The following is a 115,343-nucleotide window of genomic DNA, read 5'->3' as shown; positions in this document are numbered from 1 at the left end:
TCATAATTCTTAAGATTTTTTTGTGATTGACTACTACTCCACTCGCTATGATTTCAGCAGTAATTTTACGATATCCATAACGGCAATCAGAAGCCAAATATACTTCTTGAATCAAATTTCACTTTCGTTATTAATTATATGCCTATAATATAGGCTAGATCTGCAAATCCCCAGTAAATCAGCCTGTTTCCTAATTGATAGATCAGAATCTTTTTCTATAAACCTTACTCTATCTTTTTTGCTTATTTCAGTAATTTTTTTTTCAAATAACTATTTTCCACTGTCAATTCTCCTATTACTTTATGTAAACTTTCTATTTCTTGCGCTAAGATTCTTTGTTTTCTCGCACTTTCACTTTCTTCAACAAATAGGTCTTTTAACCTTGCCAATACTCTATCACGCCAATCATATAGATTTGTTGATGGTATTTTATATTCACTACATATCTCAGATGTGCTTTTTTGATTTTTTATTGCTTCCAAAGCTATCTTTGCTTTTAACTCTGGTTCATATTTTTTTGTTGCCATACTTTTACCCCTTTACCTTCCTACTCGGATCAACCATTTTTTTTTGGTCTAGTTTATGGGGTGCATTATAAGGCTTGTTGGTAAAGGTAAAAAGAAGATGGTGGCTATGACAGCTCTAATGCGTAAAATCATAGTAATTGTCAATGCGAGGCTTAAAGAAGCAGTCAATGTGAATTAAAAAAATCTGCATAGAAAATAGGTTAACGAATATGTGGATAAATACGTCTACACACATTTAAAGTATTTATACACATATTCGTTAACCATAAGATCTAAGCAGTAACTGTTGTTTGATACAAAATTTTTCTATGATTAAGTTAGGGTTTTTATTGTCAAAAATGCACTTTTTACTCGAATAAAAAACAAAATTACAAACAAAAGTTGTAATGAAACTAAATTCAAAAAATTTTAAAAAACATAGTTGATCCGATAGTATTCATGATTTTTTAAGGTGAAAGAAGACGGTTGTTGTGTAAGTAAGTGCATGTATAACATATTGGGTATAGATCAAGAAGGCAAAAAGGATGTATTGGGTTTTTATTTGGCTGAAAGAGAAGTTCTGGTTGGGGGTATTAAATGAGCTAAAAGAAAGAGGAGTAGAGGATATTCTAATAGCTTGTATTAAAAAGTTTTCCTGCTGCTATAAATAGCTAAAGCAGAAATGTATAGTACATCAGATAAGAAATTTACTGAAGCAGCAAAAACTTTCATAAGTGATCTGAAGAAAGTATATCAGGCTTCAAGCAGAGAAATTGCTGAAAATTATTTACTCGAGCTGATGGAGCGAAAAATATCCTTTGGTCATAAAATCGTGGCAAAACAATTGGGAAAATTTATTTTAAGTATTTCGGGCCAGTTAGGCGGCTCCACTAATCCTATCGAGGAGACATTTACTAAAACCAAAGGTTCATTTACCAGCTTGTACAAGTTGGTATATTGTGCTATAAGGAAGGTGGAGGAAAAGTGCTGTACATATTAACTATATCTCAGCTCAACATTTTCTTTCTCCACAGATTGAAAATTGAGTTGAACTAAAAATTCGCTTTGACGCAGTTTTTTAAACATTACCAGCTCAAGAGGGCTTAGAGTGGAACTAAAATGCATGGGCTTGTTGACGCGCGTAATTAATTTCTTTTTTTTAAGTTAATTAATGTTAACAAGCCACGTCTGCCTGTAATCATGTTAATACTAAAATATAATGTAAGAGAAGAAATGAGCAGGGCTATGGTTAAATACAACAATTTTTGTTTCTTTCTAAACATGCTTCCATATGAAAAACATATGACATAAAAAGGCAAACAAAAAGCTAAGAACCTTGACGCGCTTTACATCTTGGTTTTACCTTATTTATAATATAAATCTTACCACCCCTTTTCACAACTTTACAATTTTTATCTCTGTTACGATGAGATTTTAGCGACCCTTTAACTTTCATATCTACAGTAAGAATAGAATTACCTTACATTATTATCACTTACAGCGAGTTAGTCAATTGATTAAATTTTATTAAAATATTGTATAATTGTTGCTGATACTTCTTCGATCGACCTTTGCGTAACATCAATAATTGGCCAGTTATTTTGCTTAAAGAACTCCTCTGCTTCTTTAATTTCCTTTTCTACTTTTTCAGAATCAGCATATATATTATTATCTTTGTTATTAATTGAAGTAAGTCTGTTTTTGCGTATTTCTACTAGTCTACTTGGGTTGATTGTTACTCCTATAGTCAGTTTATTTTTTAATTTTGCTAAGTCGATATAAAAGGGTACCTCACTAACAAAAGGAACATTCGCAACCTTGTAGCCTCTATAAGCTAAATACATACTAGTGGGAGATTTTGATGTGCGTGAAACTCCAACCAAAATTATATCTGCTTTATCGATTTGAATACCTTGTCCATCATCGTGATTGATGGTATAGTTTATTGCCTCAATACGCTGAAAATACTCGTTATTTATTTCAGTATACAGGTCAAGTTTTTCATCCTTTTCAATTTCAAGATAGGATGAGATTTCTCTAATAATATGTGATAATATTGCTCGATATGGAATTTTTAACTTGATACAATTATCTTTTAGATATTTTCTGAGCCCATCATCAGTAATAGTGCATATAACAAAGTTATGCTCATCACTTTTTCTCTCAATTTCCTCCAGAATTTTATCGATCTGCTCTTCTCCTTTTACAAAAGACCAAACATATTCGATAGTTTCTACAGAACGAAAATGTTTCAGGGCTGATTTTGCAACTGATATAACAGTTTCACCACTTGAATCTGACACTAAGTGTAGATTAAGCTTTTTAATGGTCATATGGCAAATAAGCAATCTGTTACTCAAATTATGCTAATTTGTTGACCTACGTAAATACAGAAAAACTATCCTGTTGATAAAACTCAAACTAATTGGTAAATTTTTAATACAATTATTCTCAAAACAAATGTTTTTATTAAAGCCTACAAATTTCTCCCATTTTTCTAAGAAAGCCCTGCCTTGGCTTGGGGTTATTTGTCTTGCATATTTTTTAATTGGAATGTTCTTAGCATTATTCTTCTCCCCAGGAGATTATAAACAAGGAGAAATCGTACGAATTATGTATCTTCATGTGCCTTCTGCATCGCTTGCTCTTGGAATATACGGACTCATTGCATCACTTAGTTTCATTTCATTGGTATGGAACAATAGTATTGCCAGTGTCTTGGCACATGCTGCTGCTCCTGCAGGGACAGTTTTTTCGGCAATATGCTTAATCACAGGTAGCATCTGGGGAAAAGGGACATGGGGTACTTGGTGGGTATGGGATGCAAGGCTTACTTCAATGCTGATTTTGTTTTTTCTGTATGTTGGTTATCTTTCATTGTGGAGCGCTTTTGATAATCAAGCAAGAGCAGAGAAATCATCAGCAGTATTTGCCATTTTTAGTGCTATAAATATTCCCATAGTAAAATTTTCTGTGAATTTATGGTCTACTCTTCATCAGCCAGCAAGTATTTTTAGAAAAGGTGGAGTAGCAATAGAAGGTTCTTTACTGCTGCCACTCATTGCAATGTTTATATTTTGTACCACACTTTTTTTAGTAGTGTGGATACTTAATGCCCTTCATTTAATTAATTTGCAGAAGATAAAGAGAGAAATCAGCATGCGATATTAGGTATATAGTTCCAGAGTGTAATGTTGTGAACAGCGACAGAGATTAAAATGTAGAGCAATCATCCATTGGCAAGTTCCAGAACTAATTACGTACAAACCACACTTCAAGATTATAGTGATTAATCACATGCAAGTAGAAGAATCATGATTCTCTAGTGAATAAAGATGTGCTCTATGTAAAGCTGGTGAAGATAAGATAGAAATTGAAAGAAAATCTAATTATTGGTTATTATGCTATATTTATAATGCAAGTTATTAAATTTTTAATTACTTTAGCTTATAATAATTTCTGAGTTAACCTGAGATTTCTTGAACTGTGGTTTCTTTATATTCAGGTAGATACTTATACTTTTATGTAATTCCAGTTTTGACTGTAGAGGAGGTTCCTATGTCAAAAAACACCTATAGTGACCAAATTAATAATAGTTATTTATATAACAACAAACTTTTTTATGGTAAAGAGGATATAGATGAGATGACTGAGGGTGAAACTACGACTGAGAAGCGATTTACAAATCCAGTTCCAATAGTAATAGAAGCTTTTGAACTCGCAGAAAAGGAACTTACGAAATGCGCAGAGGAGGTTAAGCGAGCAAAAGCAGAGACTGAGTGGTATAAAAAAATAGCTGAAGAATGTAAAAAAGGAAGTGGTACGGGCGAACCTGTTACTGATGAAGGAGAGAATGAAAATGGAGAAATTACATCTCGAAAAGTAACCTCAGATTGTTCCAAGTATGAAAATTGTGGGCCGTATTCTCATTTTTATAAAGTTGATAATAAGATAGGTTGTCAAGGTTTTAGTGCATCTGATTTACTAAAGGAATTATATCCTGAGATGTACAGTAATCCTAAGATTGCAAAATATATAGAAGAGGGAGCAAATGGTAATTATGGTGCAGTAAATTTTAAATTTGCCTTTACAGAGGATCTTAATTCAATATCCTGGCTTGGTAATATAGAATGTGAAAAATGTGTCGATGATCAAATAGAGTTAGCGTGTCAAGAAGAAGAGATTAAGAGTTTCTGCTACCCGAACGTTTACCGTAGTAATCCAGAATTCAACAAGAGCTTTTTTTCCAGAGGAGCATGTCCTAATCTCTTTAAAGAGTCCAGTGAAACAAGTGTTGTAAAAGCAAAACAAGTTGCACCATTGATACTTGTTAATACCTTAGGACAAATGATAGATAAAGAAGGTAATAACACTAAAGTATACTATGATGCATTGAAGCGTTATCTAAATGATGATGGTAAAATCAAGGATTGTGGAGATAATCAAAAGTGTAAGGATTATATTCCAATTATGGAGAAAGTTGCATGGAATAGTGATAAGGAAGTACTATTAAAAACTGTTGTTAATAATACGCAAGAAGCAAATCTTTACTATTATGACAATGAGGATAATTTTGTTTCCGTTGATAATTATCCTATATAAGGTTGAATGTTATCTAGTCTTTTCTGCACTAGACGCAGCTTAATCGTATCTGAACAGATACATAATCTATATAAAGAGGACATAGGTACCATCTGTCCTTTTAAGGCATGTATGTCAATGATATGCGTAATCCATGATTTTAAACATGATGATCCTCCTAAGTAACACAAAAAAACTCAGAAAAATGTATATAGCTATGATAGAAGTTATCTATACATAAGTACAATATACTTTAACTAGAGATTATAAATTAATGAAGTTGAAAAGTCTGCAGACGAAGATAGATTTCGAGCTCTAGAATATCCTCACTATCAAAATAACAAAGCTGTCAAAATTTGTCAAGTAATTTTTATCGCAACTGTACAAACATTGCACAGGACAAATTTAAAATGCTGTAAAATGGTGTCTGTTCAGACACATGTGAAACCAGTGCTTCTTTTCATCCCACTTCCATGCGGCTAAACCTTTTTCATAATCTCCTATCTATCATTTCTTAAACCATTCCCCTGAACGGATACAATTAAATACATTTTTAACATTTTTATAGAAAACTATTAGTATAGATTTGTATGCTGCCCTCATGGCTATTTTAAAATGTTTAATACTCCTTTTCATTATTTCTTGTACACATCTACCTAACAAGCAACATTCTGTTAATATAGACAATTATAAGCACGATTATTCGTTGCAACAATATAATACTCCTTTGAAGAATAACGAACCAGCAATACCAGAAATGATACCTTTACCGGTAGAGTTTCCCGATCTTACAACCAGTAATCAGTTTCTTTCGATTAATGTTGATGAAAAAGTACCAGTAAAGGATTTACTGATTGAGATAGGAAAACTTTCTGACGTTAACTTAGACATAGATCCCCAGATATCAGGTAATATTATTTTAAAGCTAAAGGATAAGAATATAAATGAAGTAATTCAGAGTATAGCCAACAGCGCCAAATTGCGTTACTCAATGAATAATGGTGTAATTAGAATTGAACAGGATTTGCCATACGCACAAAATTATTACGTAGACTTCATCAATATTCAACACTCTGCTCAAAGCAATTTTGTCGTTAGTGGCAATGTTACAAGCAGCGATGCTGACAGGAATGTTAGAAAGTCTCAATATAGCAGTGACTTATGGAGTTCATTAGAAAAAGGCTTAAATGCAATAATGGATGTTAATGGAGTGGATGATGGTGAATTTCTTTCATCCAACAGAGAAGCTGGTGTCATTATTCTAAATGCCAGGAAGGATATTCATAAAGCTGTTGAAGAATATATTAATAAAGTTAAGAGACTGGCGTCTTCTCAAGTAATGATAGAGGCCAAAATAGTTGAAGTTGTATTAGACGATAAATACCTTTCTGGTATCAACTTAAATGATTTGCATAATGAAACAAAATCTATAACAAATCAAGATAGTTCCATTACTAGCCTGGTAATGAACTCTGATTTAGAAAATTTAGTAAAAACTTTAGACAAGTTTGGCACTTCAACCGTAATTTCAAGCCCTAGAGTACATGCTATAAATAATCAGCAAGCAATGATTTCATTTACTAAAAACCATATCTATTTTACTTCCGATATACAGAAAGATACCGGAAACTCCAATCATGCCTTAATTACCAAGATGAATAGCACTCCAATAGGTGTGGTGTTAATAATCCACCCAAGCATTAACATTGATACTAACGAAATATTTATGGATATACACCCAACCTTATCAAGAATTAACAATTACACTAAAGACCCAAATATAGAATATGTCGCACAACAGAATAAAATGAAATTAAATAGTGACATTCCAATTATTGAAACCAGAGAAATGAACTCTACGTTAAAAATTAAGAGCGGCGAAGTTATGGTAATTGGTGGGCTTATAGAGCATAGAAAAGATAACCAAAACTTATTGCATCAAAAGTCAAAAAAACTGGCTAAGACAGTAGAAACCGTCATCTTCCTGAAAGCAACAATCGTACCAACACTTGGTTTATTAGATATAAAAGATAGGAATTTATATATATATTAAACGTATCCGTTCAGGCAATGGTATCAACTTAAGGAAAGATGTTGGGGTTGCTATTATGATAAGAAGAGAGTATCAGAATGATAATTAAGACAGCTTAATCATAAATCTGTTGCGGTAAATTTAAGTTACTTTAGTCATATATTAAAGTTTTTAAACAGGTCTTAGTTTACTTACTTTATTGTTTTCTTTATTATCAAATATTGCTTTAAATAATATGGAGGAGCACATTGTCAGCAATTGCCGTTATTGATTTTGGTTCACAGTTTACACAGCTTATTGCAAGACAAATCAGGGAAATGGGCGTTTACTGTGAAATATTTCCAAGCAATATCGATTTCGAAACAGTATCAAAATTCAATGGATTTATTTTTTCTGGAGGACCGCAATCTGTAAATGACAATTGCTCTGAAGTAAGTGAAGTAGCACATAAAATTATAAAACTTAACGAAACAATAAACACTCCTATACTTGGAATATGTTATGGACAGCAACTCATTTGTCATTATTTCGGGGCAAAGGTAAGAAAAGAATTCAATCAGGAATTTGGCAAAACTAAAATCAAGATACTAAAAGAATCCCCAATTATAAAGGATACTTGGGACGTTAATTCCGAAGTCGATGTGCTAATGAACCATGCAGACAGTGTCGAAACTATACCGCAAGGATTTACTGCTATTGCCTCAGGTATAATAAATCAAACAATCGCAATAATTGCCAACGAACAGCGGAAGATTTACTGTACTCAGTTCCATCCTGAAGTTAAGCCTACGACAAATGGTAGTAAACTTCTCTCTAATTTCTTAGATATTGCAAATTGTGAGAGAGATTGGACAATGAAGTCATTCATTGAAAAACAGAAGGAAAAAATTCAAAACTTAGTAGGGGAGAAAAAAGTAATTGCTGCAGTAAGTGGGGGGGTTGATTCAAGTGTTGCAGCAGTTCTTACACACAAAGCTATAGGAAAACAATTAAACTGTATTTTTATCGATACTGGGTTATTGCGTAAGAGCCAGACCACTGCTATGTTAAAAGAAATTCCAATAAATTACGTTGATAAATCAAACTTGTTTTTAAGTAGGTTAAAGGGAATAACTGATCCGGAAGAAAAGCGAAAAATTATCGGCAATACTTTTATCGAAGTATTTGAAGAAGAGGCAAAAAAAATAGGTGATGTGGATTTTTTAATGCAAGGCACCATTTACTCTGATGTAGTTGAATCAGGTCACGCTTCAGGAAACACTAGTACAATTAAATCTCATCACAATGTTGGTGGGTTGCCAGAAAAAATGAATCTGAAACTAGTAGAACCTTTACGCTATCTCTTTAAAGATGAAGTAAGGCTGCTTGGCAAAGAAATTGGGCTTTCAGATGAGATAATATTTCAACATCCATTTCCTGGACCTGGACTTGCAGTGAGGATCATAGGTAAGGTTGATGAAGAAAAGGTACGAATATTGCAAGAAGTAGATGAAATATATATCAACACAATGAAAAACTATGATCTGTATGATAAAATATGGCAGGCTTTTGCTGTACTGTTACCAGTAAAAACTGTGGGAGTTATGGGAGATAATCGTACATACGGATATGTTTGCGCTTTAAGGGCTGTGACTTCATCTGATGGCATGACAGCTGATGCATTTCCATTTGAAAATAAAGATCAACATTCGTTAGTATTTTGGAGGTTTTTGCAAGACGTCAGTAGTATAATTGTTAACAAAGTTTCCGGAGTAAATCGAGTTGTGTATGATTTAACTTCCAAACCACCAGCAACTATTGAGTGGGAGTAGCAGTAATTTCATTCCAGTTTCAGCTACTCGAATCACAGCAAAGAGGCTGCTTGCATAACTCAAATTTTAAGGAAAACTATTTAATGTCATTCCAGCGCGTGACGCTGGAATCCAGAAAAAAAGAACCTGTGTCAGCTACTCGGATGACATCGAAATGTTCGTACAGATATTCGTCACACACCGGAATAAAAATTAGACTTTTGCTTTGTAGAAAATAATTTCAAGGCCGCATTGTCTTTATTTTGCTTATAGCTTCCACAAGCAATGCAAACATGAATGAAGAATACAAACATGCTTTTGGTAGCTCTATGTGAAGTCCTTCAAGTATTAAATATATACCGATGAGTAAAATAAATAGAATGGCAATTACTTTTAAGCTTGGGCTGGATTTTATTAACTGAGCGGTATAACTTGATGAAAATAGCATTGCTAATATGGAAAATGTAAATGCTATAGCAATGATTATCATATTATGAGTTAATGCTATAGCAGTTAATATTGAATCAACAGAAAAAACTAAATCTATTAATATAATTTGTAGCACAACTAAAAAAAATTGTGATTTAACGTTTGCCTTTGTTTTGTTCTCCTTATGTACAAAAATTTCGCTCCATAACTCCATAGAACTTTTAACAATAAGGAATAACCCTCCTGCAATCATAAGCAAATCTTTTACTGAAATATCTAGTGATACAGAGTGAAATATAGGCTTTTCCATTGATAATATATGTGATATAAAAAATAGTATTACAAAACGCATCAATAGCGCCAAGCCAAAACCTATCAGGCGGGCTCTTTCTCTCAGCAGATTTGGCACCTTATCTATTGCTAGAGAAATAAAGATTAAATTGTCTATACCAAGTATAGTTTCAAGTAGCGTAAGTATCAATAAAGTCCAAGCATCAGCTAGCATTTTCATTCCAAAGTCAGATTTTGTACTTTACAATAGATGTGTAAAAATTAAGTAACTTCGACTAGGTAATTAAAAAATCAGCCTTACCCGGAAAAGAAAGAGGCAAAAGGGCATTTTTATAATAAAAGTACTTTTGTAAGAGAAATAATGAAATTAAAAATCTAACTCTCTTTACGAAAATTTTAATAGATTGCAAAATAGTTGTGCCATGAAAATATATGCCTTCTTTGTAGACTAAGATTTTTCTTTAAATTAAGATAGATACACGATAAAAGGAACATATGACAAAAGAATCATTAGCAAAAACTGATATAGTAAAAGTTGAAGATAAGAAAGCAACAAAGGGCTTTTTTAAAATATTAGGTGAAGTAGCAGATGCTGTAAGGTCATGGGTTGGCAATATTGGCCCTGATTTAAGTAGTAGTCGCGATATCGATAGTTTAGTCTTGAAGATGAACGAATGCTTAAACCCAAAGGGGGGTGAAGTCTCAGCACGTAAGAACACCGTATCTCTTGGTAATTTGTACTTGAGTTTATCAGAGGCAGGTCAAATAAAATTTTTACAAACCCTGGCAGAAAAGTTCAATCCGGATAAAACGAAAATAGATGAAGAAATAAAAGTATATAAGAAAAATCAAGATTCTGAGTCGAGCTATAAGTTTGAACAAGACTTAATAAAAGTCCTTGAATCACCACGCTCTAAAATATTGAAGCAGTTTATCTCCTTACCGGAGGGCCTTAAGTTTATTGTTGATATGCGTTCTGATGTACTCAAGCTGAAGAATCAATATAAAAGTCTAAGTCCACTAGGAAACGAATTAAAAAGTATACTTTGTACTTTGGTTGATGTTGATCTACTTGATCTTCATCAAATCACCTGGGATTCACCTGCATCATTGTTGGAAAAACTTATAAAATACGAAGCTGTACATAAAATTTCCTCTTGGGGTGACTTAAAAAACAGACTAGATTCTGATCATCTCTGTTTTGCTTTCTTTCATTACAAAATACCAAATGAACCTTTAATTTTTGTAGAGGTTGCACTGATGAATGAGATTGCAGATAGTATTCAACACGTTTTGGACGAGTCAGTTCCTTCAAGTGACCCAAGCAGTGCAAGTACTGCTATATTCTATTCAATATCAAACACTCAAACTGGTTTATCTGGAATTAGCCTCGGTAACTTTTTAATAAAGAGAGTCGTAGAAAAACTATCGCAAGAATTTAAAAGCGTAAAAGTGTATGCAACTCTTTCTCCAGTTCCTGGATTTACAAAATGGCTAAAAAATCAAGACGTAGCTTTATTAGGTAAGCTTAATATAAAACAATCAGGTATAGAAATTTTAGAAAGCATAAAAACTAACATTGAATGCGAAAAACAGTCCCTACTGAAACTTTGTGCACATTATTTGCTAAAGGTTAAAAGCAGTGGTGGGGGTGCTTATGATCCAGTAGCACACTTTCATTTAAGCAATGGTGCATCAATCAAACAAATCAACTGGATGGCTGATACTTCTGAAAAAGGCATTAGTCAGTCAGCCGGAATAATGGTGAATTATCTGTACGAGCTGCCTAAAATAGATAACAATCATGAGAATTATATGATTAATAAAGTGATTTCTCATTCAAAAAAAGTGTCAGCTATGTTAAAGGAATAATAGGAAGTGCGCAAGCATATAGAAAGTGCTAACATTCCCTAATGTTTATGTATATAATATTGAATAGTTTTATGAGGTAAAATGTATGAATAGTGATGAATTAGAAGAATTAAAGAAACTAAAACAAAAGATACCGTCTTGCGAGTCAACAAAAAAATTACAAAAATTGTCCAAGCTGTATCATAAAATCCAAAAATTCTTCCAATCTATATTTCGTGTAGTGGTACGCAGATTATAGTTAGTGTATATGTTGATAAGTAAATTAATTTTATACGTACACAACAGCAGAAATTTACTTATCAACATATACACTAACCAACAATATCCAATAAATTTGTGTAAGGTACTGTTTTACATAAGATGTGATAGAAAGCATTTTTTGCTTTTAAAGCACTAAACCTTCAGCCAACCTCTTAGCCCTATAGTTTTTGATATGGTCTGGATCAAAAGCCTTCTTTGAACTTAGAACACCAAAAACAATATGGAGTAACTTACGCATTGAAGCTCCCACAACAGCCATATTATATAATGCACCCCATAAACTAGACCAAAAAAAAATGGTTGATCCGAGTAGGAAGGTAAAGGGGTAAAAGTATGGCAACAAAAAAATATGAACCAGAGTTAAAAGCAAAGATAGCTTTGGAAGCAATAAAAAATCAAAAAAGCACATCTGAGATATGTAGTGAATATAAAATACCATCAACAAATCTATATGATTGGCGTGATAGAGTATTGGCAAGGTTAAAAGACCTATTTGTTGAAGAAAGTGAAAGTGCGAGAAAACAAAGAATCTTAGCGCAAGAAATAGAAAGTTTACATAAAGTAATAGGAGAATTGACAGTGGAAAATAGTTATTTGAAAAAAAAATTACTGAAATAAGCAAAAAAGATAGAGTAAGGTTTATAGAAAAAGATTCTGATCTATCAATTAGGAAACAGGCTGATTTACTGGGGATTTGCAGATCTAGCCTATATTATAGGCATATAATTAATAACGAAAGTGAAATTTGATTCAAGAAGTATATTTGGCTTCTGATTGCCGTTATGGATATCGTAAAATTACTGCTGAAATCATAGCGAGTGGAGTAGTAGTCAATCACAAAAAAATCTTAAGAATTATGAAAAAAATGAAGATTAGTGGGCTGTATTGTAGAAAAAGATGTAATACAAGTATTAAAGAAAAAAAGCATAAAATATATCCTTATTTACTCAAAGATTTGATTATTTGTAGAGTTAATCAGGTATGGGCTACTATATATTATGGTAGAAGGTAAGTTTGTCTATTTTGTGGCAATAATGGACTTGTATAGTCGCTATATTATTGCTCATTCATTATCACCATATCTCGATGCTGGATTTTGCCTTTATACTCTCAAAGAAGCTCTAAAACAAGGTAAACCTGAGATTTTTAATAGTGATCAAGGAGTGCAGTTTACTAGCTACAACTTTATTATGGAATTAGAGCGTGCTAATATTAAAATTAGTATGGATCATAAAGGACGTTGCTTCGACAATATATTTGTTGAGCGTTTATGGAGAACTTTAAAGCAAGAAGCTATATATTATTATAGACCAAATAGTATCAGAGATTTGAATCTTATAATAAACGATTTTGTTGGTTGGTATAACTATAAAAGGCGACATCAGACTCTACATTATAAAGTTCCTGCTGATCTTTATTATCATAAACAGTAAATGAATATATTGATAAATACTTTAAATGTGTGTCGACGTATTTATCAACATATTCATTTTAAAAATCGGATCACTTTGAAAAAAATGGTCTAGACAAATGGGTGCATTATATTTACTTTTTAAACATGGTGTACTTTCAATCAGTGGCGCAAATCTTCCCTTTGACCAACGCTTTCCCATTTCGACTGTTGGCTGCACAACTAACATTGGACCTGGTGTTTGATCGATGATATAGCCTATCCAATTATTTCCCGCTTCTGTTCCCCCAATCTGCGCTCCTTTCATGAATACTACTTTTTCTGCTGGTGAGGACGGAGAAAGTGAATCCATGATCTCTTTTAAATAAGGAGTTCTTTCCGTTCTCCATTTTCCTGGCTCTGATGCTGCAGTTGCTGCTAAAACTCGATACTCATTCGCCCACTCTGATACTTTAAGTTGCGGGTCTGGTCTTAAACCTTCAGAAAAAGATTTGGCGTATATCATTGTCTGCATCTACTCATAATTGGTTCTAACTCAACATCATTAACAGTAGAACTTATTTCTCCAGACTCCTCCAGTTCCATAAACATCTTTTTCTGAAATTCGTTTTCTATATATCTTTTGCTCATCTCACTTATCATTATTGCTATAACAAGCGCAAATACCCCTGTTATTGTTGCAAAAATGATAGCATTTCCCATTGTTGTTATTAACCCTATATATACTGCTACTGCTATTGCGCTGGCTGTAATGTAGATGCAGATAATATTGTTATGTTTTTTCATTCTTTTATCTGCTATTTCTCTCTGTACTATATATTTGTTATGAAGGGTTGGAAAATTAACAACGGTGTCTCTGCAGAGTAACGCTCCATTTTTTTCAGTAAATAAAACTTTAAGTAACTCTAAATTATTTGACTTGATTGCTAAATGTAAAACAGGTGTATAATTTGCTCCTTTTTTCAGTAGTAATTTTACTACATGTAAATGTCCTTTTTCTGCAGCAAGGTAAATTGGTGATAGACTTTTATTGTTTGAAATATCAATATCGATTTCTTCTTTTAAAATTGCATCTACAAGCTCAATTTCTCCTCTTTGTGCAGCTAAATGTAGTAGACTATTCTTCTCAGAACCATATTTATTACTCATCAAAGCCTTCTTTATCTCAGGTTTAGCGTAATCGAATGGTGTCTTGCCGCTATCGTCTTTTACCAGAGGGTCTATATCTTCTCGCGTCAGTAAAACTTCTATTGTTTTAAGTCTTTCAGCGTAATGTAGTGGCGTTTTATTTTCGTAGTCTTGTAGATTCACTTGAGCATTAGGCTCCTTTATTAAGCATTTGAGGATATCAAGACATAAGTCTCTTTCATCATAATTAGTATTACTTACAGCTATATGAACAGGTGACAATTTCATTGAGTTTTGTCCCATGCGTGCGCTATTTACATCTGCTCCTAGCTTGAGCAGTAACTTTACTATCTCCAATTTCTTATTATTAACTGCATAGTGCATTGGTGTCTGATTTCGTGCATCAAAGACATCAATTTCAGCGTTTCCTTCTTTTACTAAAATTTTAACAACATTTCTATGTTCTATGCCTGCTGCTAGATGTAATGGCGTATGATGCAAAGCATTTCGTACATTAACGTCAATACCTTTTCCTATCAAATATCTAACTGCATTAACTTCACCTATCATTGCAGCTAAATGAAGTAAACTATCTTGTTCTGACCCGTACTTGTTATTAATTAGCGCTTGTAATATTTCTGCTTTTTTCCCTTCTTTGGCGTAATCAAGAGATGTTTTACCTTCATTATCTTCCACAAAAGGATTAATATTCTTCTTCGTGAGTAACAAATCCACCATGCTTAATTCATCAAACTCTATAGCGCAATGCAGTGGAGTTTTTCCGTTTAACCCTCTGACATTAACATCTAATCCAGGTTGATTAATGAGGCATTTTATTAACTCTAAACTTAAGTTATCAGCCATTTTATATTCAAAATCTTTTTTATATTTGAAATTTAGTATTAGATAATTCTTGTAATGAGTTTGTAATCTCTTCAGTTAGCGCCATATGAATCTTTTCGGTGTCACTCAGTGATGCAAGCAGTGCTGAAACTCTATTTGGAATATTAAGCAAATTATTACGAACAACTCTTGCTACGTTAAATGCTTCAGTTTTTACCTCTTCAATTGACATAAATTTGCCTATTTCAGCTTTCACTTTAGCTTCCAAAAGTTTACCACGCTCCGTTTCATTTTTTATTCGCGTTTTTAGCAATATCGTTGAAAGTTTTTCTTCGTGCTCTAGGTTATTCTTTCTCCTAAGTGGCTGATTTGGATCTCTTATTGCTGCTACCGCTTCATTTGCTTGTTCAGGGTCAATAAGTCCATCTTCCAGCTCAACTATTCCTTTCTTTGCCAAAGAACAGACATATTGCCTCGAAAACCCTTTTTCTCTTGCCCATTCTGCTTGCGTAATTCTCACCTTTTTTTTCTCCTTATTTTAGCACTGCTCAGCTATAATTTCGTAAGTAGTTAACATTTGAAATATGTCTAACGCTAAAGAAGGCCCGAGGTCAGGACCACCAAATCCGCCAGCATGGCCGGAAGGACCCACTTTTTATGATATTTCCAACGTATTAAAATCTTTACTAAAATTCATAACATAGAACATTAATGCTAAAGAATCTGCTTCATTATCATCTGTTGGACAAAAACCCTTTTCCTGCACTGCTTCAATTACATCAGCTTTACTTGCATTGCCCTTGCCAGTTATAAAACGTTTAATAGTCTTAACCGAAACACCTTGATAGGGAATATTACTTTCTTCACACCAAGCAGAAAGGTGTGCTAAAAACCCTCCATAGATATGTGCAGCATCAGTTCCCAAGTGTCTTCTCACTTCTTCAAAGTATACAACTTCAATGCCTGGAAATTTATACTTAAGTGAATTAAGCCAATTACGAAAATTTAAAAACTGCATTCCACCACCACTAAACCTGCTAACATGAAAACTCTTACTTCCACTTTGCACTATTCCATCATTTAAAATAGTCCAGCCGGTTTGTTTGCCAAGATCTAGGGTGAGCATTTCCTTTCAATTGCCGAGTACATATATATACAAGATTTGAAAAAATTACGTCCAAAAAATCTTTAATTTTCGAAATTTAACAACTAACATAAAAACTCTTTTACAGCCAGTTTGTTTACCAAGCCTTTCAATTGTTGTGTACATATATATACAAGATTTGAAAAATTTTCGTCCAAAAAATCTTCAAATTTTTAGGAATTTTTTTTTATAATTCTCGAATTTGAAAACCTTCTAAACATGATTTTTCTACTTTTAGAGGTTTTTTTATTATTCTACTTTTATATTTTATATGTTTTTATATATGTGTATATTTTTATATATGTATTATATATATATATTATATATAAGGGTTTCAGGAAGCTAGAATCCTCCATATTGGCGGACTTCAGATATGCCGTTCCTAGGAACGGTTTTAGGAACGCATGGTGAAAACCAGCCATACAGGCTAATTCTAGATTCCTGCTTCCTAATTCCTGATTTAGGAAGCCAGTAATTAGGAACGGAACTTAAGGTTATAGAGAGCATACTTTTCAACTATTTTCCTCTTAAAAATTTAAGCTATTCTTTTAATAGCGAAATCCACATTTTTAGCTCTTTAGGTGATATTGAATTTCAAAATATGAAATTCTTATATGTTTTTAATATAACTTTAGGAAGCCTGAGCTACCCATTCTTAAAAATATTGAAATCCATTCAAAATAGGTTCCAAAAACCTGAACTGTATTATTTTAAATTGCATCAGTATTATTCTCAAAAAAAAACAATAGAATATCAATAGATTAAAAATTGCATCAGTATTATTTATTTTTGCTCCTGTCCTACATAAGGGCATTAATAACTTCCATCCTTAAAGCATTAATTTGTTTTAGGGAAAACCATGAAGTTAAAAAATATAGCTATAATTGTTAAAAACGTAAAATACCAAGCTTATAGACTGAAACTTGCTAAGTGCTTTATTGATGAGAATCATGAAGACCTTGAACAAGAACTCTTCTGTGAAATTTGGCCATGTCTTGATCAGTATGATGAAGACAAAAGTAGCTTTAACACCTTTGTAGCAAGATTAACTGAAAATAAAGCTATTAACTTGCTAAAGAAACAGCGATGTGCAAAACGTGATATCAACAATTACATTAGTATTGATGTAACAGAGCTATTTGAGGGTGAAATAACAAAACGCATTGATGTAGACTATATGATCTCGGTTTTACCAAAGGAATGGCAAAATATATGTGAGCAACTTAAATTTTTTAACTTACATGAAGTTGCCAAAATGAACAACGTTTCAAGAACCACTTTAAACAATATTATCAAGAAGATACGTGCCAAACTTTCTCCTATTTACTACGAAGGCAAAAAGAAAAATTGAACAAAATTTTTGCCTTTCTTGTATATATATACATCGTAGCATGGATAAATAATGGTTCTTAAAATTTTGAATAATAATGAAAGATTGCAAACAATATCAACTGTAAAAATGGTCATCTTTGGTCCTTATGGTATTGGTAAAACAAGTCTCCTAAAGACCGTAGATGAACCAACACTTTGCCTTGATTTTGAAGCAGGGCTTCTTGCTGTTCAAGATTGGCAAGGAGATTCAATTAGTCTTCGCACTTGGAATGAAGCTAGAGATATTGCTTGTCTTATAGGGGGGCCTAATCCTGCGCTGAAGTATGATCAAGCATATAGCCAAAGACACCATGAACATGTATCTGGTAAGTACAAAGATCTTTTCCCTGAGTTTTCTAAATACCGATGCATCTTTGTAGATAGTATAACCGTTGCTTCACGTTTATGTCTATTATGGGCAAAAATGCAACCTGAAGCTTTTTCTGAGAGATCGGGAAAACAGGACATGAGAGCTGCATATGGATTACTTGCTCAGGAAATGATGGCTTGGCTCAATCAATTTCAACACATCAGAGACAAAGACATCATCATAGTTGGCACTTTAGGTCAATATCTCGATGATTTCAATCGTCCAATTTGGCTACCTCAATGCGAAGGGACTAAAACTGCTAGTGAGATTCCTGGAATAGTTGATGAAGTAATCAGTATGGTTGGAATCAAGAGAGATGATGGAACGGAGAAACGCTCTTTTGTTTGCCACACTTTAAACCCTTGGGGATACCCAGCTAAAGACCGCAGTGGACGCCTGAGTATGGTTGAAGAACCGCATTTAGGCAAGCTGCTTACAAAGATTAAAAGCAAGTTTTAAAATTTAAACATGGAGAGTGATATATGTTACAAAACCTATTAACTGATTTTAACACTGTAAAACCGCAAAGTAGACTAATACCTAAAGGTACAATAGTAAAGGTAAAAATGACAATCAAGCCTGGAGGTTATGAGCATTGGTTTACTAAAAGCCCCACTACCGGTAGCATTTATTTAAATACAGAATTTACCGTTATTGAAGGTCTATATGAAAAGCATAAGATTTACCAAATAATTGGTATTAAAAGTAGTAAAGCAGAAGATACTTGGGGAGAAATGGGTCGCTCTATGCTTCGCAGTATCTTGGAATCAGCACGTGACATTCATCCACATGATAACTCAGAAGGTGCAATCCTTGCTCGTAAGCTAAATTCAGTTGCAGAATTAAATGGGTTAGAGTTTACAGTAAAGGTAGGTGTTATAACTGATGAATATGGAGAAAAGAACAAAATTGCTTCAATAGTTACTCCGGAATACCGTAAAAATTATGAAATTGACAGAGTACCATTTTGAAGTACGACGAGGAAAAGCTTTGGTCTGCTGTCGTTACTAGAGGTATTCAGGATGCAGTAGGAAAAAACCCAAAGCTAAGAGAAGAAGCAATTCATTGGCTAAATTCAAAATCTTTTGAAACTGTTTGCGAGCTAGCTAATCTCAACTTTAAACGTATAAAAAATATGTATGGGAGTTTTATGTCTAAAAAGCAAGAAAAGATAAAAGCATTATTAATCGATAATATCAAGGAGTGCCTTTCTTACCTACTTCCAAATGGTGAGTTTTACCGAGAAAAAACTTATATTGGAGACTTAAATGGAAATACAATTACAGTTAAAATAGTAGGTAAGGAAGCTGGTGATTGGCGTAATTTTACTGAAGGAACTGGTGGTGATATTATTGATCTTTGGATTTTAATTAAGGGTGATATATATTCTGCTAGAAAGTGGCTCAATAAAAAATCAAAGAGTGGAGAAAAAAAAGGGGGGAAAAGAGAAGAAAAAATATTTTCTGTAAAGCAGTACTTAAATGATCAATCACCAATACCAGAAGATATAATAGCTCCACGAATTCTCACTCCAGGTGGTCTTTTAGTCATTGGTGGTACGCCAAAGGTTGGCAAAAGTTATTTTCTTCTCTCTTTGCTTGCACATCTTGCAGCAGGAGTGTCGTTTCTTAAGATGAAGTCAGCAAGGCCACTAAAAATAGTCTATCTGCAAAATGAGATGGAGTACAATTATATCAGGGAACGCATACAACAAATCATAACTAATCAAAGACTGCCAAATCTAGCAGAAGAAAACTTGATTATTACTACAAAGATGAGATTAATTTTAAATGATGAAGGTATAGAGAAAATAAAAGATATTATAAAAGAAAAGTTTGATATCAAAATGATAGACCTTATCGTTTTGGATTCTCTTGACTATGAAAATATATTTTCTGGCCTGCAAAGCAGAATAGAAAAATTACGTTCTATAATTAATCCTATGGCTGGAATAATTATTACACGTCATACCAGAAAAGTATCCACAACCACACTCGCAAAAAGTCCTTTTCAAGCTTTAATTGGTGCTAATGCTTTAAGAAGTTTTTACACGTCTGGTATGGTAATGTTTCAACCAAGTAAACGCGCAAATGTCTTGCAAGTAGTATATGAGCTAAGAAACGGCAAATCAATACCAGCAAAATTCATTAGCAGAGTAAATGGGCGTTGGCAGAATTCTAAAATTATAGCTACGGCTTAACTTGTCCGCAAAAAACGGATACTATGGTAGAGCTAAAGACTCAGCTTTTGCAAAATATCAGATCTTGTCTTTTTCATCTACTACCAAGAGGGACATTTCGTGGTGATAAGTTTTATGTAGGTGATGTACAGGGTAACAAAGGCAAAAGTACTGTAATAGAATTAACAGGCGAAAGAGCTGGATTATGGAAAGATTTTGCAACAGGAGAAGGCGGTGACATTATTGACCTTTGGGCAACGGTACATGGGAAAAATGCCAAAATAGAATTTCCTGAAGTAATGGCTTCAATAAGTGAATGGCTTGGTCTTAAGAAACAAAACAATATCAGAAATCTAGAACAATATCTGACTTGTAGTTGGAATTACTACGATGAAAATAACCAATTGACTGTAATAGTCTATCGTTATGATCCTCCTTTAGAGAAAAAACAGTTTAAACCATTTGATGTTAAAAAACAAAGATTCAAAGAGCCAGAGATAAGGCCACTATACAACATTCCAGGTATTTTAAGGTCCGATAAAGTTGTTCTGGTTGAAGGAGAAAAATGCGCAGAAGCACTTATAGAGAAAGGAATAACTGCAACAACAGCAATGTTTGGAGCAAATGCGCCTATTGATAGAACAGATTGGACTCCGCTTAGAGGTAAACATGTTATCATTTGGCCAGACAACGATGAAGCAGGTAATAAATATACCAAAAACGCTGAAAAGAGACTTTTAGAACTTGGTGTTGCATCACTTGCTACGCTTAAGATTCCACCGAATAAACCAAGGAGTTGGGATGCTGCTGATGCTGTACAAGAGAATATAGATATTTTTGACTTCATAGAAAAAAACTCAAGAAAAATAATTATTAAACCACCGCTCGATATTTTCAGCTGGAGTGTAGAGCGTTTTGTAGGTCCAGTACCAAAGCAAAGATTTCTTGTTGAAGGGTTATTTCCTTTGGGTGTAACATCTATTTTGGCTGCAATGGGTGATACTGGTAAAGGTATGCTTCTTCTTGACCTAGCCCTCAAGGTTGCAGCTAGCATAGATCAGGTATGCGGATTTGGTCCATTTGTTACTGAACACGGATCTGTTGTGGTATTTTCTGCAGAAGATGATACAAATGAAATACATCGTCGCTTAGAACGACTTGATCCCAAATGCGAGAGATTAAAATATAAAGATAGGCTATTTATTGTACCACTGCCAAATATAGGAGGATCTTTTGCCATACTTAAGAATGTTCGCGGTAAAGTTGTAGAAATATCTCCAGAATTTGAGTCTGTAATGAAGCAGCTGAGCAGGATAAAGGATTTAAAGCTCATTATATTTGATCCCCTTGCTTCTTTCATTCATGCAGATTTAAATGCTGACCCAGCAGTAGGGGATTATCTCATGTGTTTATTATCTGATTTAGCATGTAGCACTGGAGCTTCAATAATTACTGCACATCATATGAGAAAGCTGAAGGGAGAAAAGCCTATATCAACAGTAGAGCAAGCACGAGATGCTATTCGAGGTACTTCTGCTCTCGTAAATGGAGTCAGGTGTTCTTTTGCTTTTTGGCCTGTTGAGGATATAACTAAACCGATGATTTTTAGGTCAATTGGAAAAATCCCAAGACAAAATGCACTATTTTATGGAGCAGTTGTTAAAGCAAATGGCCTTGCTGATCGTACCATACGCACTTACCTAAGAAATGAAGAAACAGGGCTATTGGAAGACATTACTGAACAATTAAAAGCTCAAAATATTAGCGATAAAGATCTTAAAATATATCTTATTGATTCAATTGCGCGAGCTGCTAGTTCAGGACATCCATTTACTCATACAGGAAGTGCAGGAATACATAAACAACGACATAGATTGCCTGAAGTTTTTCATAGTATGGGAAGGGATAGACTAGAACGTATAGTGCAAGAGCTTTTACAAGCAAAGCAAATAGTTAAAGGAATGGCTAATGGTTCAAAAGAAGATAAATGGCTTGATGTAAAAACAGGACCATTTGCACGTGGAGTTGGAAAATTTACTCATGGAGCTGAAAATTTTTAAAATCAGGAAATTCTATTTTTTTATAGTCAAAGTAAAAGGGTTAATACGATAACCATATGATGATCTTTGCCAACCAAGGGTTTGTATTACATCATCACGTTCAATACTTAATCCTAATTTCTCAGCAAGTGTAGCTTTGATTGTTCTTTGCATTTTATTTAATGGTTTTCTGATTTGATGTTCTAAATCTGCTTCTAAACTAAGTCCCAAGAGTTTTTCTAACTGATTAATATTGAGAAGTGTATGTTTTTCAGGTGGTAATTCTTTCTCACAGTCATGTAAAAATTGCTTGAACAATATTCGAAAAATATTAAGGCATGATGCAGCTTTTTTATTTATAACTTCAATACTATTAACATATACCATACCTTTAACTACCTGTAACTCCAAAAGCTTTGTTGGTATAATTGGTTCAACACGTTTAAGCGAAATATATGAAGCTGGTAAAACTTGCAAAGAAGTATTTTCTACTACCTCTGGTACTCCTTTTTTAGCTGCCTCTTGGAATATCTCAGTTACAGTCTTAAGCTGACAAAACAGTTTCACCATTGGCACTACATATAGGCTCAACAATAGATTTGGTATATCTTTTTTTAGAGTGATGAGAACTGTAGGGTGAACTCTAAGTTTATCTATAGTTAAAAATATTGCATCAGTACAAAAATCAAGGATTATTAGATTTACAATACGACCTTGATTACAAATATAATAAACTCCTTTTTCCACTTTTTCCCACATAAGTCTTGAATCATTCAACTTTATTTCAAACCATTCTATGATTCTCTCTATATTTAAGTATATGGATAAGAGATGAAATCTCTGTTTTTGATAAGTATTAGGTAAAATATGACGAGAACAGTTTTCACAAATAGCGTCATCACATGCTTCATCAAAGTCTGAATCGATGAAAATCTCATTGCTACAACTTGGATCAATTACATTTGGCCAATCAAGATGATCTTTTTCACGAGAGCAAACAATATAGTACCTTTTTTGCATTTTTATCAATCCAAGATCAAATAAGTATCTTGCTGCTTTAATGTGATTTTGACTTGGATTGACCCAAGAACTATTTGAACTTAAAAGATCAGCAATTTGCTCGTGAAAGGATTTTAAGACCATAAGATTGTTCCATATGTTTCTTCAGGTCCTCTCTTTCTTTTTTATTGAGCGGATGCTCTGAATAATAAATTTCCCCACTTGCTTTGAAAGAAAATGTTACCTTTTTGTTTTGGAACATTACTTTAGCTGATTGAATAGATTGTAGTACGTTGCCAATAGATGGCTTCAAAATATGTAACTCTGGTGCAATAGGATCATATGGCTTTACGGTTAGAGTAAGATATGTATTGCTATTTTTAAAATAATCTGACTTAAAATTTAACTCAAATATACAAATATTAGGGTCAGAACCCTCTATACATGTTTGAAGAAACTTGTGCACTTGTAGTGGAAAGTTCTTATCTTGTATATTTACAAAAGTACATTCGCAGTTAAAATACCCACTTATAATGCTATTTGCTATTTCCACAGCTTTATTAGTATTTTTAGCACAGAGATTAACCTTTGTACCATCAAGCGAAAAATCTAAAATCATCCACTCAGGTTTATGGCCATGAACAACCTTGTTTGAATTAAGTAGTAAATCTATGTCACTTCCTCGGCGTACAAACATATATATTCGATCTTGATGATGGAAAAAACCCTGCAACTGGTTATCATCCCTAAGTATCTGCTCTACTGCCTCTGGTGACATAAATTCCTTAAATGAAGTTTTTATTTGTCTTGGTGGTTTCTGTAGAGCAAATGATACGAAACCTTTCTTTTGCACTTTATCAAAGTGATAAACAGATTTTAGAAGTTTGCAATTTATGTGAAACAGTAAAAATAACAAGGATCTTTTATCATACTTAGTATTATTTTTTATCAGGTACGATCTCATTAATTCCTGAGTGAGGGCAAATCTTGCTACTTCACTAACTGTAGCCTCAAGTTTTGTACGATCAAAGTAGCTAATGAGATAATAGTTGAAAAGAGAGTCAGAATAACTGGTAAGTATCTTACGTTTTTGCTGAGTGGATCTATCGTCATAATCTCCATCCTGAAAAAGTTGCCCATTTAAATGATTTTTAAAGCAATGCTGAAAAATGATGCTCAGTTGTTTACCAGAAAGGGAATCTAACCAAGACTGACGTACCTTAGAATCCTGAAAACGATCTAGTAAAAGGTTAACAGGAACTTCTAAATCGCTTTCCAAAAATTCATGGCTTGGATGAACATTCATATTACATAAAATAAGCTACATTATACATAATATGACAATTCAAGCAAAGATTTTTTGGACATAATTTTTTCAAATCTTGTATATTTAATTAGGGAGAATTTGTGTAAACTAGATAGCTTTCTTAAATAAGGTGTGCATTGGTTTAGTTTAATAGAAGTCTCCTAACCTATAAAAAATTTCACAGGAAGAAAAACATGCAAAAAGGGGAATTAACTATTAATTGCCGTTATGAACCTCATAGGTTGGCGGATACATATTTGGTAAATGCTTATGAACAATTATTGAAATATAAAATAAAGGAGGTAGAAGAAAATGGTAACGGTAAGCTTGTATGCAAGAGTTTCATCAAGACAACAGGCACAGGAGAATACAATAGAGAGTCAGATTGTAGAATTGGAGCGTCGCATTAGTAGTGATGGACATGAATTGTTAGATGAGCATAGGTTCATCGATAATGGTTACAGTGGATCAAATTTAGAACGTCCTGGCTTAGAGAGTTTACGTGATAGAGTAGCAGAAGGTAAGATTGATAAGATATACATTCATTCACCTGATCGGCTATCACGGAAATTTTCATATCAAATGATCTTACTCGAAGAGTTTAAAAAGGCTGAATCTGAAATAGTATTTTTGAATCATAAGTTTGATGATAATCCTGATTCCCATTTATTTCTACAGATTCAGGGAGCAATAGCAGAGTATGAACGTGCAAAGATTATGGAACGAAACCGTAGAGGTAAACTTCATGCGGCCAAAGCTGGGTGTATAAGTGTGATGGGTAGGGCGCCTTACGGTTATCGCTACATAGCAAAACATGTAGGTGAAGGAAGTGCTCAATTTGAGGTTGATGAAGAAGAGGCAAATATAGTGCGTAAAATATTTAGTCGGGTTGGCCAAGAAAGAGCAAGTATAGGAGAAGTTGTACATGAACTGAATAAGATACCGGTAATAACACGAACAGGAAAAAGGTATTGGAAAAGGAGCACTATTTGGAACATGTTAAGAAATCCTGCTTATATAGGAAAAGCAGCTTATGGTAAAACTAGGACATGCTCAAAACCACAAGTAAAAAAGTCAAAAAAAGGAACTTGTGGTAAACTTAAAAGTGGTCGCTTTAACAGTGATAAAGAGAACTGGACTTATATTCCAGTACCAAAAATAATCAATGAGCCTTTATTTGATTCAGTACAGGCACAACTAACTGAAAATAGGCAAAGAGCAAGAGTACGACAAAGAAGAGAAACATATTTATTGCAAGGTTTAATGGTATGTCAACGTTGTCAATATACTTATTGCGGTACAAACCACGTTCATAAAAAGTCGACATATTATTACTATCGTTGCTCTGGTACAAACTCTAGCAAATTCAATGGCAATAAAATCTGCGATAATAAATCAATACGCACTGATGTATTAGATGGAGTTATATGGGAAGAAGTCAAGAGTATCCTGAAAGAGCCAGATAGGATTGCAAATGAATATCAACGTAGATTGTCAGAGAACAAAAAGCCTTTACATAATCAAACACGTGAAAAGCAAGAAAGTAAGCTAAGATTAAGTATCAAAAAATTTATTGATAGCTATGCCAAAGGGTTTATAAGCCAAGAAGAATTTGAACCAAGAATCACAACAATGAAACAACATTTGAAAGAAATTGAAGAAGAGAAAGAAAGAACACTCGATCAAAAGAAGTTACAACAAGAATTGAGCCTTGTTACAGATAGCTTGAAAAACTTTTCCTCAAGTGTTGAATCAAAACTTGATCTGGTAGATTGGCAGACTAAACAAAATATTATTAGAATGTTAATTCATCAAATTGAAATCAACCACAACCACTTATACATAGTGTTTCGCATAAAAAGTCTTGCAAATTTTGATCAAAATAGGCATAATAGAATTATGCAATGTTGTACTAGCAGTCAATATTGTTGGACTGCCGGATAAAACTGTTGCAGAATCCAGAGAGCGTATCAGAGCAGCGTTAAATTCAATCAATCTTCTGTTACCTCCAAAAAGGATTACGGTTAATCTTTCCCCTGCGGATTTGCTTAAAGAAGGTAGTCATTATGACTTAGCTATTGCTGTTGGATTACTTGTTGTAATGAATGTGATACCAGTTGAAAAAGTTCAGTCTTATATAATTATGGGCGAGCTTGCACTAGACAGCAGAGTCATACCAATCTCAGGAGTACTTCCAACAGCAATCAATGCAAAACAGTCAAATAAAGGAGTAATTTGCCCAAGGGGAAATGGAGTAGAAGCTTCATGGGTAAAGAATGTTTCTATTCTAGCTATAGAGAAATTAACCGATATTATCAGACATTTTAAAGGTGAACAGTTAATTGAGCCGATAGTTTTTAACTATAGTGATGTACCCAAGGAGAAAAGGTTAGTTTCAGATATGAAAGATATCAAAGGCCAAGTTGTTGCAAAAAGAGCAGCTGAAATTGCAGCAGCAGGTGGACACAATATGCTTCTTGTTGGACCTCCTGGTACTGGAAAGTCAATGCTTGCTAAGCGATTTATAGGGCTATTACCTGATTTGACTGAGCAGGAGATGATTGATGTTAATATTATCTCTAGCATAACAAAAGCCGGTAACGAAACATTTAAAGTAACTCGTCCCTTTCGTGAACCTCATCACTCATGTTCCATGCCAGCAATGATAGGAGGAGGAAAAAATGCAAAGCCTGGGGAAATTACCATGGCTCACAATGGTGTGTTATTTCTTGACGAGCTACCTGAATTTCCAAGGCTTGTGCTTGATTCTCTACGCCAACCACTTGAAGATAGAAAAGTCACTATCGCAAGGGCAAATGCTCACATTACTTATCCAGCTAATTTTCAACTTATAGCTGCAATGAATCCCTGCAGGTGCGGTTACTTAGGTGATGCAAGTAGATCGTGCAACAAAGCTCCAAAATGCGGCACAGATTATAGAAATAAAATATCAGGACCTTTGCTTGATAGAATAGACATATGCATTGAAATGCCAAACGTTAGTATACTCTCTCCTGAAATTTCTTCAGAAGGAGAAAGCACTGAAAATATTAGAAAAAGAGTGATAGCAGCGAGGAAAATTCAAGCTGAGCGTTATAGTAAATTGAATATTTATTGTAATGCAGAAGTAAGTGGTGAAGCATTAACTAAGCCAGACGAGGAAGGATTAGAATTACTAAAATACGTACTGAAAGAAAATTACATTTCCAATCGAGGCTACATACGCATATTAAGAGTTGCAAGAACCATTGCAGATCTTGCAAAAAGTGAGGAAATAAAAAGAGCACATATTGCAGAAGCACTAAATTACAGAATAAGAATGTATAAATAAGTTAATTTACTTGACAGGAAACTTTTTTTTGCCATATACTACCCTTAGTGAAATTTTAATATTTTTGGAGTATAGTTATGGCAAAATTTGAAGCAATAAAAAGTAAATATAGAGACGAAGGACTTTGGTCAGCAGCTAAAGAAGTGCCTGTGCAAGGTTGGGATCTCGTAAAAGAACATAAAGGCAAGACAATTGGTATTTCTTTAGCAGTTATAGCAGTAGCCTCGCTTACAGCTGCTTATCTCTTAAGTCCAGCTTATGCAACTTTTGTTGGTACAGTTGGAACAAAAGCTGCAACACTTGTTAGTCCTGCTATTACTGCAATGTCTGCATTTGCAGTTGCTCATCCACTCATTGCTAGTTTGGTAGTTCTTGCTGCAGTAGCAGCTTTAATAACTGCACCTGTGTATGCATATAAAAACAATAATAAAGCAAGTCAAATTGAGGGAGTAAAGCAAGGTGTACTTAATGCTTGTGTAAGAGAAGGTGATAATAAGCCTAAAGCTAATGGTGATAAGCTAGAATTTAGTGATATGAAAATGTCCGTACAAAATTCTTTGAGACTGTTGTCTCAGCAGTTGGGGGAGCAAAAGGCATTCTCTAAGTAACTTTGACAAAGCAAAGGGATAGGCTTCTATCCCTTTTTCACAATTTTTTTTTTGCATTCTAAGTAGTGCTATTTGAAAGCCTGCAATTATTATACCTACTGATTAACAATGTTAAGAATAAGTAAATCTTGTTTACTGTTTGCGTATGTCAAAATGAAAAATGTTTGCATATTGTTAAAAAAGCAGTAACTTGTTATCAAGTGAATTCACTAATATTTGAGTAATTTGAATGTCAATTGACCTTAGTCTACCAGAGTTACCTATATTACACCCAAGAATTACCGTTGTGGGAGTGGGTGGTGCTGGTGGAAATGCTGTAAACAACATGATCCAATCCAATTTGCAAGGGGTAAATTTTGTTGTAGCAAATACCGATGCTCAAGCGTTAGAGAAGTCGTTATGTGATAAAAAAATTCAACTTGGTATTAACTTAACTAAGGGCCTTGGTGCTGGTGCTTTGCCTGATGTTGGTAAAGGTGCAGCAGAAGAATCAATTGATGAGATTATGGAGCATATAAAAGATAGCCATATGCTCTTTATCACAGCAGGTATGGGTGGTGGTACTGGAACAGGTGCTGCACCGGTAATTGCAAAAGCAGCAAGAGAAGCAAGAGCGGTAGTTAAAGATAAAGGAGCAAAAGAAAAAAAGATACTGACTGTTGGAGTTGTAACTAAGCCGTTCGGTTTTGAAGGTGTGCGACGTATGCGCATTGCAGAGCTTGGACTTGAAGAGTTGCAAAAATACGTAGATACACTTATTGTCATTCCCAATCAAAATTTATTTAGAATTGCTAACGAGAAAACTACATTTGCTGACGCATTTCAACTCGCCGATAATGTTCTGCATATTGGCATAAGAGGAGTAACTGATTTGATGATCATGCCAGGACTGATTAATCTTGATTTTGCTGATATAGAAACAGTAATGAGTGAGATGGGTAAAGCAATGATTGGTACTGGAGAGGCAGAAGGAGAAGATAGGGCAATTAGTGCTGCAGAGGCTGCGATATCTAATCCATTACTTGATAATGTATCAATGAAAGGTGCACAAGGAATATTGATTAATATTACTGGTGGTGGAGATATGACTTTATTTGAAGTTGATGCTGCAGCCAATAGAGTACGTGAAGAAGTGGATGAAAATGCAAATATAATATTTGGTGCTACTTTTGATCAGGCGATGGAGGGAAGAGTTAGAGTTTCTGTTCTTGCAACTGGCATTGATAGCTGTAACAACAATTCATCTGTTAATCAAAACAAGATCCCAGCAGAGGAAAAAAATTTTAAATGGCCTTATAATCAAATTCCAATATCAGAAACAAAAGAATATGCTTCAACTGAGCAAACAAATGAAAGAGTTAAGTGGGGCAGCAATGTTTATGATATACCAGCTTATTTAAGAAGAAAAAAATAATGCAATTTTGGCTACTAAAGTCAGAGCCAAGTGAATACTCGTGGCAAAAAATGGAAAAGGAGCAGGTGACGCAGTGGAATGGTGTATGCAATTATCAAGCTCAAAATTACATGAGAGCTATGAAATTAGGCGATCTTGCATTTTTTTATCATACAGGTAAAGAGAGAGTTATACTTGGAATAGTTGAAGTATTAAAGGAGTATTATCATGTTTATAATTCCAAATTTGGACTAGTGAATGTAAAGCTTTTAAAACCTTTAAATAATCAAGTCACGTTAAGTAGTATAAAACAAAACCCACTTTTAAAAAATATGGTTATATTAAAACAATCACGTTTATCAGTTTCTCCGGTTTTAGAGACTGAGTGGAATGAAATAATAAGGATGAGCGAATGTTAGAAGTGAGCATTCTTGATAAGAGGTGGCATAGTATTACGAAGGACCCACAGAGTTTTGTATTAAATATTATTAATGCTTCTCTAAAAGAATTAAAAATAGATCATTATAAACCAAATATATCAATAGCTCTCGCTGATGATAACTTGCTACATCAACTTAATCTTAAGTTTAGAGAAATAGATAAGCCAACTAATGTACTATCATTTCCATGCGAACAGTTATCTAGTGAATGTGATCTAGGAGACATAGCAATTGCAGTAGATACAATAGAAAGAGAGTCTCATGAGTACTGTATATCTATCCTCACTCACACTGCACACATGTTAGTTCATGGATTGCTGCATTTACTTGGCTATGATCATCAAAAAGAAGATGAAGAAATTATAATGAAAAGTTTAGAGAGCAAGATTTTAGCTTTGCTTGAATTTGAAAAGGAAAAGTATGGTAGATAATACCAAAATATGTTATTTACAAAAAAGGGGTTTTAGCTGTAAAAGGTAAGCAATATGGTTCAGTTTTCTTTACCAAAAAATTCTAAAGTTAATAAAAAGGGCAAGGTTTATCCTACTCCTACTGGAGCAAAAAATATTAGAAGATTTCAAATTTATCGTTGGTCTGCTGATGATGATAAAAATCCAAGAATAGACACATTTTTTATCGATATGGATAATTGTGGCCCTATGGTACTTGATGCATTAATAAAAATAAAGGATGAAATAGATTCAACCTTAACTTTTAGACGCTCTTGCAGAGAAGGAATATGCGGATCTTGTGCAATGAATATTGATGGTACCAACACTCTCGCATGCACTAAATCTATACATGATATAAAAGGTGAAGTAAAAATATATCCACTACCTCATATGTATATAGTAAAGGATCTAGTTCCAGATCTAAGCCAATTTTATGAGCAATACAAATCGATTAAACCTTGGTTAAAAACAGATAAATCTGCCTTACAAAATAAAGAATACTTTCAATCTCCTGAAGATAGAAAAAAATTGGATGGTCTGTCTGATTGTATACTATGTGCTTGCTGTTCGACTGGTTGCCCAAGCTATTGGTGGAATGGTGATAAATTTTTAGGGCCAGCGATATTACTGCAAGCTTATAGATGGATTGCTGACAGTCGTGATAATAAGAAAGAAGAAAGACTTGCTTCTTTAAACGACCCATTTAGGTTGTATCGTTGTCATACAATAATGAATTGTACAAAAACCTGCCCGAAAGGTCTTAACCCAGCAAAAGCGATAGCGAAAGTAAAACAGCTTATGGTAGAGAGAGGAGGAATTTGAGTGTTATTTCTGGCACTCTTCGTAAGAAAATAGTAGACCCTCTGAAGCATAGGGTATTGTTAATACTCTAAACGTTCTTCCGTTCATGAAATGTATTGTTTCACCATATGATTCCAGTAATCTTTTGAACAACTCATGTCTTTGATTATTAATAGTTTGAAAATCATTTTTTCCTAAAAGCTTTTTAGATTCAAATAGGTGAAGCATAATCTCGTGATAAGTTGGATAAGACTCCAAAAATTTTGGATCAAACTGAAAAGTTTTTATAAAAGCATTATTATAAAATTTTAGCTTTTGATTCTTACTATATATCGCTACAGCAATCGATAGTTTCTCAAGCAAACTTTCTTGTGCAGCTAAACAATTGCTTAGCTCAGTATGTAATTTTTTTTCATCACTAATATCTTTTCCATACATTACTATGCTATTAGAATTTTGCATTGGAACTTCAACAAAATTAAAAACCTTAGGTTCGTTCTTGTAAGTTATTACACACTCTCCTGGTTTTACGTTATAGGAGCCACTCGCAACAGTAAATTTTTTAGAGCTGCCTATATATTTATCATAAAATAAGTTATAAAACCTTACTTTTTTATTCTTATTGTGCTTCAGTATTGGAAATGGTAAAGAGTCAAAAATTTTTTTATAGTTCTCCAATTCTCGCATAAGCTTACTATTTTCTAACTCAAGTTCATTAGCTTTTATCTTATAATCGGAGATATTCCTTATCCACAACAACACACCAATCACATTATTAGAATAATCTATTATGCTTTTACCATAACATGTGCAATAAACCTCACTGTCTTTTGACTTTAAATCTAGAGTAAAAGATTTATTTATTTCCTTTGCCTCAGCAAAACTTTTAATTAAGCTTTCTGATTGCTCAAAAAAATTTACAAACTCATTAAATGAATAAAAAACAGTATTAAGCAAAATTAGTAAATTGGGAGAAAATTTTTCTATACGTTTTTTTGCGTCCCAAATATAAAATCCATCATTTACAGTATCTATTAAATTATTTATGATAACATTTTGATGTTGTAAGTCCTTAATTTTATTACTAATTTTTAATTTAGAATATGAGAAAAAGAAGAATACTAGAATTAGTAGTAAAACTATTTCATACAAAAAAAACATAGCATTCTAAAACAAATATAAAAATTTATAACCTCTCGCAAAGAGATTGTACTGAAGAGGTATATAAGTGAAGATTGCCCAATACCCTAAAGCCTAATCTTTTATAAAGGTTTACAGAAGGTTTCATGCAATGTGCTACTATGTATTTGCATTCAAATTGCCTAGCTATCTTTATTCTTTCTAGAACCATTTGAGTTCCTATTCCACGACCCCTGTAAATTGGTAAAACTCCATCACTATAAAAACCAGCTATGCTGTCTTGAATATAAAGACCGCATGTTCCAACAATTTCGTTATTTAGCATTACAAGAAAAAATCTTAACCTTGAGCTCTTATCATCATAATTCGATAATTGGCGAAAAAATGTGCTAACAATACTAATTCTATGATAAAAAATTTTAGAAGTGTGTAAATCTAATTGCTCTAAGAGCTCACTACTATTTACAACATTGAACTTCAAATTTGGAACAGCATCATCAGGCAAAAAATAATCTTTTATATTGAGTAAAACTTTTTTTGGTGTGCTAACGTGTTTTATTTCGCATTTTTCTAAAATACCCCCTATTTTTATACGTGGACTTATTATCCATGTTGCTTCTATATTTCGTGCTTTGAGATAATTTAGAGTTCTGTATATGGAAAGCTCAGTACATTGATCTTCACAAAACACAAAATTAAATAACGATTCTCTGGTACCATTTACTGTAAATATAACATTATCAAATTCGTCATGTATTTCCCACTTGGACAAATTCGTTGCATAAAGTATATAATCCTTTAGGTTCTGAATAATTAAGCTTGAATAACAAATTTTTTTATTCTGCATAAACCAACAATAAACAATAAAAGGCTCCTATAAAAACAAAGGCTAAAATTGCAGCTACAACATCATCTAGCATAATACCTAAAGGACCTTTTGTATTTTTATCAATCAAATTTATAGGCCACACTTTTATTATATCAAAAAACCTAAAGGAGAAAAAGCACACCAACAATACAGAGCTATTCATTTCTTGTTCTAATAATATTGAAACTAGAAGTACTGTCAGCAATTGACCAACTACTTCATCAATTACTACCTCTTTTGGATCATGCGGAGCTTTGTAATGTTGTATATAATTGCCTGTAGACCATAATCCAACTAAGAATAAAAAAAAAATAATTGCTGTACCTAAAATTCTGTCATTGAGTAATATAGGAACAATTGGGTAAGCAGCCAAGCTGCCTATAGTACCTGGCATGTTTTTTACCGTGCCAGATAGCCACCATGTTGATATTAATTTATATAAAAATTTCACAATATACCGAAATATAAAACTAATTTACAAGAACAGAAATAGTATCTTCTACAGAAGTATTTTCATATAGCAATCTATAGATCGCTTCACATATGGGCATTTTTATCTTTAGCTTTTCTGCTAAATCAAATGCAGACTTAGCAGTGTTAAAACCTTCAATTACCGACTTACCTTCTGATAAAATCTGCTGAGCACTAGAACCATTACTATTAGCTACTTTAGATCCAAAAGATAGATTTCTTGAATTTAATGATGTGCATGTCACAACCAAATCGCCTAAGCATGCTGGTCCAAGTAGTGTATTTATATCTACATTGCCGTCACCAACTTTTGCTGAGTATAAAGCCTTAATTTCACTCATACTTTTCGTAATTAATGCTGCATGAGCATTAAACCCAAACCTACCTAGAACAACCCCACATGCTATAGCAAAAACATTCTTTAACGCTGCACAAACCTGTATTCCTATAACATCGCTACTAAGGTACAATTTAATATTTTCTTGCTGTAGCTCTGATACTAATTTTGAACCTAATACTTCATTTTGACATGCAAGAACCATCGAATATGGTAATTTTCTTGCAACTTCTATAGCAAAGCTAGGACCAGAAAAAACAGCAAGAGGATTATTAGGTAAAACTTCATTGACTACTTCACTAGGTAATTTTAATGTAGATTTTTCTATTCCCTTACAAGCCAAAATTATTGCTACATTTTTTTTTAGGTTACAATCATTCAATTGATGACATATCTCCCTTAGAGACTGAGTGGGAACAGCTAGAATTATTACTGAAGCATTAACTGCATCTTCAATAGCTAATTTTACTGATACATTATCAGAAATTGGACAATCAGGTAGCTTGTCACTTTCTCTTTTCTCTTTAATTGATTCAAACATGGCCTTATTGCGAGTCCACAAAATTACATTTTTCTTACTACTTAATGAAATCGCAATTGCTGTACCCCATGCGCCAGCACCTAAAACTGATATTACCACTCAATATTCCTGAAAGTATTACTTATAATTTAAAACTGTAGAATAAGTAAATTAAAAATATAACATAAAAGTATAAAATAGTTTAAATATCTATTAACCTAAGTATTCTTTTAATAAAATAGCTTCTATTCAATATTTACTAAAAATAGTATTATTATAGTATATCTATTGTATTTTAGATCTATTTGTATAATTTTGGAACGACATATTAACTATTAATTAATAAGTGTAATTTCTATTATTCATTAATAAAAATTTGATTTGTTACTTTCCTTGGTTATATATATTACTAAAATTATAAATTATTTATGGGGTGTAAAATATGCGTATATTATTAATTGAAGATGATCAAGTAAGTGCAAAGACTGTAGTTAATGCCTTAACTTCTGATGGACATTTTTGCGACGTTGTTACTTCTGCACAAGATTATAACAATAATATGGTTTCCTCGGGTGGAGACTATTACGATCTAGTTATTCTAGATATACACCTGCCTGGTGATATTGATGGATATGATATACTGTTAAGATTAAGAAGTGCAAAAATCAAAGTTCCTGTTTTAATACTTTCGTGTATCTCCGCTGCCAACCATAAAGCTAAAGGACTTGGGTATGGTGCCGACGATTACTTAACCAAGCCATTTCACAAGAGCGAATTATTAGCTCGAATTAAGGCCATAGTCCGACGTACTAAAGGCCATCCCGAATCAGTGATAAAGATTGGTAATATGAATATCAATTTTGATCACAGGATTGTTGAGGTAAAAGGCAAAACAGTTCACCTTACTAACAAAGAGTATTCCATGATAGAATTGCTGGCATTGCGTAAAGGAGCAGTGTTGACAAAAGAAATGTTTTTAAACCATCTTTACAATGGCTTGGACGAACCTTCAGACAACAAAATAGTTGATGTTTTTATGTGTAAATTACGTAAAAAACTTGAAAGTGCAAATGATGGAATAAGCCACATAGAAACCGTTTGGGGTAGAGGATATGTTCTAAAAGAGTATGTTGACGATGAAGAATACTCTAGTGTTAATATAAGCGAAAGCAGTAGTGACTATCAAGCAGAACAAGTGAAGGACAACGCATGAAATGCTTTATTCACCCATTCATTGAAGCAACAAAATAGGTAGATGAAATAAGATAAAAACCAATCGTAAAAGTGAGGTAACATGGTTAGTCTTTTAGAACTTTACAAAGACTTGCAGCAAAAAATAGAAAAGTTGGAAGCTAAGCTAAAAAGTTATAGGTAAGAAAATAAGGTTTTAGAGATAGAGAATGACGAGTTAAAGGAAAAGCTCGGTTAAAATTCAAGCTTTGTTAAGTTCAAAAGGAAATAAAAAAAGAGATAAGCCAAGAAGTAAAAGGAATATAGGTGGTCAAATTGAGCGTACAGGGTATGTGAAATGTTTGATACATTTACATAGTATGGCTGACATTCATGCATTCCTAGGTGAAATATAAGCCGAGTTCTGTTTATGTAGCTATTTATCTGGAGTAAATGTTACCATTTACTTCGTGCGATTTACCCGAGTAGATATGAGAAAAACATAAAATCTACTTCTATTTAATCTTGCTCCTAGTGTTGGTTACTTGACTACCAATGTTGCCATTGTTATGGTGTGCTCTTACCACACCTTTTCACCCTTACCTAATAATATTTAGGCGGTAATTTTCTGTAGCCCTATAACTGGAGTTACCTCCGGCGGGCGTTACCCGTCACTACCTTTTCTTGGAGCTCGGACTTTCCTCTGCTGTGTTTATCACACAACAGCAGCTACTTATTGCACCTAGGAATTATACTTTAACATTAAAATCATAAAAGCAAAAGAAAATTTCCTAACAGTCTACATACTAAAAACATTCAGACAAATAGCTAAAGGTGATATTCCGGTACATCATCGCTATCCCAAGATAAGCTTTTTTCACTTTTAGACTCTAGCTCAGTCAGTCAAGATCCTGTCCACCGCTTGAAGACGATGAGCTACTTCTTGATCGACTACTACTCTCCACCGATATACTGTTTAGCACTGTTTCAGATTGATCCATAGTTCGCATAGATATATGTCTCATTCTGTTATTAGCGATAAAAATTTCTTCATCGCTATTGCCACTTGAAGATGATCGCCTTCTATCATTGAAATTAGTTAGTTCTAACACAGGGGCAGAATTACGACCCTTAACATATTTGTATGTTATGAATCCTATAATTCCAGCAATACTTATTATCGCTCCAACCAAAGACCCACCTATCATTCCTGCCCTATTAGACTCTATAGCAAGCTGAGCGGGCTGTGGTGAAGGAGTAGTTTGAGGAAGTAAAGTTGTAGTGAACAGAGGAGTTGTTGCTTTTGTTCTAGTACTTGGCATAATGGACAATGTTTGTATAGTTTTCTCTGAGTTTGTTGTTGGCGCATTAGTTGGCATTGTAGTAATCATAATTGCTTGTGAAGTCGCAATAGTTTCAGCTACTGTCGTTGGTTCTGATGACGTACTCATCTTAGTTGTTAATTCTGTTAAAGGCTTACTCATCGTAGTACTGCTTGCTGTAAAAGTTGACTCAACAGTTGCTGCTGTAGATTTTACAGTACTTGTCTCAGTTTCCGAAGGCACACTAGTTGACGTTTTAGCAACCGTGGTCGTTTGTGAAGTAGAAGTTGTTTTTGCTACTGTTGTTGGCCCCACTGTTACTGTACTTGTTTGAATTGTTGACTCTGTTGAAGGCTTACTCGTTGTAGAAGTAGGTGCAGTGGTAGTTGATGCTACTGTTGTTGGCCCCACTGTTACTGTACTTGCCTGAGTTGTTGACTCTGTTGAAGATTTACTCATTGTGGAAGTTGGTACAATGATAGTTGATGCTTCTGTTGTTAATTTGGTAGTCTTTACAGTGTCGGTTTCTGTTGTGCTAGTAATTGCAGCAGTCGTCGTTTTCTTAGAAGTCACAACCGTCTCTGTAACAGTTATAGGAGCCACAGTACTGCTGGAAATAATACTAGGCATCAATTGGCCGTTAATGATATTAACAAAATCACTGAGAGCTTTGATACTGCTTGTCGGTATTATCGTTGCTTCAGAAGATTTTCCAGAGCTCTCTCTATTAAAAGTTATAATACTCTCTCCACTTACCGCAGTGACGATAAAACCTCCTTGGCCATTGTCTTTAACGTACAATTGTTCTATAGGATCTTCACATTCACAAACAGTAAAATTTGATTTTGGTCCTTTCTTAGCAAGGCTTACTAAATGCAATTCTTGCGTATTAGAAGATTGTTTTTTCGCAAGAAAAACAATCTGGTCATCTCCTTCAGTTCGTTTCACATACTGTAGAAAATTTATTTTTTCTGGACTAGAGATAATAAATGATGCTCTATCTATTTGACAATTTTTCTTAAGCAAACATTCATCTTTCTTTCCACTTTTTAGATCCTCAACCACTTTAGCCATATCGAACTTAAAAATATTTGTTCTTGCTTCTGGCTTCCCAATAATCTCTTTGCTCATCTGTGCATAAAGCATCGTATTTTCATCTAATGCCAATTGCCCTGGATTATCAAACTTGAATAATTTTCTTTCTATGATGCCGTTTGCTCCAGATAAAGCTTTAAATTTTCCATTCGTGTCTGATTGTAAATACCAAGAAACTAAAGCTTGATCCTTTAAGTTATGAGCAATTACAATGACATTACCATTACCAACTTTTACTGCTTTTGGTTGAAAGTAACTATTGTCTTCATTTGCAAGATTATTTATATCAATGTTCTTGTACAATTTTACTTTTCCTACGTATTCAACTAAGGGAACATTAGTTGAATGCTTGATTTCGTAAGTGTTGAATGTTAAGCCTTTGATGCACTTTTCTTTTTTGTTAATTTCTTCTGTAGGAAAGATAACTCCAACTTTATCTACTTCAGCTGAATTTTCTATTAGTGTGGGAGATAATTGGCCCTTAAATTCATTTGCTACGTTAACACCTGTATCACACTCGTATGTTTTTGATTGATATAGTGAGCTAATAAGTAACTTTACTCTACTGCTTCCATTGCCGTTATCTTGATAGCTGAGTCCATAAGTAACTCCATTTCCTTCAATCAACCCTACGTTTTTTGGATTAAAACCTATCGCTTCTTTAACTTTCAGTATAGTTGTATTAACTCCAAATAATCTACTTAATATAGGCATAATTATATTTAAAATCTTAATAAATGCTATTATGATTATTTCTGCGTGTTAATGTCAATGAAAATTTTAACTAAAATTAAGAAATTAATACCTTTATAATCTGCAAAGCGAAATATGGAAAATGAGTAGCAGTAAAGAATTCACAAATTGAGTTCACCCACTCTACAGATATAATATTGTAGAGCTCAAAAAACCAACAATTGCAATTGTTAACTCTTCAAGTATAATTTGTTGAGATTTACATGAACCTTATTAGATGAAAGAGAAAGAAGAGCAGTTTAGTTTTACATTAGATAACCTTAGGAAAGCGAAAAAGTCTATAGAGATGTATCCTAAAGGTAGAGAAGGTAGCGCTGTCATGCCTTTACTATATCTCGTACAAGAACAATGCGGATGGGTTCCTGAATCTGCTATGCGTTACGTTGCTGACATGCTTCATATTCCACATATTCGTGTATATGAAGTGGCAAATTTTTATACCATGTATAATTTAAAGCCAGTAGGTAAATATCTAATACAAGTTTGTAGAACAACTCCTTGCTGGTTATGCAATAGCGAGGAAGTTTTAAGTACCTTTAAAAAGAAGCTTGGAATCAATATCGGTGAAACCACTAAAGATAATCTATTTACTTTAAAGGAAGTTGAATGTCTTGGTGCATGTGTTAATGCCCCTGTTGTACAGATCAATAACGATTTTTATGAAAACCTCACTCCTGAAAAAGTGGAAAATATCATAGCAGAACTTTCAAGTAAATAGATGGAAAAGTTCTCGTTTAGGATAACCAAGCAATCAGGTTCTGCAAGAGTTGGAACGATCAAAACTCCAAATGGAAGTATAGAAACACCAGCATTTATATTTTGTGCAACCAAAGCTGCTATTAAAGCTGCAGATATCGAGAGAATCAGAGAAGCAGGTACTCAGATAATACTTTCCAACACCTATCACCTAATGCTCCAACCGGGAGAGGATACTGTGGCAAAGCTTGGTGGCTTGCACAAGATGATGGGATGGAGTGGGCCAATGCTCACTGATTCTGGTGGATACCAGATATTTAGTTTAGGACACGGATCAGTTTCAGAAGAGATAAAGGGAGTAAGACAGAAACAAAAAACTCTGATCAAAATTAACGAGGATGGGGCAATTTTTCGTTCTTACATAAATGGTAAAACTTATTGTCTAACTCCTGAAAAGTCGATACAAATTCAACAAAAATTAGGTGCAGATTTAATCTTAGTTTTAGATGAATGTACTCCATTCCATGTCAGTAAAGAATACACAAGAAAATCAATGCTCATGAGCCATAGATGGGCTGAACGTTCTTTAAATGAATTTGAAAAAAATAATAATGGCAAACAGGTGCTTTATGGAATTAGTCAAGGCGGAGTGTATCAAGATTTGCGTAGAGAAAGTTGTGATTTTATCAACGATTTGCCATTTTTTGGTCAAGCAATAGGTGGATCACTTGGTCAAAGTAAAGAGCAGATGTATGATGTAGTTTCCTTTACTATGGAACATTTAAAAAAAGATAGGCCTACTCATTTGCTTGGTATTGGTGGAATTGTAGACATTTTTCGTGGAGTAGAGCTTGGAGTTGATACATTTGATTGCGTGCATCCAACTCGCCTCGCAAGACATGGTGGCGCGCTTGTTAAAGTAAAAAATAGAGATTCTATTTCTTCAAAGTGCAAAGAGCATATTAATTTGCGAAATCAACGATTCGAACTAGATGATAACCCAATTGAGAGTGATTGTTTGTGCTTTACCTGCAGAAAACATTCAAGAGCTTATATACACCATCTACTGAAAGCTAAAGAGTTGCTGGCTTATACACTCGTTACCATTCACAATGTTTTCTTCATGAATAAGTTGATGGAATCAATAAGACAAGCAATATTGAATGATAGGCTAGATCAGGAAAAAAATAATTGGATTAGTGAAATACCGCTGCATTGTGAATTATATACCTAGTTCATATTTTGCACATGTGCGTTGCATTTTTTAATCTTCTTTAAAAACTTGACAGTACATTATATATACGGATATACTAGAAATATAATTTTTGTGAGGCATTTATGGTTAAAAATAAAGAAAAACATCAAATAGCGTTTTGCGTTTCAGCCTTTACACTCTTAGCTGGTTTATCATTAATCGCAACTGGAATTGCAGTGGGTACCGTACCTGCTATAGCTTCTTGTTTAGTGATAGGAGGAATTTTAACTGCCTTGTCTATTGTGCAATCAGTAGAAAGCTATTTATTTTTACAAAACAGCGAAAAAACTTTCAATAAAATGATTAGTGGTATACGCGATGAACCAGAAAGCAAACTTTTTATAGAAAGGATTTTGCAACCATTCATTGAACTTTTTAGTGAGCATAAGCAACATAACTAAAGTACACTAAGCATAGAAACCACTTTATCGTAACTTGGCAGTGAATTAATTTCTCCAATCGCAGCTAAAGTAATTTTTTCATGCTGAGATAGCAATTCTTCTGCTGCTTTTTTTATATCGTAAATAGTAACAGCACTAATTTTTTCTATTAATTCGTTTTTACTGATGTATTTATTATAGTTGCCGTAGTAGTGTCCTAACGTTTCAGCACGCGAGCTAACACTTTCGCGTGACATTAAAATTTGGGATTTTACTCGCTCTTTTACTCTATTTACTTCTTCTTCCTTCAGATTGTCTGTGGACAATTTCTTTAGCTCTGTCGTTATGGATTTTAAAAGCTTATCTAGATTACTACTATCTGTACCGGCAAAAATGGAGAGCATTCCTGTATCAGCATAACTAGAGTTGAATGAGTAAATGGAATAAGCAAGCCCCTGCTTTTCTCTTACTTCCTGAAACAGGCGTGATGACATGCCACTTCCCAGTATGGCATCAAGAACTTTGAATGTGTGATATCTATTATCATCACGAGAAACACTAGGTAGACCAATTAATAAATGTACTTGATCTAATTTACGATGCTCTCGATACTCACCACTGGTATAACCTGCATTCTCGCTTTTTTTCAGCTCTTTTGAATGAATCTTTGAGAGAAAGTCTTTGATTAATTGAACAACCTCCTCATGTTCAACATTTCCTGCAACAGCAAATATAATGTTCTCGCCAAAGTAATGCTCATTTATGTAGTTATTCAGATCTTCTCGAGTAAAAGATTTGACAGTATCTTGCGTACCCAAGATTGACCTACCAAATGGTTGATCTTTATAAGCTGCTTCAAAATACTTATCAAAAATGATATCGCTCGGTGAATCATTAGTTTGAAAAATCTCTTGTATTACAACACCCTTTTCGCGTTCCAATTCATCCTCTGGAAATGTAGAATTCATTAATATATCTATTAATATATCAATGCCAGTCTTTATATCTTTTTTAAGAACCTTTGCGTAATAACTTGTACTTTCTCTACCGGTGCAAGCATTGAAAGCTCCACCTATGTCGTCAAAAGCTTTTGCAATTTCAAAAGCAGTTCTTGTCTTTGTTCCTTTGAAAGCCATGTGCTCTAGGAAATGAGATATTCCATTTTGACTTGCACTTTCAGCTCTACTGCCAACACCAACTCGTATATTTAAAGCTACGGAATCAACTTCATGCACTCGCTCAGTTATTATGCGCAGACCATTATCTAGTTTTGTTACTTGTGGTATATTCATCTTATATATTCTTCTTTAAATTCTCTTCTACAAAATCCCAATTGATCAAATGATCAAGAAAAACTTTTATGTAGTCAATTCTGCGATTTTGGCAATCCAAATAGTATGCATGCTCCCATACATCCATAGTAAGTAGTGGCACTTGGCCATAAATTAGCGGTAGATCCGCATTTGGAGTTTTAGTGATTTTGAGTTTTCCTTTTTCAAGCACTAACCACACCCATCCACTACCAAATTGGCTTACTCCATAATTTGAAAATTCTTCACAAAATTTGTCAAAGCCACCGATATCATCTTGAATTTTTTTTGCTAGAAGACCATCATCTTTAGGTTTACCACCACCATTTTTTTTCATTGAATTCCAATAAAAAGTGTGATTCCAAACTTGTGCTGCATTGTTAAAAATAGGAACTGTATTATTATTTCCATGAACTTTCGTTACTAATTCCTCAATTTCCATATGTTGATAATCTGTGTTTTCAACCAGTTCGTTGAGTTTATTTAAATATCCCTTATGGTGCTTGTCATAATGAAAATTCAATGTATTTGCAGATATGTAAGGTTCTAAAGCTGCTTTATCATATGGCAGCTCAGGTAAAGTAAAACTCATGCTGACCTCTTTATTTTCGATGGTATGGTAATATGTGCTTTTGCGCAACACATAATTTAGTTAGGTAGTGATTGAATTTATTCTAAAACAAGCTATATTAGTAAGATAATTATGTTTTTATTTTTAGAGGGGTAATATGTCAAGTTTATATAACAATTTTAAGAACTATTCTCAATATGGAATAGTTCCTGCTAAAAGCGTTGAAGATAACAAAGTTCCACAAAATAGTTTCTATAAGTCCGTTCATCATATTGATAGTGTTGTTGGACCAGTGAAGGATGCAGTTTTTGGTGTTGAATCTAGTCAAGTTTGTTTAGGTGGTAGGAAAAATGGAAGTTTAGGTATAATTTGTGCTACTGTTTGGGTATTAACTTATGTAGTTCTACAATCTTTATATCTAGCCTTGGCGTATCTATCATATTGGCCAGCGAAAGGGTTAGCGAAAGTAAAAGATAGTTATGATCTTAAGTGCAATACAAGATCGTTGATAGATTATTCATCTATTTTATCAAATAAGGCACCGAATCACAGTGGTACATTAGCTATATTTGTTAACACAGTTTTGAGTTATGTTGTTAGTGCTGTCATTTGGGTTGCTGCGCTCGTTGTGACACCACTTACTTGGGTTATTGATAAAGTGGCAAGTAAATTTAGTGATGCAAATGCTGAAGGTGTTGGTGATCATCTTTTGGGAGATATATAAACTATCAGGTTTATGTGAAACCATTTTTTCTATAGGTGTCTTTTCTCTTCTACCTTATTTTGCCACACAGATACGTTTCTTCTGCCTTCTTTTTATTTAGTAAATTTTTTAATGTTTACAATCAAAACATTTAACATAAGAACTACACAAGACTACAAATGGTGAATCAGCATTACCTTAAAGAGAGTACCCATATTTTCAGTTAACCTTAAAAATTCACTGAAGATCTTATTCTTCTGTTCATTACTTGCATTTTTCATTAAAGCTTGTGCTCTTTCCTTTATACCAAAAAGGTGTAAAAATTCTCTTTGAGTCAAAATCTCACAATTTACGTGCCTTAATGAATCTTTTAATGATTGAAAGTTCACAAGTGCAGTGATGTCACTATTACCGACGTTTTCAAGAAAATTAGTATATTTATGCTGCCTTATCGATTGCAAAGTGCTCTTATATTCAGGATATACATAACCATAATCTATAATCAGGGCAGCTCCTCCGTTATTGACTATCTTATTCTCAAGTTTCTTTAATATTTCGATTCCGGCTAGGCATACTTCCACTACTGCACCATTGAAACCCCCTGTCATTCCATTCTGGAATCCAGTTTTTGGTCTGGTTAAGCACTGGAGTGACAATGAAAGACTGCCATCATCTTGTTTTATTACTCTATTTTCATACCACTGCTCATCACGATAAATAAATTGGTCAATTGGAAGGGCGTCAAATAACTCATTTGCAAAAAAAATAGTTGGCTGATTTGGTAAGTTGTCGACATCTGTGTGCCAATTAATATCTAATCCCTTTAATTTTTCCTTTTGTATTTTCTGTAAAATAGGGCTTATCTCAACTAGATGAATGTCCATTGAGCTAAAAAAACAGCTATATTTTTTGGTGACTCTTATTACATCATGAATGAGTGTTCCTTTACCTGGTCCAAGTTCAACTAGAGAAAATTTTGATGGCTTTCCTAATTTTTCCCATGTATTCATTATCCACACTGCAATTGTTTCACCAAATAGCTGACTAATTTCAGGTGCAGTAATGAAGTCACCATCTTTGCCAAGTGGTAATTTATTCATGTAATAGCCGTACTCTTTATGATATAGAGCAGCATTCATAAAATTACTGATGGATATTGATCCTTGGCTTTTATCAATTAATTCGTGTATATAAGTAAGCATATTATTAATAAATGTTTAACTATAGCGTGCCATACTATAAAATAGTGGAGTATTTATATATATAATATAAGTTTAAAGGCGATAGTGTTTTGGTTATGAATAGTCAAGATACGGATTATGTTACCCTTATACCTCAAGATGATGGTGTTGAATATAAATTTGAAGAAGTTGTCAATTTTGTAGAAAATAAGGTTGTAGGTGCTGATGGATTAACTTTAGCGGAGGTATTTCAAGCATTAGTTAAAATGCTGAATGGTGACCTAGAGTTAGTAAAAAAAGTGTTAGCATATGCTAATATTATGGTAAAGCATGGAATGAGGTTAGCAAAAGAGTCACAGCTAAGCAGAGCCGATGTTCGTCGAGCTTTAGAAGGCAAAGAAAGTGTGTTTAATAGGCAAGATTTTATCAAAAAACCACCTCTTGTATCTTCTATAAAATCGGTTAAAAAGAAAAGTAGAGGTCTTTAAATGGCTGAGTCTATAAAAAAATTTACTGTACAGTGTGATTTCAAAGGACAGAATGCACCTTTTGCAGTATATATAGGAAATCCAAAGGGTGATACTCATCCAATTCACCATCAAGATTCATGGCTTGCAAAGGAGCGTGGAGGAAACATTCCTAATAAAGTTAAAGAAAGTTTGCAAAAATTATACAAGCTGTCTCAAGAAAACGGGATCTCTTTTCCAGAATTATGCGCATATGCCATTACTATAGTTAGTAATAATGATAAAAAAAGTGACGGTAAGTAGTTAGATTCTCAATATTTCATTTATAGAAGTTTTTGATCTCGTCTTCTCGTCCACTTTTTTTACTATAACTGCACAATAGGTTGAGACATTATTTCTAGATCGAGTAGATCCTGGCACGACTACAGAATAAGGTGGCACTTCACCGTAAAATACTTTGTTCGTTTCCCTATCAATGATTTTTGTTGATGCTCCAATAAACACCCCCATACTAAGGACTGATCCTTCTCTTATTATAACACCTTCGGCTACCTCACTACGCGCTCCAATAAAGCAATTATCCTCTATAATGACTGGAGAAGCTTGAATAGGCTCGAGAACTCCGCCTATTCCCACTCCACCGGAAATATGGCAGTTTTTCCCTATTTGTGCACAACTACCAACTGTTGACCAAGTGTCTATCATTGTGCCAGAATCAATGTATGCACCAACGTTGATAAAGCTTGGCATTAGAACAACATTTTTACCTATGTAAGCAGATTGGCGGACAAAACACCCAGGAACTGCTCTAATTTTTGAATGGTAAAATTTTTCTTCATTCCATTCACTAAACTTACTACCGATTTTGTCAAACCAGCAATTGGTGTTGTCTATTATTTTGCTTTCCTCAGTGAGGAAATGTAATAATATTGACTGCTTTATCCACTTATGTACTATCCATTCTCCACTTGATAGCTTTTCTGCTACTCTAATTTTACCACTGTCAAGTAACTCAATTACCTCTTTGATTATTAATCTTGCTTCGTGTTTTAGATTATAGTCGTTAAGTTTTTCTTTATCTTTCCAAATATTTTCTATCTCATCTTGTAATTTTTTAGTTGCAAATTTTTCATTTATTATATACATATTGATATCAAATTTATATTATTTTATACGTAAGCACTATGAAAATACAATGTCATAATTGTACTAAAACTTACTTAGTATCTCGTGGGCAAATAGGTGAATCTGGAAGAAAAGTGAAATGTACAAACTGCAATCACATGTGGCATGAGTATCTAAAAGAAATGTCAAGTGAATTGTGCCCTGCTGGTATACAAGAAAAAAAAGCTAGCTGGAGGCAAAGTTTAACTCTAGCTTTTGCAACAGTTGCAGGGTTATGCGTTATAATTGTTGGTGGTATCTTTCCAGGAGAGGTAAGTAAGATATATAAAGCAGTTAGTTCATATAAAGATTCAATAAGCCATAAATTAGGATACAAAAAAGTGCAAACGGAAAATTCAAGTGCGAGAGAACTTGTTGTAAATGAGTTTTATCAAGATTACCTTTTTCTATCTAATTTTAGATCTAATTAAATAGGCATAAGTCATCAATGTTATGCAAATAACTACACTTATTCCTTTATGATAGTGTCATTCCAATTTCAGCTACTTTCATGACGCCCTATGATTGTTATTACATCGTTTACTATAGATTTGTTTCAGAAGCTTACATCCAGAAAACTTGTATAGATTTTTTCTACTTCTGTGATATTATAAGCCTGTGATGATAAAATAAGTGGATATGGATAAGTCAGCGTATGAAATCATAGAGCATGAGTATGATGTGGTGATAGTAGGTGCAGGTGGAGCAGGGCTTAGAGCAACACTTGGAATGGCTGCAACTAATTTTTCAGTTGCCTGCATTTCTAAAATTTTCCCTACACGAAGTCATACAGTTGCAGCGCAAGGAGGAATTAGTGCAGCTTTGAGTAATATTGCTGAAGATGACTGGCGCTGGCATGCATATGATACAATAAAAGGTTCAGACTGGCTTGGCGATCAAGATGCAATAGAGTATATGTGTAAAAATGCTGCCAAAGCTGTGATTGAACTTGAAAATTTTGGTGTACCCTTTTCTCGTACGGAAGATGGAAAAATATATCAGCGTGCCTTTGGTGGAATGACAACTCACTTTGGTAAAGGAAAATCGGCTCAGCGTACTTGTGCAGCAGCAGATAAAACTGGGCATGCAATTCTTCATACTCTATATCAGCAATGTCTTAAATTTAACGCTGAATTTTTTGTCGAATATTTTGTAATCGATTTGATTATGGACAAAGGGACATGCTGTGGGGTGATAGCTTGGTCGCTGTGTGATGGTACGTTGCATAGATTTCGTGCACATTCTGTGGTAATAGCAACAGGTGGTTATGGACGTGTTTATTTTTCTGCAACAAGTGCACACACCTGCACAGGTGATGGTAATGGCATGGTGGTAAGAGCTGGGTTGCCACTTGAAGATATGGAGTTTGTGCAATTTCATCCAACAGGAATATATGGCTCAGGGTGCTTGATGACGGAAGGATGCCGCGGTGAAGGTGGGTACCTCGTTAATTCTCAGGGTGAGAAGTTTATGGAACGTTATGCGCCAAAGGCAAAAGATTTGGCTTCTCGTGATGTAGTAAGTCGAGCAATGACAATTGAAATTAGAGAGGGAAGGGGAGTTGGGCCAAAGAAAGATCACATGTACTTGAATATATCGCATCTTGATCCGGAAGTGATCAAACTCAGATTGCCAGGTATTAGTGAAACAGCAAAAACCTTTGCAGGAGTTGATGTTACTAAAGATCCGATACCTGTTATTCCAACTGTTCACTACAACATGGGCGGTATTCCAACCAACTATCATGGGGAAGTGATCACGTTGCAAAAAGGTAAAGAAGAAGTGGTAGAAGGATTATTTGCAATAGGAGAGGCAGCATGTGTTTCTGTACATGGTGCAAATCGACTAGGTTCCAACTCGCTTCTTGATCTTGTGGTTTTTGGTAGAGCTGCCGCGCTTAGGGCAAAAGAAAAATTGAAACCTGATACACCACATAAAAAATTGCATTCAGACTGCACAGACTTGATAGTAGATAGATTTAATAAAATGAGATTTGCTTCCGGAGAGTTCAAAGTAGCAAAAATACGAAGTGAAATGCAGAACACTATGCAGAAATATGCATCGGTATTCCGTGTTGCTGAAGTTTTAGAGGAAGGTAAAAAAGCTATAAAAGAAGTAGCAAAAATGATGCCTAACATTGCAGTTGAAGATCGTAGTATGATATGGAATAGTGATTTGGTTGAAGCTCTGGAGCTTGCCAATATGATTCCACAAGCAGTTATTACCATGGAATGCGCAGCTAATCGCGAGGAAAGCAGGGGTGCTCATGCTCGTGAAGATTTCCCTGAACGTGATGATAAAAACTGGATGAAGCATACTATAGCATGGCTTAAAGAAGAGAAAAGCCAAGTTAGTGTAGAAATTGACTATAAAAAAGTTGCTGAAAAAACTCTGAGCGATGAGATTGATTTCATCGCCCCGGAAAAGAGAATTTATTAGTTAACCCATCTGGTTTATTTATAAATTGACGTAGTATTGATACATAGCTCATTTGAGTAGCTGGGCTTTCTTTATGCTCCGATTGATTTGACGATCTTTGTACTTCTTGCTCTGCTGAGTTGTTAGCTAAATTTTGTTGTTCAGTAATATTTTCAGGTTGTTTTGCAGCTAGGTGATCATCTTTACGGCTTTGCTTATCGTTGGTTAATTCCTTAACAGACTTCCTAATGCCGCTAAGTCCCAAAGTGAATATCAGACAGACCACTCCTGTTATAGCTATGATGGGTAACGCTGCTCCAATTGCAATTTGTCCTTGAAAGCAAGAAAGTGTTACCATTGTAATAATAGTAGTTGCTACTGTGATTGCTAACAATACACTAGCTCTTCTGCCCGGATCAATGCATTTCCATGCAGCAGATGCTCCTTTTTTTACACCAGAACCTAGCTTTTTAATGCCTGATTGACATTTTTTCGAAGCAGTTCCACAGTGGTATTTTTCCTCAAGCTTCTCTTTTAGTTCTTTAGCTTTCTCCTGTGCTTTCTGTGGAGTATTTGAACAATCTTTTAGATCGCGTAAAGTTAAATAGTACTTTTTAGTATGGAATTCTGGATCTTCTAACCATAAAGAATCAGGGTTAGCACCGTTTTGTAATAATGCTGCACAAAACTTTGTTGTATTATCATAATTAGTTGCTAAATCAAAAATTGTTTCTTGCGATAGGTATTCGATACTTTTTTTTTCTGCTTTTTTCTTTAGTGCTAATTCTAGAGGTGTATTGCCTTGCCTGTTAGTTGCTTTTATAGCTTCATCTAATTTATCTTCAGATATTTTTCTTTCTTTTACTAAACTGGAAATCAACTCCAAACATGCAACCTTTTGTTCTCCTTTTAGCGAAGCAATGTGATGCAGAATATTATTACCCTCTTTATCTTGAGCAGTGATATCAGCGCCATTTTGGAGAAATAACTCTAAGGCTTTATATCTATTTGTTTTTTCAAATTTTTTATCTGTACATGATCGATTCTCATTTTTTTCTTTTATATGCTGGAATAACTGATGTAGAGGTGTTTGTTTTGCTGTATTTTCAGCATTTATAGCTTTTTTAAACTGTGCTTTAAGATACTCTTTTTCTTCCTCCTTACTTACATTTAATATTATATTTGAAAATTCAAACTTTCGTTTTTGCTTTAATTCTAAAACTATTAGATGTAAAGCATTATTACCATCTGTATCTTTCAGGCTAATATCTGCCCCTTTTTGCAATAACTCTTCAAAACGTTCTTTATCATTATCTTTAATTGCTAAATGTAGTTGATAATTATCATTACTATCTGGAGTATTTATGGTATGGGCTATAACTTCTTCAACTTTTGTTTTTATTTCTGGTTTTCGCTCAGCCAATTTTTCTAAAAATTTAAGATAGTATTCATTTTGCTTTTTAGATAATTTTTCTAAATCCTCTGTAGGTAAGCTTAGCTTGGCTCCATACTTTAACAATTTTGCAAGAAACTTAAGTGTGTTATCGTTATCTTGGATTGTGTGAGAATCATGTTTCCCTTTTATTATCTTGTTAATTAGTGCTACCTGAAAAGGAGTCTTTCCTTCTTGATTTTCACTATCAACAAGTTGTACTAAATTTTTCTCGTTAGCTATTTTTATCAAGGTATCTAGAAACTTAAGCTTTTGTTTCTTTTTGAGCGATGCAATAAGGTGTAAAATATTATTTCCTTTTTTATCTGTTATGCCACTGACGTTTGTGCAATCTTTTAGGTATTTTCTAAATTTCCTGTTGTTTCCATTTTGGATTGCATTTAGTAATTGAACGTCATTATCAGAATCCGATATTCCGTTTATTCTATCTTCAAAATCGCTATCAGAATCTGATATTCCGTTCATTTCATCTTCAAAATCGCTACCGTAGCCACTGTCTTGTTCGCTGTACCTACTAAAACAACTTTTAGTGACTTCAGAAATTACTTGTTTTTTTGTTTCATTTGATATTCTTTTCGATCGTTCTATTACTTCACCTAGCACTGGAAGGAAACATTGGACATAATATCTGTGATATTTTTCCTGTTCTCTAAGCGATTCTTCTAATTTAGTTAATACTTCAGGACTAGCGCCTTCCTTAAATAACCTTTTACATTCCTTGAGTGTTCCATCTCGACTTCTTGGTTTTTCATGCTTATGTTTTTCTTTTTTTACCTTTCTCTCTATAATATTATACAATTGCTTGTCTTTTTTATCTTGTTTTTCATTTTTGTTTATATATTTATCTAGTTTGTTTACATTAGTAACTGATACACTTAGATCTATACTCATATTAAAACCTCAATATTAAAGCTATTTGGCGTTAGCGCTTCAACTAACAGCCTATTGAATTGGACTTTTAAATTGAGCTAGATGTTATCGAAATATAGGTGGAAAGCTAGTTTCTATTAGAAAATCTGTTGTCATAATTAAATCCCCACTTTAGCACTTGTCTACTATTTTAACTATTTTATCTTAAAAAATAATAAATGTGGCTAAACTGTGAAGCGTGAATGCTGCTAAAAGAGATAAACAAATATTTTTATAGATCTTTCAAACTTGATTTTTCTTCTAATTTTTTAAGCATTCCTTTACTTAGTATTGATTTTATCTCTTCTACGCTTTTATCAAGATCATCATTAACTATGACGTAATCATATTTATTACTTTTACTTATCTCTTTTTGCGCTTCGGCTAATCTCCGCTCTATTTCAATTTCATCATCACTATTACGCCTTTGTAGACGCAGTCTAAGCTCTTCCATTGAGGGAGGTAGTATAAAAACACTTACAACTTTTTCTCTTAAGATTTCAAATAAGTGAAATGCTCCTTGCCAATCTATATTCAGTAAAACACTTATGCCACTGCTCAGGTTTTGTTCTATAAAATCTTTTGGTATACCGTAAAAATTCTCAAAAACTTTAGCATATTCAAGCATTTGACCAGCCTTACATAGTTCATGAAACTTTTCTTCAGTAACGAAAAAATAGTCTTTTCCATTTACTTCACCGGGACGAGGTTTGCGTGTAGTCATAGAAACAGACATAACTAAATCAGTTGATTGCTCAAGTAATTTTTCTGATATAGTAGTTTTTCCAGCTCCAGAAGGAGAGGATAGAATCAGTAGTATGCCCTCATTTTTTACGGTCATTTTTCTTTATTTAACAAGTACATTATAGAGTTTTTTAAGACTTTGTATTTTTTGAGTCAAAGTTTAAAAGACTAGAGCCTTCTAAATTAGAATTTGATAAATTGGCATCAACAAGAGAGGAATTATCAAAAATAGTATAACGTAAATCAGCTCTTTCAAGATTTGCCTTATTCAAATTAACGTTTACAAACTTTGCTCTGCTTAATATTGAATTAGAAAAATTAGCATTTTCTAAATTCATGTCTTTAAACTCAAAGTAAGAATAATTTACATCAAATTTTTCACCCTGCGATATTTTCTCTTGCAGATCTTTAATTGAAGTTATAGCACTCTCTAGACCTGTAATTTTGCTCTGTCCCTGATTGTCAATCAAAATTGAATTATCAAATTTGCAATCTGTTAAATGAATATCAGCAATTGAACTTTTATATATGCTTGAAGAGAGGAAAGAGACATCACTCACTGTTGAATTACTCAAATTGCTAAGAAAAAAACTAGTCTTTCTAAAGGCATTATCATAAAACACGGAGGATTTGAAATCACTTTCAATAAAGTTTGAATTAGTGACTTTTGACTTAGACCAGCTCGAATTATCAGCTAATAATTTGAAGAATATTGAATTTTCTATCTCACTCGAATCCATATTATGGTGGGAAAGAGTACTATTATAAATTTGAGAGTCTTTAATTTTTGTCTTATACATTGAAGTTGTGGAAAGATCTGAATCTTCTATTTTTGCAGAGGTAAACAATGAATGGTCAAAGAACGAACCATTCATGTCAGAATTCACAACTTTAGTATTATGAAACTTTCCGTGACAAATGTTAGCATCATAGGCGTTAACTTTATACAATTCACTAAAACTAAAATCAATATTAGATAAGTCAGCATCCTGAAGGTCTGATTCGAAAACATATGCATGTTTTATCTTGGAACCATTTAGTATAGATTTAATGAAGTTTGAATTATCCCCTTTCACATAGGAAATTTGTGAATTGCTTAAATTGGCTTTTTCAAAGTTACTATCAACTATAATAGAAGCATTAAAATAGGCGTTCGAAAGATTGCTACCTGTAAAATCCGATTTTTTTATTTCTGCACCATATATGTTAGCATTTTTTAATGAAGAAAATTGTACCTTGAGCTTATGTGCATCCACTCCAAAGAAACTTGCGTTGTCGAAATTATTTTTCTGCATAACAGTGTCGTTTATTTCACTATCACTAAAATTGATGTAGCTGGCACTTGAGTTTGATAAATTGGAGAAATTCATTTTTACATTCAAAAACTTGGTATGCAAACCAATTATATTACGCATAGTTACTTTGTTGAGATTAGAATTGATAAAATCAGCATAACTGATATTAGACTGATCAAATATGATATCTGTTAAATTTGCAGAAGCAAATTTTGAAAAACTCAAATTTGTGCCTTTTATTTTAACGCCATGTAAATTAGCATTGGAAAAATTAGCACCACGTAAATCAACATCGATAAAAGACACATCTGATAAATCGGTGTTAGAAAAATCGGCACCAATCAAACTCACTCCGTCAAAAATAGATTTATTTAAATATAATTGACTAAAATTAGCCCCATTTAAATTAGGGCCAAAACCTTTCTTAAAATCTTGTGGAACCCCTGCTTTGCTGCACTGTACTAAAAACTTAGCAAAATCTTTTGTATTGTAAGATACGTATTTTATATCGTGCAGAGCGCTTAAAAAATCATTGATTGCATCATCTCCATAGCATAAATGACCAACTAAAATTAATATCAAAAGTCTAATTATCTTTTGCATCACACGTGTTTTCTTTTGTTTTTATAGCAAAGTTATACATCTCTGAGTTTTCTTGATTGTTTATTTCTTTATCCTCTAAAAGGTATGGCATCATTTCGGCAATTGCGTTTATTATGTTGATCTGATTCCTTTCGATTGCTATTTCAATAGGGGACTTAAAATTATTATCAACTACTCTAGGATCAGCACCTTGTAATAAGAGAAAGCGAACTGTGTCTATTTGACCTTGTTTCACTGCATAAATTAGAGGAGTATCACCCAATTTATTTCTAAATCTTAGTATTTCTTGAATTGTTAATCCAATTTTTTCTAGCTTATTTATTACTCCTCTTAGACAAATTAAGTTGCCCTTCTTGATGCAGTAAAAAAATTGCTTACTGTAATCATCAGTAAATATAGTTTTAGGAAGGTGCTCATTTAGGCTATCATATTGTCTTTTATATATAGACTTGCTTTTATGTTTTTTTATTTCTTTGTTTAGCTTTGTCCATTTTTCGCTTTCTTCATTTTCTTTGTTCACAGGTGTTATATTGTCAGGCTGTTCTTCTTTCTTTTTCTCTGTTAATTGGCTTGTTGAAAGTTCGGTGTCTTTTTTGCTAATCTCCTCTTCAGGCTGTAGGTTTGTTTGATTATTGTGACTGATTTTCTTCTCTTCAGGTTCTTCTTTTTTTTCTTCTGATAAAGGACTTGTTAGAGCTTTGGTATCTTTTATATTAGTCTCCTCTTCAGACTGTAGGTTTGTTTGATTACTTGAAGGTACTTCTTCATTGATTACATTTGTTGGGTCTGTGATTTCTTTGAGTTCGCTCAGAAGCGGAGAAGTTTTTTCAGCATCAGTGTTGCTTTTCGATACGTCTTCTTGATTTATACTGCTTTCATTTTTATTTTCTTCAGGCTGTTCTGCAGCAAGCAGGTTAGATATAACAATTAATAGTATGAAGAATGCTTTATATTTCATAAACATTGCAAATATAGGCTTAATTAAAATGATACTATAATCAAATGATTAATCTACAGTAAAAAGTGCTTTAGTTATTGTACAAGTATGATTATGTAAAAATTTATTTTTCTCTTTTATCTAGGTTTTATCTGAAATTGTCATTCGAGTAGCTGACATACAACTGTACGGACATTAAAGAAATCAGTATACAGCTGTATGAACATTGTGGTAATTTGCGTACTAAACAATGTCATCCCAGTGCTCCGACACTGGGATCCATTTTCCATCATCATTAGAAACGTTATATTTTAGCATGACTTTTAACTCACAAATTTAACTGGATGCCAGTGCTGGCTACTTTTATGACATCTATCATTTTATGTTTATAGTATTTTTTGCAAATAAACGTTCGTAGTTGTAAATTAAATGCAAAAAAATACTTGACACATTTGGTAGTTTAATTATTATTAGTGAAAATGAGAGTATTTTAGAGCTCGAAATCCACCTTATTCAAGTCTGCAGACTTTTCAATTAATTTTTCAATAAAAAATATAGCACAGCCTACTTCAGTGCATACTTAATTTCTGTCATAAGGTGTGTTATATTTTTCTAAATCTTTTCTTTATAGGAGGGTCATTATGTCTAAAATTCCTTAAAATTATAAACATTTATTAAATAGTGCAGTACTGCCTTACGCGTTGCTAATCCGAATTTTACTTGTTGTAAAATAACACAATCTGCTATATCACTGCTAATTTCGATACCTCTGTTTATTGGTCCTGGGTGCATAACAATTGCATCTGGTTTTGCGTGCGATAGTTTTTGTGCATCAAGTCCATACAAGTGAAAATATTCTTTTTCTGAATAATTATTATTCATGCGCTCTTTTTGCAATCTTAAAAGCATAATTACGTCAGCATCCTTTATACCTTCGATTAATGAATAGTGAAGTGAATCTACTTCAGGAAGATGCTTACAAATCAAAGCTGGTGGTGCAACTAAGCTTATTTTTGCTCCAAACATTTTTAGCAATCTTATATTTGATCTTGCAACTCTACTGTGCAAAATATCTCCACATATCACAATTTTGAGGTTTTTTATTTGCTTTTTATGACTGATAATTACGAGATAATCTGCAAGAGCTTGAGTTGGGTGTTCACTGCTTCCATCGCCTGCGTTGATTAGCGAGCAGTTGACATGCTTTGCCAATGTATTAATAATACCACTACTTTTATGCCTGATTATCATATAGTCAGGATTCATTGCATTTAGTGTTTTTATCATATCTTTTAGATCTTCCCCTTTGTTAATAGAAGAAGATTTTATTGGTAAAGTTACAACATTTGCTCCAAGGCTTTTTGCTGCTATTTCAAAAGATGCGAGCGTACGTGTTGAATCTTCAAAGAATAGGTTTATGACTATTTTATTTTTCAGAACATGACTATTTTCAACTTTTTCTTCAAGGTATTGGTTGGCTAATTTAGTTATATTTTCTACATCACCGATTGTGAGGTCTGAGATATTTAATAAATTCCTTCTCTTGTCCATAGCTCCTTTTTTGAGCTTATTCTACTTTCTTAATTTCAATTACACAACTGTAAAGTAAAGTAGAAGGAAGCTATAAAATTTTATTTCCACTTACATTCATCTGCTATCATAACAGCCTCAAAGAGATGCTTCTCAAGCTCACTTATAGGCAGAGTACTTTGTAGGTAATTTCCCCAAGATTTTAACACATCAGAAGTTTCAATACCTTCAACAATAGGATATTCTTGATTTTTTTTAGCATATAGCTCTTGAGCCTGTTTGCTTACAAAAAACTCCAATAAAGCTATGGCATTTTCTCTGTGTTTTGCGTTTTTTGTTACTGCTGCACCACTAATATTCACCATTACACCATCACTCGGGAAGAAAGCTCCTAACTTTTCTGTGATATTCTTTTTATTTTCTGATGAAAGGATTCTTGCAAAGTAGTAGCTATTTACTATTGCAACATTGCCTTCACCAGCGGCTACAGCATAAATTTGATCTGTGTCACCACCGCTTGGTTTTCTTGCCATGTTGCTTACAATTCCACTCACCCATTCTTTTGTTTTTTCAAAACCATTTTTTGCAATCATAAAAGCGATCAATGATCGGTTATATGGACTTGTGGAAGAGCGTACTAATATTTTCCCTTTCCATTTTTCATTCGCTAAATCTTCATAGGTACTTAATTCCTTAGGATCTACTGATTCTTTATTGTAAACCAATATTCTAGCTCTTTTTGTGAGACCAAACCAATAATCTTCATTATCTCTAAATTTTGCAGGTATGGCATTTTTTAGAGTCTCTGAATCCACTTGAGATAAGAGCCCTCTTTTTTTGGCTAAAATCAAATTCACTGCATCTGCAGTTAAAAACAAATCAGCTTCACCGCCATTTTCCATACGTGAAAGCAATTGGGAATAATCGTCAATGATATAACGTACCTTGATGCCAGTGGTTTTTGTAAAATCATCAAACAAACTATGTACTAATTCTTCTTTACGAGATGAATAAACGTTTACTACTTGTGAATCATCAATTCCGCTATTTTTATATAAAAAATTAACGACTATCAATAAAGCCGCTACTAAAGATATAAATATTAAACCTTTTTTCATAAACAAACCCCTTCCTTGTCATCATCTCAAGCTATCAAAATAGCAAGGTCTTAGCAAGTGTAAAAATTCCAATCAATGGACATTGTAGGAGATTTATTTCATTCACCTATACTATAGATAGCATCCTTATAATTGTGAGATTGAACTACAACCTGCTCAAGCGTTAAACTGCTGCGTTTAGCATCTTTACTATGATTTTCTCCAAGAACATTTGTTCTTTCTCGTTTTATTTCCTCAATGAATTTCCCATTAACATTTTTAGGATCAATCGTTTCTTCAGAATATACAAGATTAGTGCAATTTGTTTTTCTATAGTAATGCACGCCAAGATATACAGCTAGTAATACAAATATACCTAAGCCTATAAGTGGTAATAATCTTATATTATTGGTCAAAGGGTTTTGGTAAAATTTTTGTATATTATTAACACCACCTTCTGCATAAAGCAATAAAGGGAGCGCTATATTTGCAGCAACTACACCAGTTAATAATGCAGTAAATAGTGGCCTATTATTAATTACGGACTCTATTTTATTAGTTTTACTGATTACTTTTTCATCAATATTGACGAAGCCTTTTTTAGATTCCCAAGCATTAAATACAAAATTTGAATGAGTGCCATTGCTATATTCCAGTCTTACAGACTTTATAACTTTACCTTCTGGCTGGTCCATCAAAACATTATCTAAAACTTCATCTGCATTTTTTACTTGAGTTTGATATTCTTTGGTATTTACAAACTGTTTTATTCCAAGCAGCATTGGGCTAATTGCAAACAATGAAGCAACTGCAATAATCGGTACGATGGTATATAGCGGACTGTTTGTAAAGAACGCAATAAATTTTGCTTTATCTTGTAAATATACTAAAGCTGTAGATGTGCCAAGCACGATAGCGGCCGCACCAAAAATTACAACGCCTTTCTGCTGCATGGCATACTGCGCTTTGGGCCAGAATCTGTTTTTTTGCAGTTTAAACACCCTATCTGTAGGCGAAGACTCTTGAGAGCTACTTCTGCTCGTGTATGATGGCGGAGAAGTTGAAGGTGTATCGCTATGCTGACTGAGATTTTCAAAAGGGTTTTTTTCACTTTCATTCCTATTACAAGTTTCATCAAATACTGTCTCTTTAGAAGCCGATCTTTCTAATCTTTGATTATCTACTCCATTATCTAAACTCTTTTTCGAAGTTTTTTTATTTTTATCTATGGATGCATAAATAGCACTTCCTGGTTCACCGTGAACTGACTCACTTGAAGTAGGTAAATCCAATTCAGTATAATGAGTTGGCTCATCTTTTCCTTGAGAAGAAGAGGGTAGTGGTATTTGAGTATCAAGATCAAATGAATTTCCATCTCGTAAAGCTTGATTTTTTGGCGGAAGGAGAGGTGGTGTTTCATTAGGTTGTGAAGCTTGATTAGTTGGTAGAATAGATGATGTCTTATTCGAGGTAGCTTCTTCTGCTTCTTCAAATGGATTTGTGTCTTTGCCATCTTGTTTTGGAGTACTTGTTCTGGGAGTTGGTGTTGGTGAAGTTGCTGCACCATTTTCATTCACTGCTGTATAAGAAAGCGGCGTGACGTTATCTTTATTTCCTGATCCAGGCATATTCGCTCCAAAATTAATTACAATGTTATGTTGATTACGCTATAGTTATTAAGATATAGTGAATACTAATTTAAGAATAAATATTAGTATAAGAACTGCTGATCAAAGATCCTTTCATTCAAAGGGCAATCTTTGTCAAAAAGTAGAGTGACTGTATTTTCGTGATCTTTCTGTATTTTTACCTGCGATATGTCGTGAAATTCCTTGTAATCTGATACTACAAGTGCTGGACGATTTTTCACATCATTGATATCAATTTGCACTATTGTATCATTTGAGATTAGCGCTCCATTCCAACGCCTTGGGTAGTAGCTATTAATGGAAGTCAGTGCAAGTAAATTTGAATTAAGTGGTAAGATTGGCCCACCGGCAGAGAAGTTATATGCAGTGCTACCTGTTGGGGTAGACAATATAATTCCATCTCCTCTGAATTTTTCTACTTTTAGCTTATCATTAATGGTAATATTCATCTCCACTATTTGATTTGCATTTCTAAAGACATACACTTCATTTACTGCGATGTAATGGTGTTTTTTGCCACTTATGTCTGTGGCTTCCATTTTTAGTAAAGTTAGCTGAGTAGGAACTGCATGTTCTATATGATCAATTAGATCTTCAAAGCATTTATTCATCAAAAATCCGACGTTACCGGTATTTATTCCATACACATGTATATCTTTATTTCCTATGACGTAGTTGTGTAGGGTGCGTAGCATAAAACCATCGCCACCAACAACTATCAGCAGATCAACTTCATGCTTACCTGCTTCTGCTATATTGATAAAATTGAGTTTCTGTAGTAGTTTAGATACTTCCTGAGACTTGGGTAGCGAAGAAGCAATATAGCCTACATTTTTATATTTATACATGTTAAATAAAGAGGGGAGGAACTAAAAAAGACTCCCGTATTTATCATTAAACTTAGCTATTTTACTATCCTTCTCCCCTGAACCGCTTGTCAAACTTCCAGTCCATGCAGGATGAGTAAGAGGATCTCTATCAAGCTTTATTCTTTGACCTTCTTTTCCATAAGTGGAATAAGTTTCAAACTCTTGACCATCTGTCATAACTATAGTAACTTTGTGATAATCGATTTCTGCCATTGTTCTTACAAATTTCTTACCAGCTAAGATTTTAGTGAATCTGGTTCATTTGGTCAATCATTATTGTGAAATATTGACAAAAAATAAATAAAGTAGTATTCTCAATGAAGAATGAAAAATTTTTTATGATTTTTGCTTTTCCTGGTCAGGGCTCCCAATTTGTAGGAATGGGAAAGAGCTTATATGATGAATTTTCAGTTGCAAGGAACGTATTTGATGAAGTAGATGACATATTGGGTAGAGAGCTGTCTCATTTGATTTTCAATGGCCCTATTGAGAAATTAACCATCACGGAAAACGCTCAGCCAGCTATAATGGCGGTGTCAATTGCAACGCTACGTGTTATGAAGCACGTATTTGGTGAATCTCTTTACAGCGTTCAGTATGTTTGTGGGCATTCAGTTGGCGAGTATACAGCGCTGTGTGCTGCAGGGGCATTGACGCTTGAGTCTGCAGTCAAATTGCTAAAAGTTCGTAGCGAAGCAATGCATGAAGCTTCACTAAAATGCAAAGGTGGAATGTTTGCTCTACTTGGAGCAGAAATAAGTGAAGTAGAAGGTATATTAAAATCAGCTCAAATTGATTGTGAAATTGCAAACGATAATGGTGGTGGGCAGGTAGTGGTGAGTGGTACTGCAGAGGCTCTTGAGGTCTTACCTGATTTATTCAAAAACTCAAGTGTCAAGAAAATGATAAAATTACAAGTTAGTGGGCCTTTTCATTCATCTTTTATGAAACCTGCTGATGAAAAACTTCTGGAATTTTTAAAAAGCATCAACATAACTCGCCCTTCGATTCCTTTTGTATCAAACGTTACAGCTAAGGAAGAAAGTGATCCAGAGATCATAAGAGCTTTGCTCGCTAAGCAAGTTGTAAGTAGAGTAAGATGGAGAGAGATGGTTTTATATATGACAAGCCATGGCACTAATAAGTTTGTTGAAGTTGGCCCTAACAAAGTTTTATCTAATCTAGTTAAAAGAATTGATCCGTCTATCAGTGTAAAAAATATAGATAATATTGGTGATATTAATAGCTTCTTTGATGAATCATTAATATTGACAGCAAAAAATTTAAAAATTGGGTTAAGTTAGCATATCTGATTGGTGTCATTCAAGTAGCTGACACTAGTTCCTTTATGATGGTGTCATCCCAGTGCTTGGCACTGGGATGACACCGAATAGGCTACTTGAATAATACCGAAAGAGCTACTGGAACGACAAGGTGCTACTGAATGACACCTCTGGGCACTGCCGTCATAAATCTGCTACTTTCTCGTGACGCTGGAATCCAGGAATCAAGAAGCCAGTGTCAAGCACTGAGATGACACCGAATGGGCTACCTAAACGACAAGGGGCTGTTTAAATACACTGCCATTAAGTTAAGGGAAAGAGAAGTTAAGATTGGACAAAAAATTTGAAGTGATTGATAATTATGGTAAATACTAGGGTGAATTTTTAAGAAAAGGGAGTCTGAAAAGTGCAAGTTATTTAAAAAAGTAATAATTGCAGGTTATTTTGCAAAGAATGTACTAATGCAATGATACTGAAAAGATATCTTGAATTTAAAACACATGTTTTCTAGCTCTTTTCTGGTAGTTGAGTGAACGAATATCAGATATCTTATGACGATCAACTCTTCTCCCTTTTCTCACCACTAAAGTGTTCATCAAAAATAACTGTGATAGTCGATCCATAATGCAGTCTATGTCTGACTCTGTAGAAAAAATATCAAAGGCTAAGTTTTTAATCGCATTAAATGAGACAGATTTATTGATGCTTTTTTTTAGTTTACTATTCTGTGCGCTCAATGTCTCTTCATCATCTTCTATCATGATACTTTCTAGATTACTGATGAAGATAGTTGACCAAAAATCCTGCTTGATAGTTTCAATACTTTTTCCTGTGAAATTCTCTAAATTTAATCTTCCCTTCAGCCTAGAAAAAAATGTTTCTACTCCCCAGCGCAAGTAATATAATCTCTCAAACTCTTCAACTGTAAAACGTTTCTCATCTAACAGAGATGTTACTAACACTTCAACTTCGCCAGAAGAAAGTATTATTTTGACTAACCTGAATTTCATCTCATCAGGTAATCCTAGCTTTCGTAGCTGTCTTGCTACTTTAATAGGTGCGGTAGACACTACCACCGTACTAGATGGGCTTTCCGGCTTAAACATAGCGTTTATTTCATTGAAAGACGAACTTGAACAGCGAATTATATAATTGATTTTCCTTCCTGTAAGCTCAGCAAGAAATCGATAAGATACGTATCCTCTATCACAGATTAACAAATCGTCTGATTTTATGGATTCAAGCATACCGATTGCTAAATCAACCTCATAGCTGTCACCTCTACTTAGCACAGATTTTATTGCAATATTATTTAGCACATCGTAGCAAACTTCAAAGGTTGCACTTGTATAGTCTTCAAATCTCTGGATTCCATTCCATACTGCTCTTGAGCCAAACTCACCTATTATTTTGTCGCTCTTTGGCAGAATCAGTATTGAAGCATCAAATGCAAGTACTCTGAAGCCATGGTGGGTTTTAAATTCCTGATCTTGGTAGTATAGGGAAACTATATCATCATTTAACTCTGAAAACGTAGTATGCTTTAGCTTCTTTCTTGCTTGAGTAAATGCACTTGCCGTAATTGTATAATCTTTTCTTGTATGCAGAACAAACTCATTAAGCATCACTTGTAATGACTTTACACTCTTTCTAAAAATCAGGAGAAATACATTAACGAAGGGCAGCTTTCTTTTTCGTGAGAAGTCTTTTGAGGATGCTCTGTGTGCGTTTATAAAGTTTAAACTCATCAATTTATTTTTTATAAACATGATTATTCTTTTTTTTACTCATGTCATTACTTCTTTTAATTTGTGGATCTTACCTGATTTTATAATACAGTTCATCACTTTTCCTTAACTTAATGGCAGTGTGTTTAAATAGCACCCTTCCGGTGTCTCAAACTACAACAGTTGTGAATAGAGAGTAATACGAAAAATTATACAATCAACGAACTACCTGTCATTTCATTTGGCTTTTTAAGTCCAAGTAGCTGTAAAATAGTAGGAGCAATATCAGATAATTTTCCATCTCTTAGTTTTAAATTGTCACAAGATATAATAAATGGCACTTTATTTAAAGTGTGAGCTGTGTGAGGTGTATTATTTTCTTCATCGAACATACATTCCACATTACCATGGTCTGCTGTAACAATGAGTGCAGTATTACCCACTTCTTTGACAACGCTGAGTACTTTTGCAAGGCAATCATCTACAGCGAGCACAGCTTGCTCGGCTGCTTTTATATTACCTGTGTGTCCCACCATATCAGGGTTAGCGTAGTTTACAACTATCAGCGCAAATTCTTGAGAATGAATTTTTTTTACAAGTTCTTCTGTGAGCTCAAAGGCTGACATTTTAGGCTGCAAATCATAAGTTTTAACTTTTGGTGAAGGAATGAGTATTCTTTCTTCACCAGAAAAAGGTTCTTCTCTTCCGCAATTGAAGAAGAAAGTCACATGAGCATATTTCTCAGTTTCAGCAATGCGCAGTTGCCGTAATTTATTGTCTTCTATTATCTGTCCCAAAGTGTTGGCAAAAGATTCAGGAGGAAAGAGATAAGAGATTTTTAAGTCCGCTTTATATTGCATCATACTTAAAATTGAAGAGAATTTTGCCACTTCAGTATAGCCTGCTTTACCAAGACAAATACTTGCCAATTGTATCATTCGATCAGCACGAAAGTTAGCCAATAGCAATCCATCTTCTGGTTTTATACCTTGATAATCGCCTATTACTGCGGGCCTGATAAATTCATCGGTTATATTATTTTGATAATTTTCATCAATAAGCGATACTGCATCATCATAACGAGGCGCCTTTGCAAATGCGATGGCTTCATAAGCTTCAATTGTTCTTTCCCACCTATTATCACGGTCCATAGCATAATAACGCCCAGAGACAGTGGCGATTCTTATGTTATTGTCTTTTATACTCTCTTTAAAATTCTGAATACATTTTTTTCCTGAATTTGGCAATGTATCTCTGCCATCTAAAAATGCGTGTATTACAACTTTAATTCCGCGCTGTGATATCTTGTTTGCTAAAGCTGAAATGTGCTTTTGATGCGAATGAACACCGCCATCTGATATCAATCCCATTATATGGCATATGCCATTCTTACTTTTTAGATCATTAATAAAATTCTGTAGATTTGCATTATTTTCTATCGTTTCGATTTCTTGATTAATACGCTGAAGGCTTTGCATTACCACTCTACCACTGCCAATATTCATATGGCCAACTTCTGAATTGCCTATTTGGCCTTCTGGTAATCCAACATCAGTTCCACAGGCAGATAAACTGCACTTTGGATAATTAGAGTTAATATGTTGCCAACAAGGGAGATTTGCATTGCTAATAGCGTTGTATTTACTATTTTCTATTCCATTGCCCCAGCCATCTAGTATACATAAAACGACTGATTTAAAGTTCATATAAAAGTTAACATCGAAACCCCCAATGGTACCAAAAACAAACTCTTCTCACAACTTTTGTGTTAAAATAAGAGATATAAAAAGCTCCTTAGAGGTATGAGATTTTTCATAAAATATTTTATTAAAGTGATTGACAGTTGCTGAAGTGTTTACTAAAACACTTGCATAGCTTTAATAGTGAGGTTAAATGAGCTCTAGCCAATATATAAAAGGTAATACTTTAGCAACATCAGGCGCTATAGTTAATACAAACAAGTTCGTAAGTTTTTTAAAAAATAATACACACATTACAAAGCTTATTTTACGATGTTCAAAAATTAATTATGAGGTTATAAAAGAATTAGCTCAGCTTTCTCATCTTACTTCACTTGATCTAAGTTGCTGTTGTATTGGTACAGAAGGTGCGAAGATTTTAGCAAGCGGAAATCTTATAAATCTTACTTCGCTTGATTTAGGAGGAAACGAAATTGGTGATGAAGGTGTAGAGGCTTTAGCCAGTGGAAATCTTACAAGTCTTACTGAGCTTAAATTATATGATAATAAAATTGGCGATAGGGGGGCAAAAGCTTTAGCGAGTGGAAATCTTACAAATCTTACTTTGCTTAGTTTAGGATGGAATGAAATCAGTGACAAAGGTGCGGAAGTTTTAGCGAGTGGAAATCTTACAAATCTTATTACACTTAAAGTATATGATAACAGCATTAATTACAGAGGTGCACAGACTTTGGCGAGTGGAAATTTGGTGCGTCTTACTTCGCTCATTTACAATTATTGCAGTATTGATGAAACATTGCCAAAAAATGTCCTTCCTCAATTAAAAAGGAAATGTAATAAAAGAAAAATAGGAGAGGAGCCAGATAGCAAGCTAAGTGAAGCGCAGACATCTTTGCATTTTGACAGTAAAGGCTTTAAACCTATATAACTTCACACGTTTTGTCTGTTTAAGAGACAAAAAAAAGGTAGTGAATTTTGGGCTAAAAGTGAAATGTACAGATTGTATAAAATAGTGCTCCCCGGGCCGGATTCGAACCAGCGACCAATTGGTTAACAGCCAACTGCTCTACCACTGAGCTACCGAGGAATAAACTGCTTTCAACTTATCACATTGAACACCGATTGTAAACGATTTTTATGTAGACTTTAGACCTAGATATCATTCCAGTGCATGGAGCTGTAATCTAGTTCTTATTACCTGTTATACTCATTTGACAGTTAAGTCTTCTCTACCCCTATTTGCATAATACCTTGACGATTCCGTTTACGGTTAAAAGATATCGAGGTAGTAGGGTGTATTAGTTTTTGCAAGCTGTTATTTTGCTATGGATTGCTGTAATGGCATCATCTATTTTATTGTTATCACAGCCTGTTTGGGCAAGTTCGGTATTTCCACCGCAATCCCTTCTGGTTACAGTAGATACTAGCTCTTTTGCATTGATCTTATTAGTTAAATCTTTACTTACTTTGACAATCAAAACTGTTTTATCCTTTTCTGTTACCATGAAGGCTATTACAGTTTTCGGTTTTTGTTGCTGTAGAGCAAATTCCCTTATGATACTTCCTGGAACGTCAGTAAAAGTGTGGCTTACGAAATTTATTCCATTTATTTCAGTACTTTTTATATTTTCTACACTGATAATCTTTTTATAAAGATTTTTTATTTTGGTTTCAAATTCTTTGCGCTCTTGGCTTAAAATACTGAGTCGACTTATTATTTCATTTGCTGGTGCTTTTACGCATTCTGCAACTTTTTTTAAGCTAATTTCGTTATTGCGTACATAATTAATTGCTTCTTGACCGGTTAAAGCTTCGATCCTTCTTACTCCAGATGCAACGGAACATTCTGCTGCTATCTTAAACAAACCAATTTCTCCAGTACGTTCCACGTGTGTACCGCCACATAATTCTTTTGAGTCTCCAATTTTTATAACCCTAACCTTATCACCATATTTTTCACCAAATAAGGCCATCGCTCCTTCGTCTATTGCCTGATCCATACCTTGAACTTTTGTAGACCTAGAAAGGTTTTCTCTGATTAGAGAGTTTACTATATCTTCTACTGAAGACAGCTGATCCTGAGTGACTGGCTTATTGTGACTAAAGTCAAATCTTAGTCTATTTGGTGCGACTAGAGAACCTTTTTGAGTAACGTGATCACCTAAGATTTTTCTGAGTGCAAAGTGTAGAAGATGTGTAGCTGAATGATTTCTGCTTAAGTCTTGTCTTCTTTTTTTGTTAATACTAGCTGTAACTGTATCACCTTTACGAACTGAACCAGACTCCACTATACATCTGTGTAAATATAGGTCATTAATCTTGTTGGTATTTTCCACTATGATTACGCCTAAATCTGGTGTCATTCCAGCGCGTGACGCTGGAATCTGGATCCCAGTATCAAGTACTGGGATGACAAGAAGGAACTTTCCAATATCTCCCACTTGTCCACCTGACTCTCCATAAAAAGGTGTTTTATCAAGTATAATAGTTATCTTTTCTCCTTCTTTTGCAGAATCAATTAATTCATTTTTAGAGGAAATTATTGCGAGTACTGTTGCATCCTTTACTTCATCACGTTCATAACCAACAAATTCCGTTTTGCCAAACTGATCGATTAAATTAAACCATACTTGTTCAACAGACTTTTCACCAGATCCAGTCCAATTAGCACGTGCTCTTTCTTTTTGCTCTTTCATTGCATTATCAAAACCTTTTTGGTCAAAATTTATTTTCCTTTCTTTCAAAATATCAAGTGTGATATCCAAAGGAAATCCATAAGTGTCATATAGTTTGAATGCTGATTCTCCAGATAGAGTGTCACCTGATTTTAAATCTGCAGTAAATTTGTCCAAGAGATTAATGCCTTTCATTAAAGTGTCTTTAAAGTTTTCTTCCTCTGATTTTAACGTCGTTTCTATTAAGCTTTTAGCTCTGATTAGCTCTGGATAAACATCTCCCATATAAGCCAAATTTGTGCCATCTATGAGTGCAGGAAAAACAAGATGCAATAAAGAATCATTATATCCAAGTAGGTGGATATAACGTGCTGCTCTCCTAATTAATCTGCGTAATACGTAATTCCTGCCTTCGTTTCCAGGAAGCACTCCTTCTGCGATGAGAAATGCAGCTGCACGAAGGTGATCTGCGATAATCTTATGAGCTACTTTATTTTCCGTATTTCCACAGTATTCTTGAGATTTATTGATTAGAGCAGAAAATAGGTCGATATCATAGTTATCATGGACGTTTTGCATAACAGCTGCTATTCTTTCAAGACCCATTCCGGTATCGATGCATTTTTTTGGTAATTTTTGTAAATTACCTTCTTCATCTTTATTAAATTCCATGAATACCAGATTCCAAATTTCAACAATTCTGTCGTCTTCATGTAAAGCGGAATTTCCATGATCGTAAAAGATTTCAGAACATGGGCCACATGGACCAGTATTGCCCATGCTCCAAAAGTTATCATCTGTTGTAATTCTTATGATTTTATCATCTGAAAAGCCACTTATCTTACGCCAAATTTCATATGCTTCATCATCAGTGTGGTAAACAGTTATGGATAGTCTGTTTTTATCAAGAGACAATTCTTCAGTAATAAATTTCCACGCAAATTCTATCGCAGTTTCTTTAAAGTAATCACCAAAGCTAAAATTTCCGAGCATTTCAAAAAATGTGTGATGCCGAGATGTATAGCCAACATTTTCAAGATCATTGTGTTTACCACCTGCTCTGAGACACTTTTGACTTGAGACGGCACGTTTCATTTCAGTTTTTTGCGTGCCGGTAAAGATGTTTTTGAACTGTACCATACCAGCATTTGTAAACATGAGTGTTGGATCATGCTCTGGAATCAAAGGAGAAGAAGGAACTTGCTCATGATTATTATTTACAAAAAATTTTATAAATCTTTCTCTAATTTCGTTTAGCTTCATCGTTTTTACTGAGGTTATCTATTCATAATAAGTTGTAACAGAAGTAAAATCAATTTATCAATCTAAATATTAATATATACATTACTTAGTATAATAAAGGTAACTTTTACATAAAAATTTTAATAAAAAGATATAGATTTAAATATTTTATCCACTAACATAGAGAAGTATTTGTTAATTCAAATAATACTTTTATTAATTCATTTAAGGAGTGTGAAATGCCAAAAAAATTCCAAAACACTAAGAATAGCATGCGAAAGAGAGAAACAACAAATAAGCAGGAGATGGATGGTCCAACAATTAGAATTGTATCTGACTTGGAAAGTATAAAACAAAACAGAAGAGTAGAATTTTTAATTAAAGGAGAGAATTTAACAGTAAAAGACCTCTCTATATCTTCTAGAGCAGCTGAGATAGGCTTGGTTACAGGAATAGTAAATTCAATAGACATTCCTCAAGCAATTCGTGAATCGACAATAGATGGAATTATTTTAGGTCTTAAGAGTGGAGAAATAGAAAAAGGTAAAGAATATAATTATAGAGAATTTAAGAAAATATATCTAAAAAACCTTGTAGATGAATTGGGTAAGGATAGTTCAAAAAAGCTAAAAGAAAGAACTGATGAAAATAGCCAATTGAGAGAATCTACTACTGAAGAAATTGATTATCAGATGCAGGAAGATGTAACTATCGAATCAGCTTCTTTAACAAAACAAGAATTCGATTTTGCATCAAGCAAAGTAACTACTAAAGAGATTAATGACGTAATAAATGAAATAGAAGAATCAAATGCTAGTTATGGAATTACTCCTGAAGATATAAGTAGTGTTTCCCGTTTTGATAGTAATTCACAAGAAGTGTTAGATCATTCTATATTTAATAGCACAGATGTGGAAGGGCCTAAATTACCCGAAATAAATGGAGGACAGTATATAGGAATAGCAGGGATTGCTGGTGGTATATTGGGTGGAGTGCTAGCAGTAGCTTTTGCAGGATTAGGATACTTTGTATGGCATAGAAAAAATAGGGAAGGTAGCTACGATGTTGAAAAAGCGATGAAAAACCTTCCTGAACAAGCTCAACTTGAGCATTCCGGATCTACATCAGAAATAGAATCTTTGCTCAGCAATGCTACATCGGTAGCACATCTATCTTCTCAAATTAGCATCGAGTAAAATTCCAGAGTTTGATGGCACAACAGTGCCATCAACTTAGCGCTCTAGCATTTGTAATGCTCTGGAATCAAGTGAGGAGAAGAAATCTGCCTATCTTACAAAAAATTTTATGATCTTTCTCTAATTTCGTGTTGTTTTTACTAAGGTACAATAAGTTGTAATGAGAGTAAGGTTAATTTATCAATCCAAATATTAATAAATACACTATTTAGCATAATAAAAATAGCTCTTACATAAAATCTTAGTAAAAAATGTAGACTTAAATGATTTATCTTTTATATACAAGGAAATATTGGTCAATTTGGGGGTCATATATGCCAGGAAGATTGTTACACATTAAAGATACTGTACGAGAAAAAGAATTAATCAATAAAGGAAAAAGTAGTAGATGGATTAGTATTGAATCTGAATTGCAAGATGTAGAACAAAACAGAAAAATATATTTTCTATTGGGAGGAGGTGATTTAAAACTTAAGTATGTATGTATGCTTGACGATACATCTTATCGTATTCTTGTTGCTGAAGGAGAAATAGTGGTGCATGCAGAAAATCCAAAAGTGATGATTGATGATATTGTTTCTGATCTCAAGAGTGGAAAAATACGAAGTTATACAAGATATGATGCCAAAGAGTTTTATGAAAAGTATCTCAAAGAGTTTTTGAGTAATGAGAATTTGCAAAAGCTGGAAGCTGGTGATATTGAAAGTACAACAACAGAACTACCAAACTTAAAACAAGTAATGGAAGAAATGAAAAAATCAAACGCTAGCAATGGAATTACAATGCGAAATATAGAAAGTGTTCAAAATACGACGAATATTTTGGGTAATCCTATGATTCATGATACGAACTTGAGAGGGTTTAAATTATTGGAAACATCTCGATCAAACAAGGAAAATATGAGAGTGTTAACAGTAGGTATGTTAGCAGTAGCAGTAGCTTTGGTAGCAGCTATCGCAGCAGCTGTAAAATTTAAATGTTGGTCTTGTAATAGAAAGAGTAAAGGCCATAGTAGTTCTAAGGAAGAAACTCCATCTAGTTATTTATTAAGTGCAATAACTTTAGAAAGTGGAACTAATTCTATTAGTTAGCCAAAATATTGCAAAAATAGAATTTTTTTATTTCACAGTTTCCTCATTTAATAATTTTTATGCTCTAATTATTATACTTAATTTATCATTACCTGTTGTGTAAACAGGATGAGAATTTTCAATAATCTACATCCTTTAGTAAGAAAAAATCAATACATTCACGATAAGTTTACCTCATATCTGTGTTTTATATGTGGAATTTCGAATGGAAAATTATGCAGGCAAAGAAAGAAGAATAGTGAATATAGTTACTCAACATTGGAGTGATATAAAAGGATCAGATAGAGAATGGCCAGAAAGACATGAAATAGACACTGCAGAAATCATGGAGTCATGGCAGCATTGTTTTATCATTGAAGTTAAAGATCGAGGTTATATTTGTGAAAATGCAGGAGAAAAAGCTATTGAATTCTATGGTTTTGAAAAAAAGATGTACATCGATGATAAGTATGCAATTGATGCACCATTTTTGCGGCTATATAAAATAGATGCAGTTATTGATAAACTTGAGACTGTAATAGAGAGTAAATGCCCAATCAATGAGGAGGAAGAAAGTGAAAGTGTTAAAATGAGGCAAGTATTGTTGCCAATTGGAGATAAAGAAGGTATAACGCATATACTGGGTGTGATTACATTTAAGCTCCTCTAAAACACAATTTTAATTTGATTCTTTAATAAAATTATCTATACTCATAATTAATTACTAATAAAGAACTAAATAGTGGTGTTTGTAAATTTGTTTAGAATATGACGAAAATAAAATTAAAAACCAAATCTTCTGTCAAAAAGCGCTTTCACCTTACAGCTAAGGGTAAAGTCATCTCTACTCAGTCAGGTAAAAGACATGGTATGGTAAAGAGAAGTAAATCTAATATTCGTAATCAGCGTGGTACAACGATTCTTGGTAAATCTGACTCGCGCATAGTTAAGCTTTATATGCCTTATGGTATTTAACAAAATGGAGGTAAAATAAAAATGGCTCGAGTAAAACGTGGAGTCACTACTCATGCTCGTCATAAAAAAATATTGAAACTAGCAAAGGGTTATAGAGGACGGGCAAAAAATTGTTATAGAATTGCATTACAAAGAGTTGAAAAAGCACTCCAATATGCTTACAGAGACAGAAGAACCTGTAAACGTGATTTTCGTGGTTTGTGGATAATACGTATTAATGCAGCAGTAAGAGAACATGGACTTACTTACGGTAGATTTATGCATGGTCTTAAACTTGCTGAAATTGATTTAAATAGGAAAATTCTTGCTGAGATGGCTGTTAATCATAAGGATGATTTTGCTAAATTAATAGAAATTGTAAATAGTAAGTTAGCTTAAAGCAAAAACACCATGAGAATTATTTTCATGGGGTCACCGGAGTTTGCTGTTGGTGCGTTAAACTTACTATTGAAATTACAGAGTGAAATAGTAGCAGTATATACCAAAGCTCCAAAACCTTCTGGACGTGGGCAGAGGTTAACAAAATCCCCAGTACACATCGTTGCTGAAAAAAGTGACATAGAGGTATGTACTCCTGCCTCTTTAAAATCTTCGATAGAGCAAGAAAAGTTTGGAAATTTTAAGCCAGACGTTGCAGTTGTTGCTGCGTATGGATTGATACTTCCAAAAGAAATTTTAAATATTCCCAAATATGGTTGTATTAATATTCATCCATCATTGCTGCCTAGGTGGCGCGGTGCAGCTCCGATACAGCACACAATTTTAGCCGGAGATCAAGAAACCGGAGTTAGCATTATGCAGCTAGATGAAGGATTAGATTCTGGCCCTATTTTAAAACAGAAAAAATTTCTTATTGAAAAAAGCGATAATTATAAGACGTTGTATGATAAATTGTCTGAATTAGGTAGTGATTTACTGCTGAAAGTACTAAACGAAATTGAAAAGCAAGTTCCCTTAAAACAGAGCGATAACGATGCGTGCTATGCTGACAAAGTAAAAGACTATAAAATTTACGCAAGTGACGCCTGTGAAATTGCTTATAGAAAGGTTAAAGCATTTTATCCAAAAGCATTCATTAAGGTAGAGAACAAACGTATCAAGATACTTGATGCTGAATTTGAAGCCTTCACTTCAGGACAAGGTGAGATCATTAATGATAATATGCATATAAGTTTAAAAGGTGGTACTTTAATTCCTAAAGTTGTACAAATGGAAGGAAGAAATCCTTGCGATATTAAAGATTTTGTTCGTGGCTTAAAATCAAGTTTAACAAAAAAATTTATAGAATAGACTACTTTGAAAGGAGGGTGAGGAGAGCTAAAGCAACTTCTACAATTTGGTATTCCGCTGCTTGTTAGCGGAATCTACAACAAGATACCGCGTTTTGGTGTACGAACATTGCAATTTGCAGGTAATTTGAGTAGTAGATGGTGTCATTCCAGTGCTTGACACTGGAATCCAGTTTCTATTGTACAGCCACCTGGTGTGCTCATTTAAAGTGAAGTTTTCTGGATCCCAGTGTCTGGGCACTGGGATGACATCTTTCTTGGTCTCTTGTATCACAATGTTCGTACAGCTATGTGCTTGTTAGCGGAATCTACAACGAGATACCGCAGTGGTATGACGTAGTAGCTATATATAGACAAATTTTCTTTTCTTAGATATAATCTTAAGAAACCTTCCATATGAAAATTAAAAGAGCTTTAATATCAGTATACGATAAGACAAATATAATTGAACTTGCATCGTTTTTGATGCAGCAACAAATAGAAATTCTCTCAACAGGGAATACTTATAAAGTGCTATCAGGTGCGGGAATAAAAACGCAAGAAGTTTCAGATTACACACAATTTCCAGAAATACTAGATGGCAGAGTGAAAACTTTACATCCTAAAATTCATGGAGGAATACTCTGTGATCGAAAAAGGCACGAAAAGGAAATGCAGAATCTAGAAATTAAGCCGATAGATCTGCTTATAACTAACTTATATCCATTTTGGAAAACGGTTAATAGCAACTCAAGTGAGAAGCAAATCATAGAACAAATAGATATAGGTGGAGTAGCATTAATTAGAGCTACAGCAAAAAACTTTCATTTCACTTCAGTGATTTCTAGCATTCAAGATTACGAAACACTGAAAGCTGAGATGATCAAAAATAACAATCAGACAACATTAGAATATAGAAAACATCTAGCAACTAAAGCATTTGCTCTGACTGCACAGTATGATTCTAATATTTACAATTGGTTTTTATCACAGGGTAAAAGCAATGAGTTACCAGAGTTTTTTACTTTATATGGATGTAAAGCACAAGGACTCAGATATGGTGAAAATCCTCATCAAAAAGCTGCATTTTATAGCAATCAATTTAGCAAGTATCCACTGGAGAAAATACATGGAAAAGAGTTGAGCTATAATAATATAGTCGACATAGAGTCTGCACTTAACATAATTTCTGAGTTTCAAGAACCTGCAGCAGTGATAATAAAGCACAATAATCCATGTGGCGCTGCTGTTAGTGATAGTGCTTTAAAAGCATATGAAAAAGCTCTATCATGTGATGAAATAAGCAGTTTTGGTGGAATAGTTGCTTTCAATCGGGAGATAGATTTAAAGCTAGCAGAGAAATTAAACGAGATATTTTTGGAAGTGGTGATAGCACCATCGGTAAACAATGAGGCACTAAAAATTTTACAAAAAAAGAAAAATTTAAGAGTGATTATTCATCAATCTCTTCAGCAAAATGCAAAATATCAAATCAAAAATGTTGTTGGCGGGTTCTTAGTGCAAGAAAATAATAACCATACAGTAAAAGTAGAAGAAATAAACCGAGTGACAGAATGCACTACGACAAAAAAAGAGAAGGAAGATCTTATTTTTGCTTGGAAAATATGTAAACATGTAAAATCCAATGCAATAGTGATAGCAAAAGACGGTTGTGCTATTGGCATCGGTGCAGGACAAACAAGCAGAATAGATAGTGTGAATATTGCAGTAAAAAAAGCAGGTGAAAAATGTAAAGGCGCAGCGCTTGCTTCAGATGCATTTTTTCCATTTCCAGATAGTATAGTAGAGAGTGCAAAGCATGGAATTACAGCTATAATTCAGCCAGGTGGCTCATTGAAAGATCAAGACGTGATAGCAGCTGCAAATGAGAATAAAATTGCCATGTTTTTCACTGATATTCGTAACTTTCTCCATTAAGCTTTGTATCCTGTCAAAATTATACCCCCACAGTTGTAAAAGACAAGACTTAATCTTACAGAAGAATCGACGTAGTCAAAACTAACTATCAGAATCTTGTTTAATACAGTTTAATGCTCTAATATTTTTCTAAATCTAAAAAGGGAACGTTCAAAAAAGCATAAGGGTCAAGTTAAGGAAATAAAGGTATGAAGAAGATAGGATAAGAAGATATAAAATTCTCTCGGATATATTTTAGTGAGAGAACTAATGATGAATAAAATAACTTGCTTATCAAATTACCTCAACAAATTTTTCAATGAAATGGCAAATAATTGAAACAGAAAAGGAAGAGAAAATTGAGTAATTGATGATTCATAAAAGCTATAATTTGGGGTGATATAGGGGTTACAAATTGCATCAAAAGACCTGCTGCAAAAGGTGATTGAAAAAATGATGTGAGAGAGGTAGAAGAAGAATAAGCAGATCAAGTAAGGAAAAAAATGAGCTTTAGTTACTATAATATGAAAAAACACCCAAGAAACTTTCGTAATATAACAGGTTTAACTATAGAGGAGTTCAAAAAAGTAGTGGAAAAAGTGAGGTCTGGATGGGAAAAACTTGAAAAACAGAAAAAGTGTCATGGTAGAAGATCAAAACTACCAACTCTGGAAGATAAGTTGTTTTGCGTAATTTTGTACTATCGCACTTACATAACGCATAGATTTTTAGGATGCCTATTCAATGTACACAATGCAAATGTATGTAGGTTACTTAAGAGAATAGAGCCATTACTCGCCAAAAAAGTGACTATAACAAAAGATAGAAGTATGACGCCAGAAAAAATACTGAAGATTTTGGCTGATGTTACAGAACAGCAAATACAGAGACTAGAAGATAGTAAAAAACGGAAGAAATCATATTCAGGAAAAAAAAGAACCAACACTATGAAAACTGAGATTATTATCGAAGAAGGAGGAAGAATTTTATCAGTGTCAAAGTCATACCGTGGTAGAATTAGTGATTTTCGCATAAGGAAACAAGAAAAATATTTACCACTTGATAGCATAAAACATACCGATTCTGGATATCAAGGTTGGCAAAAATTGCAAAGCAATGTTATAATTCCATATAAAAAGTATCGTAAAAAGCCATTAACTCCAGAGCAGAAAGAGCATAATAGAAGATTAGCATCATTTAGAATGAGAGTAGAAAACAAGATCCGAGAGATAAAGATATTTAAGATTATGTCGAATGTTTATCGCAATTTTCAGAAAAAATATAACCTGAGGTTCAATATTATTGCTGGTATTGTAAATCTTAAGCACGCCTTTTAGTTAACCTTCATTTTAGTCACTCTCCTTTCCTTCTTTTTATCGCTTGATCCGCAGCAGGTCTATAGATCAGCTAAGTAAGGATTTAAGAAGCGCATTTCCAGAAATGAAAGGTTTTAGTCCTAGAAATTTGAAGTATATGCGTAAGTTTGCTGAGGAGTATTCTGATATTGAATTTGTGCAGGAGCCTCTTGCACAATTAACTTGGTACCATAATGTTACTCTTTTAGAAAAGATAGAGAGTCGAGAAACAAGGTTGTTTTATATAAAAGAAGCAATTGAACATGGCTGGTCAAGAAACATCATGGTAATGCAGATTGAACTTGGGCTGCATAAGCGTCAGGGAAAGGCTATCACTAATTTTAAAGAGAAGTTACCTTCACCTCAATCAGATCTAGCACACTATACATTAAAAGATCCATATATTTTTGACTTTTTAAGTATAGGAAAGGGTGCTCATGAAAGAAAAGTAGAAAAAGGACTTGTAGGCCATGTAGAGAAGTTTTTACTTGAGCTAGGAGAAGGCTTTGCGTTTGTTGGTAGACAATTTCATTTAGATGTTGGCGATGACGATTTCTACATAGATTTATTTGTGTGATTCATAGAGGTTATTGCAACTAATTTGTCAGATCAAGTCTGAACTTGAAATACCTGTTAAGAGGTTTTATATTTTTGAAGTGACTTTAACTCTTGGTTATGTTTGTAATTTTGCATGACAAATGTTTCTTTTGATGAGATATAATTTTTTTGTATTTCACTTAGACAAGGAATTGTTTTTTCCAGTTCTTTATATTTTTCCCAAGGAGTATAATGCACCCCATAAACTAGACCAAAAAAAAATGGTTGATCCGAGTAGGAAGGTAAAGGGGTAAAAGTATGGCAACAAAAAAATATGAACCAGAGTTAAAAGCAAAGATAGCTTTGGAAGCAATAAAAAATCAAAAAAGCACATCTGAGATATGTAGTGAATATAAAATACCATCAACAAATCTATATGATTGGCGTGATAGAGTATTGGCAAGGTTAAAAGACCTATTTGTTGAAGAAAGTGAAAGTGCGAGAAAACAAAGAATCTTAGCGCAAGAAATAGAAAGTTTACATAAAGTAATAGGAGAATTGACAGTGGAAAATAGTTATTTGAAAAAAAAATTACTGAAATAAGCAAAAAAGATAGAGTAAGGTTTATAGAAAAAGATTCTGATCTATCAATTAGGAAACAGGCTGATTTACTGGGGATTTGCAGATCTAGCCTATATTATAGGCATATAATTAATAACGAAAGTGAAATTTGATTCAAGAAGTATATTTGGCTTCTGATTGCCGTTATGGATATCGTAAAATTACTGCTGAAATCATAGCGAGTGGAGTAGTAGTCAATCACAAAAAAATCTTAAGAATTATGAAAAAAATGAAGATTAGTGGGCTGTATTGTAGAAAAAGATGTAATACAAGTATTAAAGAAAAAAAGCATAAAATATATCCTTATTTACTCAAAGATTTGATTATTTGTAGAGTTAATCAGGTATGGGCTACTATATATTATGGTAGAAGGTAAGTTTGTCTATTTTGTGGCAATAATGGACTTGTATAGTCGCTATATTATTGCTCATTCATTATCACCATATCTCGATGCTGGATTTTGCCTTTATACTCTCAAAGAAGCTCTAAAACAAGGTAAACCTGAGATTTTTAATAGTGATCAAGGAGTGCAGTTTACTAGCTACAACTTTATTATGGAATTAGAGCGTGCTAATATTAAAATTAGTATGGATCATAAAGGACGTTGCTTCGACAATATATTTGTTGAGCGTTTATGGAGAACTTTAAAGCAAGAAGCTATATATTATTATAGACCAAATAGTATCAGAGATTTGAATCTTATAATAAACGATTTTGTTGGTTGGTATAACTATAAAAGGCGACATCAGACTCTACATTATAAAGTTCCTGCTGATCTTTATTATCATAAACAGTAAATGAATATATTGATAAATACTTTAAATGTGTGTCGACGTATTTATCAACATATTCATTTTAAAAATCGGATCACTTTGAAAAAAATGGTCTAGACAAATGGGTGCATTATACATGACCATTCCAGTAGTATAAAATCCCCTCAGACTACTTGCGCCACTAAAGCTTTGAAATGGATCTTCTTCCAATAACTTCTTTGGCATTTTTTTTGTATGATGCACTAAAATTACTCCAGCATCTGGATTGATTAGAGAACGCAGTTTTTCAACTCTCTCCTGGAGAAAGAAAATCATGGCATTATTATCATTTTCACTACCATGTTCATCAGCATCAAAAATGTTACGTAATGGATCAATGGCAATGACATCAACTGTATTTGGATCAAAGATCTTTTCTGCTTCAGTGACAATGTCTTTAATGCCGTCTTCATTTAAAAGCAGCCTTGTTTGTGGTGTAATAGCTAAATTACAGGAAATTAATTTACGAACCTCTGGATCAAGCTTAAGTTGTTTCATGCGCTCACACATGTAGAAATAACCAACCTCTGTTTGAAGATAAAGAATTCGTAAAGGCTTAGTAGGTGACATGCTAAGAAATGATTTTCCTGCAGCCATATATGTAAGCCATGAGATGAGAAAATCGCTTTTACCAACCTTCGGAGCTCCGCCAAATACTAAAAGACCACCTGGAGTTAAAACTCTTGGCTCAATAATATCACCTGGTCCAGAAGATTTTTCGTTTAAGTATTGATCTGCAAGAAAGAAGGTAACGTTTTTTCTACATGGTATGCGAATAGTTGTAGCTAAAAACTTTTCAACATCTACCTCTTCTTGAATACAATCAGCAGCATCCCAAGCTTTTGGTTTATCTTGAGGAATCTTAAGTGTGACAAGTGATGCAACACCAAGTTCTAAAAGTTTCTTTTCAGCGTTTTTGGCATATTTATTACCTGCTTCATCATTATCTGGCCAAATGATAATATGTTTACCTTTTAGCAAAGTCCAATCTGTTTTCTCAATAGGTGAATTTTCCCCAAACATCGTCGTTGTTGCCGTTATGCCTTTATTTATTAAACTTTCAGCACATTTTTCACCTTCAACGAAAACAATTTTGTCAGATTTAATTATACCTGGAATATTATATAAAGGTCTTGGGTCCGGTGCAGTACTACTTGAGTTTTTTACATCAAAACAGCTATATCGTTTTTTTCCTGAAGTGCTATCATATCTATGAATTTTTGCTATTACTTGATTGTTTTCATCGTGGTAATCCCAATGTATTTCTGATTTATTTAAGTATTCCAATTGATTTGGTTGAAATGTTGAACGGCCAAGCCATTGTTCTATATCTTCTATAGTATCAAGAAACTTAATTTTGCCAGTAACATCCCGCCAGAGATCAAATATATCACCACCGTCGCTCGTGGCAAAATCAACCCATAATCCGGCTTTTTCTCCTCTTGCTTCTACTACCAAGCTTTTTCCCCTATCTCCCCTAATATTACCAACATAGAACTTACCGCCGTGGAAAGTACCATTTGGTAATAAGTAGGATAAAGATGATTCTATTCTTGAGAGTAGTTCTGCTTTTACTTCTGCTGCTCTTTCAAATAAAGCTTGCTTGTCATGCATATTGTTTTCTCCTGTTAAAATAAGCTATGTTTATTGACAAAATGTCTCTGCTACATAGCTCATGATGATGTTCTTAAAGGCTGGTAATTTAAAATACAGTCATAAATGGGTAGAGAGATGTCTCTGTACCTTTTACTATAGTAATACCGGATTTCTCATAGGTTTTTCCGGAAGAGTAGGGAAATTTTTTTTCTAACAGCAAATATATGTTTATGAAAGTACATGTGTTCCCTTACTATATATTCACCAAAATTTTAAAAACTGTTCAGTATTTCTGAAAGAACTGTAGATAGGTTTTTTGTCCAACAAATTTATATACACGCAAATTCGTCCGAAATTTTAAGGAGTCAGGTTTGAGATTACGATGATTTTAGGCAGTTTAGGTCAGTTTAGATTATAAAATGAAATCTCATTAAGCTGAGAAGTAGTCTACTGTAGGGGAGTTTAACATAATTCAAGGTTACAAGTCAAGCAAACTACTATAATATCATAAAAGGCTGCTCCTTGGCTGATTTTGAGTGTTTCTTAGTTTAGAGAAAAAACCTATTATTATAAATAATAAAAATAAGGTATATAATAATACCCTATTTATATTTTATATTTTTCACTTCTATTTATTTTTTAATTTTGTAGATAGCTTTCTAAAAAAAGGAGGTGAAAATTGGAGATAGAAAACGTTAAATTCTTTTTAAAAAATTTTCTTTACAAGGCATGAAAACCGCGTTAAACTTACATGTAAGTTTCTTTTGTGATAATAAGATTACTTAAAATACCTTTTAGTTGAGTTTAGGGTTGTTTTATAAGCGATCTTTAATCAGTGGGGTATATACTTAAAAATTGTAGCTAGCTTTAAAACGTAGATTTTAGCCTTTCTTCCTTTAGTCGTTAAATTTCTATTCTGTTTATAGTATAAATACCCTTGAAATTACAGTGTATTCCGTTCAAAATTTTAGCCAATTTATTGAGTATTCCGGAAAAAGAGGATAACTGATCATGATTTGTTTGTTCTTTAGGCATAGGTATCTAAAATTACAGAAATGAATCATTTTTTCTACATCTAAAGTTTATGTACCGCTTAAAATGGAGACAAAGATCTAAATTTATTTATTTACGTCTCCAATTTTATCGCGTATAATGGAGACAAAGATTTATATTTCGTATTTTATGTCTCCATCATTTATTGGTAGGCAAACTGAGTTAAAACAACTACTGGAGCTTACAGAAAAAAATACTGCATCTTTTGTAGTAGTCAAAGGAAGGCGTCGCATAGGAAAAAGTCGTTTAATTCAAGAGTTTGGTAAGTATTTCGAGCAATATTATTCATTTATAGGTCTGCCACCAGAAAAGCATACTACAACATCCTATCAGCTTAATGAATTTTCTAGACAAGTTGCTAGACAATTTAATACATCTTTTGCTAGGTATGATGACTGGAGCGATTTACTATGGGCAGTTGGTGAACGTCTACTATCAGGAAAAACGTTATTGCTGTTTGATGAAATTTCTTGGATGGGCTCAAAAGATCCAACCTTTTTAGGCAAAATAAAAAATTTTTGGGATACGCAGCTAAAAAATAATAACAAGCTAATTTTCGTTGTTTGTGGATCAGCTTCATCCTGGATCGAGAAAAATATACTTAGCAGCACTGGTTTCGTAGGAAGAATATCGTTAACTTTAACACTCGGAGAATTATCGCTTTCTGATTGCAATCAATTTTGGCCAAAAAACATTTCAGCATATGAAAAGTTCAAGGTGCTTGCAGTAACTGGCGGAATTCCAAAGTATTTAGAAGAGGTAAATTTTAAGCATAGCGCTGAAGAAAATATTAAAAGGCTTTGTTTTACAAAAGGTGGGTTTTTAGTTGAAGAATTTAATCAAATATTCTCAGATTTATTCATGCGAAAAACGGCTTTTTATAAGCAAATAGTCAGAGCTCTTTCTACTGGAGCTAAAGAACAAGAAGAAATTTGTGCTACTTTAAATATCGTAAGACATGGACGCATTTCTGAGTATCTACATGAGCTTGAGCTTGCTGGTTTTATTGCAAAAGATCATACTTGGAGTATAAAAACTGGTACTGATTCACGACTCAGGAGATACAGACTTCAAGATAATTATTTAAGGTTTTATCTAAAATATATCGAAAAAGATCTAGGGAAAATTAGTCGTGACACCTATTCTATAGGGTTCTTACCAGAGTGGTATACAATTATTGGGCTTCAATTTGAAAATTTGGTGCTGAACAATAGAAAGAGCATACATAATATCTTAGGGATTGATGGAATAATAAGCGAGAATCCATTTTTTCAGAAGAGAACGCGTAATAATGCAGGTTGTCAAATTGATTATATGATTCAAACGAAGTTTAACACTCTCTACATTTGCGAAATCAAATTTTCAAAAAGTAAAATTGGTCATTCGATAATACAGGAGGTACAAAAGAAAATAGATACACTAAATCGTCCAAAAGGCTTTTCATGTCGTCCAGTCCTTATCCACGTCAATGATGTAAGTGATGATGTTATAGATAGTGGTTACTTTTCACATATAATTGATTTTGGAGAATTATTAAATTATAAGTAATGTTTCCTGCTCTATCTGACTCAAAAAAACAGTAGTTTCTACAGTTATTCTTAAGTTTATAGAGTTTGCTAACATTAGTATCTTTAAAACATTTTAGAGGGTTATTATAGCGTTATCGGTGATCTAAATAATGGGCTGTTTTTATCAAAAGCTCATGTAATCTTTTCTAAACTTAAATAAACAGTTATTTCCAAAATGGAAACAACTCAAATAGTAAATTAGGGTAGGATTTTGAAGCTGTAAAGAAAAAAGGGGGTTCACCTCGAGACGACAACGAATCTGATGCTTTAGCTTTAATGTTCTATATTAGTAAAGATATTAATAGCTCATAGAAAGTGGGTCCTTTCGTCCATACTAGCGGATTTGGTGGTGCTGACCCCACTGCCATTAAGTTAAGGGAAAGAGAAGTTAAGATTGGACAAAAAATTTGAAGTGATTGATAATTATGGTAAATACTAGGGTGAATTTTTAAGAAAAGGGAGTCTGAAAAGTGCAAGTTATTTAAAAAAGTAATAATTGCAGGTTATTTTGCAAAGAATGTACTAATGCAATGATACTGAAAAGATATCTTGAATTTAAAACACATGTTTTCTAGCTCTTTTCTGGTAGTTGAGTGAACGAATATCAGATATCTTATGACGATCAACTCTTCTCCCTTTTCTCACCACTAAAGTGTTCATCAAAAATAACTGTGATAGTCGATCCATAATGCAGTCTATGTCTGACTCTGTAGAAAAAATATCAAAGGCTAAGTTTTTAATCGCATTAAATGAGACAGATTTATTGATGCTTTTTTTTAGTTTACTATTCTGTGCGCTCAATGTCTCTTCATCATCTTCTATCATGATACTTTCTAGATTACTGATGAAGATAGTTGACCAAAAATCCTGCTTGATAGTTTCAATACTTTTTCCTGTGAAATTCTCTAAATTTAATCTTCCCTTCAGCCTAGAAAAAAATGTTTCTACTCCCCAGCGCAAGTAATATAATCTCTCAAACTCTTCAACTGTAAAACGTTTCTCATCTAACAGAGATGTTACTAACACTTCAACTTCGCCAGAAGAAAGTATTATTTTGACTAACCTGAATTTCATCTCATCAGGTAATCCTAGCTTTCGTAGCTGTCTTGCTACTTTAATAGGTGCGGTAGACACTACCACCGTACTAGATGGGCTTTCCGGCTTAAACATAGCGTTTATTTCATTGAAAGACGAACTTGAACAGCGAATTATATAATTGATTTTCCTTCCTGTAAGCTCAGCAAGAAATCGATAAGATACGTATCCTCTATCACAGATTAACAAATCGTCTGATTTTATGGATTCAAGCATACCGATTGCTAAATCAACCTCATAGCTGTCACCTCTACTTAGCACAGATTTTATTGCAATATTATTTAGCACATCGTAGCAAACTTCAAAGGTTGCACTTGTATAGTCTTCAAATCTCTGGATTCCATTCCATACTGCTCTTGAGCCAAACTCACCTATTATTTTGTCGCTCTTTGGCAGAATCAGTATTGAAGCATCAAATGCAAGTACTCTGAAGCCATGGTGGGTTTTAAATTCCTGATCTTGGTAGTATAGGGAAACTATATCATCATTTAACTCTGAAAACGCAGTATGCTTTAGCTTCTTTCTTGCTTGAGTAAATGCACTTGCCGTAATTGTATAATCTTTTCTTGTATGCAGAACAAACTCATTAAGCATCACTTGTAATGACTTTACACTCTTTCTAAAAATCAGGAGAAATACATTAACGAAGGGCAGCTTTCTTTTTCGTGAGAAGTCTTTTGAGGATGCTCTGTGTGCGTTTATAAAGTTTAAACTCATCAATTTATTTTTTATAAACATGATTATTCTTTTTTTTACTCATGTCATTACTTCTTTTAATTTGTGGATCTTACCTGATTTTATAATACAGTTCATCACTTTTCCTTAACTTAATGGCAGTGATTATAGATTCTGCCAAAGAGCGACAAAATAATAGGTGAGTTTGGCTCAAGAGCAGTATGGAATGGAATCCAGAGATTTGAAGACTATACAAGTGCAACCTTTGAAGTTTGCTACGATGTGCTAAATAATATTGCAATAAAATCTGTGCTAAGTAGAGGTGACAGCTATGAGGTTGATTTAGCAATCGGTATGCTTGAATCCATAAAATCAGACGATTTGTTAATCTGTGATAGAGGATACGTATCTTATCGATTTCTTGCTGAGCTTACAGGAAGGAAAATCAATTATATAATTCGCTGTTCAAGTTCGTCTTTCAATGAAATAAACGCTATGTTTAAGCCGGAAAGCCCATCTAGTACGGTGGTAGTGTCTACCGCACCTATTAAAGTAGCAAGACAGCTACGAAAGCTAGGATTACCTGATGAGATGAAATTCAGGTTAGTCAAAATAATACTTTCTTCTGGCGAAGTTGAAGTGTTAGTAACATCTCTGTTAGATGAGAAACGTTTTACAGTTGAAGAGTTTGAGAGATTATATTACTTGCGCTGGGGAGTAGAAACATTTTTTTCTAGGCTGAAGGGAAGATTAAATTTAGAGAATTTCACAGGAAAAAGTATTGAAACTATCAAGCAGGATTTTTGGTCAACTATCTTCATCAGTAATCTAGAAAGTATCATGATAGAAGATGATGAAGAGACATTGAGCGCACAGAATAGTAAACTAAAAAAAAGCATCAATAAATCTGTCTCATTTAATGCGATTAAAAACTTAGCCTTTGATATTTTTTCTACAGAGTCAGACATAGACTGCATTATGGATCGACTATCACAGTTATTTTTGATGAACACTTTAGTGGTGAGAAAAGGGAGAAGAGTTGATCGTCATAAGATATCTGATATTCGTTCACTCAACTACCAGAAAAGAGCTAGAAAACATGTGTTTTAAATTCAAGATATCTTTTCAGTATCATTGCATTAGTACATTCTTTGCAAAATAACCTGCAATTATTACTTTTTTAAATAACTTGCACTTTTCAGACTCCCTTTTCTTAAAAATTCACCCTAGTATTTACCATAATTATCAATCACTTCAAATTTTTTGTCCAATCTTAACTTCTCTTTCCCTTAACTTAATGGCAGTGGGGCCATCGTTTACCTTCCTTTTGTATTTTTTGTTGGGAATGCTTGAAATCTCATGATTTTTGGAGTGAGATGAATTTTTCTTCTGAAGCATCACATAGCTTTATTTCAGCTAAAAAGAAATAATTGGAAGCATTTTGGGCTTTTTTTGCTAGTTTTTCACATATAGGTTGAGTATACTAAGATTCTTGCTATTTTCATTGATAGACTTACATAGTTGAGTGTCAATTTCTGCAATATTAATTTGCTCTTCTACATCGATCTCAACATTTTTTGGAATGGCCCTTTGTAACAGCTCCTTTTGCAACAGTGGTACCTTTTAATTTTCTGGCACAGATTTTTCAACTTCCCGTTGCTTTTATAGAATGTAAAAAGGCTATTCTTGCTTATGAATTCAACTATATACAGCATAATATCGATTAATCTTTTCTTTAACTTATTTTTCCAACCTTTCAATCGTTATCTTTAATCAATTATATTTTTCCATTTTGTAGATTAAAAAAATTTAGCTTGTCCTTTTCAAATCACATTAGCATGACTTACCTTTTTTTGGGTCTAGTAATTCTCTAGGAATTGTCCTCTTGAATTCTATGCTACTTTGTTTAACATTGACGCATGATTCTGGAATCCAGGAGTTTTTTTTGAGCACAAAAGTTACTCTAAGTTTTTGCTGACAAGAAAGGCTGGATCCCAGTGTCGGAGCACTGGGATGACAAGAAAAGGAGTACTGGAATGACAAGAAGGACATTCCACCATGTCATTCCAGCGCATGACCAGATTTTCTTATTTGATCCTAGACTGGCTGGTTATGCAAGTTCCAATTTTAATAATATTTACATGTAAGCCATACGCTTGAGTTGCAAAGTTCTAAAAAGCAGCCAAAATAAAAATAAGTAGACATTTACAAATTAAACTAAGTGTACAATCAACAAACAAGAGTATTGATTGCAACAATACTCTGTAGAATCGCAATATGGTATGACCATATGCTCTTTATTGATCTGGTTAATATAATTAGTAGAGAATTTTGTTATGCAAAAGATATCTACTACAGCATATTGCAATTGTTTGGAATTGCAGGACTGGGCGCTATGGTAAGACCACTTGGTGCATTCGTATTTGGTCACATTGGTGATAGGTATGGAAGGAGAATGGCGTTAACGATTGCTATCTTGCTAATATCGATTCCTTCTAGTCTCGTTGCGTTTATTCCAAGTTATAGTAAAATAGGAATAACCTCTACTATGTTGCTTCTTACAATCCATCTGATACAAGGGGTTGCACTTGGCGCTGAGCAAGGAGGTAGCTCTGTTTATCTCATAGAGCATTTACCTAATAAGAAAAAACTAGGAATGTTTTTTGGAATAATAAGTTTTGGTCGCTCCATTGGCATATTGCTCTCTGTCGTTGCAGTGATCATCTGTAAAAAAACCACTGATTTTAACGCTTGGGGTTGGAGGCTGCCGTTTATTTTTTCAGCCATTTTAGGATTAATAAGCGCATGTAGTATATATACACTAGGAGAAACTCCAGCGTATGAAAAAAATCGAGAACAAAGAAATTTACCTAATGTACCAATAATAGAGCTTACAAAACGCTATAAAAGAGCCCTGATACTTGCCATTTTAATATCTGTACCTGTTAATGTTGCTGTTGGATTTACCATATTTCTTAGAACAATTGCAAAAGAAATAGTGTCTGTTGAAACTTATGTAACAACGTATGTCAACGAAGTTGTACTCATTATAACCAGTATATTAATGCCGATATCTTCAATAGTGCTTGGAATTTTAGCTGATAAAACAGGAAGAGAACGCACTGCAATCTTATTTATAGTGATAACAATGGTAATATGTTGTCCTATGTTATCTATTGCATATTACTATAAAAGCTACCTAATAATTATGTTGAGTGTGATGGCTCTTTCTATAATCGAGAGGGGTATTAATCCTATAGGGATAGTTACTGCTGAGCTTTTTCCTACTAATGTTAGATTTAGTGGTGTGAGTTTATCACGTAACATTTCTTATGCCCTGCATGGTGGATTTACTCCTATGATATGCACTTGGTTTACTATAATGTTTCCTAAAATAGACTTTGCTGCTGGGCTTTATGTAATTTTTTGCTTATTAGTCAGCTTAGTAGCAATATTGCAAATAAAACCACAAGATAAAAAGTGTGATTGGTAATTTTCTCTATTTAAATTTATTTCACTTATTTAGCTAATTTTTATTACAATTATAATTTTGGCTTTTATGAAAACTGCATACGTATGTCAATTCTGCGGTCATAGCACTGGAAGGTGGGTAGGAAGGTGTATTGCATGTGACAGTTGGGATACGGTTGTCGAAGAAATAGTACTAAAAACAGAAACGAGAAGTACATCTGCACCAATTTCAATAAAAGCGTTATCAGATAGTGAAATTATTACCCCCGATCGTTTTTTAACAGGAATAGAAGAGTTAGATAGAGTTTTTGGTGGAGGTATCGTTCAAGGTGCTAGCATTTTAATTGGTGGTGAACCTGGAATTGGAAAATCTACTCTTTTGCTTAGGATTGCAGCTAATGTTGTACAACTTTCCTCTTTTGAATGTCTTTATGTATCTGGCGAGGAATCTTTAGAGCAAGTGAGCCTCAGAGCAAAGCGTCTTAAGATAAATGAACCTAAAATTAAGCTTTTATCTACAGTATCTTTAACTGATGTAGTAGCAACAATAAGGAAAAATAAAAGTATTAAGTTCTTGATAATTGATTCTATACAAACTATGTATGATAGCAAAGTCACATCAGCACCAGGAACTGTAACTCAAGTCCGTACCTGCGCTCATGAATTGACTGTTCTTGCAAAGCAATATGGTGTTTCTCTCTTAATAGTTGGCCATATAACGAAAGATGGACAAATAGCGGGACCTAAAACCCTGGAGCATATGGTAGATACAGTACTATATTTTGAGGGTGAAAATAGTAATCAATATCGCATTTTACGTACTATTAAAAATAGATTTGGCCCTGCAAATGAAATTGGTGTTTTTGAGATGTCTAAAGCAGGACTCATGCCTGTTGATAATCCATCATCATTATTCTTGACCGTACATGATAGAGAAGTAGTTGGCAGCGCCGTATTTGCAGGAGTTGAAGGCTCAAGACCAATCTTAATGGAAGTGCAAGCATTAATAGCAAGGACTAATATGGCAACTCCAAGAAGAGCAGTAGTTGGTTGGGATATTAATAGATTAGCTATGATAATCGCGGTTCTAAGTGCTCGTTGTAAAATGTTTTTGCATGATAAAGAAGTATACCTAAACATTGCGGGAGGACTCAAAATACAGGAACCATCAGCTGATCTTGCTGTTGCTGCTTCCCTTATTTCAAGTTTAGTAAATTTACCGCTACCAACTTCTTCAATAATCTGCGGTGAAGTTGCACTTTCAGGAGAAATTAGAAATGTTTCGCATGCTGATCTCAGACTAAGGGAAGCACAAAAGTTAGGATTTAAAAAAGCGATTATGCCTAAAAATGGCAATTATTCTTCTCATGATATTGAGATAATTAAGCTTGGTCATATAAAAGAGTTAAAAGAGGTCTTCAATCACAATTAAATATTATCTGCATGAACATTTTGCTTGTGGGAAGGATGTCATCCCAGCTTCCATAATGTCATCTGAGTAGGTGACATAGGCTTCTTTTTTTCTGGATTCCAGTGTCAAGCACTGGAATGACACCATCATACCTGTTGGAGTATGTATGTAGCCTTATCTCACACTCCTGTCATGCCAGTGCCCAGACACTGGCATCCAGTCTTTTCGTCATCAAAAACATTGTAAAGTGTTTAGCTGGATTCCAGTTTCACGCACTGACCATTTGCTGTTTTTACTCATAACTACCTTGCCTGAACGAATACGAAAACAAGTAGCTAATTATCGCATAAAAAAAAGAAGATATAGAATATCCTCTTTTTTGTTATTAAAGATACATTAAATCTTGATTGTGTATTTCCTCTGCTATAAGCAATAATTTTTCGCTCTCATCAAAGAGACTTGTATCTTCAAGGAGTAAGGCATTGTAGCTAAAATGTCTTGCAGGGAAGGTGAAGCCGAAAAGAAACTTATGCCAAAAAGGCTGACGAAAAGATTTTGCTCCCTTCCCATATAGAGTTAAAAGACTGAACAGTATCTTTGGAATTATATCCCGTATCACAAGGTTAGTCTAACTCTCAACTTTATTTATAGTTTTGGAGGCTGGTTTATGCAAACAAATGTTATTTTAGGTGTAGATATTGCTAAAAAAAAATTTGATGTTTGTTTATTGATAGGCAGTAAAGAGCGACATAAAGTTTTTCATAATAATCAAGAAGGTTTTGCAAAACTTGTAGCTTGGTGCAATAGACATGGAGTAGATTTTTTTCATCTATGTCTGGAAGCAACAAGTTGTTATAGTGAAGATATAGTGAATTTTATGTATGACCTGGGACATAATGTAAGTTTGATAAACCCAGCTCAAATCAAAGCTTTTGGCAAAAGTGAGCTACTTCGAAACAAAACAGACAAATTAGATGCTGCCAAGATTGCTAGGTTTTGTATTGCCAATAAACCTAATCTTTGGAAACCTACTCCTCCTGAAGTTAGGCGTTTAAGAGATCTATATCGTTGTTTGCAAGCACTTAAAGACGACAAGTTACAACAAATGAATCGCTTGGAAAATAAAAATATGGATTCTCGTTGTAAGCAAGCTGTACTTAAGGTAATTGCTACAATAGAAACAGAAATTTCTGCTATAGAGGAAGAAATTAATGAGCATGTTAATAATTACTCACACCTAAAAAATATGGTAGAAAACATCAAGACCATAAAAGGTATAGGGTATCTTACTGCTATTGCTGTGATTGCAGAAATGCCACTTGTTGATAATTTTGATAATGCTAGGCAATTTACAGCTTTTGCTGGTCTAAATCCTGAGCATTACCAATCAGGTTCATCCGTAAATAAAAAAAGTCGAATATGTAAAATAGGATCAGAGCGTATTCGTAAAGCTCTTTATATGCCAGCTATAGTAGTAAAGAATTATAATTCTTACTTTCAAAAGTTTTGCCAACGTTTGAAAAATAAAGGAAAACTTCCAATGGTTATAGTTGTTGCATTAATGAGAAAGCTAATGCATGTGTTTTTTGGTATTCTAAAAAATAATCAACCGTTTGATTGTAATTTAGTTAAATAACTTGTTGACGTGAAGGACAGTATCTTTTTGCGCTAGCTGCTAATTTCTCACTAATTTGTGGTAGACATTGTCATAATATACTCCTTAAATTTTTAAAATATATTTATGTTAGTATACAAGTATCAATATTACATTAATATAATTACTTTTTAGGCATGAGTGACAAGCTGAAGTGGTTTTTAATTACTCAAAAAACAGAAACGTTTCTATTTCCTACACTTTCTAAAACCATAGGTACCAGTTGGTTTTTAGCTAAAGTAAAGGTCAAGTATCTGGAATTCTGGACATAAAATCCTCCTGTATAAAAAAGAGTTAGAAAAAAAATGCAGTGCACATAAGACAGATATACACTGAAGAATACATTTTTTAATAAGTTTGATTAAAAAGTCTGCAGACTAAAGATAGATTTTGAGCTCTTAAAATATCTCTATTTGTAATTATAATGAGATTGAAAATATGCGGAAGTAATTTTTATACGTTAACGGCTCACCCAACCCACTTGCAATCTGGATCCCAGACTGGGATGGCAAGAAAAGGCTACTCGGATAGGAAGTACTGGAATGACACCATCTAAAAATTGAAGCTTGGTCATATGAAAAAGTTAAAGGAAATCTTCAATCACATTTAAACAGCGCTTCAGCAAACTCTTTGCCAGTAAATTCCCTCAGGTCTTCTATACTTTCACCAATTCCTATAGCGTGTAATTTCACCTTATAAGCTTCTGCAAGCCCAATCACTACTCCACCTTTGGCAGTACCATCTAGCTTTGTTACAATTAACCCGGTAACACCAACCATTTTACTAAAGGCCTCTAATTGGCTATAAGCATTTTGGCCAGTAGTTCCATCAAGAACTAAAATAACATCATGAGGAGCAGTATCATCCAATTTCTTTATCGTTCTATGTATTTTTGACAGCTCTTGCATGAGATTTACATTGTTTTGTAGCCTTCCTGCTGTATCAATTAAAACAACATCAACGCTATCTTTTATCGCTTGACTTACAGCTCTATATGCCACACTTGCAGAATCGCTACCGTGCTCTCCAGTAACAATAGAGCAATCAGAACGTTCTGCCCAAATATTTAATTGCTCACTCGCAGCAGCTCTGAATGTGTCGCACGCAACAAGCATAACGGATTTCCCTTTTTCCTTATATTTATAGGCAAGTTTACCTATAGTTGTAGTTTTTCCATTACCATTCACTCCGCACACCATTATTATGTGTGGTTTTTTATTCAAAATGAGCGGCTGCACTACAGGGTTTAATATCGATTCTATTTCGCTCATTAACTGCTGTGTGATAACGCTATGCTCAACTTCTGATTCAAATTTGATACTTGCGAGCTTATCAATAAGCAATCTAGAAGTTTTATGACCTATATCCATGCTAATCAGCAGCTCTTCCAGATCATCTAAAAGCGACTGATCTAATTTTTTTTTGCCAGAAAAAATATTTTTTACTCCATCACTAAAACGGGAGGAGGTTTTTAATAGTCCTTGATAAAGATTACTGAATAAACTCAAGAAATACTCCTTCTAAAATTACCATATAAAGAATGACATGCACTATATGTATTTGTAAAGTAAATACACTCGTAACCTATATATTTTGTGAGTAAAATGTACCGCTTGCTAGTGTATTTTACTTTAGTTTTTAACCTAAATATGTTATAATGTAAGTAATGGTTTACGGGTAGTTCTATGAGTTATAATGAGAAAATTTTAGATCATTACGAAAATCCAAGGAATGTTGGTTCTCTGGATAAAAATGATCCAAATGTTGGTACTGGTTTAGTTGGTGCACCATCATGCGGAGATGTAATGAAACTGCAAATAAAGGTCAACGATAAAGGTGTTATTGAAGACGCAAAATTTAAAACTTTTGGTTGTGGTTCTGCTATAGCTTCAAGTTCTTTGCTTACAGAAATGATCAAAGGAAAAACTATTGAGAATGTAACAAAGATAAAGAATACTCAAATAGTGGAAGAATTGTCTTTGCCGCCAGTAAAGATACACTGTTCAGTACTTGCTGAGGATGCTATAAAAGCTGCTATTCATGATTATCAAAATAAACAAAAACATTGAGGAATATGAGTGAATTTCAAGGAGTAAATTCTGTTAAAAAACCTATCACTCTAACTGCAAATGCAGTAGAGAGGGTAAGGTTTTTATTGGACAAAAAGAAGCATGCTAACCTTGAAGAAGCAATAGGAATAAGAGTTCTAATTAAGCAAAAAGGATGCTCTGGTTTAAAATATGATATTGAGTATGCATATGATGTTCGTCCTTTGGAGTCGGTAATTGAAGAAAGCTGCAGTGATGATCAAAAAGTCAAGGTGCTGATCGATCCAAAATCTATCATGTTTATCCTTGGCTCTGAAATGGATTATGTAGAGGAAAAATTCTCATCAGGTTTTATTTTCAAAAATCCTAATGAGAAAGGAAAATGTGGTTGTGGAGAGAGTTTTCATGTCTAGCAACCATTTCACATTATTTGGAATTGAACCGGCTTTTAACATCAGCTTTGATGAGCTGGAGAAAAAATATATTGAGCTAAGCAAAACTGATATAAATGAAAGAGAGTCCAAAAATATGGAAAATATCAACAAAGCTTATCAGGTACTGAAGTCACCGCTAAAGCGTGCCGAACATTTGTTGGATCTTTTTGACGTAAAAAGCAAAAAAGAGCATCTTGATCCTGAAATATTAAATGAATCAATGGAAATAAGAGAATACTTTCTAGACTGCGATGATTTACAATTTGCAAGTAGGATGATTGATGAAAAGGTAAAAGATTGTACTAAAAACCTAATTAATGCTTTTGCTACAAAAAATTTTGATGAAGCTGCTACGCAAGTTTTTAGATTGAGATATTTATATAAGTCATTTGAGGAGATGAAGGAAAATGCGGCCAGTTCAAATTTCTGAACCAAGTTCAAATGAGGTAGTTTTTGGTATAGATCTTGGAACTACTAACTCTTTAATTGCCATGGTAAATAAAGCTGGCAATGTAGAAATATTTAAAGATGAGCAAGGTCGTGAACTATTACCTTCTGTCATTTCATATGAAAAGGATGTACTAAAAGTAGGCTACGATGTTGGCGAAAACGCTATCTGCTCTATAAAACGCTTAATGGGTAAAAGTGTTAAAGACTTGCATAAAGAAGGTATCAATTGTGAAATAGATAACGAAAGTGAAAAAGTTATTAGGGTAAAATGCTCAGAAGAAAAGTATCTCACTCCTATTGAGATCTCTGCTGAGATACTAAAAACTCTATGCAAGAGGGTAAAAAAATTCACAGGGATGAAAGTTAACAAAGCAGTGATCACTGTGCCAGCTTATTTTGATGATTCAGCGCGTAATGCAACCAAATATGCAGCGAAATTAGCTGGTATAGAGGTTTTGCGCCTTGTTAATGAGCCAACCGCTGCAGCACTTTCTTACTCCATTGAAAAGAACAATAACAGTGGCATATATGCAGTTTATGACCTCGGTGGTGGAACATTTGACATTTCAATATTAAAATTACATCAAGGAGTGTTTCAAGTTCTTGCAGTTGGTGGTGATACTAAACTTGGTGGTGATGATTTTGATCATCTACTTAGTTTAATCGTGCTTGAAAAGTATAGAGAACAGGTAGGTTTAAATAAAAAATGCTCTAGTGTCATCCCGGTGCTCCGACACTGGGATCCAGAAAGTTTGATTGCAAGTGAACACACCAGAAAGTTATATAATAAGAACTGGATTCCAGTGTCAAGCACTGGAATGACACCATCTTATACAACTACCTACAAATTACAACATTCATACACTAAAACTGGTATCTGCAATATACGTGCTATAAAAGAGTACCTAAGTGAAAATGCATCTGGCACTTTTGAATTCAGCATCAATGGTGAATTATTTAAGTGCAAAATTACCAAAGAAGAATTCGAGCAAGCAATCAGTCCTTTGGTTAATAAGACTATAAATATAGTTACTCGTACTATAAGCAACATAGATCTTAAAATCGATGATATAAAAGGGGTAATTTTAGTTGGTGGCGCAACTAGAGTGCCATTAGTGCAAAATTCACTAATCAAACTCTTTGGCAATAAAGTGCTGAATGATGTGGATCCGGACAAAGCAGTTGCCAATGGGGCAGCTTTGCAGGCTCATTATTTAACTTCAAACTCAAAAGATAGGAATATTCTCCTTGATGTGCTGCCTTTATCACTTGGCATAGAAACTATGGGGGGAATAGTTGAAAAAATTATACCAAGAAATACACCACTACCAGTTTCAGAAATAAAAGAGTTTACAACTTACGCTAACGGGCAAACAGCAATGAAAATTCACGTTTGTCAAGGAGAACGTGAAATGATAAAAGATAATAAATCTCTAGCACGATTTGAACTCAAAGGTATACCACAATTGCCTGCAGGTTCTGCAAAAGTTGAAATAGGATTTACAGTTAGCATTGATGGAATATTGACTGTCACTGCAAGAGAAAAAACTACTGGAGTCGAACAGACAGTTGAAATAAATTCAAGCTCTGGCTTAAGTGAAGAAGATATTCAAGATATGGTCAATCAGTCAGTAAGTAACTTTGATGAAGACATGAAGGCTCGTTCCCTTGCAGAGGCTAAAATTAACGGTAACAAGCTCATACATCTAGTTGAAAATGTTTCCACTGAGCAAAAGTTAAAAATTTTACTACAGAACGCAAAAGACGCTTTACAGGAAAATGACTTAGACAACATTAATAATGCTATCTCTGAGTTAGAAAACTCTGCTTTAGAATTATGCGAATCAGCAGACAGATAGAGTTCATAAAACTTTGTGAAGTACCCTGTTAAATCTCAGAGCAATAGGTAACCTAAAATCAAACGGCAACCAATCAACTTTGCCTAATTTAAACGATAAACCAACCATGCTTACGCGCCCAACTATATTTTCAGTTGGTATTAACCCAATTTCAGAAAACCTGCTATCAAAAGAATTATTTCTATTGTCTCCCATAACAAAAAATTGATCATCAGGCACATAATAAACTGGAGTATTGTATGATAACTTATTAGAAAGATTATCTATTAGAATTTCATGCTCCTTGCCGCTTGGGAGTGTTTCGATGTATCTTGCTATATTACGCTTTGACTCATAATCAAAAAAATTTTCAATTTGTCTTCGCTTTACTTTCTGATCATTTAAATATAACTCCCCCTCTATCATTTGCACTTTATCGCCCGGTATTCCTATTACCCGCTTAACAAATCTAATGCTGTCATTTCTTGTAGGCTTGAAAACTATTATATCACCACGCTCCGGAGGGGTATAAAAGATTCTACCGCTAAAGATGTTTGGAGAAAATGGAAAAGAGTGTTTACTATAACCATATGAATATTTACTAGTAAAAATATAATCTCCCTCAAGTAGAGTGCTTTTCATTGAACCAGAAGGAATATGAAATGGCTCAAATAAAAAACTACGTATTGATAGCGCAATTAGTAGCAAAAAAAACAGTGAAGATAAAAACTTTCTCGTTCTTGCTATCCGGTTCTCTCTCAATTCTTTCAATTTTATTTTCTTTATAAATTTAAGCTTATCATAACACATAAAAGTGGTAATGTGAAATTTTACTCATGGGTGTTATTGCTCTTTTTCGAAAGTCGAAATAAGTTCTCAAGTAATTGGCAATGATTGACAACCAATAGACATCGTTTGCTATGTAATATTGTATAAATCACAATGCTAGTTTTACTGAAAATTATACTATTTTAGATATAATTATAATATTTAAACTTAAGGTATAGGGATGAACCCTACAATTAGAAAGGTTTTTTGCATTCTACTTATAGTATTATTTATTTCTTTTTCTCACGCTGGAAGTGCTAATACTAATACTGATACTGATACAACTGCTCAAGTAATATGTAATATTATTGGTTACGTTTGGGGAATAGGTGGACCGCTTATGACCGTAGTGATAATAGGAGCAGCCTTACTTGCGATATTTGGTAGAATGCCGTGGCCTGCTCTTTTTGCACTTGGTGTATTTTGTGCTGTGTTTTTTGGCGCTAAAACTATTGTCATAAAAGTAATGGGTGGTATAAACTCTACAAATGCCTCTTTTATGGAAGAATGTGGAACGGGAAAGAAAAAAAAGGGTTAATAGGGCTATTTATTTCTAAAGCAGACTTGGTGCACAGCTTCAACTATATCTTCCATTTGTGGTAATGCTTTCTTTTCTAAATTTGTAGCATAAGGTAAGGGGACATCCTTGCCGGTTACCCGTACAACTGGAGCATCAAGATAGTCAAATCCTTGTTCCATAACCACAGCCGAGAGCTCTGCACCTATTCCTGCAAATGGCCAACCCTCTTCTACACTGACCAATCTATTAGTTTTTTTAATAGAATTAATAACAGTTTCAGTGTCAAGTGGCCTTAGGGTTCTAAGATCAATAACTTCAGCTTCTATTCCTTCACTAGAGAGTAAGTCTGCTGCATTTAACGCATCCATTAGTTTCAATGAAAAAGCAGTGATAGTTACATCCTTTCCTTCCCGTATAACAGCAGCTTTGCCTATCTCAAGTAGATAATCTTTATTTGATAGCTCAGAGTCAGGAACTTCATGCTCATGTCCATAAGCGATCTCGTTTTCTAGAAATATTACAGGATTAGGGTCACGAATTGCAGCTTTAAGCAGACCTCTGCAATCGGAGGCAAAGTAAGGTGCTATTACTTTCAACCCTGGAACATGCGAATACCAAGATGCAAAGCACTGAGAATGTTGTGCTGCAACTCTTGCTGCAGCACCATTTGGTCCACGAAACACTATAGGGCATCCAAGTTGTCCACCTGACATATAATTTGTTTTTGTTGCAGAATTCACAATTTGGTCAATAGCTTGCATAGAAAAATTAAAAGTCATAAACTCAACAATAGGTTTGAGCCCAGCAAACGCTGCTCCAACAGCAAGACCAGCAAATCCATGTTCGGTAATAGGTGTATCAACTACCCTATTTTCTCCGAACTCTTTCAGTAATCCTTTTGTTACTTTATAAGCACCACCATACTCTGCAACTTCTTCACCCATGATAAATACATCAGGGTCATTTTGCATTTCTTCTCTGATTGCTGTGCATAACGCTTCTCTTACACTTAAGCTTGCCATTTGTAAATCTGTAAATTTCAACTGAAATAACTATATCAAAATTACCAGGAAGCGCACAAGTTAAGTTTTACAAGCATCATGTTGCATTGAGCATTGAATACTTACTTCTTTTAATTCAGTAGGTTGCGGTGATAGTGCGTATGTAACTCCACCGACTATCAATGAAGACATCACAGAAGTTGCAATCATCAATAGAATTGGTAATTGGAAGGCTATACTAAAGGCAACACCTACTGTCAACATGATTGCAAAGTTTACAGAAGCAATTTTTAAGAAAGACAGTTGTCCTTTTTCTGTTTTTTCTAGTAATACTTTATTTGCTTTGGTTTTGCTTAATTCACTATTAAGTGTTGTATTTTTACTTTTTAGATCTTGTATTTGTTGTTTTAGTGATTGATTCTCTTCACTGAGTTTATCAAGTATTTCTAACCGAGTCTCATGTCCAGCTAAGTCACTCTTTAACTTTTCTAGTTCTTTCTCAACATGTTTTAATTCTTTACCTGGCTTTTCTAACTTCCGAATTTGTCTATCTTGCAGCTGAATTTGAGGTTGCAGACTTTCTAAAATTTGGTCATCAACTTCATTAGCTGTCCCGTCGTGATTTATTTCGGAGCAGAAAGAAGTATCAAATGTAGCCTCAGACTCTAGACCGCTGTCGTCACTACTAACGCTTTCACCAATAGGAGTCTGTTTACCACTACATGTAACACTTCCTCTTTGCGGTGACTCAAATTTTTCTACAATATTCTTAACACCAGCATGTAAGTATTGCTCACTTACTATATTGTCACTACTTCCACACGTAATGGGAGCCTGTTCACTACTACGTATGGTATTGTATTGTTTCACAGAATTTATAACATCTGCTGATATATCAGTTTTTTTCTTATGCTTTACATAAAAATTTTCTTCTGCTTCCTCTAACATTTGTAATATTGCTTCCTTATTTTCTGTATTGCCTACCACCTCTCTTGGAGTCTTATTTTTGCTTTTTAATGAAGGATTCACTCGATCATCACTTAGTAGTTGTTTTACCATGCTTTCATGTCCACAAGAAGTAGCAATATGCAAAGCAGTTAGCCCATCATTTTTAGAACCATCTTTTACTCGAGCGTTAACACTTGCTTTCTTTTTTAGTAAAAGTTCCACTATTAACATATTGTTGCATGCTGTAGCAAGATGTAACAACGTCCAATCTTCTGCAGCTTCTTCTGAAATTTTTATACTAAATTGATGTTCTTTACTAAAATTTTTACTAAACTTGTTGTACTCTCCTGCATCTTTTCCTTTTAACTCATTCTTTATTTTTTCAAGTAAATTATCTTCATCCAAATCGCTACTTTCACTTACCTCATTTATTATTTCAAAAAACTTCTCCTTCTCTATTGCCATAACCTTTCCCTCTAAATTTATTTTTATCGCTGCATAATCTCACAAAAAAGTTAAATTTATCAAAATTCTATATTTTATATAAAATAAAATTTCCTGTTTCCAAAAATTGGTAAGCATGTTTTTGATGAGATTGTAGAAAACATACTTTTATGACACCATTTGTTGTACGAACTAACTTGGCGAAAACAGATGTTTATATAGTTGTATGGCAAAATGTTTTGCACTAGTTGTGCTACTTCGTTTTCCGTAATAGTTGAAAAAATTAGTAGAAAGTTGTTGTAAGTTTATGTATTTTGAGGCTGTAATGGTCAAAGGTACATGAAGTATGATCAGAGTTAAAGGTGCAAGAGAGCATAATTTGCAGGGTATTGATGTCAATATACCAAAAAATAAGTTAGTTGTTATAACTGGACTAAGTGGTTCTGGTAAGTCTAGCCTCGCATTCGATACGATTTATGCAGAAGGCCAACGCCGATACGTCGAAAGTCTATCGGCTTATGCACGTCAATTTCTTAATATTCAAGATAAACCAGATGTTGAGTCAATCACAGGCCTCTCTCCTGCAATATCAATTAATCAAAAGTCGATCTCAAAAAATCCAAGATCAACTGTTGGAACCGTTACTGAAATTTACGATTATGTACGTTTGATATATGCACGAGTAGGAATACCTTATTCGCCTGTAACTGGGTTGCCAATAACGAAACAGGCTGTATCTCAAATTGTAGATACTATTATAGCATTACCTTTAGAAACTAAAATATATATACTTGCTCCTATTGTGCGTGGCAGAAAAGGAGAGCACTTCAAAGAGATATTGGAAATTAAAAAGCAGGGTTACGTGAGACTAAAAATAGATGGTGAAACATACAATATAGATGACTTGCCTAAACTCGATAAAAACAAGAAACATGATATTTTTGTTATTGCAGATAGAATCTCCATATCAGATGATATAGGAAATCGACTACCAAGCAGTGTAGAATCAGCATTGAGGCTGGGCCATGGCTTAATGTATGCAGAAATAGTGAACTTACCTGATAACCACAATTCCGAGTATAAAAATGGTCAAACTTTAACTTTCTCAGAGAATTTTGCATGTCCTGAGTCTGGCTTTACTCTTGAAGAAATAGAGCCAAGATTGTTTTCTTTCAACAGCCCCTATGGTGCGTGCAGTTCATGCAATGGGCTCGGTAAGAAAATAAGTGTTGATGCAAACCTGATAGTGCCAGATGAAATGCTTTCAATATCTGAGGGTGCTTTAAAGCCAGTTGGTCAAATGCATGCAAATTCTGGGTCTCTAAGAAATGCAATTCTATCACTAGCTGAAAATTGCAAATTTAGCCTTGATATTCCGTGGAAAAATATAGATGAAAAAGTGAAGGATTTGATACTCTTTGGCTCTAGAGAACTGAAATTTCAAGGCTTGGTCAGTATCCTAGAACACCAGATGGATTATAATGAAGCACTTATTGAGAAATATTGCTCTATCATGCACTGCAAGGAATGTGCTGGCTATAGATTGAGAAAAGAAGCACTTACAGTGAAAATTGATGAAAAACATATAGGTGAAATATCAAGGCTTAGCATCGATGAATCCCTTAAGTGGTTTGGAAATTTATCAGACAGACTTACAGAACAACAAAGGCAAATTTCAAATAAAATATTAAACGAAATAATCAAAAGGCTGACATTTTTAAAGAATGTAGGGTTAAATTACCTTACACTTGACCGTGAATCTAGTACTCTCTCTGGCGGTGAAAGTCAGAGAATCAGGCTTGCTTCGCAAATTGGCTCTGGTTTAACAGGAGTGCTATACGTGCTTGATGAGCCCTCAATTGGCCTTCATCAATGTGATAATGATCGATTAATTGCCACACTTAAAAATCTGAGAGACATGGGTAATACCGTGATTGTTGTTGAGCATGATGAAGACACAATAATGGCTGCTGATTATGTGATTGATATTGGCCCTGGAGCTGGTGTAAACGGAGGAAAAATCATTGCAGAAGGAACACCAGATCAGATACAAGAAAGCTCAGAGAGCATAACAGGGCAATATTTGAGCGGAAAGAAAGAAATCTTAATTCCAGAAAGAAGAAAACAAGCAACTCAGTTTATAAAGGTAGTTAATGCGTGTGAGAACAATTTAAAAAATATAAATGTTGAATTTCCTATAGGGAATCTCATTTGTGTTACTGGAGTATCAGGAGGAGGAAAATCAAGTTTAGTGATAGAAACACTATATAAATACTCAGCACAGAAGATAAATCATTCACCTGCAAAGCATGGTAAATGCGATAAAATAGAAGGCCTTGAGTATATAGATAAAATTATAGAGGTTGATCAGTCACCAATTGGTAGGACCCCAGCGTCAAATCCAGCAACATATGTTGGTATGTTTACTCACATCAGAAATTGGTTTGCAGGCCTCCCAGAATCGAAAGCACGAGGTTATAATATAGGCCGATTTTCATTTAATACCAAGGGGGGAAGATGTGAAGCTTGTAAAGGTGATGGGCATTTAAAGATCGAGATGCATTTCCTACCCGATGTTTATGTGAAATGTGAGCAGTGTAAAGGACGGAGGTATAACCGGGAAACGTTGGAAGTTACTTACAAGGAAAAATCAATCTCTGACGTACTTAATATGACAATAGATCAAGCATGTGACTTCTTTGAAAATCTTCCAATGGTAAAGGAAAAGTTGATTTCTTTACAGGAAGTGGGGCTTGGCTATATAACGCTTGGACAGTCATCAACAACTTTATCTGGGGGTGAAGCACAACGAATAAAGCTATCTAAGGAACTATCAAAGCGATTTACTGGCAGAACATTGTATATTCTTGATGAGCCTACAACTGGATTACATTTTGAAGATATAAATAACTTACTGAAAATACTCCATAGGTTAGTTGATTTAGGAAACACTGTTATAGTTATTGAGCACAATTTACATGTTATAAAAACTGCTGATCACATAATAGATATTGGTCCAGAAGGAGGAGTAAAAGGTGGCAAAGTGGTTGCTGTAGGAACTCCAGAAAAAGTTGCACAGACTCCAGAAAGCGTTACAGGCAAGTATCTTAAAACGTATTTATTAGATCAAGTACCTCTTAATCACTAGATTATGAGGAGTATTTTGAAAGGTATATCTAATATATTTTATTCATGAACCTTCTCTTACTAAAAAAAGCTACAGATCTCATATTTCCAACCGTATGCGTAAGCTGTGAATGTATAATTAATAAAAGTTATGATTTATGTAGTGAATGCAATAAAAAAATCAATTTCTTAACTAAGCATTATTGCAATGTTTGTGGTGTAGTAATTCCAGATAGTTTTTATACATGCGGCAAATGCATCAGTAATCCTCCGCCATTTAAAGTATTAAGATCAGTTTTTGCCTACGATGAACATAGCAAAAATATGATTATAAATTTTAAATTTTTTGATAACTTAAACTACATGAAAGTCTACGCAAAGTGGATGTACAAAGCTAACAAAGACATGTTTCAAAATGCAGAGGTCATAATTCCCATACCGCTACATAAAATACGCTTATTTAAACGTAAATATAATCAAGCAGCATTGCTCGCGAAGGAATTAAGTAAGTTATCTCATTTATCTTATACACCATTTGCAATAAAACGTATTCGTCACACTGTACCTCAAGCTGGTCTTTCACTTAAACAGCGTGAAAAAAATTTGAGAAAGGCTTTTAAAATAAGCAACAGCGAAATTATCAAAAACAAAATCGTGGTATTGGTTGATGATGTAGTAACAACTGGCGCAACTGCAAGGTCTTGCTCTCAGGAAATTTTAAACTCTGGTGCAAAAGAAGTGAGGGTGTTATCGCTTGCAAGAACTATATGAAAATCAGCTTTAAGGTATAATTTTCATTTTTGAAAACTGTTTAGTGTCTTAGTAATAACTTCTATATCATTCCTCTTAAAAAAAAGTCTAGTTATAGTGTATACTGAGTCTATAATTATAGCTCTTTTTCTAATAGTTCGAATAGCTGAATATTCTTTCTGGCTCAATTTTTTATAACAAACCAATGGTTTGATTAAAATCAGGAGAATATGGAGGCAGATATATAATTTCAGCACCGACATTTTTTTATCTCTGGATTATATTAGAAATCAATATTGTACAGTCAACATAAATTTTTTACTTCCGTGTTTTTTCTGTTGTTGTTTATAATGGCTATAGTTACATCACATATTTCTTCCAATTAAATGTATCAGTTATTTATTGTAAATTACTGACTTTTTCAATGGTTTCTTTTTCTAAATAATTCCTAAAAATGTGTTTACTTTTGTTTGTAATTGTGTAGTAACTGCATCGTAAAGTTATAGGAGGTAAAGATGAATTTTGAAAATCTAAAAAAAATATTAAGTGCAATTGATAAAGATGCAAGTGTAAATAAAGATAATGTAGTTAATAAAATAAAAGAGGTATTACAAAGGGAAGATGCAACAGCGTATCAAGAGTGGGAAAGTAAAAATTTTAATGTAAATCATATATTTACCCAAAGTAATCCTTATGCTAAATTTACATTGTTAATTGCAGCTGCTGCAGATAGTTGTAAGGATTTAGTGAATGTTTTATTAGATAGGCATGCGGATGTTAATGTAGAAGATGAAAATAGAGAGACTGCTTTGCATCATGCCGTTTATAGTGGATGTGTAGGTGTAGTAAATGCTCTACTGGATAGAAGTGCGGATGTTGATGTGAAAGATAGAGATGGTCGGACTCCTTTGCATTATGCTACTATATATAACCTCATAGACGTAGTAAATATTCTACTAAAAAGAGGTGCGGATGTTAATATAAAAGATAGAAATGTTTGTACTCCTTTGCATTGTGCCACTAAAAATAACCTCGTAGAGGTAGTAGATGCTCTACTATACGGAGGTGCGGATGTTAATATAAAAGATGAAAATGGTTGTACTCCTTTGCATTATGCTGCTGCAAATGGCTATATGGAGATAGTAAATGCTTTACTAGACAGAGGTACAGATGTTTATGAGAAAGATAATTTGCAGAAAACTCCTTTGTATTATGCCATTATAAATCGCCAAGAAGATACGGTAGAGGATATAGAAAGGTTTTTGAAAAGCAAGGTAGTAGGAGGTAGTATTATTGTTGGTGGCTTAGTTGCCATGTTAGGGAATTTTGTAGCATCGACGCTTTTTATAACCAAGACAGTGGAAAGTACATTAACATCTGTTACGGCAGCAATAGCTGTATCTGCATCAACAGCATTAACATCTGGTTATGCTAAATATCTAATGTCAAAATTCGATAACGAAATAAAAGAAATAAAAGAGCGACAAAACGTAATGGAAGGGAGGCAAAGCTTAACAGAAGGGTGGCAAAGTGTAGATCTACAAAGCATATGTATACATAATGCTCTTTCGTAAATTTTTACTTCCGCACTTCTTTAGTGTTGCTTATAATAACTATAGATTTAGATCTTAATTAGAGGCTTTAATTACCTACTTTAAGTTATTGAATTTCTTATCATATCATCTATCATTCCAGTACCCTGGAATGATAGAAAAAGAACACTGAATTAAAAATACAACATACCATCTTATATCTTAATACTGCATAATACCTCGATCATAGATTGATTAAGGATGCCTTAAGTTAGTCTTGCTTTACTATGAAAAGCTTGTACTCTTTAAATGTATTATTTATAAATTAACTGTTTATAAGCTAAAATATGTCTAATAGAGCTAATATAACTTTTTTTATAGCTGGTGCTATTGCTTCCCTTACATTAATTACATCTGGAGTTTTTGCTGTAGCTCCTTACGTTGCATTTTTATCTTCAGTTGCAGCTTTAAATATAGCTCCCCCTGTTATTTTTATTTTATTTGCGCTTTCTGCAGTAGTAATTGTGTTTTCATATAAAATGATTAAACAAAATAAAAAATCTCAAGAAAACTCGAAAGCTGAAGTCGAAGAGCCGAATAAAGGGTTAAGGAAAGAAGAAAATAAGCTAACTCCAATTAAAGAAGAATTAGAAGATGGAAAGGATAAAGAAAATAAATACGGGTTTAGTGGTCTAGAAGAAAAAGTCCATAGAATTTCAGAGAATTTTGCAACGAAAGATGAAGTGGAGGGGTTAAAAAAAGAGGTTAGTGATCTTTCTGCAAAGTTAATTAATAGTCCTGCAACAAAAGATGAAGTAGAAGTAAAGCTGAAGATGGAATTTTATGCAAAAGATCAGGAAAGAGGGTGGAATACAATACTTGATAATATTATATTACCAAGTGACATAAAAGAAAATTTGAGAGAGATTTGTAAATCAAAAAGCGGAGGATATCTCTTAAATGGTAAAGGAGGGACTGGTAAGAGTAGTATTTGTGAAGCGATTGCGAATGAAATTAAATCTCAATTTGCTGTTATACGTATTTCTGCATCTTCCTTATGTAATATATCGAATATAGATCAAGTTTTTGAGAGGGCAAGAAAAAACACTCCTTGTATAATTATTATGGAAGAGATTGACGGCATTGGTCTAGATCGCAAGGGTGGTAAAAACAAGAATGTAGAATCTTTAACTCATTTACTCGATAAATTGAATAAAACCTTTCTTGAAGAAAATATAGTAATTGCCACAACTAATTGTGCGAATGATTTAGACGGAGCACTAGTTAGACATGAACGCTTGAGAAACATTGAGGTTCCTGGGCTGGATAAAGAAAGTACACGTAGGGGAATACTAAAAGAATATCTCAAAGAATTAAGCCCTCTAAATATTGAAACTATTGTAAAGAGTACTAATGGTTTTTCACCAGCAAATCTGATTGGTTTAGCCAAGTATATACGAGAGGAGAAAAGTAAAGGCAAAAGCACTCCTATTTTCACTTTATGTGAAAGATTTAAGAAGGAACATAACATTGAAGATAAGAAGAATGAGAAACATAGTAACGGAAAAACTAAAAACAAGGATACAAGGCTATCATCTGGAAGCTTATCTAGAAGTTCATCAGTAAGCTCTTCATTGAGTGATGTATCTTCTCGAGGAAGTAAGTGGCAAATCGAGGAATAAAGAGAATTACTACACAGTCTGGGATGACGCCATGCAAGTCGAATCATGTCATTCCAGTGCTTGACAATAGTTTTTATCCAGAAGGGTCATTGAACTTCTAAAAGGGTGTCATTCCAGTACTGGAATCTAGGAATTTTTTGAGCACGCAAGTTATGCCAAGTTTTTTGTTGGTAAGAAAGGCTGGATCCCAGTACTGGGATGACAGGAAGAGGGCTACTCGGGTGACATCGAAGGGGCTACTTGCATGACAACAAAGGGGCTACTTGCATAACTCAAATTCAAAGAAAAATCATTTAATGTCATTCCAGTGCGTGACGCTGGAATTCAGAAATAAAGAACAATGGATCCCAGTGTCAGCTACTCGGATGACAGGAAAAGGGCTACTCGGATGACATCCTTTTTTTCCTGGATACCAGTCGCATGACACTACTATATAGTAGGTTGTATATTAAATCAAAGTCGCAAGACTATGACAAGCAAGGAGTGATACTGTCAACTGGGTTGATTGGTAAAAATCGTAGGGACCTTAGTACACTCCTAGCTTAAAATAATGTAGTACGAACGGTAGAAGGATCTAAAAGATCGAATTACAACCCTGTATAGCATTTACGTTATTATTTGATTATATTTATAGGTATAAAAATGGCTAGAATAGTTTTTATGGGTATTGATGTTTCAAAAAAAACACTTGATATCTCAATCGACAATAAACATCAGCGTATAGAGAATGAAGAAAGGGCTATATCTGAGTTTATAAGATCAAGAATGACTAACAATATATTTGTTAAGTTATGTGCAGTAGAATCAACAGGCGGTTACGAAAAACTTGTCATAAAATTGTTGCGAGAACATAACATAGCTGTTCATAGTATAATGCACCCATTTGTCTAGACCATTTTTTTCAAAGTGATCCGATTTTTAAAATGAATATGTTGATAAATACGTCGACACACATTTAAAGTATTTATCAATATATTCATTTACTGTTTATGATAATAAAGATCAGCAGGAACTTTATAATGTAGAGTCTGATGTCGCCTTTTATAGTTATACCAACCAACAAAATCGTTTATTATAAGATTCAAATCTCTGATACTATTTGGTCTATAATAATATATAGCTTCTTGCTTTAAAGTTCTCCATAAACGCTCAACAAATATATTGTCGAAGCAACGTCCTTTATGATCCATACTAATTTTAATATTAGCACGCTCTAATTCCATAATAAAGTTGTAGCTAGTAAACTGCACTCCTTGATCACTATTAAAAATCTCAGGTTTACCTTGTTTTAGAGCTTCTTTGAGAGTATAAAGGCAAAATCCAGCATCGAGATATGGTGATAATGAATGAGCAATAATATAGCGACTATACAAGTCCATTATTGCCACAAAATAGACAAACTTACCTTCTACCATAATATATAGTAGCCCATACCTGATTAACTCTACAAATAATCAAATCTTTGAGTAAATAAGGATATATTTTATGCTTTTTTTCTTTAATACTTGTATTACATCTTTTTCTACAATACAGCCCACTAATCTTCATTTTTTTCATAATTCTTAAGATTTTTTTGTGATTGACTACTACTCCACTCGCTATGATTTCAGCAGTAATTTTACGATATCCATAACGGCAATCAGAAGCCAAATATACTTCTTGAATCAAATTTCACTTTCGTTATTAATTATATGCCTATAATATAGGCTAGATCTGCAAATCCCCAGTAAATCAGCCTGTTTCCTAATTGATAGATCAGAATCTTTTTCTATAAACCTTACTCTATCTTTTTTGCTTATTTCAGTAATTTTTTTTTCAAATAACTATTTTCCACTGTCAATTCTCCTATTACTTTATGTAAACTTTCTATTTCTTGCGCTAAGATTCTTTGTTTTCTCGCACTTTCACTTTCTTCAACAAATAGGTCTTTTAACCTTGCCAATACTCTATCACGCCAATCATATAGATTTGTTGATGGTATTTTATATTCACTACATATCTCAGATGTGCTTTTTTGATTTTTTATTGCTTCCAAAGCTATCTTTGCTTTTAACTCTGGTTCATATTTTTTTGTTGCCATACTTTTACCCCTTTACCTTCCTACTCGGATCAACCATTTTTTTTTGGTCTAGTTTATGGGGTGCATTATAGTAAATACATACCATGATAAGAACTTAAACTTGAACCAACAGTTAAGTAATTCAAGATAAGATATTGAGATTCGCATTTTTAAAGCTAGAAAACACATTCATTGAGAGAATAATTTCGCTACTGAAAGCAAAAGGCGTTTTTACAATCTTCTATCTACTACTCCCTCATGAACAGATACGTTAATCTCATCTAACTGCTCACTAACTTCTTCATTACTTGGCAAGTGTCCTCTAAGAGATAAGTTACGTACTGCATGCTGACATCGATCCAAAGGAGTTTGTAATCGCTCAACATATACTTTTGCTAGCAACTCAGCGTCAATTAGCGCTCCATGTCACTCCCTACTCTCTAGTGATATACCAAAACGCTCACACAATGCACTTAAAGAAGCCGGTGGTCCAAATTTCTTTCTTGCAAGCGGTAATGTATCTAACACTCTGTCTGAAGAGATTAATTTGGCATTCAGTTTACCAAGTTCCATGTTCAAAAACTTAATGTCAAATCCAGCATTGTGAATTACCAAAGTATCGCTAGATATAAAATTAAGAAATTCAGATGCAATCTCTGAAAATAATGGCTTATCCTTTAGAAATTCTTCGCTGATACCGTGAACTTTAAATGCACCTTTGTCTATGCTCCTTTCTGGGTTGATGTATCGATGGAATACTTTGCCTGTTGGAATATGATTAATTAGTTCTACACACCCTATTTCGATGATTCGATGGCTATTGACATCAAGACCTGTAGTTTCAGTGTCAAGTACTATTTCACGCAGCCCATCTTGTTTGGAAAGTTCTATACTTAACCTACTACTAGGATCTGACTGACTATTGGTAGCTTGTATCGTTTTTTTTCTTTTAGCTACTAATTTTTTTGTAGCACCTTCACCATCTTTTACTCTAGAGTGTCCAGGCGCTTCGGTTATTGAGCTTTTTTTTATACTATCAAGGATAACTTCTTTATCATTTAAGAATTTTTTACCGTTACCTTCTACATAAAGTGAGGTGAGATTTTTGAGTGCTATATCTCCTCTATAGTGGTGGCGCCACACTCCAACAATGTTGTTGTTTTCTACATTTAGTGAAGTAAGCTTTGTGAAGTGTTTGCTGCCAATTAAAAATGCAAAACCTCTGTCTCCAATATTATTATTACTTATTTCAAGTAAAGTAAGGTTTTTTAGATTGCCTTGACCTATATATCCTGCACCTTCAAAACCGAGTTTATTGTTCCTTAGAGTGAGCGAAGTAAGATGTGTAAGTTTACTTAACTCTTTTACATCTTTACTATCAATCTCTACATTTATTAAATTAAGCTCGTTAATGCCTTTTTTACTCTGTAGAAAGTTTGCTAGCTCTCTTATATCAATTTTAGCACTTACATCTGATATTGTTAAAGCTTTATCATGTACATATCCACTAAAACCCACCTTACCCTCTGTTAATATACTATGTAAATATTTTAACTGGCATCTCAGTAGCTGTCAATTGCTTATATAAGATCTTAAACAGCTGGTTTAGGTGCTGTAAAATTCATACTTTTTGTGATCAGCTAAGTAAAAAGTCAAGCCTAGGGCAACTCACTAAGCTTTTCTGATTTATTGTGATACAGTTCTTGAGTTTTTTTCTTCCTTTACAAAAGAATCTGTTACTAAATCCTTTAAAGTTTCACCAGGCTTTTCTAGCAATTCAGGTTTAAGTAAATACTCAAGTTCATATATTGCTGCTGTAATTGCTATAGCAGCTAAAGCTGCAATTAAAAATGGTGAACTTATTTCTTCTGTTATGAGTGTTAAAGTTATTAAACCTCCTAGCAGCCCAATTACTGGTGGAACAATAATTGCTGCACCTCTTTCCCATAATTGTGTTTTCTGTTTCTTTTTTTTGCGTCGTTTACACTCTCCTTTTTTTTCTTCAAGTGGAATTTCTTTAACTTGGACTTGCTGACAAAATGTGATCTTTTTTTTTGGCTTTATTTTGTCAGAAATAGAAGATTTTGATAACTCAGTGTAGTCAACTTTTTTGTTAGAACCACCCATAACTTTTTCGCTTCATCAATACCTATATTAAATTATATTCTAAATAAAGTTAAGATATTAATTACTATATTAAACTGTACTCTGAAAAAATTAAGATATTAACTACAAGCCTTGAGCCTGTTAAAATCTTCTTCAGCGTGATATGATGAACGGGTTAATGGACTTGATGCAACTACCAAGAAGCCTTTAGAATAAGCAATATATTTATAATGCTCAAACTCTTCTGGAGTAACATATCTATCAATTTTTGCATGCTTTGGAGTTGGTTGCAGATATTGACCAATTGTAATGAAATCAACTTCGGCGCTACGTAAATCATCCATAACCTGAAAGATTTCTTCTTTTGTTTCTCCAAGACCAACCATAAGCCCTGACTTCGTGAAAAGTTTAGAATTAATCTGTTTCACCATCTTTAGCAAATATAGTGAATGAAAATAACGAGCTCTTGGTCTTATTTTTGCATACAGCCTTGGTACTGTTTCGATGTTGTGGTTATAAACATCAGGTGATGCAATAGCTATTGCTTCAAACGCTCCTTTCTTATTTAAAAAATCAGGAGTGAGGATCTCTATTGTTGTTTCCGAAGTTATCTTTCTAATTTCTTCTATACACCTTATAAACTGATTTGCACCACCATCTGGTAAATCGTCACGGTCAACAGAGGTAATGACAACGTGCTTTAAATTTAACTTTTTTATTGCTTTTGCTAAATTTTCTGGTTCGTGAGGATCGAGCTTATCAGGAATGCCAGTTGCAACGTTGCAAAACGCACAAGCACGAGTACAAACAGAACCGAGAATCATCACAGTAGCATGACGTTTATTCCAACATTCACCAATATTTGGACACGCAGCTTCTTCGCATACTGTATGTAAGTTATGTAGCTTAACAGTGTTTAAGGTTTCATTGAATACTTTACCAGCTGGAGCTTTTGCTCTGAGCCATGTAGGCTTACTATGCATCTGAAACAGCTAGCTCTACCTCTTGTTTTGCTAAAACTTTCTTTAATCTTCTTTTTATCTTTTGCGCTTCTTTACTTAGTTTAATTGTTTTTGTGTTGAGCAAGAAAGCATCAAGATCACCTTTGTAATCTATAGTTCTTAAAGTTCTTGTCGCTATACGAAAGCTAAACTTTTTTTCTAATATATTACTCGTTAATGTAACCTTATGTAAATTTAAGAGAAAGGTACGCTTTGTTTTACGATTTGAGTGCGATACCTTATTACCAAAAGACTTTTTTCTATTTGTTAATTCACAAATTCTACTCACTTCAATATACCAATTTATCCTATGTAACTAGGTTAACCTTATATAGTTAAATAGTCAACTCCCTTGCTTGATTTTTATACCGTATACTGCTTTATAGCCAAAAAACACTGTAATTTTTTCTATTACAAGAGAAACCATATGCTGCATTTCTAATGCTTTACTGCCATTTGTTACTAACAGATGCAAAACACCAGAATTTACGTTTTGTGCGTATGAGATCTTTTGTGGTTTTGTACATTCTGCTAATTCCTCTCCAACTATACTTTTCCAGTTTAAAATAAGACGTATTTCATTTTTGCTGATCTTATTTTTCATGCATTTTAATGCATAGTTTTCTATTATAGATTTTAATTTCTTTGGCCCGCTATATTTAAACATCTTTCCAGTGCTTAAAATTAAATTATATTACAACTTTCTTATACAAAAAACTAACTTATTGTTTTCATAATCTTCGGCCTCACACATAAAAAGCAGTATTTGTATATCTAGCATTTGCCAGAATTTTGTGTTTCCTACCTTGTAATCATTTTTAATTTTAATTTGTTAAATTATTATGAAGCTAATTAAAATTCGAGTAAAGTATAGTATTTCCAAGAAGATTATCTTTTTACTGTATGCAGTAATTTTCTTATAGCTATCTGTTTTTTAAGATCTTTCTGCAATCCAAGCTGCTTGAATGGCCTCTAATATTTTTTCATTACAATACTTTTCATCATCATCAAACTCCTTCAAACCCAAGATCTTTTTCTTAAGTTCAGTGAATCTAATACTAATTATATCCTTACTGGGAAACTTCTCTTCTAGAGCTTCTGCAATATCTTCTATATCAAGCCATTTCATACTTTTTCGATAAATTAAACTGGTGCCCATGGGGAGACTTGAACTCCCAAGGTCGCAAAACCCACGGATTTTAAGTCCGCTGCGTCTACCGATTCCGCCACACGGGCCTTATTTATCTAGAGTAAAATTCTACTACTAAATTGACTTCCATGTCTGCTGAATATGGGACTTCGGAATATTGAGGTGCTCTCAAATACTTCACTGAAAGTGCTTTGCTATCTGCCTCTAAATAATCTGGAGCCTTACGTTCTTGTTTTTGTTCAGCCTCTATTAATATAGGAATTTTTGCTGCTCTTTCCCTTATTTTTACTATATCACCAGGCTTCACTCTATAACTTGATATGTTAACCACCTTATCATTAACTGTAACATGTTTATGAGATATAAGCTGTTTTGCCGAGTAAATTGTTGGCACAAAACCAGAGTGATATAGAACAGAACTTAACCTTGATTCCAAGGCACCAATAAAATTATCAGCCGTATAACCCTTTCTTTTGTAAGCATCTAAAAATGTACGTCTAAGCTGCTTACTTGAAATTGCATAGTAGAACTTAAATTTCTTATGTGCAGCAAACTGCTTACCAAAGTCAGATAACTTCTTAAATCCAAGAATACCATGCTGACCTGGAGGGTATTTTCTTTTATTGACCGAATCTTTTGCTCTACCCCATAAGTTTACACCAAGCCTGCGACTGATTCTATACTTTCTATTGATAACAGTTGTCATACAAAAATTCTCACAATCTAACTATAAATTATTAATGATTTTAACATTAAGTGTCAACTTGTTTTTGCCACTATGATATAGTATACTTCACTTTTAAGTTTTCCTATTAATACATGAATCATCTACTACTAAAATCCATGGCAAATGCTGTCCGCTTTTTATCAATTGATGCAGTACAAAAAGCAAATTCTGGACATCCAGGTATGCCACTTGGCATGGCAGATGTTGCTACTGTATTATTTGCTAAATATCTAAACCATAACCCTGATGATTCTAAATGGATCAGTAGAGATCGTTTCGTCCTATCAAATGGTCACGGTTCGATGCTGCAATACTCTATATTATATCTGACAGGCTACATTGGTATAGATGAACTAAAAAACTTCAGGCAACTTACATCAAAAACTCCAGGTCACCCAGAATTTGGCTTGACTTCTGGTATAGAAGCAACAACAGGCCCACTTGGTCAGGGATTTGCCACTGCTGTTGGCATGGCACTTGCTGAATCGATTCTTGCAAAGCAGTTTGAAATCAGCCACTACACTTACGTAATGCTAGGAGATGGCTGTCTTATGGAAGGTATAAGCCATGAAGCAGCGTCTCTTGCTGGGCATCTTAAATTAAATAAGCTGATAGCACTTTTTGACGACAATGACATCTCTATAGACGGCTCTACTAGCCTCTCTTGCTCTGATGATATAGAAAAGCGTTTTTCAGCGTATGGATGGAATGTTGACAAAATCGATGGGCATGACTTTGATGCTATATCCCTTGCAATAGAGCAGGCGCAAAAGTCTGATAAACCTACACTAATCTGTTGCAAAACTATTATCGGAAAATTTTCGAGCCGTGCTGGCACATCTTCTGCTCATAGTGGTGCCTTTACAGAGGAAGATGTAAAACAGATGAGAGAAAAATTAAATTGGGACTATGAACCATTTCATGTACCAGAAGATGTGAGAAACGCTTGGATAGAAACAGTTAAGAGGGCAAAGCAAAACTATACATCCTTGATCAATAAAGAACTACAAAGAAGACTTGAGAAACGTTTGCCGAATAATATCGAGAGTGATTTGGCTGATCTGAAGAAACAAATATGTAAGCTAATGCCAAACGAAGCTACTCGATCTTCTTTCGGCAGAGTAGTGGAACTATTAACTAAGTCTATGCCAGAACTAATTGGTGGCTCTGCTGATCTTACCGGTTCAAATTGTACTAAATATAAGCACATGCAGGCAATAGATAGTAATAATTATAGTGGCTCTTATGTACACTATGGAGTGAGAGAGCACGCTATGGCAGCTTGTATGAATGGTATGGCTCTTCATGGTGGGA

93 protein-coding genes, 2 tRNA genes, 1 other RNA gene and 14 pseudogenes (2 of these 110 cut by a window edge) are annotated in these 115,343 nt (G+C 33.9%); 58 read left to right on the top strand and 52 right to left on the bottom strand.

What is annotated here, in order from left to right; genetic code table 11:
- Positions 1 to 527: pseudogene (locus OPS21_RS05310) on the bottom strand (IS3 family transposase) (it extends 573 nt beyond the left edge of the window).
- A gap of 70 nt (positions 528 to 597) precedes the next feature.
- Here OPS21_RS05310 and OPS21_RS05305 point away from each other — a divergent pair.
- Both OPS21_RS05305 and OPS21_RS05300 read left to right on the top strand, forming a co-directional pair.
- Positions 598 to 705 (top strand): annotated as a pseudogene (locus tag OPS21_RS05305) (IS110 family transposase); the annotation flags it as partial.
- Positions 706 to 969: 264 nt separating this feature from the next.
- Positions 970 to 1,562 (top strand): annotated as a pseudogene (locus tag OPS21_RS05300) (transposase); the annotation flags it as partial.
- 271 nt (positions 1,563 to 1,833) lie between these two features.
- On the opposite strand, the gene ykgO reads toward OPS21_RS05300, so the two are convergent.
- Together ykgO and OPS21_RS05290 are read right to left on the bottom strand one after the other, a co-directional pair.
- Positions 1,834 to 1,962, bottom strand: coding sequence for a type B 50S ribosomal protein L36 (ykgO, locus tag OPS21_RS05295; RefSeq protein WP_006279631.1), 129 nt, complete (start codon positions 1,960 to 1,962; stop codon positions 1,834 to 1,836).
- A gap of 61 nt (positions 1,963 to 2,023) precedes the next feature.
- Entirely contained in the window at positions 2,024 to 2,839 is an 816-nt protein-coding gene (locus OPS21_RS05290) for a pyruvate, water dikinase regulatory protein (RefSeq protein WP_264337116.1), read from the bottom strand.
- Between the two features lie 127 nt (positions 2,840 to 2,966).
- Between OPS21_RS05290 and ccmC the strand changes: the two genes are divergently transcribed.
- From ccmC to guaA, 4 genes are all read left to right on the top strand, one after another.
- The gene (ccmC, locus tag OPS21_RS05285) at positions 2,967 to 3,677 is read left to right on the top strand and encodes a heme ABC transporter permease CcmC (RefSeq protein ID WP_264337280.1); all 711 of its coding nucleotides are present in this window, start codon (positions 2,967 to 2,969) and stop codon (positions 3,675 to 3,677) included.
- Between the two features lie 387 nt (positions 3,678 to 4,064).
- Positions 4,065 to 5,108: a hypothetical protein gene (locus OPS21_RS05280; protein ID WP_264337119.1), complete on the top strand. Its 1,044-nt coding sequence runs from the start codon at positions 4,065 to 4,067 to the stop codon at positions 5,106 to 5,108.
- Between the two features lie 565 nt (positions 5,109 to 5,673).
- Positions 5,674 to 7,140, top strand: a complete 1,467-nt coding sequence (locus tag OPS21_RS05275; protein WP_265027589.1) for a type II secretion system protein GspD — start codon at positions 5,674 to 5,676, stop codon at positions 7,138 to 7,140.
- A 227-nt stretch (positions 7,141 to 7,367) separates the two neighbouring features.
- Positions 7,368 to 8,930: a glutamine-hydrolyzing GMP synthase gene (guaA, locus tag OPS21_RS05270; RefSeq protein WP_264337122.1), complete on the top strand. Its 1,563-nt coding sequence runs from the start codon at positions 7,368 to 7,370 to the stop codon at positions 8,928 to 8,930.
- 220 nt (positions 8,931 to 9,150) lie between these two features.
- On the opposite strand, the gene OPS21_RS05265 is transcribed toward guaA, so the two are convergent.
- On the bottom strand, positions 9,151 to 9,843 hold the full coding sequence (locus OPS21_RS05265) for a TerC family protein (protein WP_143689513.1): 693 nt from the start codon (positions 9,841 to 9,843) through the stop codon (positions 9,151 to 9,153).
- A gap of 281 nt (positions 9,844 to 10,124) precedes the next feature.
- On the opposite strand from OPS21_RS05265, the gene OPS21_RS05260 reads away from it, so the two are divergent.
- Entirely contained in the window at positions 10,125 to 11,501 is a 1,377-nt protein-coding gene (locus OPS21_RS05260) for a malonyl-CoA decarboxylase (RefSeq protein ID WP_264337123.1), read from the top strand.
- A gap of 385 nt (positions 11,502 to 11,886) precedes the next feature.
- On the opposite strand, the pseudogene OPS21_RS05255 reads toward OPS21_RS05260, so the two are convergent.
- Positions 11,887 to 12,021 (bottom strand): annotated as a pseudogene (locus tag OPS21_RS05255) (IS110 family transposase); the annotation flags it as partial.
- A 74-nt stretch (positions 12,022 to 12,095) separates the two neighbouring features.
- On the opposite strand from OPS21_RS05255, the pseudogene OPS21_RS05250 reads away from it, so the two are divergent.
- A pseudogene (locus OPS21_RS05250) lies at positions 12,096 to 13,195 on the top strand (IS3 family transposase).
- A 99-nt stretch (positions 13,196 to 13,294) separates the two neighbouring features.
- Here OPS21_RS05250 and OPS21_RS05245 read toward each other — a convergent pair.
- From OPS21_RS05245 to OPS21_RS05230, 4 genes and pseudogenes are all read right to left on the bottom strand, one after another.
- A pseudogene (locus OPS21_RS05245) lies at positions 13,295 to 13,678 on the bottom strand (phage terminase large subunit family protein); the annotation flags it as partial.
- The gene (locus OPS21_RS05240; RefSeq protein ID WP_265027588.1) at positions 13,675 to 15,165 is read right to left on the bottom strand and encodes an ankyrin repeat domain-containing protein; all 1,491 of its coding nucleotides are present in this window, start codon (positions 15,163 to 15,165) and stop codon (positions 13,675 to 13,677) included. The pseudogene OPS21_RS05245 and the gene OPS21_RS05240, both read right to left, overlap by 4 nt.
- A gap of 19 nt (positions 15,166 to 15,184) precedes the next feature.
- Positions 15,185 to 15,664 (bottom strand): hypothetical protein, encoded by a 480-nt coding sequence (locus OPS21_RS05235; RefSeq protein WP_264336333.1) that lies wholly within the window; start codon positions 15,662 to 15,664, stop codon positions 15,185 to 15,187.
- A gap of 135 nt (positions 15,665 to 15,799) precedes the next feature.
- On the bottom strand, positions 15,800 to 16,270 hold the full coding sequence (locus OPS21_RS05230) for a hypothetical protein (RefSeq protein WP_015587746.1): 471 nt from the start codon (positions 16,268 to 16,270) through the stop codon (positions 15,800 to 15,802).
- A gap of 877 nt (positions 16,271 to 17,147) precedes the next feature.
- On the opposite strand from OPS21_RS05230, the gene OPS21_RS05225 reads away from it, so the two are divergent.
- Genes OPS21_RS05225 through OPS21_RS05205 form a run of 5 tightly spaced genes read left to right on the top strand, consistent with a single transcriptional unit; the run spans position 17,148 to position 22,268 of the window.
- Positions 17,148 to 17,639 (top strand): sigma-70 family RNA polymerase sigma factor, encoded by a 492-nt coding sequence (locus OPS21_RS05225; RefSeq protein WP_264336334.1) that lies wholly within the window; start codon positions 17,148 to 17,150, stop codon positions 17,637 to 17,639.
- A gap of 51 nt (positions 17,640 to 17,690) precedes the next feature.
- On the top strand, positions 17,691 to 18,488 hold the full coding sequence (locus OPS21_RS05220; protein ID WP_077188248.1) for an ATP-binding protein: 798 nt from the start codon (positions 17,691 to 17,693) through the stop codon (positions 18,486 to 18,488).
- A gap of 23 nt (positions 18,489 to 18,511) precedes the next feature.
- Positions 18,512 to 19,000, top strand: a complete 489-nt coding sequence (locus OPS21_RS05215) for a hypothetical protein (protein WP_262986326.1) — start codon at positions 18,512 to 18,514, stop codon at positions 18,998 to 19,000.
- Positions 18,997 to 20,229: an AAA family ATPase gene (locus OPS21_RS05210; protein ID WP_265027586.1), complete on the top strand. Its 1,233-nt coding sequence runs from the start codon at positions 18,997 to 18,999 to the stop codon at positions 20,227 to 20,229. Before OPS21_RS05215 ends, OPS21_RS05210 begins: the two co-directional genes overlap by 4 nt.
- Positions 20,230 to 20,252: 23 nt before the next feature.
- Positions 20,253 to 22,268 carry an AAA family ATPase gene (locus OPS21_RS05205; protein ID WP_265027585.1) on the top strand — a complete coding sequence of 672 codons (2,016 nt, stop codon included), beginning with the start codon at positions 20,253 to 20,255 and terminating at the stop codon, positions 22,266 to 22,268.
- 12 nt (positions 22,269 to 22,280) lie between these two features.
- Here OPS21_RS05205 and OPS21_RS05200 read toward each other — a convergent pair whose 3' ends face one another.
- Together OPS21_RS05200 and OPS21_RS05195 are read right to left on the bottom strand one after the other, a co-directional pair.
- Positions 22,281 to 23,390, bottom strand: coding sequence for a hypothetical protein (locus OPS21_RS05200; protein ID WP_265027584.1), 1,110 nt, complete (start codon positions 23,388 to 23,390; stop codon positions 22,281 to 22,283).
- Positions 23,356 to 24,552 carry a hypothetical protein gene (locus OPS21_RS05195; RefSeq protein WP_265027583.1) on the bottom strand — a complete coding sequence of 399 codons (1,197 nt, stop codon included), beginning with the start codon at positions 24,550 to 24,552 and terminating at the stop codon, positions 23,356 to 23,358. Before OPS21_RS05195 ends, OPS21_RS05200 begins: the two co-directional genes overlap by 35 nt.
- Positions 24,553 to 24,864: 312 nt before the next feature.
- On the opposite strand from OPS21_RS05195, the gene OPS21_RS05190 reads away from it, so the two are divergent.
- The 7 genes from OPS21_RS05190 to OPS21_RS05160 all read left to right on the top strand — a co-directional run bounded on the left by OPS21_RS05190 (position 24,865) and on the right by OPS21_RS05160 (position 31,598).
- Entirely contained in the window at positions 24,865 to 26,496 is a 1,632-nt protein-coding gene (locus tag OPS21_RS05190) for a recombinase family protein (RefSeq protein ID WP_265027582.1), read from the top strand.
- Positions 26,426 to 27,883, top strand: a complete 1,458-nt coding sequence (locus OPS21_RS05185) for a YifB family Mg chelatase-like AAA ATPase (RefSeq protein WP_264336846.1) — start codon at positions 26,426 to 26,428, stop codon at positions 27,881 to 27,883. The genes OPS21_RS05190 and OPS21_RS05185 overlap by 71 nt, the downstream gene beginning before the upstream one ends.
- Positions 27,884 to 27,960: 77 nt before the next feature.
- On the top strand, positions 27,961 to 28,491 hold the full coding sequence (locus OPS21_RS05180; RefSeq protein WP_265027581.1) for a hypothetical protein: 531 nt from the start codon (positions 27,961 to 27,963) through the stop codon (positions 28,489 to 28,491).
- 229 nt (positions 28,492 to 28,720) lie between these two features.
- Complete coding sequence (gene ftsZ / locus OPS21_RS05175) at positions 28,721 to 29,905, top strand: cell division protein FtsZ (protein ID WP_264330441.1); 1,185 nt, start codon at positions 28,721 to 28,723, stop codon at positions 29,903 to 29,905.
- Positions 29,905 to 30,303: an EVE domain-containing protein gene (locus OPS21_RS05170; protein ID WP_264336848.1), complete on the top strand. Its 399-nt coding sequence runs from the start codon at positions 29,905 to 29,907 to the stop codon at positions 30,301 to 30,303. The genes ftsZ and OPS21_RS05170 overlap by 1 nt, the downstream gene beginning before the upstream one ends.
- Positions 30,297 to 30,755 carry an rRNA maturation RNase YbeY gene (gene ybeY / locus OPS21_RS05165; protein ID WP_007302008.1) on the top strand — a complete coding sequence of 153 codons (459 nt, stop codon included), beginning with the start codon at positions 30,297 to 30,299 and terminating at the stop codon, positions 30,753 to 30,755. The genes OPS21_RS05170 and ybeY overlap by 7 nt, the downstream gene beginning before the upstream one ends.
- Positions 30,756 to 30,809: 54 nt before the next feature.
- Positions 30,810 to 31,598: a succinate dehydrogenase iron-sulfur subunit gene (locus OPS21_RS05160; RefSeq protein ID WP_264336849.1), complete on the top strand. Its 789-nt coding sequence runs from the start codon at positions 30,810 to 30,812 to the stop codon at positions 31,596 to 31,598.
- Positions 31,599 to 31,601: 3 nt separating this feature from the next.
- Here OPS21_RS05160 and OPS21_RS05155 read toward each other — a convergent pair whose 3' ends face one another.
- From OPS21_RS05155 to OPS21_RS05140, 4 genes are read right to left on the bottom strand one after another with little or no spacing between them, the layout of a single operon-like run.
- A complete protein-coding gene (locus tag OPS21_RS05155; protein WP_264330443.1) occupies positions 31,602 to 32,738 on the bottom strand; it encodes a hypothetical protein in 1,137 nt (378 codons plus the stop codon).
- Between the two features lie 25 nt (positions 32,739 to 32,763).
- A complete protein-coding gene (locus tag OPS21_RS05150; protein ID WP_264336850.1) occupies positions 32,764 to 33,564 on the bottom strand; it encodes a GNAT family N-acetyltransferase in 801 nt (266 codons plus the stop codon).
- On the bottom strand, positions 33,554 to 34,036 hold the full coding sequence (locus OPS21_RS05145) for a phosphatidylglycerophosphatase A family protein (protein ID WP_015587887.1): 483 nt from the start codon (positions 34,034 to 34,036) through the stop codon (positions 33,554 to 33,556). The genes OPS21_RS05150 and OPS21_RS05145 overlap by 11 nt, the downstream gene beginning before the upstream one ends.
- Before the next feature lie 19 nt (positions 34,037 to 34,055).
- Positions 34,056 to 35,033 (bottom strand): NAD(P)H-dependent glycerol-3-phosphate dehydrogenase, encoded by a 978-nt coding sequence (locus OPS21_RS05140; RefSeq protein ID WP_006014776.1) that lies wholly within the window; start codon positions 35,031 to 35,033, stop codon positions 34,056 to 34,058.
- A gap of 322 nt (positions 35,034 to 35,355) precedes the next feature.
- Here OPS21_RS05140 and OPS21_RS05135 point away from each other — a divergent pair, with 322 nt between their 5' ends.
- Positions 35,356 to 36,126 (top strand): response regulator transcription factor, encoded by a 771-nt coding sequence (locus OPS21_RS05135; protein ID WP_264336851.1) that lies wholly within the window; start codon positions 35,356 to 35,358, stop codon positions 36,124 to 36,126.
- A 354-nt stretch (positions 36,127 to 36,480) separates the two neighbouring features.
- Here OPS21_RS05135 and rnpB read toward each other — a convergent pair.
- Together rnpB and OPS21_RS05125 are read right to left on the bottom strand one after the other, a co-directional pair.
- Positions 36,481 to 36,829, bottom strand: an RNA gene (gene rnpB / locus OPS21_RS05130) — RNase P RNA component class A.
- 153 nt (positions 36,830 to 36,982) lie between these two features.
- Positions 36,983 to 39,214 carry a hypothetical protein gene (locus OPS21_RS05125; RefSeq protein ID WP_265027578.1) on the bottom strand — a complete coding sequence of 744 codons (2,232 nt, stop codon included), beginning with the start codon at positions 39,212 to 39,214 and terminating at the stop codon, positions 36,983 to 36,985.
- Between the two features lie 256 nt (positions 39,215 to 39,470).
- Here OPS21_RS05125 and nuoE point away from each other — a divergent pair, with 256 nt between their 5' ends.
- From nuoE to OPS21_RS05110, 3 genes are all read left to right on the top strand, one after another.
- Positions 39,471 to 39,971 (top strand): NADH-quinone oxidoreductase subunit NuoE, encoded by a 501-nt coding sequence (nuoE, locus tag OPS21_RS05120; protein WP_264336853.1) that lies wholly within the window; start codon positions 39,471 to 39,473, stop codon positions 39,969 to 39,971.
- Positions 39,972 to 41,183 (top strand): tRNA guanosine(34) transglycosylase Tgt, encoded by a 1,212-nt coding sequence (gene tgt, locus OPS21_RS05115; RefSeq protein ID WP_254229541.1) that lies wholly within the window; start codon positions 39,972 to 39,974, stop codon positions 41,181 to 41,183.
- A 104-nt stretch (positions 41,184 to 41,287) separates the two neighbouring features.
- Positions 41,288 to 41,605: a WD_0736 family protein gene (locus OPS21_RS05110; RefSeq protein WP_264336854.1), complete on the top strand. Its 318-nt coding sequence runs from the start codon at positions 41,288 to 41,290 to the stop codon at positions 41,603 to 41,605.
- Here OPS21_RS05110 and OPS21_RS05105 read toward each other — a convergent pair.
- Positions 41,602 to 42,876 carry a M16 family metallopeptidase gene (locus OPS21_RS05105; RefSeq protein WP_264336855.1) on the bottom strand — a complete coding sequence of 425 codons (1,275 nt, stop codon included), beginning with the start codon at positions 42,874 to 42,876 and terminating at the stop codon, positions 41,602 to 41,604. The genes OPS21_RS05110 and OPS21_RS05105 overlap by 4 nt on opposite strands.
- Position 42,877: 1 nt before the next feature.
- Positions 42,878 to 43,486 (bottom strand): superoxide dismutase, encoded by a 609-nt coding sequence (locus tag OPS21_RS05100; RefSeq protein WP_213863989.1) that lies wholly within the window; start codon positions 43,484 to 43,486, stop codon positions 42,878 to 42,880.
- A 136-nt stretch (positions 43,487 to 43,622) separates the two neighbouring features.
- Here OPS21_RS05100 and OPS21_RS05095 point away from each other — a divergent pair, with 136 nt between their 5' ends.
- Complete coding sequence (locus OPS21_RS05095) at positions 43,623 to 44,189, top strand: hypothetical protein (protein WP_264336856.1); 567 nt, start codon at positions 43,623 to 43,625, stop codon at positions 44,187 to 44,189.
- A gap of 152 nt (positions 44,190 to 44,341) precedes the next feature.
- Here the strand turns inward: OPS21_RS05095 and OPS21_RS05090 are convergent, their stop codons facing one another.
- On the bottom strand, positions 44,342 to 45,370 hold the full coding sequence (locus tag OPS21_RS05090; protein ID WP_264336857.1) for a class I SAM-dependent methyltransferase: 1,029 nt from the start codon (positions 45,368 to 45,370) through the stop codon (positions 44,342 to 44,344).
- Between the two features lie 95 nt (positions 45,371 to 45,465).
- Between OPS21_RS05090 and OPS21_RS05085 the strand changes: the two genes are divergently transcribed.
- Positions 45,466 to 45,837: a hypothetical protein gene (locus OPS21_RS05085; RefSeq protein ID WP_264336858.1), complete on the top strand. Its 372-nt coding sequence runs from the start codon at positions 45,466 to 45,468 to the stop codon at positions 45,835 to 45,837.
- Entirely contained in the window at positions 45,838 to 46,119 is a 282-nt protein-coding gene (locus OPS21_RS05080; protein ID WP_007302102.1) for a DUF2610 domain-containing protein, read from the top strand. It abuts the gene before it with no gap.
- Here the strand turns inward: OPS21_RS05080 and dapD are convergent, their stop codons facing one another.
- Positions 46,120 to 46,962, bottom strand: coding sequence for a 2,3,4,5-tetrahydropyridine-2,6-dicarboxylate N-succinyltransferase (gene dapD, locus OPS21_RS05075; protein ID WP_007302101.1), 843 nt, complete (start codon positions 46,960 to 46,962; stop codon positions 46,120 to 46,122).
- 38 nt (positions 46,963 to 47,000) lie between these two features.
- Between dapD and OPS21_RS05070 the strand changes: the two genes are divergently transcribed.
- Together OPS21_RS05070 and sdhA are read left to right on the top strand one after the other, a co-directional pair.
- Positions 47,001 to 47,411, top strand: coding sequence for a zinc-ribbon domain-containing protein (locus OPS21_RS05070; protein ID WP_264374967.1), 411 nt, complete (start codon positions 47,001 to 47,003; stop codon positions 47,409 to 47,411).
- 208 nt (positions 47,412 to 47,619) lie between these two features.
- Complete coding sequence (gene sdhA, locus OPS21_RS05065) at positions 47,620 to 49,419, top strand: succinate dehydrogenase flavoprotein subunit (RefSeq protein WP_264336878.1); 1,800 nt, start codon at positions 47,620 to 47,622, stop codon at positions 49,417 to 49,419.
- Here the strand turns inward: sdhA and OPS21_RS05060 are convergent.
- The 9 genes from OPS21_RS05060 to rpmE form a co-directional block, all read right to left on the bottom strand.
- A complete protein-coding gene (locus OPS21_RS05060; RefSeq protein WP_264336859.1) occupies positions 49,391 to 51,742 on the bottom strand; it encodes an ankyrin repeat domain-containing protein in 2,352 nt (783 codons plus the stop codon). The two genes, sdhA and OPS21_RS05060, sit on opposite strands and share 29 nt — an antisense overlap.
- Before the next feature lie 250 nt (positions 51,743 to 51,992).
- On the bottom strand, positions 51,993 to 52,601 hold the full coding sequence (gene gmk / locus OPS21_RS05055) for a guanylate kinase (protein WP_264336860.1): 609 nt from the start codon (positions 52,599 to 52,601) through the stop codon (positions 51,993 to 51,995).
- A 34-nt stretch (positions 52,602 to 52,635) separates the two neighbouring features.
- Positions 52,636 to 54,402 (bottom strand): pentapeptide repeat-containing protein, encoded by a 1,767-nt coding sequence (locus OPS21_RS05050; RefSeq protein ID WP_264336861.1) that lies wholly within the window; start codon positions 54,400 to 54,402, stop codon positions 52,636 to 52,638.
- Positions 54,386 to 55,360, bottom strand: a complete 975-nt coding sequence (locus OPS21_RS05045) for an ankyrin repeat domain-containing protein (RefSeq protein WP_264336879.1) — start codon at positions 55,358 to 55,360, stop codon at positions 54,386 to 54,388. Before OPS21_RS05045 ends, OPS21_RS05050 begins: the two co-directional genes overlap by 17 nt.
- A 624-nt stretch (positions 55,361 to 55,984) precedes the next feature.
- Complete coding sequence (locus OPS21_RS05040) at positions 55,985 to 56,890, bottom strand: aspartate carbamoyltransferase catalytic subunit (RefSeq protein WP_264336862.1); 906 nt, start codon at positions 56,888 to 56,890, stop codon at positions 55,985 to 55,987.
- Between the two features lie 80 nt (positions 56,891 to 56,970).
- Complete coding sequence (locus OPS21_RS05035) at positions 56,971 to 57,987, bottom strand: Fe(3+) ABC transporter substrate-binding protein (protein ID WP_007302093.1); 1,017 nt, start codon at positions 57,985 to 57,987, stop codon at positions 56,971 to 56,973.
- 98 nt (positions 57,988 to 58,085) lie between these two features.
- Complete coding sequence (locus tag OPS21_RS05030) at positions 58,086 to 59,594, bottom strand: hypothetical protein (RefSeq protein ID WP_264336863.1); 1,509 nt, start codon at positions 59,592 to 59,594, stop codon at positions 58,086 to 58,088.
- Positions 59,595 to 59,677: 83 nt separating this feature from the next.
- Positions 59,678 to 60,463 (bottom strand): NAD kinase, encoded by a 786-nt coding sequence (locus OPS21_RS05025; protein ID WP_010402806.1) that lies wholly within the window; start codon positions 60,461 to 60,463, stop codon positions 59,678 to 59,680.
- A 21-nt stretch (positions 60,464 to 60,484) separates the two neighbouring features.
- Positions 60,485 to 60,697, bottom strand: a complete 213-nt coding sequence (gene rpmE / locus OPS21_RS05020) for a 50S ribosomal protein L31 (protein ID WP_006013575.1) — start codon at positions 60,695 to 60,697, stop codon at positions 60,485 to 60,487.
- Positions 60,698 to 60,822: 125 nt separating this feature from the next.
- Here rpmE and fabD point away from each other — a divergent pair, with 125 nt between their 5' ends.
- Complete coding sequence (fabD, locus tag OPS21_RS05015; protein ID WP_264336881.1) at positions 60,823 to 61,788, top strand: ACP S-malonyltransferase; 966 nt, start codon at positions 60,823 to 60,825, stop codon at positions 61,786 to 61,788.
- Between the two features lie 470 nt (positions 61,789 to 62,258).
- On the opposite strand, the gene OPS21_RS05010 is transcribed toward fabD, so the two are convergent.
- Positions 62,259 to 63,536: an IS4 family transposase gene (locus tag OPS21_RS05010; RefSeq protein ID WP_264336725.1), complete on the bottom strand. Its 1,278-nt coding sequence runs from the start codon at positions 63,534 to 63,536 to the stop codon at positions 62,259 to 62,261.
- 167 nt (positions 63,537 to 63,703) lie between these two features.
- On the bottom strand, positions 63,704 to 65,200 hold the full coding sequence (gene gpmI / locus OPS21_RS05005; RefSeq protein ID WP_264336864.1) for a 2,3-bisphosphoglycerate-independent phosphoglycerate mutase: 1,497 nt from the start codon (positions 65,198 to 65,200) through the stop codon (positions 63,704 to 63,706).
- A 187-nt stretch (positions 65,201 to 65,387) separates the two neighbouring features.
- On the opposite strand from gpmI, the gene OPS21_RS05000 reads away from it, so the two are divergent.
- Complete coding sequence (locus tag OPS21_RS05000; RefSeq protein WP_264336865.1) at positions 65,388 to 66,122, top strand: leucine-rich repeat domain-containing protein; 735 nt, start codon at positions 65,388 to 65,390, stop codon at positions 66,120 to 66,122.
- An 87-nt stretch (positions 66,123 to 66,209) separates the two neighbouring features.
- Here the strand turns inward: OPS21_RS05000 and OPS21_RS04995 are convergent.
- Both OPS21_RS04995 and alaS read right to left on the bottom strand, forming a co-directional pair.
- Positions 66,210 to 66,281 (bottom strand) — tRNA-Asn (locus tag OPS21_RS04995).
- A gap of 211 nt (positions 66,282 to 66,492) precedes the next feature.
- Complete coding sequence (gene alaS, locus OPS21_RS04990; RefSeq protein ID WP_264336866.1) at positions 66,493 to 69,132, bottom strand: alanine--tRNA ligase; 2,640 nt, start codon at positions 69,130 to 69,132, stop codon at positions 66,493 to 66,495.
- Positions 69,133 to 69,350: 218 nt separating this feature from the next.
- Here alaS and OPS21_RS04985 point away from each other — a divergent pair, with 218 nt between their 5' ends.
- The 6 genes from OPS21_RS04985 to fmt all read left to right on the top strand — a co-directional run bounded on the left by OPS21_RS04985 (position 69,351) and on the right by fmt (position 73,642).
- A complete protein-coding gene (locus OPS21_RS04985) occupies positions 69,351 to 70,307 on the top strand; it encodes a hypothetical protein (protein ID WP_127463705.1) in 957 nt (318 codons plus the stop codon).
- Positions 70,308 to 70,621: 314 nt separating this feature from the next.
- On the top strand, positions 70,622 to 71,398 hold the full coding sequence (locus OPS21_RS04980) for a hypothetical protein (protein WP_264336867.1): 777 nt from the start codon (positions 70,622 to 70,624) through the stop codon (positions 71,396 to 71,398).
- 205 nt (positions 71,399 to 71,603) lie between these two features.
- Entirely contained in the window at positions 71,604 to 72,047 is a 444-nt protein-coding gene (locus OPS21_RS04975; RefSeq protein WP_017531795.1) for a PAS domain-containing protein, read from the top strand.
- 98 nt (positions 72,048 to 72,145) lie between these two features.
- Positions 72,146 to 72,352, top strand: coding sequence for a 50S ribosomal protein L35 (rpmI, locus tag OPS21_RS04970; protein WP_264336868.1), 207 nt, complete (start codon positions 72,146 to 72,148; stop codon positions 72,350 to 72,352).
- Positions 72,353 to 72,373: 21 nt separating this feature from the next.
- Positions 72,374 to 72,730 (top strand): 50S ribosomal protein L20, encoded by a 357-nt coding sequence (gene rplT, locus OPS21_RS04965; RefSeq protein ID WP_063630562.1) that lies wholly within the window; start codon positions 72,374 to 72,376, stop codon positions 72,728 to 72,730.
- Positions 72,731 to 72,742: 12 nt separating this feature from the next.
- Entirely contained in the window at positions 72,743 to 73,642 is a 900-nt protein-coding gene (gene fmt, locus OPS21_RS04960) for a methionyl-tRNA formyltransferase (RefSeq protein WP_064085375.1), read from the top strand.
- An 87-nt stretch (positions 73,643 to 73,729) separates the two neighbouring features.
- On the opposite strand, the pseudogene OPS21_RS08075 reads toward fmt, so the two are convergent.
- Positions 73,730 to 73,885 (bottom strand): annotated as a pseudogene (locus tag OPS21_RS08075) (WPE palindromic element domain-containing protein); the annotation flags it as partial.
- Positions 73,886 to 74,037: 152 nt separating this feature from the next.
- Here OPS21_RS08075 and purH point away from each other — a divergent pair.
- The 3 genes and pseudogenes from purH to OPS21_RS04940 all read left to right on the top strand — a co-directional run.
- A complete protein-coding gene (purH, locus tag OPS21_RS04950) occupies positions 74,038 to 75,558 on the top strand; it encodes a bifunctional phosphoribosylaminoimidazolecarboxamide formyltransferase/IMP cyclohydrolase (RefSeq protein ID WP_264336869.1) in 1,521 nt (506 codons plus the stop codon).
- Positions 75,559 to 76,040: 482 nt separating this feature from the next.
- Positions 76,041 to 76,874, top strand: a complete 834-nt coding sequence (locus tag OPS21_RS04945) for a transposase (protein WP_265027577.1) — start codon at positions 76,041 to 76,043, stop codon at positions 76,872 to 76,874.
- A 52-nt stretch (positions 76,875 to 76,926) separates the two neighbouring features.
- Positions 76,927 to 77,460: pseudogene (locus OPS21_RS04940) on the top strand (PDDEXK nuclease domain-containing protein); the annotation flags it as partial.
- A 65-nt stretch (positions 77,461 to 77,525) separates the two neighbouring features.
- Here the strand turns inward: OPS21_RS04940 and OPS21_RS04935 are convergent.
- Complete coding sequence (locus tag OPS21_RS04935) at positions 77,526 to 77,687, bottom strand: hypothetical protein (RefSeq protein ID WP_265027575.1); 162 nt, start codon at positions 77,685 to 77,687, stop codon at positions 77,526 to 77,528.
- Positions 77,688 to 77,747: 60 nt separating this feature from the next.
- Between OPS21_RS04935 and OPS21_RS04930 the strand changes: the two are divergent.
- Positions 77,748 to 78,847: pseudogene (locus tag OPS21_RS04930) on the top strand (IS3 family transposase).
- Between the two features lie 21 nt (positions 78,848 to 78,868).
- On the opposite strand, the gene OPS21_RS04925 reads toward OPS21_RS04930, so the two are convergent.
- A complete protein-coding gene (locus OPS21_RS04925) occupies positions 78,869 to 80,476 on the bottom strand; it encodes an AAA family ATPase (protein WP_320110179.1) in 1,608 nt (535 codons plus the stop codon).
- A gap of 1,164 nt (positions 80,477 to 81,640) precedes the next feature.
- On the opposite strand from OPS21_RS04925, the gene OPS21_RS04920 reads away from it, so the two are divergent.
- Both OPS21_RS04920 and OPS21_RS08165 read left to right on the top strand, forming a co-directional pair.
- Entirely contained in the window at positions 81,641 to 83,059 is a 1,419-nt protein-coding gene (locus OPS21_RS04920; protein ID WP_264336875.1) for an AAA family ATPase, read from the top strand.
- A 233-nt stretch (positions 83,060 to 83,292) separates the two neighbouring features.
- Positions 83,293 to 83,391: pseudogene (locus tag OPS21_RS08165) on the top strand (Holliday junction resolvase); the annotation flags it as partial.
- A gap of 243 nt (positions 83,392 to 83,634) precedes the next feature.
- On the opposite strand, the gene OPS21_RS04910 reads toward OPS21_RS08165, so the two are convergent.
- Positions 83,635 to 84,912: an IS4-like element ISWpi18 family transposase gene (locus tag OPS21_RS04910; RefSeq protein WP_264336305.1), complete on the bottom strand. Its 1,278-nt coding sequence runs from the start codon at positions 84,910 to 84,912 to the stop codon at positions 83,635 to 83,637.
- Positions 84,913 to 85,020: 108 nt separating this feature from the next.
- Between OPS21_RS04910 and OPS21_RS04905 the strand changes: the two are divergent.
- A pseudogene (locus OPS21_RS04905) lies at positions 85,021 to 85,959 on the top strand (IS4 family transposase); the annotation flags it as partial.
- A gap of 345 nt (positions 85,960 to 86,304) precedes the next feature.
- Here the strand turns inward: OPS21_RS04905 and OPS21_RS04900 are convergent.
- Entirely contained in the window at positions 86,305 to 86,460 is a 156-nt protein-coding gene (locus OPS21_RS04900; protein ID WP_264336876.1) for a hypothetical protein, read from the bottom strand.
- A 610-nt stretch (positions 86,461 to 87,070) separates the two neighbouring features.
- Between OPS21_RS04900 and OPS21_RS04895 the strand changes: the two genes are divergently transcribed.
- The 3 genes from OPS21_RS04895 (at position 87,071) to OPS21_RS04885 (ending at position 91,367) form a co-directional block, all read left to right on the top strand.
- Entirely contained in the window at positions 87,071 to 88,342 is a 1,272-nt protein-coding gene (locus tag OPS21_RS04895; RefSeq protein WP_143689067.1) for an MFS transporter, read from the top strand.
- Positions 88,343 to 88,408: 66 nt separating this feature from the next.
- On the top strand, positions 88,409 to 89,752 hold the full coding sequence (gene radA / locus OPS21_RS04890; RefSeq protein WP_063631202.1) for a DNA repair protein RadA: 1,344 nt from the start codon (positions 88,409 to 88,411) through the stop codon (positions 89,750 to 89,752).
- 646 nt (positions 89,753 to 90,398) lie between these two features.
- Positions 90,399 to 91,367 carry a transposase gene (locus OPS21_RS04885; protein WP_264337272.1) on the top strand — a complete coding sequence of 323 codons (969 nt, stop codon included), beginning with the start codon at positions 90,399 to 90,401 and terminating at the stop codon, positions 91,365 to 91,367.
- Between the two features lie 614 nt (positions 91,368 to 91,981).
- Here OPS21_RS04885 and ftsY read toward each other — a convergent pair.
- Entirely contained in the window at positions 91,982 to 92,893 is a 912-nt protein-coding gene (gene ftsY / locus OPS21_RS04880) for a signal recognition particle-docking protein FtsY (RefSeq protein WP_127464245.1), read from the bottom strand.
- A 177-nt stretch (positions 92,894 to 93,070) separates the two neighbouring features.
- On the opposite strand from ftsY, the gene iscU reads away from it, so the two are divergent.
- Genes iscU through OPS21_RS04860 form a run of 4 tightly spaced genes read left to right on the top strand, consistent with a single transcriptional unit; the run spans position 93,071 to position 96,176 of the window.
- A complete protein-coding gene (gene iscU, locus OPS21_RS04875; protein ID WP_007302620.1) occupies positions 93,071 to 93,454 on the top strand; it encodes a Fe-S cluster assembly scaffold IscU in 384 nt (127 codons plus the stop codon).
- A 5-nt stretch (positions 93,455 to 93,459) separates the two neighbouring features.
- Positions 93,460 to 93,846 (top strand): HesB/IscA family protein, encoded by a 387-nt coding sequence (locus tag OPS21_RS04870; RefSeq protein WP_006012614.1) that lies wholly within the window; start codon positions 93,460 to 93,462, stop codon positions 93,844 to 93,846.
- Positions 93,839 to 94,297: an iron-sulfur cluster co-chaperone HscB C-terminal domain-containing protein gene (locus tag OPS21_RS04865; RefSeq protein ID WP_264330518.1), complete on the top strand. Its 459-nt coding sequence runs from the start codon at positions 93,839 to 93,841 to the stop codon at positions 94,295 to 94,297. Before OPS21_RS04870 ends, OPS21_RS04865 begins: the two co-directional genes overlap by 8 nt.
- Complete coding sequence (locus OPS21_RS04860) at positions 94,275 to 96,176, top strand: Hsp70 family protein (RefSeq protein WP_264337271.1); 1,902 nt, start codon at positions 94,275 to 94,277, stop codon at positions 96,174 to 96,176. Before OPS21_RS04865 ends, OPS21_RS04860 begins: the two co-directional genes overlap by 23 nt.
- 3 nt (positions 96,177 to 96,179) lie before the next feature.
- Here the strand turns inward: OPS21_RS04860 and lepB are convergent, their stop codons facing one another.
- Entirely contained in the window at positions 96,180 to 96,965 is a 786-nt protein-coding gene (gene lepB, locus OPS21_RS04855) for a signal peptidase I (protein ID WP_264337270.1), read from the bottom strand.
- Between the two features lie 199 nt (positions 96,966 to 97,164).
- Between lepB and OPS21_RS04850 the strand changes: the two genes are divergently transcribed.
- Positions 97,165 to 97,521, top strand: coding sequence for a TrbC/VirB2 family protein (locus OPS21_RS04850; protein ID WP_265027574.1), 357 nt, complete (start codon positions 97,165 to 97,167; stop codon positions 97,519 to 97,521).
- A 5-nt stretch (positions 97,522 to 97,526) separates the two neighbouring features.
- Here the strand turns inward: OPS21_RS04850 and OPS21_RS04845 are convergent, their stop codons facing one another.
- Entirely contained in the window at positions 97,527 to 98,525 is a 999-nt protein-coding gene (locus OPS21_RS04845; protein WP_264337269.1) for a pyruvate dehydrogenase complex E1 component subunit beta, read from the bottom strand.
- A 60-nt stretch (positions 98,526 to 98,585) separates the two neighbouring features.
- Positions 98,586 to 99,917: an ankyrin repeat domain-containing protein gene (locus OPS21_RS04840; RefSeq protein ID WP_264337268.1), complete on the bottom strand. Its 1,332-nt coding sequence runs from the start codon at positions 99,915 to 99,917 to the stop codon at positions 98,586 to 98,588.
- Positions 99,918 to 100,242: 325 nt separating this feature from the next.
- Between OPS21_RS04840 and uvrA the strand changes: the two genes are divergently transcribed.
- The 5 genes and pseudogenes from uvrA to OPS21_RS04810 all read left to right on the top strand — a co-directional run.
- The gene (uvrA, locus tag OPS21_RS04835; protein ID WP_264337267.1) at positions 100,243 to 103,044 is read left to right on the top strand and encodes an excinuclease ABC subunit UvrA; all 2,802 of its coding nucleotides are present in this window, start codon (positions 100,243 to 100,245) and stop codon (positions 103,042 to 103,044) included.
- A gap of 44 nt (positions 103,045 to 103,088) precedes the next feature.
- On the top strand, positions 103,089 to 103,793 hold the full coding sequence (locus tag OPS21_RS04830) for a ComF family protein (protein WP_264337266.1): 705 nt from the start codon (positions 103,089 to 103,091) through the stop codon (positions 103,791 to 103,793).
- A 494-nt stretch (positions 103,794 to 104,287) separates the two neighbouring features.
- Complete coding sequence (locus OPS21_RS04820; RefSeq protein WP_264337265.1) at positions 104,288 to 105,346, top strand: ankyrin repeat domain-containing protein; 1,059 nt, start codon at positions 104,288 to 104,290, stop codon at positions 105,344 to 105,346.
- Positions 105,347 to 105,651: 305 nt separating this feature from the next.
- The gene (locus OPS21_RS04815; RefSeq protein ID WP_264337264.1) at positions 105,652 to 106,986 is read left to right on the top strand and encodes an AAA family ATPase; all 1,335 of its coding nucleotides are present in this window, start codon (positions 105,652 to 105,654) and stop codon (positions 106,984 to 106,986) included.
- Positions 106,987 to 107,628: 642 nt separating this feature from the next.
- Positions 107,629 to 107,868, top strand: a pseudogene (locus OPS21_RS04810) (IS110 family transposase); the annotation flags it as partial.
- Between the two features lie 98 nt (positions 107,869 to 107,966).
- Here OPS21_RS04810 and OPS21_RS04805 read toward each other — a convergent pair.
- The 9 genes and pseudogenes from OPS21_RS04805 to rpsD all read right to left on the bottom strand — a co-directional run bounded on the left by OPS21_RS04805 (position 107,967) and on the right by rpsD (position 114,008).
- Positions 107,967 to 109,066: pseudogene (locus tag OPS21_RS04805) on the bottom strand (IS3 family transposase).
- Positions 109,067 to 109,276: 210 nt separating this feature from the next.
- A pseudogene (gene dnaQ / locus OPS21_RS04800) lies at positions 109,277 to 109,912 on the bottom strand (DNA polymerase III subunit epsilon).
- An 819-nt stretch (positions 109,913 to 110,731) separates the two neighbouring features.
- The gene (locus tag OPS21_RS04795; RefSeq protein WP_265027573.1) at positions 110,732 to 111,172 is read right to left on the bottom strand and encodes a hypothetical protein; all 441 of its coding nucleotides are present in this window, start codon (positions 111,170 to 111,172) and stop codon (positions 110,732 to 110,734) included.
- A 98-nt stretch (positions 111,173 to 111,270) separates the two neighbouring features.
- On the bottom strand, positions 111,271 to 112,134 hold the full coding sequence (gene lipA, locus OPS21_RS04790; protein WP_108784143.1) for a lipoyl synthase: 864 nt from the start codon (positions 112,132 to 112,134) through the stop codon (positions 111,271 to 111,273).
- Positions 112,127 to 112,441, bottom strand: coding sequence for a 50S ribosomal protein L28 (gene rpmB / locus OPS21_RS04785; protein WP_007302640.1), 315 nt, complete (start codon positions 112,439 to 112,441; stop codon positions 112,127 to 112,129). Before rpmB ends, lipA begins: the two co-directional genes overlap by 8 nt.
- 54 nt (positions 112,442 to 112,495) lie before the next feature.
- Positions 112,496 to 112,819 (bottom strand): DUF721 domain-containing protein, encoded by a 324-nt coding sequence (locus tag OPS21_RS04780; RefSeq protein WP_006012687.1) that lies wholly within the window; start codon positions 112,817 to 112,819, stop codon positions 112,496 to 112,498.
- Positions 112,820 to 113,086: 267 nt separating this feature from the next.
- Positions 113,087 to 113,281 carry a Fe-S cluster assembly protein IscX gene (iscX, locus tag OPS21_RS04775; RefSeq protein WP_264337261.1) on the bottom strand — a complete coding sequence of 65 codons (195 nt, stop codon included), beginning with the start codon at positions 113,279 to 113,281 and terminating at the stop codon, positions 113,087 to 113,089.
- A gap of 20 nt (positions 113,282 to 113,301) precedes the next feature.
- A tRNA-Leu gene (locus OPS21_RS04770) sits at positions 113,302 to 113,388 on the bottom strand.
- Between the two features lie 5 nt (positions 113,389 to 113,393).
- On the bottom strand, positions 113,394 to 114,008 hold the full coding sequence (gene rpsD / locus OPS21_RS04765) for a 30S ribosomal protein S4 (protein WP_006012690.1): 615 nt from the start codon (positions 114,006 to 114,008) through the stop codon (positions 113,394 to 113,396).
- 113 nt (positions 114,009 to 114,121) lie between these two features.
- Here rpsD and tkt point away from each other — a divergent pair, with 113 nt between their 5' ends.
- Positions 114,122 to 115,343, top strand: the 5' portion of a protein-coding gene (tkt, locus tag OPS21_RS04760; protein ID WP_264337260.1) for a transketolase. Its footprint extends 743 nt past the window's final position; the window shows 1,222 of its 1,965 coding nt (coding positions 1-1,222); its start codon is at positions 114,122 to 114,124; the stop codon falls past the right edge of the window.

Origin of the sequence: Wolbachia endosymbiont (group B) of Chorthippus parallelus (assembly GCF_947251815.1) — a bacterium.
GTDB lineage: Bacteria > Pseudomonadota > Alphaproteobacteria > Rickettsiales > Anaplasmataceae > Wolbachia.
This window is presented reverse-complemented; position numbering and strand designations above follow the sequence as displayed.

Coding starts and splice junctions, on each gene's coding strand:
- OPS21_RS05200 (WP_265027584.1), bottom strand. CDS start 23,390: ATGGTCTTAAAATCCTTTCACGAGCAAATTGCTGATCTTTTAAGTTCA.
- iscU (WP_007302620.1), top strand. CDS start 93,071: ATGAGTTATAATGAGAAAATTTTAGATCATTACGAAAATCCAAGGAAT.
- OPS21_RS05150 (WP_264336850.1), bottom strand. CDS start 33,564: ATGCAGAATAAAAAAATTTGTTATTCAAGCTTAATTATTCAGAACCTA.
- OPS21_RS04820 (WP_264337265.1), top strand. CDS start 104,288: ATGAATTTTGAAAATCTAAAAAAAATATTAAGTGCAATTGATAAAGAT.
- lepB (WP_264337270.1), bottom strand. CDS start 96,965: ATGTGTTATGATAAGCTTAAATTTATAAAGAAAATAAAATTGAAAGAA.
- OPS21_RS05050 (WP_264336861.1), bottom strand. CDS start 54,402: ATGCAAAAGATAATTAGACTTTTGATATTAATTTTAGTTGGTCATTTA.
- rplT (WP_063630562.1), top strand. CDS start 72,374: ATGGCTCGAGTAAAACGTGGAGTCACTACTCATGCTCGTCATAAAAAA.
- lipA (WP_108784143.1), bottom strand. CDS start 112,134: ATGCATAGTAAGCCTACATGGCTCAGAGCAAAAGCTCCAGCTGGTAAA.
- OPS21_RS05195 (WP_265027583.1), bottom strand. CDS start 24,552: ATGAATGTTCATCCAAGCCATGAATTTTTGGAAAGCGATTTAGAAGTT.
- OPS21_RS05040 (WP_264336862.1), bottom strand. CDS start 56,890: ATGGACAAGAGAAGGAATTTATTAAATATCTCAGACCTCACAATCGGT.
- OPS21_RS05060 (WP_264336859.1), bottom strand. CDS start 51,742: ATGAGTATAGATCTAAGTGTATCAGTTACTAATGTAAACAAACTAGAT.
- OPS21_RS04980 (WP_264336867.1), top strand. CDS start 70,622: ATGCCAGGAAGATTGTTACACATTAAAGATACTGTACGAGAAAAAGAA.
- OPS21_RS05085 (WP_264336858.1), top strand. CDS start 45,466: ATGAATAGTCAAGATACGGATTATGTTACCCTTATACCTCAAGATGAT.
- uvrA (WP_264337267.1), top strand. CDS start 100,243: ATGATCAGAGTTAAAGGTGCAAGAGAGCATAATTTGCAGGGTATTGAT.
- ykgO (WP_006279631.1), bottom strand. CDS start 1,962: ATGAAAGTTAAAGGGTCGCTAAAATCTCATCGTAACAGAGATAAAAAT.
- OPS21_RS05080 (WP_007302102.1), top strand. CDS start 45,838: ATGGCTGAGTCTATAAAAAAATTTACTGTACAGTGTGATTTCAAAGGA.
- OPS21_RS05280 (WP_264337119.1), top strand. CDS start 4,065: ATGTCAAAAAACACCTATAGTGACCAAATTAATAATAGTTATTTATAT.
- OPS21_RS05265 (WP_143689513.1), bottom strand. CDS start 9,843: ATGCTAGCTGATGCTTGGACTTTATTGATACTTACGCTACTTGAAACT.
- OPS21_RS04945 (WP_265027577.1), top strand. CDS start 76,041: ATGAGCTTTAGTTACTATAATATGAAAAAACACCCAAGAAACTTTCGT.
- OPS21_RS04830 (WP_264337266.1), top strand. CDS start 103,089: ATGAACCTTCTCTTACTAAAAAAAGCTACAGATCTCATATTTCCAACC.
- OPS21_RS04885 (WP_264337272.1), top strand. CDS start 90,399: ATGCAAACAAATGTTATTTTAGGTGTAGATATTGCTAAAAAAAAATTT.
- OPS21_RS05035 (WP_007302093.1), bottom strand. CDS start 57,987: ATGAAAAAAGGTTTAATATTTATATCTTTAGTAGCGGCTTTATTGATA.
- OPS21_RS04815 (WP_264337264.1), top strand. CDS start 105,652: ATGTCTAATAGAGCTAATATAACTTTTTTTATAGCTGGTGCTATTGCT.
- fabD (WP_264336881.1), top strand. CDS start 60,823: ATGATTTTTGCTTTTCCTGGTCAGGGCTCCCAATTTGTAGGAATGGGA.
- OPS21_RS05010 (WP_264336725.1), bottom strand. CDS start 63,536: ATGTTTATAAAAAATAAATTGATGAGTTTAAACTTTATAAACGCACAC.
- OPS21_RS05290 (WP_264337116.1), bottom strand. CDS start 2,839: ATGACCATTAAAAAGCTTAATCTACACTTAGTGTCAGATTCAAGTGGT.
- OPS21_RS05155 (WP_264330443.1), bottom strand. CDS start 32,738: ATGTTTTTTTTGTATGAAATAGTTTTACTACTAATTCTAGTATTCTTC.
- OPS21_RS05225 (WP_264336334.1), top strand. CDS start 17,148: ATGAAGTTAAAAAATATAGCTATAATTGTTAAAAACGTAAAATACCAA.
- OPS21_RS04845 (WP_264337269.1), bottom strand. CDS start 98,525: ATGGCAAGCTTAAGTGTAAGAGAAGCGTTATGCACAGCAATCAGAGAA.
- OPS21_RS05070 (WP_264374967.1), top strand. CDS start 47,001: ATGAAAATACAATGTCATAATTGTACTAAAACTTACTTAGTATCTCGT.
- OPS21_RS05240 (WP_265027588.1), bottom strand. CDS start 15,165: ATGGCTGATAACTTAAGTTTAGAGTTAATAAAATGCCTCATTAATCAA.
- OPS21_RS05025 (WP_010402806.1), bottom strand. CDS start 60,463: ATGTATAAATATAAAAATGTAGGCTATATTGCTTCTTCGCTACCCAAG.
- gpmI (WP_264336864.1), bottom strand. CDS start 65,200: ATGAACTTTAAATCAGTCGTTTTATGTATACTAGATGGCTGGGGCAAT.
- ybeY (WP_007302008.1), top strand. CDS start 30,297: ATGTTAGAAGTGAGCATTCTTGATAAGAGGTGGCATAGTATTACGAAG.
- OPS21_RS05090 (WP_264336857.1), bottom strand. CDS start 45,370: ATGCTTACTTATATACACGAATTAATTGATAAAAGCCAAGGATCAATA.
- OPS21_RS05205 (WP_265027585.1), top strand. CDS start 20,253: ATGGTAGAGCTAAAGACTCAGCTTTTGCAAAATATCAGATCTTGTCTT.
- OPS21_RS05105 (WP_264336855.1), bottom strand. CDS start 42,876: ATGAATATACCACAAGTAACAAAACTAGATAATGGTCTGCGCATAATA.
- radA (WP_063631202.1), top strand. CDS start 88,409: ATGAAAACTGCATACGTATGTCAATTCTGCGGTCATAGCACTGGAAGG.
- OPS21_RS05180 (WP_265027581.1), top strand. CDS start 27,961: ATGGCAAAATTTGAAGCAATAAAAAGTAAATATAGAGACGAAGGACTT.
- OPS21_RS05215 (WP_262986326.1), top strand. CDS start 18,512: ATGTTACAAAACCTATTAACTGATTTTAACACTGTAAAACCGCAAAGT.
- tgt (WP_254229541.1), top strand. CDS start 39,972: ATGGAAAAGTTCTCGTTTAGGATAACCAAGCAATCAGGTTCTGCAAGA.
- OPS21_RS04920 (WP_264336875.1), top strand. CDS start 81,641: ATGTCTCCATCATTTATTGGTAGGCAAACTGAGTTAAAACAACTACTG.
- OPS21_RS05170 (WP_264336848.1), top strand. CDS start 29,905: ATGCAATTTTGGCTACTAAAGTCAGAGCCAAGTGAATACTCGTGGCAA.
- OPS21_RS04795 (WP_265027573.1), bottom strand. CDS start 111,172: ATGGGTGGTTCTAACAAAAAAGTTGACTACACTGAGTTATCAAAATCT.
- OPS21_RS04865 (WP_264330518.1), top strand. CDS start 93,839: ATGTCTAGCAACCATTTCACATTATTTGGAATTGAACCGGCTTTTAAC.
- OPS21_RS05000 (WP_264336865.1), top strand. CDS start 65,388: ATGAGCTCTAGCCAATATATAAAAGGTAATACTTTAGCAACATCAGGC.
- OPS21_RS04860 (WP_264337271.1), top strand. CDS start 94,275: ATGCGGCCAGTTCAAATTTCTGAACCAAGTTCAAATGAGGTAGTTTTT.
- OPS21_RS04780 (WP_006012687.1), bottom strand. CDS start 112,819: ATGTTTAAATATAGCGGGCCAAAGAAATTAAAATCTATAATAGAAAAC.
- alaS (WP_264336866.1), bottom strand. CDS start 69,132: ATGAAGCTAAACGAAATTAGAGAAAGATTTATAAAATTTTTTGTAAAT.
- ccmC (WP_264337280.1), top strand. CDS start 2,967: ATGTTTTTATTAAAGCCTACAAATTTCTCCCATTTTTCTAAGAAAGCC.
- sdhA (WP_264336878.1), top strand. CDS start 47,620: ATGGATAAGTCAGCGTATGAAATCATAGAGCATGAGTATGATGTGGTG.
- OPS21_RS04985 (WP_127463705.1), top strand. CDS start 69,351: ATGCCAAAAAAATTCCAAAACACTAAGAATAGCATGCGAAAGAGAGAA.
- OPS21_RS05045 (WP_264336879.1), bottom strand. CDS start 55,360: ATGAAATATAAAGCATTCTTCATACTATTAATTGTTATATCTAACCTG.
- OPS21_RS04975 (WP_017531795.1), top strand. CDS start 71,604: ATGGAAAATTATGCAGGCAAAGAAAGAAGAATAGTGAATATAGTTACT.
- OPS21_RS04925 (WP_320110179.1), bottom strand. CDS start 80,476: ATGCATGACAAGCAAGCTTTATTTGAAAGAGCAGCAGAAGTAAAAGCA.
- OPS21_RS04840 (WP_264337268.1), bottom strand. CDS start 99,917: ATGGCAATAGAGAAGGAGAAGTTTTTTGAAATAATAAATGAGGTAAGT.
- OPS21_RS04850 (WP_265027574.1), top strand. CDS start 97,165: ATGAACCCTACAATTAGAAAGGTTTTTTGCATTCTACTTATAGTATTA.
- OPS21_RS05160 (WP_264336849.1), top strand. CDS start 30,810: ATGGTTCAGTTTTCTTTACCAAAAAATTCTAAAGTTAATAAAAAGGGC.
- iscX (WP_264337261.1), bottom strand. CDS start 113,281: ATGAAATGGCTTGATATAGAAGATATTGCAGAAGCTCTAGAAGAGAAG.
- rpmI (WP_264336868.1), top strand. CDS start 72,146: ATGACGAAAATAAAATTAAAAACCAAATCTTCTGTCAAAAAGCGCTTT.
- OPS21_RS05260 (WP_264337123.1), top strand. CDS start 10,125: ATGACAAAAGAATCATTAGCAAAAACTGATATAGTAAAAGTTGAAGAT.
- rpsD (WP_006012690.1), bottom strand. CDS start 114,008: ATGACAACTGTTATCAATAGAAAGTATAGAATCAGTCGCAGGCTTGGT.
- OPS21_RS05125 (WP_265027578.1), bottom strand. CDS start 39,214: ATGCCTATATTAAGTAGATTATTTGGAGTTAATACAACTATACTGAAA.
- OPS21_RS05110 (WP_264336854.1), top strand. CDS start 41,288: ATGGTTAAAAATAAAGAAAAACATCAAATAGCGTTTTGCGTTTCAGCC.
- OPS21_RS05220 (WP_077188248.1), top strand. CDS start 17,691: ATGGTTCTTAAAATTTTGAATAATAATGAAAGATTGCAAACAATATCA.
- OPS21_RS05100 (WP_213863989.1), bottom strand. CDS start 43,486: ATGAGTTTTACTTTACCTGAGCTGCCATATGATAAAGCAGCTTTAGAA.
- OPS21_RS05095 (WP_264336856.1), top strand. CDS start 43,623: ATGTCAAGTTTATATAACAATTTTAAGAACTATTCTCAATATGGAATA.
- purH (WP_264336869.1), top strand. CDS start 74,038: ATGAAAATTAAAAGAGCTTTAATATCAGTATACGATAAGACAAATATA.
- OPS21_RS05135 (WP_264336851.1), top strand. CDS start 35,356: ATGCGTATATTATTAATTGAAGATGATCAAGTAAGTGCAAAGACTGTA.
- OPS21_RS05190 (WP_265027582.1), top strand. CDS start 24,865: ATGGTAACGGTAAGCTTGTATGCAAGAGTTTCATCAAGACAACAGGCA.
- gmk (WP_264336860.1), bottom strand. CDS start 52,601: ATGACCGTAAAAAATGAGGGCATACTACTGATTCTATCCTCTCCTTCT.
- nuoE (WP_264336853.1), top strand. CDS start 39,471: ATGAAAGAGAAAGAAGAGCAGTTTAGTTTTACATTAGATAACCTTAGG.
- rpmE (WP_006013575.1), bottom strand. CDS start 60,697: ATGGCAGAAATCGATTATCACAAAGTTACTATAGTTATGACAGATGGT.
- ftsZ (WP_264330441.1), top strand. CDS start 28,721: ATGTCAATTGACCTTAGTCTACCAGAGTTACCTATATTACACCCAAGA.
- OPS21_RS05030 (WP_264336863.1), bottom strand. CDS start 59,594: ATGCCTGGATCAGGAAATAAAGATAACGTCACGCCGCTTTCTTATACA.
- fmt (WP_064085375.1), top strand. CDS start 72,743: ATGAGAATTATTTTCATGGGGTCACCGGAGTTTGCTGTTGGTGCGTTA.
- OPS21_RS04870 (WP_006012614.1), top strand. CDS start 93,460: ATGAGTGAATTTCAAGGAGTAAATTCTGTTAAAAAACCTATCACTCTA.
- OPS21_RS04910 (WP_264336305.1), bottom strand. CDS start 84,912: ATGTTTATAAAAAATAAATTGATGAGTTTAAACTTTATAAACGCACAC.
- dapD (WP_007302101.1), bottom strand. CDS start 46,962: ATGTATATAATAAATGAAAAATTTGCAACTAAAAAATTACAAGATGAG.
- OPS21_RS05230 (WP_015587746.1), bottom strand. CDS start 16,270: ATGCTCACCCTAGATCTTGGCAAACAAACCGGCTGGACTATTTTAAAT.